Annotated in this window: 79 protein-coding genes, 1 tRNA gene, 4 pseudogenes and 1 riboswitch (2 of these 85 running past the window's edge); of the genes and pseudogenes, 37 read left to right on the top strand and 47 right to left on the bottom strand. The window is 66.6% G+C overall.

Translation table 11 applies throughout. From position 1 onward, the window contains the following. The 4 genes and pseudogenes from ISP17_RS13240 to ISP17_RS19525 all read left to right on the top strand — a co-directional run. Positions 1-14,000, top strand: a pseudogene (locus tag ISP17_RS13240) (CARDB domain-containing protein) (its annotated part extends 19,495 nt beyond the left edge of the window); the annotation flags it as partial. A gap of 1,091 nt (positions 14,001-15,091) precedes the next feature. After that, entirely contained in the window at positions 15,092-18,094 is a 3,003-nt protein-coding gene (locus ISP17_RS13235; RefSeq protein WP_449757872.1) for a tandem-95 repeat protein, read from the top strand. Between the two features lie 132 nt (positions 18,095-18,226). Further along, positions 18,227-18,420, top strand: a pseudogene (locus tag ISP17_RS19530) (transposase); the annotation flags it as partial. Next, positions 18,397-18,615 carry an integrase core domain-containing protein gene (locus tag ISP17_RS19525; RefSeq protein WP_449757874.1) on the top strand — a complete coding sequence of 73 codons (219 nt, stop codon included), beginning with the start codon at positions 18,397-18,399 and terminating at the stop codon, positions 18,613-18,615. The pseudogene ISP17_RS19530 and the gene ISP17_RS19525, both read left to right, overlap by 24 nt. Positions 18,616-18,748: 133 nt before the next feature. On the opposite strand, the gene ISP17_RS13225 is transcribed toward ISP17_RS19525, so the two are convergent. Then, a complete protein-coding gene (locus ISP17_RS13225; RefSeq protein ID WP_404634318.1) occupies positions 18,749-19,225 on the bottom strand; it encodes a glycosyltransferase family 9 protein in 477 nt (158 codons plus the stop codon). 364 nt (positions 19,226-19,589) lie between these two features. Then, a complete protein-coding gene (locus ISP17_RS13220; protein ID WP_404633862.1) occupies positions 19,590-19,901 on the bottom strand; it encodes a hypothetical protein in 312 nt (103 codons plus the stop codon). Between the two features lie 249 nt (positions 19,902-20,150). On the opposite strand from ISP17_RS13220, the gene ISP17_RS13215 reads away from it, so the two are divergent. The 6 genes and pseudogenes from ISP17_RS13215 to ISP17_RS13195 form a co-directional block, all read left to right on the top strand. Continuing rightward, a complete protein-coding gene (locus ISP17_RS13215; RefSeq protein WP_404633860.1) occupies positions 20,151-21,641 on the top strand; it encodes a TolC family outer membrane protein in 1,491 nt (496 codons plus the stop codon). Continuing rightward, positions 21,638-23,473, top strand: coding sequence for an efflux RND transporter periplasmic adaptor subunit (locus ISP17_RS13210; protein ID WP_404633858.1), 1,836 nt, complete (start codon positions 21,638-21,640; stop codon positions 23,471-23,473). The genes ISP17_RS13215 and ISP17_RS13210 overlap by 4 nt, the downstream gene beginning before the upstream one ends. A gap of 72 nt (positions 23,474-23,545) precedes the next feature. Next, a complete protein-coding gene (locus ISP17_RS13205; RefSeq protein WP_404633856.1) occupies positions 23,546-25,630 on the top strand; it encodes a hypothetical protein in 2,085 nt (694 codons plus the stop codon). Continuing rightward, positions 25,623-27,611, top strand: a complete 1,989-nt coding sequence (locus ISP17_RS13200; protein ID WP_404633854.1) for a preprotein translocase subunit SecA — start codon at positions 25,623-25,625, stop codon at positions 27,609-27,611. Before ISP17_RS13205 ends, ISP17_RS13200 begins: the two co-directional genes overlap by 8 nt. 136 nt (positions 27,612-27,747) lie before the next feature. Beyond that, positions 27,748-27,840: pseudogene (locus tag ISP17_RS19520) on the top strand (transposase); the annotation flags it as partial. Next, positions 27,838-28,259, top strand: a pseudogene (locus ISP17_RS13195) (integrase core domain-containing protein); the annotation flags it as partial. The pseudogenes ISP17_RS19520 and ISP17_RS13195, both read left to right, overlap by 3 nt. 639 nt (positions 28,260-28,898) lie before the next feature. Here ISP17_RS13195 and ISP17_RS13190 read toward each other — a convergent pair. Genes ISP17_RS13190 through xylB form a run of 3 tightly spaced genes read right to left on the bottom strand, consistent with a single transcriptional unit; the run spans position 28,899 to position 33,255 of the window. Then, entirely contained in the window at positions 28,899-30,326 is a 1,428-nt protein-coding gene (locus ISP17_RS13190; protein WP_404633852.1) for a sugar porter family MFS transporter, read from the bottom strand. A gap of 49 nt (positions 30,327-30,375) precedes the next feature. Then, on the bottom strand, positions 30,376-31,716 hold the full coding sequence (gene xylA, locus ISP17_RS13185; RefSeq protein WP_404633850.1) for a xylose isomerase: 1,341 nt from the start codon (positions 31,714-31,716) through the stop codon (positions 30,376-30,378). 39 nt (positions 31,717-31,755) lie between these two features. Then, positions 31,756-33,255 carry a xylulokinase gene (xylB, locus tag ISP17_RS13180; protein ID WP_404633848.1) on the bottom strand — a complete coding sequence of 500 codons (1,500 nt, stop codon included), beginning with the start codon at positions 33,253-33,255 and terminating at the stop codon, positions 31,756-31,758. Between the two features lie 327 nt (positions 33,256-33,582). Between xylB and ISP17_RS13175 the strand changes: the two genes are divergently transcribed. The 3 genes from ISP17_RS13175 to ISP17_RS13165 all read left to right on the top strand — a co-directional run bounded on the left by ISP17_RS13175 (position 33,583) and on the right by ISP17_RS13165 (position 38,401). Next, positions 33,583-34,809 carry a XylR family transcriptional regulator gene (locus ISP17_RS13175; protein WP_404633846.1) on the top strand — a complete coding sequence of 409 codons (1,227 nt, stop codon included), beginning with the start codon at positions 33,583-33,585 and terminating at the stop codon, positions 34,807-34,809. 296 nt (positions 34,810-35,105) lie between these two features. Then, entirely contained in the window at positions 35,106-36,710 is a 1,605-nt protein-coding gene (locus ISP17_RS13170; protein WP_404633844.1) for an alpha-L-fucosidase, read from the top strand. A gap of 2 nt (positions 36,711-36,712) precedes the next feature. Next, positions 36,713-38,401 carry a family 43 glycosylhydrolase gene (locus tag ISP17_RS13165; RefSeq protein WP_404634316.1) on the top strand — a complete coding sequence of 563 codons (1,689 nt, stop codon included), beginning with the start codon at positions 36,713-36,715 and terminating at the stop codon, positions 38,399-38,401. 226 nt (positions 38,402-38,627) lie between these two features. Here the strand turns inward: ISP17_RS13165 and ISP17_RS13160 are convergent, their stop codons facing one another. The 6 genes from ISP17_RS13160 to ISP17_RS13135 form a co-directional block, all read right to left on the bottom strand. Then, a complete protein-coding gene (locus ISP17_RS13160) occupies positions 38,628-39,854 on the bottom strand; it encodes an SGNH/GDSL hydrolase family protein (protein WP_404633842.1) in 1,227 nt (408 codons plus the stop codon). Between the two features lie 47 nt (positions 39,855-39,901). Beyond that, entirely contained in the window at positions 39,902-42,217 is a 2,316-nt protein-coding gene (locus tag ISP17_RS13155; RefSeq protein WP_404633840.1) for a glycoside hydrolase family 31 protein, read from the bottom strand. Positions 42,218-42,336: 119 nt separating this feature from the next. Further along, on the bottom strand, positions 42,337-45,024 hold the full coding sequence (locus ISP17_RS13150) for a glycoside hydrolase family 3 C-terminal domain-containing protein (protein WP_404633838.1): 2,688 nt from the start codon (positions 45,022-45,024) through the stop codon (positions 42,337-42,339). A gap of 11 nt (positions 45,025-45,035) precedes the next feature. Further along, positions 45,036-46,640 (bottom strand): GH35 family beta-galactosidase, encoded by a 1,605-nt coding sequence (locus tag ISP17_RS13145; RefSeq protein WP_404633836.1) that lies wholly within the window; start codon positions 46,638-46,640, stop codon positions 45,036-45,038. Continuing rightward, a complete protein-coding gene (locus ISP17_RS13140; RefSeq protein ID WP_404633834.1) occupies positions 46,637-48,871 on the bottom strand; it encodes a WD40/YVTN/BNR-like repeat-containing protein in 2,235 nt (744 codons plus the stop codon). Before ISP17_RS13140 ends, ISP17_RS13145 begins: the two co-directional genes overlap by 4 nt. A 159-nt stretch (positions 48,872-49,030) precedes the next feature. Beyond that, a complete protein-coding gene (locus tag ISP17_RS13135) occupies positions 49,031-51,985 on the bottom strand; it encodes a TonB-dependent receptor (RefSeq protein WP_404633832.1) in 2,955 nt (984 codons plus the stop codon). 852 nt (positions 51,986-52,837) lie between these two features. Here ISP17_RS13135 and ISP17_RS13130 point away from each other — a divergent pair. Beyond that, on the top strand, positions 52,838-53,221 hold the full coding sequence (locus ISP17_RS13130) for an HU family DNA-binding protein (RefSeq protein ID WP_404634314.1): 384 nt from the start codon (positions 52,838-52,840) through the stop codon (positions 53,219-53,221). Positions 53,222-53,321: 100 nt separating this feature from the next. Then, complete coding sequence (locus tag ISP17_RS13125; RefSeq protein ID WP_404633830.1) at positions 53,322-53,750, top strand: H-NS histone family protein; 429 nt, start codon at positions 53,322-53,324, stop codon at positions 53,748-53,750. 123 nt (positions 53,751-53,873) lie between these two features. On the opposite strand, the gene zipA is transcribed toward ISP17_RS13125, so the two are convergent. The 4 genes from zipA to ISP17_RS13105 all read right to left on the bottom strand — a co-directional run bounded on the left by zipA (position 53,874) and on the right by ISP17_RS13105 (position 59,074). Continuing rightward, positions 53,874-54,872: a cell division protein ZipA gene (gene zipA, locus ISP17_RS13120; protein ID WP_404633828.1), complete on the bottom strand. Its 999-nt coding sequence runs from the start codon at positions 54,870-54,872 to the stop codon at positions 53,874-53,876. A 10-nt stretch (positions 54,873-54,882) separates the two neighbouring features. Continuing rightward, a complete protein-coding gene (gene smc / locus ISP17_RS13115) occupies positions 54,883-58,383 on the bottom strand; it encodes a chromosome segregation protein SMC (protein WP_404633826.1) in 3,501 nt (1,166 codons plus the stop codon). Positions 58,384-58,514: 131 nt separating this feature from the next. Next, on the bottom strand, positions 58,515-58,778 hold the full coding sequence (locus tag ISP17_RS13110) for a BolA family protein (protein WP_404633824.1): 264 nt from the start codon (positions 58,776-58,778) through the stop codon (positions 58,515-58,517). Continuing rightward, entirely contained in the window at positions 58,775-59,074 is a 300-nt protein-coding gene (locus tag ISP17_RS13105) for a YciI family protein (RefSeq protein ID WP_404633822.1), read from the bottom strand. Before ISP17_RS13105 ends, ISP17_RS13110 begins: the two co-directional genes overlap by 4 nt. Positions 59,075-59,193: 119 nt before the next feature. On the opposite strand from ISP17_RS13105, the gene ISP17_RS13100 reads away from it, so the two are divergent. After that, the gene (locus ISP17_RS13100) at positions 59,194-59,844 is read left to right on the top strand and encodes a YidC/Oxa1 family membrane protein insertase (RefSeq protein WP_404633820.1); all 651 of its coding nucleotides are present in this window, start codon (positions 59,194-59,196) and stop codon (positions 59,842-59,844) included. Positions 59,845-60,016: 172 nt separating this feature from the next. Here the strand turns inward: ISP17_RS13100 and lysS are convergent, their stop codons facing one another. The 8 genes from lysS to ISP17_RS13060 form a co-directional block, all read right to left on the bottom strand. After that, positions 60,017-61,534, bottom strand: coding sequence for a lysine--tRNA ligase (gene lysS / locus ISP17_RS13095; protein ID WP_404633818.1), 1,518 nt, complete (start codon positions 61,532-61,534; stop codon positions 60,017-60,019). 72 nt (positions 61,535-61,606) lie between these two features. Then, the gene (locus tag ISP17_RS13090) at positions 61,607-61,891 is read right to left on the bottom strand and encodes a hypothetical protein (protein WP_404633816.1); all 285 of its coding nucleotides are present in this window, start codon (positions 61,889-61,891) and stop codon (positions 61,607-61,609) included. A gap of 44 nt (positions 61,892-61,935) precedes the next feature. Continuing rightward, positions 61,936-63,061 (bottom strand): peptide chain release factor 2 gene (prfB, locus tag ISP17_RS13085; protein WP_404633814.1). Its coding sequence is split into 2 segments (ribosomal slippage): positions 61,936-62,985 and positions 62,987-63,061, totalling 1,125 coding nucleotides; the frame shifts between segments, so codons are not numbered across the junction. Between the two features lie 69 nt (positions 63,062-63,130). Continuing rightward, positions 63,131-64,822, bottom strand: a complete 1,692-nt coding sequence (gene asnB, locus ISP17_RS13080) for an asparagine synthase B (RefSeq protein ID WP_404633812.1) — start codon at positions 64,820-64,822, stop codon at positions 63,131-63,133. 337 nt (positions 64,823-65,159) lie between these two features. Then, positions 65,160-65,525, bottom strand: coding sequence for a SpoIIAA family protein (locus ISP17_RS13075; protein ID WP_404633810.1), 366 nt, complete (start codon positions 65,523-65,525; stop codon positions 65,160-65,162). An 81-nt stretch (positions 65,526-65,606) separates the two neighbouring features. Next, a complete protein-coding gene (gene recJ, locus ISP17_RS13070; protein ID WP_404634312.1) occupies positions 65,607-67,343 on the bottom strand; it encodes a single-stranded-DNA-specific exonuclease RecJ in 1,737 nt (578 codons plus the stop codon). Beyond that, positions 67,316-68,230, bottom strand: coding sequence for a phosphoglycerate mutase (locus ISP17_RS13065; RefSeq protein ID WP_404633808.1), 915 nt, complete (start codon positions 68,228-68,230; stop codon positions 67,316-67,318). The genes recJ and ISP17_RS13065 overlap by 28 nt, the downstream gene beginning before the upstream one ends. Before the next feature lie 13 nt (positions 68,231-68,243). Continuing rightward, positions 68,244-70,154, bottom strand: a complete 1,911-nt coding sequence (locus tag ISP17_RS13060) for an ABC-F family ATP-binding cassette domain-containing protein (RefSeq protein WP_404633806.1) — start codon at positions 70,152-70,154, stop codon at positions 68,244-68,246. A 161-nt stretch (positions 70,155-70,315) separates the two neighbouring features. Between ISP17_RS13060 and ISP17_RS13055 the strand changes: the two genes are divergently transcribed. The 6 genes from ISP17_RS13055 (at position 70,316) to ISP17_RS13030 (ending at position 74,896) form a co-directional block, all read left to right on the top strand. Then, positions 70,316-70,657: a hypothetical protein gene (locus ISP17_RS13055; RefSeq protein WP_404633804.1), complete on the top strand. Its 342-nt coding sequence runs from the start codon at positions 70,316-70,318 to the stop codon at positions 70,655-70,657. A gap of 100 nt (positions 70,658-70,757) precedes the next feature. Further along, positions 70,758-71,795, top strand: a complete 1,038-nt coding sequence (locus tag ISP17_RS13050; RefSeq protein ID WP_404633802.1) for an agmatine deiminase family protein — start codon at positions 70,758-70,760, stop codon at positions 71,793-71,795. Between the two features lie 32 nt (positions 71,796-71,827). Continuing rightward, the gene (locus ISP17_RS13045) at positions 71,828-72,718 is read left to right on the top strand and encodes a carbon-nitrogen hydrolase (RefSeq protein WP_404633800.1); all 891 of its coding nucleotides are present in this window, start codon (positions 71,828-71,830) and stop codon (positions 72,716-72,718) included. A gap of 97 nt (positions 72,719-72,815) precedes the next feature. Then, positions 72,816-74,063, top strand: a complete 1,248-nt coding sequence (locus tag ISP17_RS13040; RefSeq protein ID WP_404633798.1) for a TraB/GumN family protein — start codon at positions 72,816-72,818, stop codon at positions 74,061-74,063. Positions 74,064-74,202: 139 nt separating this feature from the next. Continuing rightward, on the top strand, positions 74,203-74,526 hold the full coding sequence (locus ISP17_RS13035; RefSeq protein WP_404633796.1) for a c-type cytochrome: 324 nt from the start codon (positions 74,203-74,205) through the stop codon (positions 74,524-74,526). 19 nt (positions 74,527-74,545) lie between these two features. Next, positions 74,546-74,896 (top strand): c-type cytochrome, encoded by a 351-nt coding sequence (locus ISP17_RS13030; protein WP_404633794.1) that lies wholly within the window; start codon positions 74,546-74,548, stop codon positions 74,894-74,896. Positions 74,897-74,966: 70 nt separating this feature from the next. On the opposite strand, the gene ISP17_RS13025 is transcribed toward ISP17_RS13030, so the two are convergent. Continuing rightward, complete coding sequence (locus tag ISP17_RS13025) at positions 74,967-75,575, bottom strand: NfuA family Fe-S biogenesis protein (protein ID WP_404633792.1); 609 nt, start codon at positions 75,573-75,575, stop codon at positions 74,967-74,969. A 155-nt stretch (positions 75,576-75,730) separates the two neighbouring features. On the opposite strand from ISP17_RS13025, the gene ISP17_RS13020 reads away from it, so the two are divergent. Both ISP17_RS13020 and ISP17_RS13015 read left to right on the top strand, forming a co-directional pair. Next, on the top strand, positions 75,731-76,072 hold the full coding sequence (locus tag ISP17_RS13020) for a 4a-hydroxytetrahydrobiopterin dehydratase (protein ID WP_404633790.1): 342 nt from the start codon (positions 75,731-75,733) through the stop codon (positions 76,070-76,072). A gap of 2 nt (positions 76,073-76,074) precedes the next feature. Continuing rightward, on the top strand, positions 76,075-77,532 hold the full coding sequence (locus ISP17_RS13015; RefSeq protein WP_404633788.1) for a CPBP family glutamic-type intramembrane protease: 1,458 nt from the start codon (positions 76,075-76,077) through the stop codon (positions 77,530-77,532). Here the strand turns inward: ISP17_RS13015 and ISP17_RS13010 are convergent. After that, on the bottom strand, positions 77,510-78,478 hold the full coding sequence (locus ISP17_RS13010; protein WP_404633786.1) for an RluA family pseudouridine synthase: 969 nt from the start codon (positions 78,476-78,478) through the stop codon (positions 77,510-77,512). The genes ISP17_RS13015 and ISP17_RS13010 overlap by 23 nt on opposite strands. 343 nt (positions 78,479-78,821) lie before the next feature. On the opposite strand from ISP17_RS13010, the gene ISP17_RS13005 reads away from it, so the two are divergent. Next, positions 78,822-81,842, top strand: a complete 3,021-nt coding sequence (locus ISP17_RS13005) for an Rne/Rng family ribonuclease (protein WP_404633784.1) — start codon at positions 78,822-78,824, stop codon at positions 81,840-81,842. Positions 81,843-81,904: 62 nt separating this feature from the next. Here ISP17_RS13005 and ISP17_RS13000 read toward each other — a convergent pair whose 3' ends face one another. After that, positions 81,905-82,561: a response regulator gene (locus ISP17_RS13000; protein WP_404633782.1), complete on the bottom strand. Its 657-nt coding sequence runs from the start codon at positions 82,559-82,561 to the stop codon at positions 81,905-81,907. A gap of 629 nt (positions 82,562-83,190) precedes the next feature. Between ISP17_RS13000 and ISP17_RS12995 the strand changes: the two genes are divergently transcribed. Together ISP17_RS12995 and ISP17_RS12990 are read left to right on the top strand one after the other, a co-directional pair. Further along, positions 83,191-83,889, top strand: a complete 699-nt coding sequence (locus ISP17_RS12995; RefSeq protein ID WP_404634310.1) for a peptidylprolyl isomerase — start codon at positions 83,191-83,193, stop codon at positions 83,887-83,889. 4 nt (positions 83,890-83,893) lie between these two features. Next, a complete protein-coding gene (locus ISP17_RS12990; RefSeq protein WP_404633780.1) occupies positions 83,894-84,622 on the top strand; it encodes a UDP-2,3-diacylglucosamine diphosphatase in 729 nt (242 codons plus the stop codon). A 91-nt stretch (positions 84,623-84,713) separates the two neighbouring features. On the opposite strand, the gene ISP17_RS12985 is transcribed toward ISP17_RS12990, so the two are convergent. The 6 genes from ISP17_RS12985 to ISP17_RS12960 all read right to left on the bottom strand — a co-directional run bounded on the left by ISP17_RS12985 (position 84,714) and on the right by ISP17_RS12960 (position 90,296). Continuing rightward, positions 84,714-84,806, bottom strand: a tRNA-Ser gene (locus ISP17_RS12985). Between the two features lie 70 nt (positions 84,807-84,876). Continuing rightward, positions 84,877-85,083, bottom strand: a complete 207-nt coding sequence (csrA, locus tag ISP17_RS12980; protein WP_404633778.1) for a carbon storage regulator CsrA — start codon at positions 85,081-85,083, stop codon at positions 84,877-84,879. 258 nt (positions 85,084-85,341) lie between these two features. After that, positions 85,342-87,978, bottom strand: a complete 2,637-nt coding sequence (alaS, locus tag ISP17_RS12975) for an alanine--tRNA ligase (protein ID WP_404633776.1) — start codon at positions 87,976-87,978, stop codon at positions 85,342-85,344. Between the two features lie 83 nt (positions 87,979-88,061). Then, positions 88,062-88,547, bottom strand: a complete 486-nt coding sequence (locus tag ISP17_RS12970) for a regulatory protein RecX (protein ID WP_404633774.1) — start codon at positions 88,545-88,547, stop codon at positions 88,062-88,064. A gap of 34 nt (positions 88,548-88,581) precedes the next feature. Further along, positions 88,582-89,619 (bottom strand): recombinase RecA, encoded by a 1,038-nt coding sequence (gene recA, locus ISP17_RS12965; RefSeq protein ID WP_404633772.1) that lies wholly within the window; start codon positions 89,617-89,619, stop codon positions 88,582-88,584. 167 nt (positions 89,620-89,786) lie between these two features. Continuing rightward, a complete protein-coding gene (locus tag ISP17_RS12960; protein WP_404633770.1) occupies positions 89,787-90,296 on the bottom strand; it encodes a CinA family protein in 510 nt (169 codons plus the stop codon). Positions 90,297-90,389: 93 nt separating this feature from the next. On the opposite strand from ISP17_RS12960, the gene mutS reads away from it, so the two are divergent. Together mutS and katG are read left to right on the top strand one after the other, a co-directional pair. Further along, positions 90,390-92,963, top strand: a complete 2,574-nt coding sequence (gene mutS, locus ISP17_RS12955) for a DNA mismatch repair protein MutS (RefSeq protein WP_404633768.1) — start codon at positions 90,390-90,392, stop codon at positions 92,961-92,963. Between the two features lie 439 nt (positions 92,964-93,402). Then, positions 93,403-95,562 carry a catalase/peroxidase HPI gene (gene katG, locus ISP17_RS12950; RefSeq protein WP_404633766.1) on the top strand — a complete coding sequence of 720 codons (2,160 nt, stop codon included), beginning with the start codon at positions 93,403-93,405 and terminating at the stop codon, positions 95,560-95,562. Positions 95,563-95,679: 117 nt separating this feature from the next. Here the strand turns inward: katG and ISP17_RS12945 are convergent, their stop codons facing one another. The 3 genes from ISP17_RS12945 to ISP17_RS12935 form a co-directional block, all read right to left on the bottom strand. Continuing rightward, positions 95,680-96,336 carry a response regulator gene (locus ISP17_RS12945; protein ID WP_404633764.1) on the bottom strand — a complete coding sequence of 219 codons (657 nt, stop codon included), beginning with the start codon at positions 96,334-96,336 and terminating at the stop codon, positions 95,680-95,682. A gap of 105 nt (positions 96,337-96,441) precedes the next feature. Then, on the bottom strand, positions 96,442-96,840 hold the full coding sequence (locus tag ISP17_RS12940) for an RNA-binding S4 domain-containing protein (RefSeq protein ID WP_404633762.1): 399 nt from the start codon (positions 96,838-96,840) through the stop codon (positions 96,442-96,444). A gap of 3 nt (positions 96,841-96,843) precedes the next feature. Further along, positions 96,844-97,746 (bottom strand): AEC family transporter, encoded by a 903-nt coding sequence (locus ISP17_RS12935; protein WP_404633760.1) that lies wholly within the window; start codon positions 97,744-97,746, stop codon positions 96,844-96,846. Positions 97,747-97,879: 133 nt separating this feature from the next. Between ISP17_RS12935 and ISP17_RS12930 the strand changes: the two genes are divergently transcribed. From ISP17_RS12930 to ISP17_RS12915, 4 genes are all read left to right on the top strand, one after another. Further along, positions 97,880-99,013 carry a phosphotransferase enzyme family protein gene (locus tag ISP17_RS12930; RefSeq protein WP_404633758.1) on the top strand — a complete coding sequence of 378 codons (1,134 nt, stop codon included), beginning with the start codon at positions 97,880-97,882 and terminating at the stop codon, positions 99,011-99,013. Positions 99,014-99,044: 31 nt separating this feature from the next. Continuing rightward, a riboswitch (TPP riboswitch) is annotated at positions 99,045-99,142 on the top strand. 62 nt (positions 99,143-99,204) lie between these two features. Continuing rightward, a complete protein-coding gene (locus ISP17_RS12925; RefSeq protein ID WP_404633756.1) occupies positions 99,205-101,409 on the top strand; it encodes a TonB-dependent siderophore receptor in 2,205 nt (734 codons plus the stop codon). Between the two features lie 2 nt (positions 101,410-101,411). After that, positions 101,412-101,984, top strand: a complete 573-nt coding sequence (pnuC, locus tag ISP17_RS12920) for a nicotinamide riboside transporter PnuC (protein ID WP_404633754.1) — start codon at positions 101,412-101,414, stop codon at positions 101,982-101,984. 64 nt (positions 101,985-102,048) lie between these two features. Further along, the gene (locus ISP17_RS12915) at positions 102,049-102,393 is read left to right on the top strand and encodes a 2-hydroxyacyl-CoA dehydratase (RefSeq protein WP_404633752.1); all 345 of its coding nucleotides are present in this window, start codon (positions 102,049-102,051) and stop codon (positions 102,391-102,393) included. Positions 102,394-102,397: 4 nt separating this feature from the next. Here the strand turns inward: ISP17_RS12915 and ISP17_RS12910 are convergent, their stop codons facing one another. The 3 genes from ISP17_RS12910 to ISP17_RS12900 form a co-directional block, all read right to left on the bottom strand. Next, positions 102,398-103,108, bottom strand: coding sequence for a response regulator (locus ISP17_RS12910; RefSeq protein ID WP_404633750.1), 711 nt, complete (start codon positions 103,106-103,108; stop codon positions 102,398-102,400). After that, the gene (locus ISP17_RS12905) at positions 103,105-104,643 is read right to left on the bottom strand and encodes a sensor histidine kinase (RefSeq protein ID WP_404633748.1); all 1,539 of its coding nucleotides are present in this window, start codon (positions 104,641-104,643) and stop codon (positions 103,105-103,107) included. Before ISP17_RS12905 ends, ISP17_RS12910 begins: the two co-directional genes overlap by 4 nt. Positions 104,644-104,757: 114 nt before the next feature. After that, complete coding sequence (locus tag ISP17_RS12900; RefSeq protein ID WP_404633746.1) at positions 104,758-106,632, bottom strand: potassium transporter Kup; 1,875 nt, start codon at positions 106,630-106,632, stop codon at positions 104,758-104,760. Between the two features lie 185 nt (positions 106,633-106,817). Here ISP17_RS12900 and ISP17_RS12895 point away from each other — a divergent pair, with 185 nt between their 5' ends. After that, positions 106,818-107,483, top strand: coding sequence for an MOSC domain-containing protein (locus ISP17_RS12895; RefSeq protein ID WP_404633744.1), 666 nt, complete (start codon positions 106,818-106,820; stop codon positions 107,481-107,483). Between the two features lie 12 nt (positions 107,484-107,495). Here ISP17_RS12895 and ISP17_RS12890 read toward each other — a convergent pair whose 3' ends face one another. Continuing rightward, the gene (locus ISP17_RS12890) at positions 107,496-107,870 is read right to left on the bottom strand and encodes an ArsR/SmtB family transcription factor (protein WP_404633742.1); all 375 of its coding nucleotides are present in this window, start codon (positions 107,868-107,870) and stop codon (positions 107,496-107,498) included. Between the two features lie 121 nt (positions 107,871-107,991). On the opposite strand from ISP17_RS12890, the gene ISP17_RS12885 reads away from it, so the two are divergent. The 3 genes from ISP17_RS12885 to gloA2 all read left to right on the top strand — a co-directional run bounded on the left by ISP17_RS12885 (position 107,992) and on the right by gloA2 (position 109,872). Beyond that, positions 107,992-108,738, top strand: a complete 747-nt coding sequence (locus ISP17_RS12885) for a glucose 1-dehydrogenase (protein WP_404633740.1) — start codon at positions 107,992-107,994, stop codon at positions 108,736-108,738. Positions 108,739-109,150: 412 nt separating this feature from the next. Further along, a complete protein-coding gene (locus ISP17_RS12880) occupies positions 109,151-109,453 on the top strand; it encodes a putative quinol monooxygenase (protein WP_404633738.1) in 303 nt (100 codons plus the stop codon). Then, positions 109,450-109,872, top strand: a complete 423-nt coding sequence (gene gloA2 / locus ISP17_RS12875; RefSeq protein WP_404633736.1) for an SMU1112c/YaeR family gloxylase I-like metalloprotein — start codon at positions 109,450-109,452, stop codon at positions 109,870-109,872. Before ISP17_RS12880 ends, gloA2 begins: the two co-directional genes overlap by 4 nt. 260 nt (positions 109,873-110,132) lie before the next feature. On the opposite strand, the gene ISP17_RS12870 is transcribed toward gloA2, so the two are convergent. The 8 genes from ISP17_RS12870 to ISP17_RS12835 form a co-directional block, all read right to left on the bottom strand. Further along, positions 110,133-110,390: an AlpA family transcriptional regulator gene (locus ISP17_RS12870; RefSeq protein WP_404633734.1), complete on the bottom strand. Its 258-nt coding sequence runs from the start codon at positions 110,388-110,390 to the stop codon at positions 110,133-110,135. A 199-nt stretch (positions 110,391-110,589) separates the two neighbouring features. Beyond that, the gene (locus ISP17_RS12865; RefSeq protein ID WP_404633732.1) at positions 110,590-111,078 is read right to left on the bottom strand and encodes a virion core protein, T7 gp14 family; all 489 of its coding nucleotides are present in this window, start codon (positions 111,076-111,078) and stop codon (positions 110,590-110,592) included. 25 nt (positions 111,079-111,103) lie between these two features. Next, complete coding sequence (locus tag ISP17_RS12860) at positions 111,104-111,592, bottom strand: hypothetical protein (RefSeq protein ID WP_404633730.1); 489 nt, start codon at positions 111,590-111,592, stop codon at positions 111,104-111,106. After that, positions 111,589-112,134 carry a hypothetical protein gene (locus ISP17_RS12855; protein ID WP_404633728.1) on the bottom strand — a complete coding sequence of 182 codons (546 nt, stop codon included), beginning with the start codon at positions 112,132-112,134 and terminating at the stop codon, positions 111,589-111,591. Before ISP17_RS12855 ends, ISP17_RS12860 begins: the two co-directional genes overlap by 4 nt. A 319-nt stretch (positions 112,135-112,453) precedes the next feature. After that, positions 112,454-113,296, bottom strand: a complete 843-nt coding sequence (locus ISP17_RS12850) for a ParB N-terminal domain-containing protein (protein ID WP_404633726.1) — start codon at positions 113,294-113,296, stop codon at positions 112,454-112,456. Then, positions 113,286-113,504, bottom strand: coding sequence for a hypothetical protein (locus ISP17_RS12845; RefSeq protein WP_404633724.1), 219 nt, complete (start codon positions 113,502-113,504; stop codon positions 113,286-113,288). Before ISP17_RS12845 ends, ISP17_RS12850 begins: the two co-directional genes overlap by 11 nt. 380 nt (positions 113,505-113,884) lie before the next feature. Beyond that, complete coding sequence (locus ISP17_RS12840; protein WP_404634308.1) at positions 113,885-114,151, bottom strand: KilA-N domain-containing protein; 267 nt, start codon at positions 114,149-114,151, stop codon at positions 113,885-113,887. A 1,010-nt stretch (positions 114,152-115,161) separates the two neighbouring features. Further along, positions 115,162-115,343 carry the 3' portion of a hypothetical protein gene (locus tag ISP17_RS12835; protein ID WP_404633722.1) on the bottom strand. The gene runs 13 nt beyond the window's last position, so the window shows 182 of its 195 coding nt (coding positions 14-195); its start codon lies beyond the right edge, outside the window; the stop codon is at positions 115,162-115,164.

Here is a 115,343-nt window from a genome sequence, read left to right as displayed (position 1 = left end):
ACAGCGCCGACCCGAACGCAGCCACCGCGCCGATCGACCACTTCGAGGTCCGCACCGACGACCAGGGCGATGTCGTCCTCAGTCCGGTGCCGGCACTTGCCGGACCGGCCGCCTACGACCAGCACGCGGCCAGCGCCACCCAGTTCGAGAACTTCCGCGTGTTCGTCGGCGGCCAAGCCGAGCTGGAATACCTGCGCTCGATCGGCCTGCTCGACGCCGACTTCAAGCCGGTGCCGGGCAAGACACTCAATCTGGCGCAGTACCTGCAGGTGGCGGCGCAAAGCAGTGCCGACTCCCAGGGCACGATCAGCGTGACCGGGCCGCAGGGCAGCAGCTATGCCAGCGACGGCAGCGTGTACGTTCCTGCTGCCACGCCCCTGCCCTACACCGTCTCGTTCAACAACACGACGGGTCAGGGGGTCGATCAGATCCGTATCGTCTCGAAGCTGGACGACAACCTCGACCCGCGCTCGGTCCGCCTCGGCGACCTCAAGATCGGTGATATCAACATCCATGTGCCGAGCGACCGCGCCAACTTCCAGAGTGACTTCGACTTCACCGGCGGCAAGGGCTACATCCTGCGCGTGAGCGCCGGCATCGACGTCGCCTCGCATACCCTGACCTGGCTGCTGCAGGCGGTCGACCCGAACACCGGCGAGGTGATGCAGAACGCCCTACACGGCCTGCTGGTGCCGTCGGCCGACGGCAGCGCGCCGTTATCCGGTTTCGTCAGCTACATCGCGGCCACCGCCATGGACGCTGTATCCGGCGCCACCATCGCTACCGGTGCGCGGATCCTCTTCGATAACACCCCGCCGGTCGACAGCGCGGTGATCCAGCAGACCATCGACGCCGAGCCACCGAAGACGACCGTTGCCGTCACCTCGCTGGGCAACGATGCCCAGGGCGCACCGACCTACCAGGTGAACTGGCATGCGGTGGACGATGCCAGCGGCATCCGCTTCGTCACGGTCTACGTCGCCACCGACGGCGGCGACTTCATGATCTGGAAGCGCCAGGTCGATCCGGGCGTCAGCCAAGCCGTGTTCAACGGCGAGGCCGGGCACAGCTACCAGTTCCTCGCGGTGGCCACCGATCAGGCCGGCAATCGCGAGGCCGCCAGCGTCACGAACGCCGTGTTGCCCGACGACGGCGCCCGCCAGGCCGTGCTCAACGGATTGGGCGTGACCGAGTCCGTCGATCAGACGGCGCCGGTGCCCGCCGCCCCTGACGACCGCAGCTACCCCTCCAACGCGCTGTTCGGCCAGGCCAGTCAAGCGCTGCCCGGCCAGGTCGCTCCGGTCAATGCCGGCGACCTCCAGAGCGTATTGGCGCCGTTCGCCACGCGCAGCTTCGCCGACGGCTACACCGGCAGCGAGGGTGACATCGGTGCACTCGCGATTGTCACCCTGCCCGACGGTTCCGTGCTGGTCAGTGCCGGCGTCGATCGCAACGCGGTGTTCCAATACGACAAGAACGGCGGGCACGGCGTCACGCCGTTGTTCACGCTCGACGCGCCGATCCTCGACATGAAGGTGGACGCACTCGGCCAGTTGTGGGTGATGACCGGTGATCAGCTGCTGCAGATCGACCCCAGCTCGGGAGTTATCCTGCGCGCCATGCGTGGCCCCAACGGGCAGCCGCTGACGCATGCCCTGGCGATCCAGCCGGGCACCGGCGACATCTACGTGTCCACCGCCACCGGTATCGACATCTTCGATCCGGCCGCTACCGATCCGAACCAGGCCTGGCAGCATTTCGGCGCCCAGCGCGTCGATTCGCTGAGCTTCGGCCCCGACGGCCGTCTGTGGGGCACGATCTTCAGCGGCAGCCAGATCACCGCTGCCGGCCCGAACGGCACGACCCAGATCGTCAGCTTCCCGATGAGCGGGCCGGCTATCGGTCGCGCCGAACTGGAGTACACGCTGAGCGGCGCCATCCACGGCCTGGCCTTCGGTCAGGCGGGTACGCCGCTGGATGGCCTGCTGTTCGCCTCCGGTGGACTGGCCCAGCACGTAGCCATCGATGGCATCGCCGATACCACCCATGGTTCCAGCGTGTGGATGATCGAGTTGGGCACCCGACGGGTCCTGCAGCTGGCCACCGGCGGTACCGAAGGCGAGCGCATCGTCACCACGTCCGATGGGCGCATCCTGGTGGCCGGCTCTGGTCACGTCGACGAGATCGCGCCGGCTCACGCGCCGACCGTGAAGGCCGTCAGCGTGCCGGACGGCGCACTGGTGCCGCTGCCGATGAACCAGATCGCCGTCGTGTTCGACCAGCCGATGTGGCTGGGCGCCGATGGCACCGGTGACACGAGCGACGCGGCCAGCGTGCTCGATCCGGATAACTTCACGCTGACCGCCATCGGCGACACCAGCGGTCGCGTGATCCATCCGGACAGCATCCGCTGGGATGCGGCGAGCCATACCGCCTATCTCGATGTCGCCGGCCTGCCCGCGGGCCAGTGGCAGCTGGATGTCGGTGCGAACCTGCGTAGCGCCACCCAGATCCGCCTGGGGCAGGACTACCTCAGCTCGTTCACCGCGCTGCTCGACATGAGCAGCCAGCTCAAACTCACATTCACCAACACCCGGCTCGACCACGCCACCGGCGCGGTCAGCTACGACGTCAGCGTCACCAATACCGGTACCGACGATCTCAACGGCCCCCTGCTGTTGCTGCTCGATCCGGGCCAGTACTTCGGCAATCAGGTCGCCGGGGCGACCCAGGGCGGTGGCGACCAGTCCACGCTGTGGACGCTCGACCTCAGCCAGGCGCTGCAGTCCCTCGGCGGCAAGCTGGCTGCTGGCGCCACCCTGGCCAACCAGACGGTCACCGTCCTGCCCGCTTCCGCTCTGACCCAGGCCGGCATGGCCACGGCAGTGAAGTTCGACTTTGCGCAGGGCATCTATGCCATGCCGCAGGCCAACGTACCGCCGACGCTGGCGATCTCCGAACCGGCAGGCAGTAACTCGGCCACGGCCGATACGGTCAGCCCCGGCAACCCGACCAGATTCGCTGTCGGCACCACGATCGGCACTCCCTGGACCGGCTCGTTGACCGCGAGGGACATCGACGGTACCCAGTTCTTCTGGGAAGTACTCCAGGCGCCGGAAGGACTGGTGCTGAGCCCCGCGACGGGCTACACCACGGCCAACGACGGCAGCTACCAGTCGACGGCCACATTGAGCTGGACACCTGGCGCACGCGCCGCGGCGGATAGCGTCGTGGTCGTACGCGTCTACGACAGCCGCGGTGGCAGCGATACCGAGACGTTCCACATCCCGGTGGCCGACGGCAATGTGGCGCCGGTGATCGGCGCCATCGGCGACGTGACCCTGGGCGAAGGCCAGACGCTCGCCCTGCCGTTCACTGCATCGGACGCCAATGGCGATCCGATCACGCTGACGGTGCGCAATCTGCCGCCGGGTGCATCCTTCGATGCCCGCACCGGCATGCTCCACTGGATGCCCGGCTACGACCAGGCCGGCACCTACGACAACGTCACCGTCGTCGCTACCGACGGCGTGGCAACCGTCACCGAACAGTTCAACCTCACCGTGACGCAGGGCTACGCCAAGCCGGTGCTGCTGCCGGTGGCCGCACAGACCCTGCGTGAAGGCGACAGCTTCGGCCTGCAGCTGGGCGGCTCGATGCCGGGTGGCCTGACCCAGGCGGACGGCACCACGATCAAGCTGAGCTACTCGGCGGCCTGGCTGCCCGGTGGCGCCACCCTGAACCGCGATACCGGCTGGTTGAGCTGGACGCCGGGCTGCGACCAGCACGGCAGCTACGACGTGCCGGTCGTGCTTACCGCCACTTACCTCCCGGCCGACGGCAGCGATCCGGTGACGACCACGGTAAGTCGCACCGTGCACCTGAACGTGCTCAATGCCAATGGCGCACCGCAGTTCGATCCAAACCTCGGCGACACCTGGTATGTCGCCGAGGGCCAATCGCTGTCGATCAGTGCATTCGCGTTCGATCCGGACAATCCGAGCTTCGCGCCCAAGGTCCGTCTCGCCCCCGGTGCCGCACCGACGTCGCCGGATGGCAGCGATGTGCCGGCCTCTGTCACCTACCAGGTACTCGGCCTGCCGGATGGCGCCGTGTTCGATCCGGATACCCTGGAGATCAACTGGACGCCGGTCTACACCCAAGCCGGTACGTATCACGTCACCATTGTCGCCACCGACAACGGCGACGGCACTGGCACACCGGCGGTCAGCCAGGTGGTCGTGCCGATTGTGGTCGTCAATGCCAATCGTGCACCGCAGATCGGCGATATCAGCAACGCCACGGTGGACAAGGGCGCAACGCTCGATATCCCGGTGAGCGTCATCGACGTGGACGGCAACCCGACCACCCTGACCATCTCCGGCCTGCCCCGGTTCGCGACCTACACCCAGGATCCGTCCAGCACCGATGGCCACATCACCGGGGTGATCCACTTCGCCCCAGGCGACAACGACCGCGGTGACTACACCATCACCGTCACCGCGCACGACAACGGCGACGGCAACGTCAACCAGGTGCTGTCCGAATCCAAGAGCTTCGTGGTGACGGCGCGCAGCACCAGCGAGCCACCGGTGGTCGCCGTGCCGAGCCAGGTGGTCGCCGTGGTCGGCCAGGCGCTGAGCCTGCCGATCCAGGTGACCGACGCCGACCAGGATGCCCTGCACTACAGCGTCGATGGTCTGCCCCTCGGCGCCACCCTGACCCCGCAGCCCACCTACGGCCAGGCGCTGCTCAACTGGACGCCGACCGTCGACGACCTGGGCGGTCACGACCTCGTCCTGACCGTCACCGACAGTGGCCTGCCTCCGCAGAACCAGGGCTACACCAACCCCGACAACCCGGTGCCCAATGTCGTCACGCGGACGATACGCATCGTGGTCCGTGCTACCGATACCGCACCGGTGGTGCTCGGCCTGCAGTCCAACGGCGCAGCGGTCGCCGACAATGACGCCGGCACGCCGATCGTGGTGAATGGCACCGAGGGCGTGCCGTTCAAGCTCGATGTCTTCGCCAACGATGCCGAAAGCGACGTCATCAACTGGACGGCCAGCGGCCTGCCGTCGGGCATGCTGCTCAGCGTCCCGGCAACTGGCGGCGGCAACCAGGCAAGCCTGTCCTGGACGCCGAACATGTTCGCCGCCCAGAGCGACAACCTCGACGGCACCAAGCCGGGTGTCTATCGCTTCAGCGTCACCGGCAGTGATGGCAGCGCCAACTTCACCCGCACGTTCGAGCTGCACGTCGCCAACGTGAACCAGGCGCCGGTGGTCCTGCCGGTGCCGCTGCAGCTGGTGAACGAGGGCAACACCCTCAGCTTCACCATGCAGGCGATCGATCCGGACGGCAATCCGGTGCAGACCGGCCTGGTCTACGACGACACCACTCCGGCCGGCGTCAGCTATGACGCGAACAGCGGCCAGTTCGAGTGGACCCCCGGCTACGATGTCGTGGACAACGCCACCGACGGCAGCCGCGACTTTAGCTTCACCTTCAAGGCCACCGATGGCCAGGCGGTCACCACCCGTACCGTGCACGTGCGCGTGTTCGATGTGGACCGTGCGCCCACCCTTGCCATCAGCCAGCATGCGGTCGTCGTCGGCAGCACGCTGACCCTGCCGGTACAGTTCGGCGGCAGCACCGATGGCAGCGGCATCGTCGTGAACGACGCCGACGGCAGCACCCAGACCCAGCACCTCAGCGTCAGCTTCGCCGGCCTGCCCGAAGGCGCGGTCTACGACGCCCAGGCGCATACCCTGAGCTGGACGCCTGGCCCGGCGCAGGTGGGCGACTTCGTGATCACCGCCGTCATCAGCGACGGCATCAAGACCACGACGCGAACATTCACCGTGCGCTCGGTTGCCGATGCGGCAGCCAATGCACCTGCCGTGCTGGTCGACCTGTTGCCCAGCACGCCCGCCCTGCCCGGCCAGACCGTCACCGCCACGGTGCGCGCCAGTTCCTTCAGCGCCATGGCCAACATCAAGGTGGAGGTCAGCCAGGACAACGGCGCCACCTGGAACACCGTCACCCTCGACAGCGTGGGGCGCTTCAAGATGACGCCGGCCGCGCCGGGTCTGGTCGATATCCGCGTCACTGCAACGGACCGCGACGGCTTCAGCACGACCAAGCTGGCGACGGTCCGGGTCAAGGACCCTGCCGATACCCAGGCACCGCAACTGGCCTGGTCCGGCGCGCTGCAGGGCGCGACGGCCGCCACCAGGCCGGTCGACATCGTCGATCCGACGGCGCTGGTCGCCAGCATCTCGGAACAGCAGTTGATGGGTTACACCCTGTCGATGGCTCCGGTCGGCAGCGACGCCTGGCAGACCCTTGCCAGCCAGAGCTTCGACGCCCAGGCAACGACCGGCCTCACCGACCTCGCCTCGCTCTACCCGCAGGCGTTTGCCAATGGCGTGTATCAGCTGCGCCTGGTCGCCACCGACCTCGCCGGCCGCTCCAGCGAGATCGACACGCGCGTAGTCATCGATACGGCAACCAAGACCTACACGCAGACCCAGGCCACCGACGCGGTCTATACGCTGGGCGGCCATGACTTCGCCCTGACCCGCTCGCTGGGCGCGGCGGGAACCGGTGACTTCGGCAACTGGCGCATCAACGGGCTGGATACCGGTCTGACCACCGACCAGATCCCGACCACCGACAGCGGCGCCATCGCCCCCTGGACGACCGGTGCCCGGGTATGGCTGCAGATTCCGTCCGATCTGGGCGCTGCAGGTACCGCCACGCAGTTCCTGCGCTTCACGCTGGGCACTACCAGCGAGACCCTCGGCCAGCCGGGTGCGCCGGTGGTCTACCACCCGTCGTTCACCGGTGACCAGGGCTGGTCGCTGGCCGCCTTCGGCGAGCAGGACGGCGACCACGCCGCCACGCTCACCCGCCAGGGTACCCACCTCTACGACAGCACCACTGGCCTGCCTTGGGTGCCGAGCCACTACACCCTGACCGGCCCTGACGGCACCCGCTACGACCTGGACGCCATCGGCAAGGTCACCGCCATCCGCTACGCCGACGGCACGCAGTGGCTGGTCTCCGACGCGGGCATCGCCCCTGTCGGCAGCAGCACGGATCGCATCAGCTGGGTGCGCGACGCGCACGGGCGCATTGTGAGCAGCATTGGCCCGCAAGGCGGCGACGTCAGCTCAATCGCCTACCAGTACGATGCAGCCGGTCGCCTGGTGCTGGTGCGGCCGCTGGACAGCAGTGACTTCGGCACGCCGTACGGCTACGACGACGCCGGAAAACCGTTCACCGACACCATCACCGCCAACCTCGGTGCCGCCGTAAACTGGATCGGCACCGGCACCGCCAACACCTGGTCCGGCAGCCTCACCGCCGGCCAGACCAGTACCGTGGCCTTCACGCTGCGCGCCAGCGAACTGGCATCGACCGTCAAGGTCCCGGGTGCCCAGGGCGCGGTAATCGTGGCCATCCAGAGCCAGTTCGCCAACGCCCAGAGCGCGCTTGGTGTCACCGGCGGCACCGTCGTCGGAACCACCCTGCACAACGGCGTGCTCACCACCCTGGTGCGCATGACCGAAGCCGGCCTCAAGCTGCTGCGCATCACTGGTACCGGTAACGCCACGGTGAACGTCAGCATCGCGGGCGACCTCAACCACGACGGCGTCGTCGACGGTGCCGACAGCGCCGCGTTCGAGCAGGATGCCGTTGCCTCAAATCTCGCAGCCGACCTCAACGGTGACGGCTTGGTCAACGCCACCGACCGGCAGATCCTCTATGCCAACTACGGCTGGAAGACCAACCTGCCGCCGGTCGCCAGCACGACGCTGCCGACGGTGCTCACTCATGCAAACCTGGGGGTCACTGTCTCGCTCGCGAGCCTCGTCTCCGACCACGAGGGCGACGCGGTCTACTGGCGCACGCTCGGGGCTACCCATGGCACCGTTCGCTTGAGCGGTGACGGCCAGTCGTTGATCTTCACCCCCGCCGCGGGCTACAGCGGCGCTGCAACGATCACCGTGGTTGCCGACGACGGCTACGCCAGCAGCGCTCCCATCGTGCTGAAGGTCAACGTCAGTTCCGCCGCGCTGACCGCCATTCACGTAGCGCGCATCTCTGCCATGGCGGATGGCGATCAACAGGCGTTAGTACTGACAGGCGATTTCTCCGATCAGCAGGGCGTCGCCCTCCCTGCCGATTATCTGGATATTTCTTCCTCAGATCCGTCCACCGTCATGGTCATGGAAGGCGGGACTTTGCACGCACGCAAAGCGGGCACAGCCGTAGTGACGATTTCAACCCATGGCATCAGTGCCTACAACGCACTGATCGTCAATGACGACGGCACTGCACCACTATCCTTTCAGGGCAATGAGCTTGATGTCTTTCCGCCGCGTATCAATCTGGCCGCAACTATCGGGCAGCGGCAGATCGACGTTGCTTCCCTGGATACCGGCGAGGACTTGTCGGCGGCATCCACTGGCACGCTTTACTACTCGAGCAACCCTTCCATTGTGACGGTGATGCCGGACGGGCTACTCAGGGCGCACGGAACCGGCACGGCCGTCGTCACAATCATCCACGACGGACTCCAGGCGGAGATCCAGGTTGCGGTTGATGAACCAGTGGTTGGTCCCGTGGCGATGAATGCTGCGGCCGGTGCCGTCACGCAGGACACGGAGGGGGATACCCTAATGGTCTCCGGCGGAAGTCTCGCCCATGACGCCACCGTTTCGGTTCAGCGCGTGGATCCGGCATCGGTGGGCATGGCGCCGCCTGCCCCGACCCTCCTCGACGTTATCTCGGCGATCAAAGTGGACACCAGCGGTCAAAAAGCCGGTAACCCACTTCAGTTCGCCCTCAAGGTCAACGGCCCGATCGATCCCTCAACTGGCCAGCCGAAGGTGCTGGCCGCTGGCACCACGGTGTATTTCTGGAGGCTGGGGACAATCACTCTGGCCGACGGCAGCGTTCACCAGACCTGGTGGCTGGCCGACGATGGAGTCATCGGAACCGATGGATTGGCGCATACCGCCAGTCCTCCTTATGGCGGAGCAACGACGGACGGTATCTATTTTGCCACCGTCTCGCAGAACCCCGTGCAGAACGGCGGCGTGCAGGATGTGCATCTGCGCGGCGTCGCAACCGATTGGACGGCGTATTGGTCCGGGATGGCGGGCATCGCCTTCCGCGCCGCATTCTCGCCCAGTCTGTCAGGGCTGCTGGTTCAGATGACCACAAATGCCTCGCAGTCCCTTGTGGCGCTGGATTACACCATTGCCGGTACTGCGCAGACGACCGTCGCAGCAAGCGACCTCCTGTCCACAAGCGATGCCTCTTTCCCGGTACCCGCGGACTATCTTCAGAACCCCAGCGCCGCGCCCTACATCACCGGCCTCTCGTATAAGGCTGCCACGCAGGATCTGACAATTACCGGAAACTTCGGCGAAGGCCGACTGTTTGTTCGATTGATCCCTAATGGGTCGCAGTTGGTCGCACCGGGTAATTTCGACGACGGTCAATTGATCCCGCAGAAGGGACTGGTGTGGGATGAAGTGATGGCCGGAACTCCCGGCGCAAACGGACTGACTCAAACACTCACCATTCATCTCCCGGCCGGAATCGCGTTAAGCCAGGAGGCTGTTGAAGTCATTCGACAAGCGCCCGTTCTGGCCAGCGACGGGTCGGTGGACCACTACCAGAGTGTAGGCAGCAATCTGGTGGCTGCCTTCACCGGAAGTGAAGGCGAAACGATCGCCACCTCCAACAACGCGATCTACATCTTCAAGGGCACCGGTCAAGCAGCCGCGGACAACAGTGCGCCCATCGAAACTCGTGCCGCCATCACCCAGGATGAAAACGGCAACCCGATCCATCCCGGGCGCCAAGGTACGAACATGGTGGCCTACTCGAAAGACGGCGCACTGGCTTTTGTCGCGGCCTGGGGGAGCCGCGAAATCTATGTCGTCGACATGATGGCGCGCTCCATCGTCTACACGATCCCCGTCGCGGCCGGCCAGGGTGAGATCAGCGCATTGGCGACCCATGACGGCTGGCTCTATGTCTCGCTGCGCTCAGATGGAGCATACCTCTCCATCTCACGTGCTCTTGCCAACGATGTCGGCGGCGGCGTGATGCGTATCAACATCGATCCGACCTCACCGCAGTTTTTCGAAGAGCAGCAAGGTGTCAGCGGGCTGCCGGGCGGCAATCAAATTGCAGGTGGCTTTGAATCGATGGCCATCAATGACAACAGTTACATGGCCATCACATCGTTGGGGGGAATTATCGACTTCATCGATTTGAACAGCATTGATCCCAATGGGGTCGTTGCCGATGTCATCTCGGTCGGTGCAGAGGCGTATGAAAGCTCCCGCTACGACAATGCGACCTGGAATGTGGTGTCGGGCAGGGAGCCCGGGCAGTTCGTGGTCACCAACGTACTCGCCGTGGATCACGGCGTGACCACTATCCAGTTGCCGCTGGATCAGAATGGCAGGATTGCGTCATCGCAGAGTGTCACGATGCATACCATTGCCACCAATGTGGCGCTGGAGCAGGCGGGGGTTCGACGCAATCATTTCCGCGAAGACCTGCGTAACGCCTCGGATGTGGTGATCGTGGAATACAACGGCAAGGAATATGCCTTGGTTGCCGACCGGAACTTCTGGTTCCAGGACTCCACGGTTACCGATTTGTCCTCCATTCCCCCTTATCAGACAGGCGGAAAAATCGGCATCATCGAAGATCCCTTCGGAGTGGATGGCGACCCCGTCTACCTCGGAGCTACCAGCGCCATCGCTGGTAGCTCCATAGAAGACCTCACCGTCGGTCAGGACGGACTTCTGTACGCCAAGGTTTGGAACTACGAGCCCGGCTACGACATGTTCGCCCCCTCCGATTACTCACTGTACACGTGGGACGCGGCAGCTCTGGTTCAGGCCGCAATCAATGCCCATGCTCAGTGGGGCACTTGGCAAGCTCTTCACATCGATCCTTTGAGTCGACCGATTGATCGCTTCTACGACGGAACGCAGGGTGGTATCGGCACCATGATCCCTGTGGTGACGCCATCCGAATACAAGGGGCCGTCCGGCGCGGATGAATTTCAGGCGCTTTGGACGGTTGCTGGGTACAACCCGTCCGGCTTGCCGGTGCAACTGGCCTCTGCAGCCGGGAGAGTGCCGAGTCACGAAATCAAATACACACCTCTCAAGCCCGTCTTGAAGCCGCTGGATCTGATCGAGGATGCCGGCCCGATAGGCTCTTTGGCCTACGGCCTCTACGATGCGATCAAGGGTGAGGGGCTCGCTTACGACTTCCATGAAAATCTCGAGAAGATGTCCACGGAAGGCTGGACCTTGGATAAGGTCCGCCGTGAAAATGCGGGGAAGATCGCCGAATCGATGATCGACGTCTTGGTGGAGACATCCACCGAGAATTTTGCCTCAATCTGGATGAAGTCTGCAGGATCCTACACAAAGCTGGAATCCGAAGTCGCCTACATATTTCAAAAGCGCGTGATAGTGGCTACCGAGGAATTTATTGCCGTAAAGCACATTTCAATTGTCGCAGAACTCAAGCACTACGCACTGGATATGGAGAAAATCGAGGAACAGGCTAAGCGACTGGCGAAGGTCGCGGTGGCAATCGTCCATTACTGGAAAGACGGAAATTACAAACTCACCGACCTCATTTCCATTCAAAACGAGAAGCTTGGAAAGTATCTCTCAGTCATGGATAAGGCCTTGGGAGACGTCATCAACCATACTTTCAACGAGGTGCAGGAGTCGCTGAGGCAGGTGATCGCCGTCTTGACGGGTGCTCCACCGGAGATGCACGCGCAGCTCCTCGGCAGCCTTGAGCCTGGCATTCAGAAGACTGGCATTGGCGGTGCGATCTATTCGGGCGATACGGTGTACCCCAGTGACTACCGGATCCCCGTGGTAGAGCCAGGTACGGACGTACAAAACGAACAGGGCGACGTACTGTTCACCGCACCAGCGCGCGCCTCCATGGATGCCTCACAGGCAATCGCTTGGTACGCCGATCAGATAAGCAAGCTACGTGGCGTGACCGCTGGGCTGCCGACCTCCCAGATGCGCGCCCAACAATCCGTGCAATTGATGGGCATGCTCAACCAGGCTGCAGTCAACGCCATCGGCGATCCGGGCCAGCAGCTGTTCTTCAATATGAATTTCCCGATGTATTCGCTGGAGGATCTGACCCTTCAGTTGAAGAATCAGTACAGCGGCAGCAAGCTGTACGACGCCGTCCAGGGCGACATCGTTTCCAGTGTTCAATCCGCAGTTTCAACGCTGACGACCAATGGGTCGATTTCCATCCAGCTTTCGGACGCAGCCATCATTTCCGGACCCGGAGCCCAGCAGGCGCTCACTCTTACCGAGGTAAACGCGTTGTTGCCGATCGCGATTTCCTACTGGACGAATCTCGGCACGCCCAGCTCGGCCTTCAAGGATGTGACGGTCTCGATCGCCGATCTTGGAGACCTGCTGGTGGGCAAAACCTCCGGCCATGCCGTCACCCTGGACGCCACAGCCGCCGATTGGGGTTGGTACACCGGCGCGCCTGGAGCAGGCGCGTTCGATCCGGTCGTTGGCTCTAGTTCCGAATTCACCGCCAAGGACTTCGGCGAGGCAGCCGGGAAGATCGATCTCCTGACTGTGCTCATCCATGAACTGGGACATGTGGCGGGTGCACACGACGTATTGAACACCACTGACTGTATGTACCCGTACATGACGCCAGGCAGTCGCCGCGTGCCAACAAGTTCGGATGAAGCCGCAACGACCGCTGGCAACAGCACGACGGCGCAACTGGCGACGACACAGCCAAGCTCGTCGAACACCGCGGCGCCCACCTCGGCATCGTCGGATCGGCCGCGAACGCTCTCACTCAGTTCCCTGGCGATCATGACCGCGCAATACGGCTTTGCGGCAAAGCTGGCTGATCCCACGTTCAGCAGCACGGATAGCTGGTTGGCCCAAGGCAATGTGACCCACGACAACGGCACCTTTACGCTCGGCGAGGCAACAAACACCCAGAGCCGGGTCAACCAAGTATTCACCATCGGCGCCAACGACCGCTTCCTGCGCTTCACCGTGTCCGGGATCAACCTGCAGAACCCCGGTAACGGTCCCCAGGACGCGTTCGAAGTCGCCCTGCTTGACGCAAGCACCGGCCAGTCGCTGGAGGCGCCGATCGGGCTGTCGAACACGGATGACTTCCTTAACCTGCAGGGCGATGGCTCGTCGTACCTGTCGTCGGGGGTCAGTTTCGTGACCAATGCCGATGGCAGCCGCACCTACCTGGTGGATCTGGCCGGGATTGCCGCGGGCACCGCGGTGAACCTGTCGTTCGATCTGGTCGGCTTCGGCGATACGGGCAGTCACGTCACTGTGAGCGACGTGCATGTCGGCCTGCCACAGACCTACGACGACACGGCAACCACGGCGGAAGACACGCCGTTCGCCATCGATGCCTTGGCCAACGACGTGGCCGCCAACCAGCCCGGCTTCGTGCCGGTGGTGCTGAGCGGTCCGGCCCATGGTCAGGTGATCGTGAATGCCGACGGCACGTTCGGCTATAAATCGGACAAGGATTACAACGGCACCGACAGCTTCACCTACAAGCTCAGCAACGGCCAGCTGGACTCCAACGTCTCGACGGTCAGCATCACCATCACCCCGGTCAACGACCCGCCGGTGGCGAGCGATTTCCTGCAGACCACGCTGGAAGACGCGCCGGTCGCCGTGGACCTGCTGTCCCATGCCTACGACGTCGACAGTCCGATGCTGACGTCGACGATCGTGACGGGGCCGGCCCACGGACAGGTCTCGCTCAACCCGAACGGCACTTATACCTATACGCCGAACGCCAACTTCAACGGCACCGACAGCTTCAGCTATCTGGTCAACGATGGCGAGCTGGACTCGAACGTGGCCACGGTGCAGATCGGCGTCACCTCGGTGAACGACGCCCCCACGGGCACCAGCGCCACCGTCACCACGCTGGAAGACACCCCGTACGTCTTCGGCGTGGCCGACTTCGGCTTCAGCGATACCAGCGACACCCCAGCCAACGCCTTCGCCGCGGTGATCCTGGGTGATCTGCCGCAGGCCGGCAGCCTGACGCTCAACGGTCAGGCGGTCGTCAGCGGCCAGCGCATCGCGGTGGCTGACATCGCCGCCGGGCTGTTGCAGTTCGCTCCGGTGGCCAACGCCAACGGTGCGGGCTATGCCCGCTTCACCTTCCGGGTGCAGGACGACGGCGGCACCGCCAACGGTGGCGTCGATACCGATCTCACCGCACGCACGATGACCCTGGATGTCACCTCGGTGAACGACGCCCCCACAGGCACCAGCACCACCGTCACCACGCTGGAGGACACCCCGTACGTCTTCGGCGTCGCCGACTTCGGCTTCAGCGATAGCAGCGACACCCCGGCCAACGCCAACGGTGCGGGTTACGCCAGCTTCACCTTCCAGGTGCAGGACGACGGCGGCACCGCGAATGGTGGCATCGACACCGACCCGACCGCACGCACGATGACCCTGGATGTCACCTCGGTGAACGACGCCCCCACAGGCACCAGCACCACCGTCACCACGCTGGAGGACACCCCGTACGTCTTCGGCGTCGCCGACTTCGGCTTCAGCGATAGCAGCGACACCCCGGCCAACGCCTTCGCCGCGGTGATCCTGGGTGACCTGCCGCAGGCAGGCAACCTGATGCTCAACGGTCAAGCGGTCGTCAGCGGCCAGCGCATCACGGTGGCTGATATCACCGCCGGGCTGTTGCAGTTCGTACCGGCGGCCAACGCCAACGGTGCGGGTTACGCCAGCTTCACCTTCCAGGTGCAGGACGACGGCGGCACCGCGAATGGTGGCATCGACACCGACCCGACCGCACGCACGATGACCCTGGATGTCACCTCGGTGAACGACGCCCCCACAGGCACCAGCACCACCGTCACCACGCTGGAGGACACCCCGTACGTCTTCGGCGTCGCCGACTTCGGCTTCAGCGATAGCAGCGACACCCCGGCCAACGCCTNGGCCAGCGCATCACGGTGGCTGATATCACCGCCGGGCTGTTGCAGTTCGTACCGGCGGCCAACGCCAACGGTGCGGGTTACGCCAGCTTCACCTTCCAGGTGCAGGACGACGGCGGCACCGCGAATGGTGGCATCGACACCGACCCGACCGCACGCACGATGACCCTGGATGTCACCTCGGTGAACGATGCACCGTTGGGGGCCGACAGCACCGTCACCACGCTGGAAGACACCCCGTACGTCTTCGGTCTGGCTGATTTCGGCTTCAGTGACAGCAGTGACCATCCGGCCAATGCCCTGGCCGCCGTGATCATCGACAACCTGCCTCAGGACGGCAGCTTCACCCTGAACGGTCAGGCCATCGTCAGCGGGCAGCGAATTTCGGCCGCCGAGATCAGCGCCGGCCTGCTGCAGTTCATTGCCGCGCCCAACGCCAACGGCGACAACTACGCCCGCTTTACCTTCCAGGTGCAGGATGACGGCGGCACGGCCAACGGCGGTGTCGATACCGACCCGACTGCCCGCACGCTCGCGGTCAACGTCACGCCGGTCAACGATCCGCCCGTGGCGCAGGCCAGCAACGTCAGCGGCCTCGAAGACACGCCATACGTCTTCAGCTGGCAGGATTTCCACATCAGCGACATCGACAGCACCACGCTGTGGGTCAGCATCGCCAGCCTGCCCCAGGACGGCCTGCTGCAGAGCTACGACGGTGCGGCATGGCATGCCGTCACGGTCGACCAGCAGTTCTCACAGGCGGACATCGACGCCGGCAAGCTGCGCTTCGCACCGGCCGCCAACGCCTCGGGTTTCAGCGGCTTCGGCGCCCCGGGCACGGGCAATATGAAGCAGCACTACGCCAGCTTCGACTTCAAGGGCTACGACGGCGAGCTCTACAGCGACACCGCCAGCCTGACCGTCGACATCACCCCGGTGGCCGACAAGCCGATCCTCACCCTGACCGACGTGCCGGGTCAGACCCATGAGCTGTTCCGCACGGACTGGGAGGACGTCGACAACCGCAGCCCCACCTCCACCCTGGTGCATGAGGAAACGCTGGACGGCTGGACCAATATCACCAGCAGCGACCCGACTGAGGGCGGCTGGAACGGCTTCGAGGTCTGGTCCGATGGAGACCGCATGCACGGCCCGCACGGACGCCCGCAAGTCGTTCACGCGGCCACCGACGGTGGCAACAACTGGCTGGAACTCAACGACGCACAAGGCGAAGGTCACCAGACCCTGGGCATTGAGCGCAGCGTGGACACCGTGGCCGGCGCCGCCTATACGCTCAGCCTCGATTACGCCGGCCGCATCGGCTACAGCACCGACTACACCGCGATCGGCATCTACGTCGATGGTGTGCTGCTTGCCCATTACGCCAGCACCAGCCCGGACAACGCGCTGAACTGGCAAAACCTGCACTACAGCTTTGTCGGCACCGGCGGTAAGCAGACCATCCGCATCGTCACCGAGGCGACCAAGCGGGACGCCAACGGCCGCGGTGCGATGATCGACAACATCGCGCTCACCGAAACCCTGCCCAGCAACACCGGGCTGGAAGACACAGCCGTTCCGCTTTCGCAGGTGCAAGCGGCGCTGACCGACACCGACGGCTCCGAAGTCCTGGCGGTGGCAATCAGCGCCCTGCCCGTCGGCGCCACCTTGAGCGATGGCACACACAGCTTTACGGCCACGGCGAATGCCACGCAGGTCGACATCACCGACTGGAACCTGGCCACGCTGACCCTGCTGCCGCCACTCAACTTCAATGGCCAGATCACCCTCGGCGTGGAAGCTACCAGCACCGAGAGCGCCAACGGCAATACGGCCAGCACCACGGCCAAGCTGTCGGTGACGGTGATTCCGGTGAACGACGCCCCGGTCGCGCATGACGACAACGTCACCGTGCGTACGTTCAAGACCGTCGTCATCGACGTGCTGGCCAACGACACCGATGTGGACAGCACCGACCTGACCAGCGTGCTGGTTGATGGTCCCGAGCACGGCTGGCTGACCCGTAACAGCGACGGCACCTTCAGCTATACCGCCGCCTGCGGCTACGTGGGCACGGACAGCTTCACCTACCGCGCCAACGACGGCCAGCTCGATTCGCAGTTGGCGACGGTGACCCTTACCGTTACGGCCAATCACCCGCCGGCGGCCAAGGACGACGCGATCACCACCGCCGAAGACACCCCGGTGAAGATCGACGCCCTGGCCAACGACACGGATGCCGATGCTGATGCGCTGGAGGCCTTCGTGGTCCGCGGTCCGGAGCACGGCCGCCTGTGCCATAACGACGACGGCACCTGGACCTACCTGGCGGACCCGAACTGGTCCGGCACCGACCAGTTCACCTACCGCGACTGGGACGATCTGGACGGCTCCAACCTGGCCACCGTCACGATCACTGTCACTCCGGTCAACGATGCCCCGACCGCACGTGATGTACGCCTTTTCGTGCGCCAAGACGGCAGCGTACGGATCGACTTCGACGATCTGGTCCACGATGTCGACGGCGACGCACTAACCCTGTCGCTAGCCAACCCGGCACACGGCAGCCTGAGCCGCAACGACGACGGCAGCTACACCTACCTTCCCGCCAGCGGCTACACCGGCACTGACACATTCACTTACTCCGTGAGTGATGGCCAGCTCAGCAGCACGGCCACCATCACTCTCGAAGTGAGCTACCACGACGACGATAGCGACGGCGACGGCGATTGCAGCCATCAGGCGACCGTGTTGGTGCAATCCGGACCGCAGGCCTTCGACAGCGGCAAGACGGGTTACGGCTACATCTTGGTGAACCGTCGGGACCCATCAACCTGGCCGCAAAGTGATGATCGGCAGACGCCTCCGCCCGCACTCGACTGGAACGCCCAGGCCGAGACAAGCAACCATGGCGCCGGCCACACCGGCGGCGATTGGTGGGGCAACCTGTTCGATGAACCGCCGGTCAGCCTGGATGACCTGGCCAGGCTTTCAGGCTTAAAGGTGAAGAAACCGCATTGATTGCAGACGCTCCCCACTTTTGAGGTGGCGCTGGGGTTTGGAGTCCAATCCCCCATCCGAAGGGGATTGGACGTGAAGAAGTGTTTTTCCGAAGAACAGATCATCGGCTTCCTGCGTGAGGCGGAAGTCGGCATGCCGGTGACAGGGCTTTGCCGCAAACACGGCTTCCGTGAGGCCTTCTCGTACTTGTGGCGCAGCAGGTTCGGCGGCATGAGCGTGCCGGAGGCCAGGCGTCTGAAGGAGTTGGAGACGGAGAATGGGCGGCTGAAAAGCTCTTGGCCGAGCAGGTCCTCGAGAACGAGGTGATCAAGGACGCTCTGCGAAAAAATGGCGTGCAGCTGCGGTTGATCGAACGGAGGAAGCCGAACCAGAACGCGTACATCGAATCGTTCAACGGCTGCCTGCGCGGGGAATGCCTGCGGCACTGGTTTCCCAGTCTCCTGTACGCACGCGCCGAGATCGAACGCTGTCGGCGGGAAATAACAACGAGGAGCGAGCGAAGGAGGCTTTGTGCGGGCTGACGCCCGCCGCCTATGCGAAGCAGTTACGATGAACCCTAACTCCAAACCGTCCCGTTACTCAACGCGGAAAGACGTCGCCGCAGCTGGGACACATCCATGCCGGCGTACTTGTTGTTCCATTGGTAGCAAGTCGTTAACGGGATTGTGTGTCGGTGATGGCATGCGTTATGCGCTCGTACTCGACAGCCAGATCCGCCATACCTCCCGGTATATGCCTCGCCGTATGGGCGCACCGATCAGCGTGCGCATGCGCGAAGATTAGTTGTGGCGAAGCACCATACGGCCCATAAGTTTTCGCATGCGTGGCGCCAAAGAGACCGATAGTGCGCACGCCCAGTGCATCGGCTAGATGCAGTGGCCCGCTATCCAGACCGATGACAGCGCGGGCGCCTGCAACGATGCCTGCCAAGCCCACTAGATCGAGGTCGAAGAATATGGCGCCATCCGGCGCCGGTATGGGGGGGCGGTTGGGTGCCCCACAGATATAGACGCGTAACCCAAAACCGAGCAGATTCGCGATCAGAGGCGCCCATCGATGTGGCGACCACTCCTTGTAATACGCGCCCGCATGCGGGCAGATCACCACGTATGGGCGGTCAGTGGGTGGCATTGGTGGGAACTGCAGGCGAACGCGCAGATCGGTGCTTTCGACTCCGGCGGCGCGCGCCATGGTGTCTCGCACGTGTTCGCCATGACGCGGGCCCCGGAAAGAGTGTGGGGTACTCGTGTGCCATTCGGTACCGCGGATGCTCTCCACAACGGGCAGAGGACCCGCGCCGAAGATGCGAGCAAACGGAGCGAACGCGACAAAATGATCCGCCCTACCCTGCGCGGCCATGGCGCGCATCACGGCATAGGCATGGATGCTGTCGCCAAGACGCCGTGTCAGATGGACATGCCCATCTAGCCGCCCCCCGATGGACCGCCGCGTTATAAGAGAATGCGGCGACCACCCGCCCGGCACTCCCGAAACCTCAGTCCGCTGGCACTATCGCGATACTGTGCAGCCCTTCACGCTGGGCGCGACCAGGGCCGAACTCAACCACTTTCCCATCTTTGAGGATCACGGTGTAATCGGTGTGGAACAGCGAACGGCGTTTACGATGCCGACCTAGATAGGTGTAGACCTGATAGTCGTCGACTACACGCAAGGCATCGGGACGACCAAGCTCAAGCAGCACGTCAGCCCTATCGCTCCCCGGACCTAGGTGAACGATCTTTTCACCGGTGGTTCGGCAAGCCGACAGCATGACCGCAACCAAGGCCGCTACCAAAAAACGCTTCATGCTCCCCCCTGACAATACAACCGGGCTCCGCCCGGAGCCGGTGAGCATACAGCATCAACCCCAGCGGTACCCATCTGCCTGCTTTTAATCGCTTGGCACAGCGAGGGGCGGATGCGAGAATCGTCCCAGGGGGAACTGATTGAGGTTCTGACAGATGGCGCCAGCTCAACTTGGCGCTTGGTAGTGTCGCGTCGATCCAAGGACCGACAGTCCCCTGGCAGTCGCCAAGGAACGGGGTCCAGCTCACTCATGTCACGTCTTGCCATGCAGCGCCTACCGGGAGCGAACCTGGTAAGTGGTCTGCCGTCGATCATGCCTTCAGGGCGAAGACGCGTGCTTGGATCTGTAATTCGGACAGGCATTGCTTGCCTGCTTTTGATGCCATCGTTGATTGCCTATAGCGCTGTCGCTGCGATCAAACCGACCACCCTGAGCGAGGTTTTCGACGCAGCACACGAGATGGCCCCCAGCGTGCGAGCCGCAGAGGCCAGCGCAGCTGTTTCACGCGCACGGTCACGTCAGGCCCTTGGCGCAATGCTGCCACAGCTTTCGCTGACCGCGAGCGCGAATGGCAATAGACGCAACTACAACACGCATGATGATGTCACGGACACCATGCATGACCGTTACCACGCCCATAGCTATCAGCTGAGTCTTAACCAGCCGATCTGGCGACCGGCAAATACATCTACCTGGCACCAGGCACAGGAAAGTCAGGCACAGGCGGACTACCAACTGGCCGATGCCGAACAGAAGCTCTACGCCAAATTGGCCAGCGCTTGGTTCGACCTGATGCAGGCCCGCGACGAGCTGGAATTTTCACGTAGTCAGACAGAAGCATTACGTGAGCGGTGGAAAATGGCTCGACGTGGCGGGGAGCTGGGCACCCAAGGTGCGCCGCAGGCAGCGGAAGCCGAGGCGAAGTATCGCGAAGCGGCTGCAGACGAGGCCTCTGCAGAGCTCGATCGCGACAGCAAGCTGGCCTTGCTGGAGCAGTGGACTGGGCCGGCTGATGGCTTGGTCCAACCGTATCTACGTGAGGATGCCACCTTGCCCGACCTGGTGGGCAAAGACCTCGATGCCTGGTTGAACCAGATAGATGTGCACTGCCCCAGCCTGCATGCCGCCAACAAGGCGATCGAAGCGGCCAATGATGAAATCCGCAAGCAGCGCGCAGGGCACTCCCCGACGCTGGATCTAGTCGCCAGCTACGGCACCAACGACCAGGCGGTGGGCAACTTTCCAGGGCAGGCTGGTTATGGCATCAGGACGTTCACAGTGGGCCTGCAGCTAAACGTACCGTTGTATTCCGGCGGAACCCAATCTGCGAAGGTCGCCGAATCCCTGGCAGAGCGTGACAAGGCACTGGCCGATCGGGACGAGACCCGGCGGCAGGCCATCCTGGACATCAAGACGTCGTTCTTTGAATGGCGCTCTGGGTTGGCCAAGGCCGAGGCTTCGCGCGCCACAATGAAGTCTACGCGCTTGGCCTGGATCGCTGCTGCACACGGTGAGCAGCAGGGCTTGAAAACCCACGCGGATGTTCTCGACGCACGCCAGCAGTGGATGGCCGCCCGCCGCAACATGCGCAAGGGCCGTTACCAGCAGATGGCCGCCTACGTGAAGCTGCGCGCCACGTTGGGTGAGCTTAGTTCCGATGATGTGGATGAACTCGATCGCCTGTTCGTGGCCACCGACAGCGAGCCTTCACTCACTCTGACAGCGGGGGCGGAGCAATGAACCAGCCCGCCGCCACCGTGCCATCCCGGCCGGCGTCCGGCTGGGAGCGGTTCCTGGCGGCTCGTACGTCCGACGCGTTTTGCTCCGCCTGGCTGGCGCTGATCTGCGAGAAATTCCCCGAGGTGCGGATGGGTGCCGTGCTGGTGGAGGCCAGCGACAGCCAGGCCTTCGTGCCGATTGCGGTCTGGCCGGCGGCCAGCACCGATATGGGCCGCATGGGCGCGGCGGTCCAGCGCAGCCTGGCCGAACGACGTCCCGTGCTGGTAACGGCCACGGAGGAAGCCGGCATCCTCCATATTGCGTTACCCGTAATGGTGAACGAGCGGGTGGCCGCGTCCGTGGTCATCGAAGCGGCCATCACATCGGCAGAGGCGGCGCCGTTGCTGCGCGAACTGCATTGGGGCAGTGCGTGGCTCAGCAACTTGCTCGGCAAGCGCGATGCTGACGCAGCCGCCAAGGCCAGTGAGCGTTCGCTGGGCATCCTGGAAACCATCGCCACTGCCCTGCGCCATGCCCGGCTGCAACAGGCTCTGTTCGAGTTGACCACCACGCTGCGCCAACGCTTCGTATGTTCGCGGGTAGCGATTGGCCTGCTCCACGATGCGCAGGTGCGAATCGTGGCGCTTTCCGAAGCGGCAACGTTCGAGAAGTCGTCACCGATCGTGCGCGCCTACGCCGACGCCATGGCCGAAGCCTGCGACCTGGCCCAGCCTGTGGAGGCGGCCATCGATGCCGACGGCGCGCTGGCGGGGGGCTATCGGGCACACGCGGCGCTGTTGCGTCAGGTGGGTGCCCAGGTGGTGCTGTCGGTGCCCGTGGACCTGCATGCGCGCACGGTTGCGGTGATCACGCTTGAGCGCGACCAGGGGCCTGCCTTCGACGCTGATCAGCGTCAATGGCTAGAGACCTTCGCGGAGCTGTTCGCACCGGTGATCGCCCAGCGTCGCGATGCCGAGCGCAACTCGGTGCAACGCCTGGGCACCGAAGCGTCGCGGCTTCTGAAGGCGATACTCGGGCCGCGTCACTTGGTGTGGAAATTCGCCACCATCGCAGTGGCCGCCGTCGCTGCAGTGCTGGTGTGGTGTCAGGTGCCTTATCGCGTGTCTGCGAAAACCGTCAGCGAGGGCTCCATCCAGCGCGTGGCGGCGGCACCTTTCGAAGGCTTTCTCGCGGCGAGCTTCGTGCGGGCCGGAGACACCGTACACAAAGACCAGCTATTGGCCCAATTGGACGACCATGAGCTGCGGGTGGAGCAGGCCAAGTGGGCAAGCCAGCGCGACCAGTATCAGAACAAACTGCGCGAAGCGCTCGCCACCCATGACTTGAGCGCCGTGAGGGTGGTGACCGCACAACTCGACGAAGCCCAGGCGCAACTGGACCTGACCCAAGACAAACTCGCCCGTGCCCGGATTCGTGCGCCGTACGACGGCGTGATCGTGTCGGGCGACCTGAGCCAGCAGACCGGCACGCCGCTGGAGGCTGGCAAGAAGCTGTTCGAGATCGCGCCGCTGCACAGCTACCGCATCATCATGCAGGTGGACGAGCATGACATCGGCCAGATCCGCGTCGGTCAACCGGGCGAGCTGGTGATGACCGGCCTGGCCGGCGATCCCCTGCCCTTCACGGTCGCCCGGATCATGCCGGTGGCCACGAGCGAGGACGGCAAGAACTTCTTTCGGGTCGAGGCACGGCTGGACCATGCATCGAATTTGCTGCTGCCGGGTATGGAGGGTGTCAGCAAGGTCGCCATCGGTCGACGCAGGATGGGCTGGGTGTTGCTGCACGGCTTCCTGGATTGGCTGCGGGTGAGCTTGTGGCGCTGGAGCCCGTGAGGCCGGACGGATATGGCGCGTAGCCCTTTCAGTCCGTCCTGGCACAGCGTCGCCGGCCTGCGGCCCCGCCTGATGCCCTACGCCGTGGTCCAGCGCGTGGTGTTTCGTGGCAAACCCTGGTACGTGGTCCAGGACCAGACGGGAGGACGGGTTTATCGCTTCTCCACGGCGGCCTATGCGCTGATCGCCGGCATGGATGGCAAGGCCACCGTGCAGTCGCTGTGGGAAAACGCGAACGCCGCGGAGGTGCGCGACGCCTGCACCCAGCCGGAGGTGGTCGACCTGCTGGTGCAGTTGCACTCGGCCGACCTGCTGCAGACCGACGTGGCGCCGGATTCCTCCGCGGCGATGGAGCGCCATCGCAAGAAACGCACCGATACGGTGAAGCAATGGCTGCTCAATCCGATGAGCCTGAAGCTGCCGCTGTTCAATCCCGATCGACTGCTCGGCGCGCTGGCGCCCCTGGTCACTTGGTGCTTCGGCCCGCTGGGGGCGGTGCTGTGGCTGGCCACCGTGCTGCCGGCGGTCGTCCTGGCCGCCGAGCACTGGTCCGAGCTCACCCGCAACCTTTCCGACCGGGTGCTCTCCACCAGCAATCTGTTGGTAATGCTGGCCGTCTATCCGCTGGTCAAGCTGCTGCACGAATTGGGTCACGGCTTCGCGGTCAAGCGCTGGGGCGGCGCCGTGCGCGAATTGGGACTGATGTTCCTGATCTTTGCCCCGGTGCCGTACGTGGAGGCTTCCGCTTCCTCGGCCTTTCCTTCCAAGTACCGACGTGCCCTGGTGGCAGCGGCCGGAATGCTGGTCGAACTACTGCTGGCCGCCTTGGCGCTTTACGCATGGCTGCTTGCCGAGCCGGGCGTGTTGCGTGCAGTGGCGTACAACGTCATGGTGATCGGCGGCGTGTCGACGCTGGTGGTCAACGGCAACCCGCTGCTGCGCTATGACGGTTACTACATCCTGGCCGACCTGATCGAGATGCCCAACCTGGCGCAGCGCGGCCAGGCGTGGTGGACCTGGCTGCTGGACCGTTACGCATTCGGATCGAACGAGGCGACCCGGCCGGACGAAACGCCGGCGGAACAGCGCTGGCTGGTGCTGTACACGCCGCTCGCCTGGTGCTACCGCACCTTCGTCACCGCATCGATCATCTTCCTGGTCGCCAACAAGTTTTTTGTCTTCGGCGTGCTGATGGCCTGCTGGAGCGCCATCAGCCTGCTTCTGATGCCGCTGTACCGGGGCTGGAAGCACCTGGTCTCGGCGCCTGCACTGCACCGTCGGCGGCGGCAGGCGATGCTGCGCACAACAGGTGTTCTGGCCTGCCTGCTGGCCGCGTTGACACTGCTGCCGGTACCACTGAGAACCCAGGCGCAGGGCGTGGCGTGGCTGCCGGACCGGGCCATGGTCCGGGCCCGCGAGAACGGCTTTTTCGAGCGATGGGACGTGCCGCCTGGAAACATGGTCACGCAGGGGCAGCCGCTTTACACACTGCGCGATCCAGACCTGCGTGCGGAGCTGGCCGTCGACCAGGCCAGACTGGCCCAGGCGCAGGCGCGCTACCAGGCCGACCAGTTCAGTGATCCGGTCAAGGCCGCGCAGACCGCCCGGCAGCTTGCCGAGGCGCAGGACGTGCTTGAACAGGCGCGGCGGCGGGTCGAGCGCCTCGACGGCAGCGCCGAGCGCAGCGGCCGGTTGATGGTGGCGACGTCCCAGGACATGCCCGAGCGCTACTTCAAGAAGGGGGAGTTGCTGGGCTACGTACTCAGGAACAACGACCTGCTGGTTCGGGCCGTGGTGCGGCAGGACGATATCGATCTGGTGCACCAGCGGCTGACCGGGGTCTCGCTGCGGCTGAGCGATTCACTGGACCGGGTCAGGGCCTCCCGTGTGGTGCGCCAATTCCCGGCGGCCGTGCAGGAACTGCCGACAGCGGCACTGGGCATCGCTGGTGGCGGCCGCATCCCCACCAGTCCCAGCGACCCGCACGGCCTCCAAACGCTCGAACGCGTGTTCATCATCGACCTCGCGCTCCCGCCCGACGCCCGGCCGGTGTTCGGCGAGCGTGTCGAAATCCGCTTCGAGCACGGCCACGAACCGTTGTTTCGCCAAGCCTTGCGGCGCCTGCGCCAGGTATTCCTGAGCCATTTCGATGTCTGACGTCCGCGCCTTGCTGGCCGGACGCGAGGTACCCCTGGCGGATGGTCCCTACCTCGAGCGCATCGACCCGCTGCGCAAGCCATGGGAAGACCGGCTTCGCGCCTGGCTGGACCGTATGCCCCGGCTAGAGCGACTGCGCACGCGACGCTTCCTGCGTCTGACCGGCGCGCGCGAGGCCGTCGCCGCAGCGCTGGATGACGCGGGGCTGCGCGCTGCCCTGGACGCCGCGGCCGTGCGCATGCGCCGGGAAGGCTTTACCGACCATGCCCTGGCCCACGCCTTCGCACTGATCCGCGAGGCGTCCCGGCGCACGCTCGGCATGCGCCACCATGATGTGCAGTTGATGGCCGGCCGCGCCCTGCTGCGAGGTCGGCTGGCCGAGATGTCCACGGGAGAAGGCAAGACCCTCGCCGCGACCCTTGCAGCATGTACGGCCGCCATCTGCGGCGCAGCGGTGCACGTGGTGACGGTGAACGATTACCTTGCCGAACGGGACGCCGAGCACAACCGCAAGCTGTTCGAGCTGCTCGGCCTGTCGGTCGGAGTCGTGCTGCAGGACATGGAGGTGCCCAAGCGTCGCGAGGCGTACGCATGCCACATCACCTATGTGTCGAACAAGGAGCTGACGTTCGACTACCTCAAGGATTGCATTGCCCTGGGCGAGGCGTCGCGGACACAGCAGCGGCTGCGCGAATTTACCGGTGCCCGCCGCGGCGAGCCACCGATCCTGCGCGGGCTGCACGTGGCCATCGTCGATGAGGCGGACAGCGTGCTGATCGACGAGGCAGGCACCCCGCTGATCATCTCAGAGACCTTGCCAGATGACCTGGACCCGGCCATCTACGGACAGGCGATCGCGTTGGCCCAGGGACTGAGGCAAGGAGCTGACTACATCCTGGGGCCGCACCGGGACGTGTGGCTGACGCCCATAGGCAAGCGGGTCGCGCGGCGTGACAGCGCAGGATTGGGCGGCTTGTGGATGTCGCCACTCTGGCGCGAGGAGTTCATCCAGAAGGCGCTCTCCGCGTTGCATCTGTTCCAGCGAGATCAGCACTACATCCTCGCCGAGGGCAAGGTGCAGATCGTGGACGAGTCCACCGGCCGCGTGATGGCCGACCGCACCTGGGAGCGCGGCCTGCACCAGATGATCGAGACCAAGGAGGGCTGCGAGGTGACCGGGCAACGACGCACCCTGGCGCAGATCACCTACCAGCGCTTCTTCTGCCGTTACCTGCTGCTTTGCGGCATGACCGGCACCGCCAAGGAAGTGGCCGCTGAGGTCAAGCGCTGCTACGACCTTTCGGTCAGCCGCATTCCCACTCACCGGCCGAGCCGGCGGGCACGCCTGGCCGACCGGGTCTGCATCGATTCGCAACGCCGCTGGCACGTCGTCGCCGATCGGGCCGCCCGCATGGCGGCCAGCGGCCGCGCCGTGCTGGTCGGCACCCGCTCGGTCGAGGCCTCCGAGCACCTGGGTCGTCTGCTGGACGCCGCCGGCGTGCACTACACCCTGCTCAACGCACGTCAGGACGAGGCCGAGGCCGAGGCGGTCGGACAAGCCGGTCAACCCGGGCGGATCACGGTGGCGACCAACATGGCCGGCCGCGGCACCGACATTAAGCTGGCTCCCGAGGTGGAGGAAGCCGGTGGCCTGCACGTGATACTGACCGAGTTCCACGAATCGGCGCGGGTGGACCGCCAGCTGTTTGGCCGCTGCGCACGGCAGGGCAACCCCGGCAGCACGGAGGCCATCGTCAGCATCGACGACGAGCTCTATCAGCGCTTCGCCTCATTCTTCACCCGCAGGTTGCTGGCGTTGCTGATTCACGACCAACGCCGCAGCCGCCGCCTGCTTCGCTACTGGACCGCCGCGGTGCAGCAGCGCGCGGAACGCCACTATCGCAGGCAACGGACCGATACGATGCAGCGCGACACGCACTGGGTCCAGGCACTCAGCTTCGTAGGGAATCGCTCCAAGTGACTGTGGCGACGAGTCAGGTTTGAGTGGCACGAAGTCTCGACTCGAACGCTTATCGCATTCGCAGTCGGCTCCACCGACGTCCCCCTGTTTTGTGGGTAGCACCGCGGTTTGTAGTTCAATCCCTCACCTGAAAGAGATTGGACATGAAGAAGCGCTTTCCGAAGAACAGATCATCGGCTTCCTGCGTGAGGCGGAAGCCGGCATGCCGGTGAAAGAGCTGTGCCGCAAGGGCCGCGTGCTCGAGTGCCTGACAGTCGTAGATGACGCCACCCACGAGGCGGTGGCCAGTCGAGGTCGAGCGGGCCATCCCCGATAAGGGTGTGACCCGAGTGATGGACCGCCTGGCACTCAGTCGCGGCCTGCCAAAGGTGATTCGCAGCGACAACGGCAGGAGTTCTGCGGCACGGCGATGGTGCCCTGGGCCCACGAGCGCGGCGTGCAACTGCGTCTGATCGAACCGTGCAAGCCAAACCAGAACGCTTACATCGAATCGTTCAATGGCCACCTGCGCGACGAATGCCTCAACGAGCATTGGTTTCCCAGCCTGCTGCACGCGCCGAGATCAAACGCTGGCGGCGGGAATACAACGAGGAGCAACCGAAGAAGGGCGGGCTGAGGCCCGCCGCCTATGCGAAGCAGTTAAAGTGAACCCGGACTCTAAACCGTTCCGCTACTCAAAGCGTGGGCGTCGGACTCGCTCGTGCCGTGAGGTCTCCATTGGGAAGAAGAAATATTTCGCTTCTCTCGTATGGTTTGATTCTAGGAGTTGGCGAACGGCTTTGACCGTTACGGTGGGCTCAACGGAAGGTGCCTGAGAGAATTGAGGGTCGTTCCTGACCGCTGCTACGGCCTGTGCCGCGGCTATTTCCTCACTAAAGGCCTCAATCCTCTTGGTGATGAAGAAGCCCTGCAATTCGGACTGTCCGGCCACGAGGAAATTCTCTCCCATCAGGAGCACGACATAGTTCAAGTCATCCTCTCCAGACGATACGGAAAGCAACTGCCGGGGCCCCAACCATTGAACCGACGGCGCCACGGGTCCGGTTACGCCTTGCTGATTGCTGCGAGGGAGTCAGGCGCAGTTCGTTGTTCTGTTCGGCCCCTCACCGGATCCGGCCGACTGCCCTGATACATCCGGGTCCAGGAAGCCGGGCCGTCGATGCCCCGACCGGGCTTGGCGGCAGCCTCCCCCTTCGCGGCTTCGACGACTGGCCTTGGTCCCACTGACGGTGAGGCAGCATGCGACGAGGTGCGGGCCCTGCCCCGTCGGCTCGTGCTTGCCTCCATTCACATCTGTTCCAGCTCCCTGCCCCGCGTCTCCCTGACCCAGCGGAGCACGAACACCGTCGACAACGCTGCGGCCACCGCGTAGATGGCATAGGTGGGCGCCAGCCCGATACCGGCCAGCAGCAACGGGAAGCTGATGGTGATGGCGAAGTTGGCGATCCATTGCGCGGCACCGGACACAGCCAGGCTGGAGCCGCGGATCTGGTTCGGGAACATCTCGCCCAGCATCACCCACATCACCGGGCCCCACGACATGTTGAAGAACACGACGTAGACATTGGCCGCCACCAGCGCCAGCGTGCCCATCGGCGGCGGCAACGCCAGCTTGCCCGCCGCATCGATGTGCGCCTGCGCGAACGCCCACACCACCAGCGCCAGCGAGACCGTCATGCCCAGCGAGCCGATCCACAGCAGCGGCTTGCGGCCGATGCGGTCCACCAGGCCCACGGTCACCAGGCAGGCGGCGATGCTCAATGCACCGGACACCACGTTGATCAACAGGGCGTCGCTCTCGGAAAAGCCCACCGCCTGCCACAGCACGGCGCCGTAGTAGAACACCACGTTGATGCCCACCAGTTGCTGCAGCACCGCCAACCCGATGCCGACCCACACGATCGGGTGCATGCGCCGGGTGGTCTTGTCGATCAGGTCGGAAAGCTTGGGACGATGGCGATCCTGCGCCAGCGAGCCGCCGATATCGGCGAGCTTCGTGCGCGCGATGTCCTCGCCGTACAGCCGCACCAGCACCGCCTGAGCCTCCGCCTCGCGCTTGCGCATCACCAGGAAGCGGGGGCTCTCCGGAATGAAGGTCAGCGAAACCAGGAACAGGGTTGAGGGCAGCACCTGCATCCAGAACATCCAGCGCCACGCGTCCAGGCCCAGCCACAGCGCTTCGGTGGACGCGCCCGCCGCCCTGGCCAGCAGGTAGTTGCTGAGAAAGGCGCAGAACAGGCCGCTGATGATCGCCACCTGCTGCATGGTGGCCAGGCGCCCGCGATAGCGTGCCGGGGCCACCTCCGCGATGTATGCCGGCGCGATCACGCTGGCAGCGCCCACCGCGAAACCACCGGCCAGACGCGCCGCCACGAAGAACACCACGCCGGGCGCGGCGCCGGCCCCCAATGCCGACAGCAGGAACAAGATCGCCGCGGCAATCAGCACCGTGCGCCGTCCCTGGTAGTCGGCGGCGCGCCCGGCGAAGAACGCGCCGATGGCGCAGCCGAGCAGCATCGAGGCCACCTCGAAGCCGATGCCGGCCGCGGTCGAGTGGAAGGCCTGCTTGAGCCCGTCCACCGTGCCGTTGATCACGCCGCTGTCGAAGCCGAACAGGAAACCACCCAGGGTGGCGACGCAACTGATCTGCACGATCAGTCGCGTGTTTTCCGCCTGCTCGATCGAACCGCTGGTATCGAATGTCGCGCTGTGCATGTCCACGATCGGATCTCCCCTCGCCTGTCCTGTTGCAACGCCGAATGGCCTACACCCGCACCAGGTACTGGTTGACGAGGTTCTCGTAGCGCTCCTGCTTGCCGCTGCGCTGCGCGGGCTCGCCGCGGGCAATTGCATGCGAACGCAGATCATCCATGCTCAACTTGCCATCGGCAAAGGCGCGACCGTTGCCGGCGTCGAAGCTGGCATAGCGTTCGGCGCGCCATTGCTCCAGCGGCGACTGCGTGAGCATTGCGTGCGCCACCTCAAGGCCTCGCGCAAAGGCGTCCATACCGCCGATGTGGGCCATGAAGAGGTCTTCTGCATCGGTCGACTCGCGCCGCACCTTGGCATCGAAATTGAGACCGCCCGGGGCCAACCCGCCCTGGCGCAGCACCACCAGCATGGCCCCCACCGTGTCGTACAGGTCGCTGGGAAATTGATCGGTATCCCAGCCGTTCTGGGCGTTACCGCGGTTGGCGTCGATGCTGCCGAGCAGGCCATGGTCGGAGGCCACCTGCAGGTCGTGCTCAAAGGTATGGCCCGCCAGCGTGGCGTGGTTCGCCTCGATGTTGAGCTTGAAGTCCCGCTCCAGGCCGTGCGCCTTCAGGAAGCCCGCCACCGTCGACGAATCGAAGTCGTACTGGTGCTTCATCGGCTCCATCGGCTTGGGCTCGATCAGGAAGTTGCCCTTGAAGCCGATGCTGCGGCCGTAGTCGCGTGCCATCGTCAGGAAGCGCGCGAAATGGTCCAGCTCGCGTTTCATCTGGGTGTTGTGCAGTGAGGCATAGCCTTCGCGCCCACCCCAGAACACATAGTTGGCGCCGCCCAGCTCGACCGTGGCCTCCAGCGCGGCCTTGATCTGCACGCCGGCGCGGGCGACCACGTCGAAGTCCGGATTGGTGGCCGCGCCGTTCATGTAGCGCGGGTGGCTGAACAGGTTGGCCGTGCCCCACAGCAGCTTCATGCCAGTGGCCTGCTGGCGCTCCTTGGCCAGCGCCACCATGTGTTTGAGGTTCTTTTCGTACTCGCCGACATCATCGGCGTCGGGCGCCATGTCGATGTCGTGGAAGCAGTAGTACGGCACGCCCAGCTTGGTGAAGAACTCGAACGCCGCGTCCATCTTCGCCTCGGCACGCGCCAGTGGCGCACCGTCCGCGTCCCACGGAAACACACGGGTGCCGGGGCCGAACGGATCGTGTCCGGCGTTGCAGAAGGTATGCCAGTAGCACACCGCGAACCGCAGGTGCTCGGCCATGGTCTTGTCGCCGATCTTGCGGTCCGCGTCGTAGTGCTTGAACGCCAGCGGGTTGTCGGAGGCGACGCCCTCGTAGGGAATGCGGCCGATGCCGCCGAAGTATTCGCGCTTGCCGACGAAGGGAGTGTTCATGGGGTGCGATTCCTGTGCATGTGCGTTGCTTGAAACGGATCAGCCCGAGACCGCGTGGGCCTGCTGCAGAACGGTCAGTTGTTCGAGAAACTGCTGGTAGGGCTCGCGATACGACTGCACGCGACCGGCGTCCGGCCGTGCGGCCCGTGCCTCGTCCAGCGCCACGTGTTCGCGTGCGATCTCCTCGATGCCCGAGGTGTCGCCGGCGTGATGTCGCCATGCCCACAGGGCCTGCAAAGCCGCGCCGAAGGCAGCACCCTCGATCTGTGCAGGCATCTCCACCGGCAGGCCGAACACGTCGGCCACCACCTGTCGCCACGGCGCACTGTTCGCCCCGCCACCGGTCAGCCGGATCGTCTGGAATGCCAGGCCAGCGCGGCACAGGGCGTCCAAACCATGGCGCAGCGCGTAGGTCGCGCCTTCCATTGCCGCGCGATAGACATGGGCGCGGGTGAAGTTGCCCGGGCTCATGCCGTGCATGCTGGCGCGCGCCGAAGGCAGGTCGGGCGTGCGTTCGCCGTTGAAGAACGGCAGCATCAGCAGGCCATCGGCGCCGGGCGCCGTACCTTCGATCAACTGGTCGCCCTCCCCCGCCTCGAGGCCGAAGGCTTCGGCGACGCCGCCGGTGGCCACCGTGCAGTTCATCGTGCAGATCAGCGGCAGGCCACCGCCGGTGGACGAGCAGAACGCCGCCCACAAGCCGTCATCGTCGACCAATGGACGTTCCGTGCTGGCGAACAACGTGCCCGAGGTGCCCAGGCTTACGCTGAGGATGCCGGGCGCCACGTTGCCGGTGCCGATCGCCGCCATCATGTTGTCGCCACCGCCGGCCGACACGCGTACCTCGCGCGACAGGCCCAACGCGTCGGCGGTGGCCGGCGCGATCGGCGCGCTGAAATGCTCATCGACCAGCGGCGGCAGGCAGGCCGACAGGTCACGGTCCGCGTCGGTGGCCGCGAGCATCGCGCTGGACCAGCGTCGCGTGCGCACATCCAACCAGCCCGTGCCGGAGGCGTCGCCGCATTCCATCCAGCGTTCGCCGGTGAGCCAGAAGTTGATGTAGTCGTGCGGCAGCAGGATGCTGGCCAGCCGGCGGTAGACGTCGGGGCGGTGCTTGCGTGTCCAAGGCAGCTTCGACGCGGTGTAGCCGGCCAGGATGGGATTGCCCGCTAGCGCAATGCACCGCCGGTGGCCGCCTGCAGCGGCCATGATCTCGCCGCACTCGCGCCAGCTGCTGGTATCGCACCACAGTTTCGCCGGAGCGAGCACCCCGCCCGCCGCGTCCAGCGGAACGAATCCATGCTGCTGGCCGGAAACCCCGATGGCCCTGATGCGGGCACGCAGCCCGGCATCGAGATCGGCGAAACATTGCGCCGTTGCGGCGATCCACCATTCCGGGAGCTGCTCGCGGCTGCCGTCAGCACCCTCGACCAACGCCAGCGGCCGCCCGCGAATCGCGAGCGTGCGGCGACGATCGGTATCGTGAACGAGCAGCTTGACGCTCTGGGTACCGATGTCCAGGCCGGCGACGAGGCTCATGCCGCTGTCCGCCTTTGGGCGCCTGCGCTTCCCATCGGTACCGCACTCATCTTCGGAACCTTCAAGACACCCACCCTTTCATGCGTCCGGATACAGACCGGCGGCGGTCGCGCCGGTGGTCGGCTGGCACTTGCCGACGCCTTCCAGGCCTGGCGCGCAGCCCCGTCACCGGTTCGATGCTGCTGCCCGTACACCAGCGCTGCAATTGCGAAATCCGTCATTGCGGCACGTCATTTTCCGTGCGGCAACGCCGCATGTGCCGCCACTTCCCAACAGGTATGGTCGACACCATCGAGTAGATGCCGTCACGGCAGATCGTGGTATCGCATGCCATCACCCCACCGCATCGCACTGCTGTTCAATGCGAACAAGGTCTACGACCGCCATGTGCTCACCGGCATAGGGCAGTACCTGACGTCCACGCGAGTCGAGTGGGACCTCTTCATGGAGGAGGATTTCCGCAGTCGCACCGTTGGCATCCACCACTGGCGCGGCGATGGCATCATCGCCGACTTCGACGATCCGGTAGTCGGCGAGACGCTCTGCGGCATGCCGTTGCCCGTGGTCGCGGTGGGTGGCTCTTATGCCGATCCTGCGAACTACCCGGCGGGGATTCCCTACGTGGCCACGGACAACGCCAGGCTCGTGCGGCTGGCGTACGACCATCTGATCGATCAGGGCCTGCAGCGCTTCGCCTTCTACGGCCTGCCACCCACGCCGGGCAACCGCTGGGCGATGGAGCGCGAACAGGCATTCCTCGGCATGACCCGCGCGGATCATCTTGAAGGCCTGGTGTTTCGCGGCTCACCCACCAGCGCGGGCGGCTGGGGCGTCGCCCAGGAAGCGATCGCAGACTGGGTCCGAGCATTGCCCAAGCCCATCGGCATCATCGCGGTCACCGATGCACGCGCGCGCCACCTGCTGCAGGCCTGCATCGTGGCCGACGTCCCGGTGCCGGCCGAGATCGCGGTGGTCGGTATCGACAACGACCCGATGGCGCAACTGCTCAGCCGCATCCCGCTGACTTCGGTGATCCAGGGCGCCGAGGAAATGGGACACACCGCAGCGCGTCTGCTGCATCAGATGCTGCACGGCGGGCGCCCCACCCAGCAACGGATCATCGTGCCACCCAAGGGCATCAATGTGCAGGCCAGCAGCCGGCACGTGCCGATGAACAATCCGCACGTCATGCGCGCGCTGCACCACATCCGCCAGTACGCGTGCCTGGGCATCAAGACGGACCAGGTCGCCGATTACGTCGGTGTATCGCGCACCCTGCTGGAGGAGCATTTCAAGCGCGAGCTCAAGTTGACCGTCCACCAGGCGATCCTGCAGCACAAGCTGCAGACCGCGCAGCAGATGCTCGCCGATGCCACCGTGCCGCTGGCCGACGTGGCCGTGCGCAGCGGCTTCACCTCGCTCCAGTACATGTACGCGGTGTTCCGCCGCGAGCTCGGTTGTACGCCGCGCCAGTTTGCCGAAGCAGTACAGGCCGGCGAAGACGTTCCCGGCGTCGCGGAACCGCTGGCCGCGCCGAAGCGCGCGACGCTGTAGCGAGGCAGCATCACGGTAGCGGGGCGGTGCGGATCGTTAGCCACACAGTCCATCACATGCATTGTCGTGTTCGATGCGACTCTCCTTGCCCTACCAATCGAGCCTTCGTGGTCGTGGCGACGATTGCGAAATCTCCCTCCGGCACTAACGTTTATTCGTATGCAAGCGCACAAGCCGCCATGCGGGCGCGGGCTTGCTGCTAGCGTGCAGGGGCCATTTCGCCAGGAGCTCCCATGCCCTTGTTCCGACATGCCATCTGCCCACACGAACCTCGCCGTGCCGCGTTCATAGGATGCGTGCTGGCCGCGTGCCTCCTGACCAGTCTGTCGGCATGGGCCGCGCCGCCGCCGGGCAGTCCCGACGCCCCGACCGCCGGCGCACTCACCCCGGCGCAGATGGATCAAGCATGGCAGCGTGCTACCGCGCGCTACGTGCCTGAGCGACGGGCGCTGCTGGCCAGGGTCGCGCAAGGGGAGGCGGTCGGTCCGTTCCGCCCGGACTGGATATCGCTCGCGCATTACCGGGTGCCGGCCTGGTTCGGTGCTGCGAAGTTCGGCATCTTCATCCACTGGGGCGTATATGCCGTGCCGGCGTTCGCGAACGAGTGGTACCCGCGCAACATGTACGACGACACGACGCGCGAACACGCCCACCAGGTGGACACCTACGGTCCGCTCGCGCAGCACGGCTACAAGGATTTCATTGCCGGGTTCCAGGCGCAGCACTGGGATCCCGCAGCCTGGGCAAAGCTGTTCAGGCAGGCCGGCGCGCGCTATGTCGTCGAGGTGGCCGAGCATTCGGACGGCTTCGCCATGTACGACTCCCGGCTGTCGCGCTGGACCGCCGCGAAGATGGGGCCGAAACGCGACGTGGTGGCCGCGCTGGAGCGGGCCGTGCGCGCCGAGGGCCTTCGCTTCGGCCTCTCCTCGCATCGCGCCGAGCACTCCTGGTTCTTCGATCACGGCCGCGAACTCGCCTCCGACGTGAACGACCCCGCATACGCCGATCTCTACGGCCCAGCGGTACCGCACTTCATGCAGGGTGGATACCAGGACCTCGGGCGGGATTGGACCTACATTTCGCCTACCTATGTCGATGACTGGCTGGCGCGCACCACCGAACTGGAGGCGTACTACCAGCCCGACCTGATCTACCTCGACTGGTGGGTGGGCCATCCCGCATTCCGCGACGCCCTGGCCAGGTTCGCTGCCTACTACTACAACCGCGGTGCGCGGCGCGGCGGCGTGGTGCTGAACTACAAGCTGCACGCGATGCCCGGCGGCAGCGGCGTGCAGGACGTGGAACGCGGCCAGCTCGGCGCCATCCAGCCAGTGCCATGGCAGACCGATACCACCATCAGCAACAGCTCCTGGGGTTACGTGGAGCACGACACCTATCGCTCGGCCACCTCGATCGTCCAGTTGCTGGCCGACGTGGTGAGCAAGAACGGCAACCTGCTGCTGGACATCGGCCCCAAGCCGGACGGCCGCATCGTGCCGCAGGAAAAGGCCGTGCTGCTGGACATCGGCCAGTGGCTGGCGACCAACGGCACGGCGATCTACGGCAGTCACCCCTGGCGCGTGTCCGGCGAGGGCCCCACCGCAGCGGCCGCCGGCGCCTTCAAGGAAAAGCTGGCCACCACCTACACCGCCGCCGATTTCCGCTTCACCCGCAACGACGACAAGGTGTACGCCATCGAACTGGCCTGGCCCGATGACGGCACCGCCGTCATCGGCAGCATCACGCCCGGCGACCACGTGCAGGACGTGCGCCTGCTAGGTTCGCCCACGCCGGTGCGCTGGGAGAGCACCGCCGAGGGGCTGGTGCTGCATCCCGGCGCGCGGCCGACCGGGCCCGCCGTGTTCGTCTTCGCCATCCGCACCGCAAAGGACACTCCATGAAAATGCCCAACGATCGCTTGGACGCGACCGCCGGCGACGCAACCCCCTCCTTCGAGCCCGCGCCGGACCTCGCGCGGCGGAATCTGTTCAAGGCCGTAGCGGCAGGTGCCGCCGCGATCCCGCTGGCGCGCATGGCCAAGGCCAGCCCTGCCCCGCCGTGCATCGGACGCGAGCCGTACTGGCGTCCGGGCACCGAAGACCAGCGCATGGCCGATCTCGGTAACGGCACCTATATCAACCCCATCGTCGCCGGGGACCATCCCGATCCTGCCGTGCTCCAGGACGGCCACGACTACTACATGACGTTCACGCCGTTCACCGCGTCGCCCGGACTGGTGATCTGGCATTCGACCGACCTGGTCAACTGGACGCCGGTCGCGACAGCCCTGCACAAGCCGATGGGCAACATCTTCGCGGTCAACCTCTGCAAGCACGCAGACCGCTATTACATCTACCTGCCGACCCAGCAACCGGCTGGCGACTGGTCGATCTTCGTGATCACCGCCGAGCACATCGTCGGCCCGTGGAGCGACCCGGTGGACCTGGAAATCCCCGGCTGCATCGATCCGGCTCACGTGGTCGGCGAAGATGGCCGGCGCTACCTGTTCGTCAACGGCATCCGCATGATCCGCCTGACCGATGACGGCATGGCTACCGACGGCAAACTTGTGCATGCGTACACGCCCTGGCAATACCCGAAGGACTGGGTGGTCGAGGACTTCGCACCGGAAGGACCGAAGCTGCTGCGCCGCGACGGCTGGTTCTACCTGGTCAGCGCCGTGGGTGGCACCGCGGGCCCGCCCACCAGCCACATGGTCATCGTGGCGCGCTCCCGGTCGGTACATGGCCCGTGGGAGAACTGCCCGCACAATCCCATCGTGCGTACCCGGTCGGCAGCTGAACCCTGGTGGTCGCGCGGCCACGCGACCTTGGTCGAGGGGCCCGCAGGCGACTGGTGGATGATCTACCACGGCTACGAGAACGGCTTCCGCACGCTGGGCCGCCAGACGCTGCTGGAACCGATGGAATGGAGCGAGGACGGCTGGCCGGTCGCTACCGGCGGCGACCTGTCGCAGCCGCTGCGCAAGCCAGCGGGTGGGCGGGCCGGCCCGAACGGCTTCGCACTGTCAGACGACTTCTCTACCGACCGGTTCGGCGTGCAGTGGTCCTTCCACGACCCGCGACCCACCGAGATGCAGCGGATCACCCGCGACGGTCGCGGCATGCTGCTGGCCGGTGCCGGCGGTTCGCCGGCGGACAGCGCTCCCATGGTCTGCTGCGCTGGCGACCGCGCCTACGTGGTGGAGCTCACGCTGGAACCGTCCGACAACGCAGAGGCCGGGCTGTTGCTGTTCTACAACCACAAGGCGTTCGTCGGCGTCGGCTTCACGCCGGACACGATCAAGACCTTCGAATACGCGCAGGAACTTTCCTGGACCCGCATCCAGCGGGACAACCGGCGGGTGCGCGTGCGCCTGACCAACGATCACAACGTGGTGACCTTCGAGTACTCGCACGACGACGGACACAGCTGGCAACTGCACACCTTGCGCATGGAAGTGTCCGGCATCCACCACAACGTGTTCGGCGACTTCCTGAGCCTGAAGCCGGGCATCTATGCCGCGGGCAAGGGGCCGGTGCGGATCAGCGATTTCCGCTACCGTGCGATCGAGGGCAACCCGCTGGTGTGATGCCGCGGAGCGCTTGCGAAACCGCACAGCGGGAAGCACCGGTTCACCGCACGGCCGGAACCCGGAAGAGGAGCGCAGATGGCCTCGTCAGCGGGGCCATCTGCGCCGGGCGCTTTGCCGACAAGCGGCAAGGACACCGCTCCCGCATGCATCACGCCACCTCGCCCGGCAGTCGCGTCGAAGCGGCGCTGACTGCCTGGCGCTCACGCACCGGACGCGTGATTCCTCACGGCTTGCCGGCGAACAGCTTCAGGTCCACCGCATTGGCCATGGCTTGGTAGCCCGCGCTGCTGGGGTGCAGGTGGTCGCCGCTGTCGTAGTCGGCGCGCATCTTGTTCGGCGCCGCCGGGGCGCGGACCGCCTTGTCGAAATCCACCACGCCGTCGAAGGCGCCGGAATGGCGGATCCACGCGTTCACCTGCTCGCGCGTCTTTTCGCCCGCGGCGCTGTGGTACGGCCAGCCGTTGCCGCCGTACGGCGTCAGGGTGGCGCCGTAGATCTTCACGTGCCGGGCATGCGCCCGTGCGATCAGCTGCTTCATGCCGTCGATCAGCTGCTGCGCGTCGATCTTGTCCTTGGCGTCCCAGGCGTAACCCGAACCACCGATATCGTTGATGCCCTCGAGCAGGATCACCCAGCGCACGCCGGGCTGGTCCAGCGCATCGCGGTCGAAGCGCGCCAGTGCGCTGGGTCCGTAACCGTCGTGCAGCACGCGGTTGCCGCCGATGCCGGCATCCGCCACGGCGATGGACGACAGCTGCGGGTCGGCCTGCAGGCGCGCAGCCAGGTAATCGGGCCAGCGCTCGTTCGCGTCCTGTTTGGAACCTACGCCGTCGGTAATGGAATCGCCAAAGGCGACGAGGGTGTGACGCGGGGTCGGGCCGGCCACTTCGACGTCGGTGAGGTAGAAGCGGCTGCCGCTGGTTTCATCTCGGGGGAAGTGCACTGCCCCGGTGGCATCGCCATGTTCGGTGATGTACGCGGTGGCCATCCCGGCGCTGTGGACAGTGGCCGGATGGTAGTGCGTGTCGGCCGGCGCGTAGATGCTCACCGCCAACGGCTGCAACGGCTTCACCGTCATCTTCACTGGATCGCTGAGCACCCTCTCGCCCTTGGCGATGGTGACGGTTGGCTTGCCATCGAACAGCAGCACATGGTCGCTGCCGGGCACCGTATCCGCCGCCCCCGCGCTCAGCGCCACGTGCACCGGACCCAGCGTGACCGGCACGCTACCGAGCAGGTTGGAAAGGCGCACGCGCAGCTCGGAACCGCCGATGCTGGTGCGCACGACCTGGCGCACCGTCTGGGCGTCCAGCACCGGGCCGACGGTGTCCGGCGGCGCCGACCACCCATCCGCCCAGGTACGTTGCGCGCTGCCGTCGGCCGCCATGGCGCCGCTCGCCAGCGCTCCGATGGCTCCGGCGATTACCCACTTCGTTACCCGATGCTGCATCTCGTTCCTCCTGCGTGGTTCCTGCCGATTCAACGGCGTATCGAGGGTCACTTCCCTGGTTTGCCCATCACCTTGACCAGCCCGGCTACCTTCCGGTCGAACGCGGCATCGCCGCCGGTGGCACTGAGGACGCCCGATGCGTTGTTCCAATGCAGCCGGGTGTTCATGCCCTTCCCTGCTTCATAGGCATACGAGGTGCCGTCGTCGTTGTAGAGGGCGAAGTCGCCGTCGCGGCCCGGATAGACGCGGATCTCGGCGATCGCCTGCTTCGACGCGGTCGACTGGATGTCCGAACCCAGCGGCACGATCGAGCCAGCACGAACGAAGACGGGGATCTGGTCGATCGGCGCCGCCACCTTGACCCAGCGCCCGCCGGCCAGCTTCTCGTTGGTCCAGAAGTTGTACCAATCGCTGCCGGCGGGCAGATAGACACTCTTTTCCGTCTGGCCCTGCGTGGTGACTGGCGCCACCAGGAAGGCCGGGCCGAACATGTATTGCGTGCCCAGGTCGGCGACGCTGGGATCGTTGGGGAAATCCATCCATAGCGGGCGCATGAACGGCGCGCCGGTGTCGTAGGTCTTCTTGGCTTGGCTGTAGATGTAGGGAATCAGGCGGTAACGGAGCTTGTCGTACTTCGCCATGATCGCCTCGGCTTGGTGGCCGTAAGCCCAGATTTCAGTGTGCTTGCGCATGCCATGCAAACGCAGCGTAGGCAGGAAGGTGCCGTATTCGAACCAGCGCGTGAGCAGTTCCGGGTAATCGTTGTTCTGGCCTACGGTGTCGCGCGCATCGGAAGGGTCGAGCAGCGGTGGCCTGGTCGCGTTGGTCGTCTGCGGCAACCATTGCCAGCCGCCGATGTCGTTGCCCCAGTAGGCGATGCCCGAAGCGGTCATGTTGAGGCCGGTGGGGATCTGACGCTGCAGGGCTTCCCAGCTCGGATCGACATCCGAGGACCAGAACAGCGCGCCGGTCCGCTGCGATCCGAGGTAGGCCGCGCGGGCGAGGATCAGCACGCGCTGGTCCGGCTTCCAGGCGCGCATGCCCTGCGCGACACCTTCCACGTGCAGCAGCGGATAGACGTTGTGATAGCGGTCGCCGGAGCCGATCGAGAAGAAGAAGCCGTCTGGCACGAGGTCCGGTTCGGTCTCGTCCAGCCACGGATAGTCGAAGCCGTGCGACAGGATGTTGTCGCGCACGTGGTCCCAGTACCACATGCGTGCCGCCGGGTTGGTCGAGTCGATCAGGGCGCCGGCGCGATCCGAACGGAACGGCAGGCCATCGACCGTCTTGCCATTCTTGTCCTTGAGGAAATAGCCCTTGGCGTCGAGTTCCTTGAAGTAGCGCCCGGCGCGTTCGAAGCGCGGCCAGATCGAGATGATCGACTTCATGCCCATGGCATGCAGCTGCCGGTTCATGCCGTCCGGGTCCGGGAATTCCGCCGGGTTGATGTCCAGCTGACCCATGTGCGTCCAGTAGAACCAGTCGATGACCATCACGTCGAGCGGGTAGCGCTTTTCGCGATAGGTGTGCGCGACGCGCAACACTTCGGCCTGGCTGTCGTAGCGTGCCTTGGACTGGATCAGGCCGAAGGCCGCCTTGGGCGGGATCGGCGTCTTGCCGGTCACCCGCGCGTAGGCCGAATAGATCGCTTCCGGCGTGTTGCCGACGATCACGAAGAAACTGACGCGCTCGCCGACTTTCGATTCGAAGCTGGTGTGGCCGCGGATGCCGGCGACGAAGTGCGTATCCGACGGGTTGTCCCAGATGATGCCGTAGCCCCTGGACGACACCATGAAAGGCACGCAGACGGTTTCGCCGCTCGGCGCGTCGTACCACTGCTTGCAATCGATGACGCGGCCGCGCAGGTCGAGCGGGCCGAGGCTGCCCTGATTCTGGCCCATGCCGTAATAGTGCTCGCCGGCGGGCGCCGAGAACGTGGCGCCCACCTGGTAGGTGGCTTCGCCCGCTACCTCGTGCGGCGACATGTTCCAGTCGGTCATGTCGACGATCGTCTCCCCTTTGGCGTTCTTCACCTGCAGGCGGACCGGCGCCAGGTCCGGCGCGAAATAGCGGTCCGTGATTCCCGGCACGTGCGGTGGCGGTGGCGCGTCCACATGCAGGGTCAGCGCCGGAGAGGCGAAGGTATCGCCGCCCTGGTCGTGGGTTTCGTGGAACGCCGAGTTGTCGGCGTGGGCGGTGATGATTCCGTAGCCGGCCGGCTTCAGCACCTGGGCCTTGTCGGCGGCGATCGTCACGTGGACGACGTTCGGCCCATAGGCCTCGACGCTGACCCATGCGCCTTGCCGGTCGAGCGTGGCCATCGGCGTGGCGTCGGTGGCAGCAACCGCCGTGGTGCAGGACATGAGCAGGCCCAGCCATGCGATCCGGGAAGTCCAAATGACACCCTCCCGGCGTCGGACGACTACCGCGGCGTCAGGCGCGCTCTCGAGATCCGCTTGTAGCGGGCGCAGTCGCATGCGGCTCATGGTGCTTTCTCCATGGTCAGGTCGGCGGCCAGCGGCGTGTGGTCGGAAGCATCGCCCACGCGGATCACGAAACGGCCCGGGTCGACCTTCCAGTCGTTGCCTTCGGGGTCGTAGTAGGCGAACGCACGCCGGTCGAGCGTGAGAGTGACACGCCGGCTCTGTCCCGGTGCCAGATTCACTTTCTCGAACGCCTTCAGTTCGCGCTCCGGGCGCTCGACGGTGGCCGACGGATCGCTCACGTATACCTGCGCCACTTCCGCAGCGGCACGCGTGCCGGTGTTGCGCACCTCGAAAGACACCTGCACCGAGTCGCCGTCGTGCGCTTTGGCCGGCCTCACCTCAAGCCCGGAGAACGCGAACGTCGTGTACGACAGGCCGTAGCCGAACGGGAACAGCGGCTGCGGCTTGTCCGGGTGGCTGGTGTACCAGCGGTAGCCGACGAATAGGCCTTCGCCGTAGTCCACGGTGGGATGGGTACCCGGCGGGTGCGGCGGCGCGTCGTAGTAGTCGTGGGTGGGGTTGTCCTGCCAGCGGCGTTCGAAACTGATCGGCAACTTGCCTTCCGGCGAACGCGCACCGAACAGCACCTCGGCCACAGCGCGGCCGCCCTCCTGTCCCGGATACCAGTTCTGCAGCAGCGCCGGCACCTGGTCCAGCCAGTTGGCCGTGGCGTAGCCGCCGCCCGAGGTCACCGTGACCACCGTCTTCGAATTCGCCTTCGCCACCGCCTCGATCAGCGCCTCCTGGCCCCAAGGGAGCGCGAAGGTGCGGTCGAAGGCCTCGCTTTCCGAAGTCGGATCGAAGCCGACCGCCACCACCGCGGCATCGGCCATCGACGCCATCTTCAGTGCCGCCGGCGAGATCAGGTCGTCCACCGGCACCACGCCCAGGCCCATGCGGCTGTAGTCCACGTCGGGCAGATAGTCCAACCGCACCGACACCACCTGCTCCGCCTTGAGGTCCAGCGCGGCATACAGCGGCGCCTGCCCTTCGCGCTTGGGCTGCGTGATCACCGCCTTGCCGTCCACGTACAAGGTGTAGCTGTCCGCGCTGGCCGCCGCGGTGAGAAACAGATAGCGCCCCGCTTGCGGTGCCACGTAGCGCCCGCTCCAGCGGATGCTACGACGCTGCGCGGCCGGCGTGGTCCACAACTCGGGCTTCCACTGGTCGACGTGTGCGTCCACTGCGGTCGCCGTCGGCGTGCCGCGGAAATCGGAGTTGTCGAAGGTCTGGCGCTGCAGGCCAGGCTGGCCTTCGGCAGTGGCGAAGCCGTCGCGCTTGAACACCGTGTCCGGTGACGGCAGGCCGCGGTCATACAGCACGCGCACGCGCTGGCCGAGGTGATCGACGATGCCGCCGAGGATGCTCTCGGTGCGGAACGTGTCGATGTGCGAGCTGCCGCCAGCGGTGGCGTAGCCCGGATAGGCGTCCGGGCCGATCACCGCGATGGTCCTGATCGCGCCGGCATCCAGCGGCAGCAGGTGGCGCGCGTTCTTCAGCAGCACCAGCGACTCGCGCGCCGAGTCCAGTGCCACCCGGTCGTTGGCGGCGTCGAACAGCGGCTGCGCCAGGTCCCGCTGCGGCCGGTCGAGGAAACCGAAACGTACCGCGGTGCGCAGGATGCGCCGCACCTTGTCGTCCAGCTCGACCCTGGACAGCGTGCCGTCGCGCAGGCCGGACAGCACGAGCGCAGGCTGCATCTTGTCGGCCGCGGGCATCTCCAGGTCGAGGCCGGCCCTGAAGGCCTTGAGGCCGTCGTCCACCGCGCCCCAGTCAGACATGAACAGTCCATCGAAGCCCCAGTCGTGTTTGAGGATGCCGCTGACTAGATTCTTGTTCTCGGCGGTGTACTCGCCGTCGAGCTGGTTGTAGCTGCTCATCACCGCGCCGACGTGGCCCTGCTTCACCGCCATCTCGAATGCGCGCAGGTAGATCTCGTGCAGCGGCCGCGGCGCGATCACCGAATTGATCTGGCGGCGGTCGTATTCGGAGTTGTTGGCGGCGAAGTGCTTGATCGTGGCCACCACGCCCTGGCTCTGGACGCCGTCGATCAGGCCCACGGCCGTGCGGCCGGCGAGGTAGGGATCTTCGCCGTAGTACTCCATGTTGCGGCCGTTCTGCGGTGCGCGGTAGATGTTCACGCCCGGCCCGAGCAGGAAGCTGATGCCGCGGGCGCGCGCATCGCGCCCCATCGCCACGCCGACGCGCCGGGCCAGCACCGGGTCCCAGCTCGCCGCCAGCGCGATGCCACCGGCGTAGGCGTTGGAGGGGGCGCCCACGCGCACACCATAGGGCCCGTCCGACATGCCCAGCGCCGGCAGGCCGATCGACGGCATGGCGCGGATATCGAAGCCGTCGGAGCCGCCGATCAGCGCCACCTTCTGCTCCAGTGTGAGCTTGTGCAACAGGCTGTCGACCCGCTGCTCGACCGCGGGCGAATCGGGCTGCGGCTCGCTAGCCAGCGCCGGCAGGGCGAGGCCGGCGATCAGCAGGCTGACAAGGAGTCTGGGTGGCAGAAGCCGTCTGGGCTGCAAAGCCCGCCGAGCGGTCCATTTTCCCGCCGCCTGTTGGCCCATGGTGTCAACCATGGGCCGGCGAATCGTCGAGAAACTGTCCTCGCCTGGCGAGCTCTTCGCCTCGAACATTCCTGCCACCCAGGCTCCTGGTGCTTTCCAGCGGATCATGCGGACATCCTTCAGTACGTGGCCAGCTTGACGCGCAGCCACTGCGGTTCGCTGGAGAGATTGAGGCCGTAGTCGGTCTGGTCGCCGTTCCACACGCGCAGGAACTGCCATTGGCCGTCGACGTAGCGGCCCTCTTCCACGCGCTCGAACAGCGAATGCCTGCCGGCATTGCGTCCGGCCGGCTGGAAACTCACCCGTGCGTGTTCGCCAGCCACCAGATATTCATCGCGGCCGAGTCGCACGATCAGCACCCCACCCCGCGGCGTCGGATTGCCCTGCGCCGGTGGAGTGCCGAACTGTGGCAAGCCGTAGCCGATCTGCGCGGTCCAATCGCCCAGATCGACCTGCTGGGTGTGCGTCTGTTCTGGCTCGGACACGCCCCAAACCCTGCCCTCGACATTCGCCTTGGCGACCAGCGATGCGATCGGGCGCAACAGTGCGTAGTCCAGCGCGAACGGCTTCAGGGTCTCCGCATCGATCTTGTGCGCGCCCAGTGGCCAGTTCGAATAGCCGGTGTAGTCCATGCCGAACGGCGAGAAGCCGATCGCGCCATGCCCAAGCGCAGCGAACACGTAGCGCGCATAGGGTGCCGCGTTGCCGGTCTCGCCGACGAACAACGGATTGTCAGTGCGGCTGTAGCGATCCAGCACGGCGGTGTACTTCGCGTACTCCGGCAGATAGATGTCCGGTGCGACCATGTCGAGCGACGGCGCCGTCGCCCGCCAGATGTCGAGCACGTTGTCGGTCGGTCCGCCGCTGGAATAGCTGCCCGGCGGACCGGGATGGAACGGGTCGCGCAACGCCACGTTGGCGTAGATCGGCAGGTCGTAGACCGCCTTGCCCGCGGCGGCGACCTGCTCGACGTAGTGCGCGATGGCCCAGGCGTAGGAGAACTCGGCGGCATCCTTGCCGAACACGTCGATCCAGCTGCCGGCGTGACGCTGGGTCTTCGCCAATACTGCTGCCGGCACCGGCGACTGCAGCAGCCGGTCGCCCGCGGACGAGTAGTCGCGGTCGGTGCCGTAGGTGCCGGTTTCGTTCTCCACCTGCACCATGATCACGGTGTGCTGGTCTCCGTCGATCTTGCGCAGGTGCTTCATCAGGGCCACGAAAGCTTTGCGGTCGGCGTCGAGCGTGGACTGGGCGAACGGCGACAACGAGTTCAGCGTGTCGCCATCCTTCTTGCGCACGCGCGGGAAGCGCCGGTTGTCCAGCTTCACCCAGGCGGGTGCGTAGGCTGGGCCGTTGTTCTTCCAGGTGGCGAACCACAGCAGCACCAGGCGCAGGTGATGTTCGCGCGCCTGGCTCACCAGGGTGTCGAGGAAGCTGAAGTCGAACCGCCCTTCGGTCGGTTCGATCTGCTCCCAGGCGATCGGCACCTGCACGGTGTTCGCGTGCAGCGTCTCCATCGCCGGCCAGACCTTGGGCAGCATCGCCGGCCAGCCGCTGGAGTTGTTCACCTGCGCGCACAGCATCAGGTAAGGCTGGCCATCCACCAGCAGCATGTGGCGGCCATGCGCGCTGATCACGCGCGGCGGCGGCGTGGCGGCCACGGGCCGCGCGACGAAGATGTCGAACGCAAGCACGAGCGCGCCGATAAAGGACCAGGGCTTCACGGTGCGGATTCCTTGGGTTCGCCATAGACAATGCCGCGCCCGCCGGTGGCCAGATACACGCGGCCGAAGACGCGGAGGTCGCCGGTGAGGTGGGTGATGCGACCGTACTGGTGGGCGTCGTCGTTGATACGCTGCCAGTGCTGGCCGCCGTCGAACGAGCGGAACAGGCCCTGCTGCTTCCCGTAGCGGCCCGCCACGAACAGCGCGGGCGAGTACCTGCCCGGCGCCGGCTTGCCGAAGCCGAAGGCGTCGACGCCGACGATGCCGGGCAGCTCCTGCAGCACGCGGCCCGTGTCGTCGCCGCGCATCAGCGGCAGGTCGCGCGCGGCCAGATAGAGCACGCCCGCTGCATCGGGCGCGGCTTGCAGCTGCACGTGGTCGTGCCCGCGCGCGGCGGCGCCCAGCTCGCCTGCCAGCGGCAAGAAGCCCGCACCGCCGTCGCGGCTCGCGTACAGCGCACCGGTGCGTGGATCGAACGCATAGCAGCGGCGCGGGTCGATTCGGTCGCCCAGCACCTCCACGCCGCCCGGCAGATCCGCCACGGCCTGCCAGCTGCGTCCGAAATCGTGGGTGAGGTAAACGTGTTTCGCATGGCGCGGCGCCCATAGCACGCCGTCGCCGTCGGCCGTGAACGCGATGCTGCCCGCGCCCTCGCCTTCCGGCGGCTCACTGGCGAACGCCTGCCAGTGCTGGCCGCCGTCGGCCGACCAGGCTGCACGCACCGCCGGCCCGAACGGCTCGCGCAGGTAGCCGCTGCGCACGATCCGCGCTGGCCGCTGCCCGGCGTAGTCGATGGCTTCGCTGTTGGCGTAGCGCGGCGGCGCCTGGAACTGCAGCGGCGCCACATCGAGGCCGTCGTGGCGATAGCCGTCCAGGTCGCCCAGCGCGCTCAGCAGGTGCGCGCCCTGCGGCGGGCTGATCAGGCCCAGCGGCACGGTTTCCTCCAGCCCGCGGTCCGCGAAGCTCCAGTGCACCTCGCCGCCCCGGTCGAGCCGGCCCATGTCGCGCGTGGACCACAGGCCGTAGCCGGTGACGAAGATCACGTGATCGGGATCGAACGGGTCGATGGCCACGGTGGTCATCCAGTGCGGCGTGTGCTCGACCGTCCAGGGCGCCTCACGGCGATCGAACACCGAGCGCGCGAACACTTCCGTCCAGTGCGCGCCGCGGTCAGTACTGCGGAACAGCAGGTCGTGCGGCGTGTAGCGATGATGCGTGCTGGCGACCAGTACAGCCGGATTCGAAGGTGCGACCGCGACATCGCCCCAGCCGAAGCCCGCGGGCTTGCCCTGGCCGGGCCGGCTTTGATCGGGTATGGGCGTGATGTCCGTCCAGCGGCGGCTGTCCGGCTGCCAGCGCCAGAGGGAGCCGTCGTTCATGGTGTCCGGGCCGGGCTCGTCGCCGTAGCTCAGGTAATAGTCGCCGTCGCTGGCGCGGTGCATGTGGCTGGGCCGCAGGCCCACCGGCTGGCCCGGCACGGCGCTCCAGCTGCGTCCGCCGTCGGTGGAGCGAAACAGGCTGGTCTGGCGGGTGGACACGCCGGCGTAGATCACCGGCGTCGGCTGGCCGTGCCGCCCGCTGGCCGGGTCGAACACCACGAACACGATGCCGATGGGTTGGGTGCGCCAGGCGTTGCTTGCGCTGGCCGACGGCGAGGTAGCCACGGCCGGAAAGCTGGTCACCCGCTCCCAGTGCGCGCCATGGTCGGTGCTGCGCCATAGCCCGGCGTTGCGCGAACCGAGGAACAGGACGCGGCCGTCGTTCGGATCCACCGCCAGCCGCTCGCCGTTGCCGCGCCCCAGCTCGTTGCCACCGAGCTGGAACGGCAGGTCGACGCGCCGGAAGCTGCGGCCCTGGTCGTGCGAGCGCAGGATCGCGGCGTCGCCAGACTGTGCCGTGGTGTACGTGCCCGCGGCGAGGTACAGCCACTGCGGATCGGAGGGATCGACCGCCAGGCTGTCGATGCCGAACAGGTTCTCGTCCTTCGCTTCGATCCAGTCGGTCAGCGGCTGCCAGCGTCCGTGTTCCCGGTCCCAGCGATAGGCGCCTCCCACATCGGTGCGCGCGTAATACAAGCCGCGCACGGATGGGTGAAAGAGCAAGCCGGAGACATAGCCACCGCCGCCGATGCGTACACCGGCGAAGCGGTAGGGAATGGCGTTGGGCTGGCTGGCGTGGGCACTCAGCGAGAGGAACAAAGAGCAGGCGATGACGCCGATCTTTCTGAACATGTCGAAGAAACTCTCTCTCAACCTTGCCACTGTCCGTCCCGACCTAGGCGCTGAACACGCCGGAACGCGGCGAGGCGTTTCCGGCGGCCAGCGAGGTACCCGACGCTGGACGGTTCCGACCCCGCCGGGATCCCCATCGACGGCTCCGGCACCGCACGATCAGAACGCCACGCGCATCGTCAGCGCATAACGGGTGTCGTTCACGTACCAGGAAGTGGTGTGCTTGCCGGATGCGTTCTGATACATGACCGTGCGCTGTTCGGCGTTGTTGAGGTTGTTCATCTCCACGCCGAGCTTCACGTGCTCGTTGAACGCGTAGAAGATCGAACCGTCCAGCTGTCCGTACGCATCGGCGAATACCGGCAGCTTCCACGGAATGCTGTTGTCGGTTCCGTTGTAGCCATTCGGACCGATCGACAGCAGATACCGGCTGCGCCAGTTGTAGGCCAGCCGCACCTGCCACGGACCGTGCTCGTAGAAGCCGGCGACGTTGAGCGAATTCCTCGACAGGCCGTCCGCCGGGAGGTTGCCGTAGGTGGAGCCGTCGGTATCGACCGGCACCGCGGTGGTGTCGTGCGGCACGTGGGTCCTGCTGCGGATGTAGGTGTAGTTCGCCGACATGCCGAAGCCCTTGACCGGCAGGAAGTCGAAGAACTGGTTCCAGCCGATTTCCGCGCCGTCGATGGTCGCCTTGCCAATGTTCACCGGGCGGGTGATCAGGTACTGGTAGTTGTTGCCATCGACGCCCGGATAGGTGACGAAGCGCGACTCGTTGCGGAAGTAGTCCCTGATGCCCTTGTGGAACAGGTTGATCCAGGCCATGCCGCCGCGGTCCTGGTCGAAGTACCACTCCAGCGACAGGTCGAACTGGTCGGCCTTCATCGGCGTCAGGTACGGATTGCTGTTCGAACTGCCGGTCAGGGTCAGCTTGTCGATCGGCAGCGTGGTGGCACCCGGCGGCGGCGTATAGCCCGACACCACCGCGGCATTGAGAATCTGATAGGCCTGCATCTGGCTGAACTCGGGCCGCGCGATCGCCTTGGAGAAGGCAAAGCGCGTGACCCAGTCCGGCGCGAACTCCCACTTCAGGTTCAGGCTGGGCAGGACGTCGGTGTACTCGTTGCGGGCATTGATGGGCGCGGACTGGCCCGCACCCAGATACGGCGCCAAGGCCAGGTTGGGATACACCAGGAATCCATCGGCGGAGTTCCGGGTCTTCACCGCGCGGACGCCGACGTTGCCGCTCAGGTTGGCATCGTCCACGCCGAAGTCGAGCATGGCATACGCCGCATAGGTCTTTTCGTGCTGGGCATTGGTGTGCGCGGCATCGAGCAGCGTGGGCTGGTACGGGTTGGCGTAGCAGCAGGAATAGAACGGAATGGCGGCGTCGTGGATGGCCGCGTAGCTGCCCGGGTAGCCCAGCGCGGTAGACAGGATCGGCGCGTAGAACGCGCCCGGTACGCCGGCGTCGCCCTTGTAGAAGTTCTTGAACGTGTCCAGGTGCACCAGGCTGCTGTTGACCGTGCCGTTGAGGTCCAGGCCGGGCAGCGGCACGCCGCCGGGTAGCGCCCAGTACTGCATCCAGGTCTGGAACACTGGCATCCAGTTGTAGCCGGTGTCGATGTTGTCGGCATAGCGGTTGGTCAGGCGCACGCCCGCCTTCACGCCCTGCACGAACCCACTGCTGAAGCGGTGGTCGATATCGGCGCGCCAGGCCAGCTCCTTTGCGTAGTTCTGGTTCTGGTGGTCCATGGTGAACCCCCAGTAGTAATTGGCGGGTTCCCCGGTAAAGCTGGTGTCGACGCCGATGCGCGGCGGGCTGCTGCCGTTCAGGGCGACGTCGATGTAGGGCACGTTGGTGCCCAGCGCCACGGTGGAATCCAGGCTTTTTGTGGTGGCCTTGACGAACTGCACCGAGCTGGAGAGGTCGGTTTGGTCGCCCAGCCGCCACTTCATGCCGGTGGAGAAATCCGTGGTCTTGGAGCGGCTGTCCGAAGCACGGATGTCGGTGCCCATCGGCACGCCGCCGGGCTGCGTGAGACGACCGGACTGGAATACGCCGCCATTGATCTGGCTCGGCTGGCTGGCGTCCACCACCACCTGGGTCGGGTCGTTGCTGACGAAGATCGCATCCTCGTCCCAGACCTCGTGATACTTGCTCTGGAACGCGGTGGCGTAAAGGTCGAGGTCGTCGCTGGGCCGCCACTGGAAGGCCAGGTAGTAGCCGTCGCGCTTTCGGTTGTACTGCAGGGTGCGCCAGTCGGCACCGCGCGGCACCCAGATGCCGGCGGCGTTCTTGAAGAACGGACGCACGAACAGGCCGTCCGTGCGCGTGGTCAACCGGGAGTCGGCGATGTCGACAAGGAAGCCCATTTCGCCGAGGCTGGTGTTCCAGCGATTGCTGTAGAGCACCGAAGCGGACGGCTTGTACTTCTTGCTGAAGTCGCCGTAGTTCTCGCTGGCCGACGCGGCGATCTTCTGGCCCTGGAAGTCGAAGGGCATGAAGGTGCGCAGGTTCACCGTGCCGCCCAGGCCGCCTTCGATCATCTCGGCCGTCTGGTTCTTGTAGACGTCGACGCCGGACATCAATTCCGACGGCACGTCCTGGAAGCTGAGCGCGTGCCCGCCGTTGGCGGAGAAGATGTCGCGGCCGTTCAACTCCGAACGCACCTGGGTCAGGCCGCGCACCTGCACGCCACTGCCTTCGGCGGAGAAGTGCTCCGGATCGCCCTGCGAGAGGAAGTGGTCGATGGTGACGCCGGGAATGCGCGACAGGGTTTCCGTGACGCTGCGGTCCGGCAATGCGCCGATGTCCGTGGCGGACAACGAATCGACGAAGGTGTCGGCGTCGTACTTGATGTCCTGCGCCTTCTCGACCGAGGCCCGGATGCCGGTCACCACGACGGCAGAGAGGTTCTTGGCCTGCTTGTCGTCGACCTTCGCAGTGTTCTTCGGCGATTTCGCTTCGGTGGCTGACGCCGCCGATCTGACCTGATCCTGCGCCTGTGCTCGGGCTATCTCGGCAGCCGGCTGCGCGTGCAGCTCCAGTGGTCCGCTGCACAGCAGCCCCAAGGCAATCGCCCCCGACAACCGCGCCATCGGCAATCGGTTCATCGAACGACGACGCCCTACATCAAACGTGAACTTGCCCGGCATGATGAACCCTCCCCCAAGAATTGACGTGGCCGACCTGTTCGAGTGTCCGTCGGCTCTTCCCCCGCGACCTGCCCAGCATTCCCGGTCCCTCTACGCACCCGGTGATGCTGGCGTGTATTGATGCTGTCGCGACTTGCTAAAGCCGTACAATTGCGAAATCGAAAGCCACGGCTAACGTTTCTCTGTGTGCGCCCGCAGCATGCGCGTTGCCGGAGGATTCGCCGGAAATGCGCAGCGACCTGCGTCGCCAAGGCACAAGCTTCCGCCGTGATGGTTCGTGGGGCACCCGTTGCCGCGGCATTTGGCGGCAATTGCTATCGGAGCACGCCGCGTGCCCGGTCGAATGTCTGCGATCCAGCCTGTCTAAGCGGCGCGATCCAGCAAAGACATGTATCCGGCCAGATGAAGCGATTGCCCCCCGCACGCTGAGGCGTTGCCCACTGCTATCGGCAACTCTGGTGACTCATCGCTTCAACTCGCCCCAGTGCATAGTGGTCGATGGCCGATTCGGCCGATTCGTCACGGGACAGGACCCGGGATCCGCCAAGGCGACGGAGGAGTAGGTCCTAGCGCTGCTTTGAGCCCTGCGCTTCGGGGCAAAAGATATCCGCCCTATCCCCGGTGACTTGGACTTGTCGTCTAGCCGACGCTCCCTGCCCCTTCTACGCTTGTCCGCTGTTGAGACTCGGCTGGTCAATTTTTCGGATCGAGGCCGCCAAAAGTGGCCTGCAACGCCGTAACCACGTAGATTTGGCGGGCCAAGCGGCCATCGCTCCATAAGGAGCGATGCATTTCACGAGACCAGAGATGATGGCCACCAAATCCACTGCCAAGAAGACCACGAAAGCGAAGCCGGCTCCCAAGGCGGCACCCGCAATCAAGCCGATCAAAGACGCCTTGAGCAAATCGGCGCTCATCACCCACCTGGCCGAGCAGGCCAGCATCGAGGCGAAGCACGTCAAGGCGGTGCTCGCGGCACTCGAGCACACGGTGCTCGGCGCGGTGCACAAGAAGGGTGCGGGTCATTTCACCCTCCCCGGCCTGTTCAAGATCAACGCCGTGCACGTGCCGGCGAAGCCGAAGCGCAAGGGCAAGAATCCCTTCACCGGTGAGGAACAGGTGTTTGCCGCCAAGCCGGCCACCGTGAAGGTGAAGGTGCGTCCGCTCAAGAAGCTCAAGGACGCGGCAGTCTGATGTCGGCCCGGGATTTCCTGCAGCGCCCAAGGGCTGCAGGGAATCCCGGGCGGAGAGTGCATTTCCCCATCAGCTAATGATTCTACTCGCGAGGAAAAACATGGCTATCAATCTCGACTCGCTCTCCCCTTCCGAACTCCAGGCGCTCATCAAGACCGCCGAGGCGCAGATGGAATCTGCCCGCAAGAATCAGGTCCAGGAGGTCCGCACCCGGATTGACGCGCTTCTCAAGGGTGCTGGCCTGAGCATCGATGAGGTTTATCCCAGGCGCGGCGGCAAGGGCGCCAAGGGCGCGAAGGCGGCTGTCGCACCGAAGTATCGCAACCCGGAGAACGCCGCCCAGACCTGGTCCGGCCGTGGCAAGCGTCCGGTGTGGTTTTCCGCGGCCTTGAAGAAAAAGGGCGTCACGGCCGAGAGCCTGCTCATTGGCGGTTCCGCAGCGAAGTCTGCGCCCGCTAAGAAGGCTGCAACGAAGGCCGCCAAGAAGGTCGCCAGGAAGGCGCCGGCAAAGAAGGCAGCGAAGAAGTAAACCCCTCGCTCGCGGGAAGAAGGCCACATCGGCCTCGGCGGCACAGCCGCTACACAGCCAGGGACAGCAACGAAAAGGGCCGCGATGCGGCCCTTTTCGTTGCGCGGATCACACGCTCGGGCCTCAGCGGCCGAAGATGATTTCCGTGCCTTCGTGATCGCGATCCCAGCCGCGCAGCTCGTCGCGGATGTGCGCGATGCGCTGGCGGCCGAGTGCGTTGCGCTCCTCGTCCAGCACATGGCCGTCGAGCAGCTCGGCCATGCGCTGGGCGGTGGGCAGCATGGCGTCCCAGGCATCGAGCGCGGGGATGGGCGCGGGCAAGGTCATGAAGAAGCTCACACCCGGGGTGCGCAGCGCTTCGAGCCGGCCGAGGTCGAAGTTGCCCGGCTTGAGCATGTTGGCCACGCTGAAGATCGGGCCCAGCTCGCGCTTGCCGTCGATCAGGCGGTGGTAGATACCCATGTCGCCGAAATCGAGGCCGGCCTTTTCCGCCGCCACGATGAGGTCCGGACCGTTGAACAGCTGCCCTTCGCGCGCCACCACGAACAGCGTGACGATGCGCTCCACCGGCAGCTGCGCCGGCCGCTTGCCCAGATCCGAACGGGGCGTGGGGCGCGGTTCGGGTGCCGGCGCCGGCGCCGCGGTGGTGACCGGCTGCGGTGCAGGCGGCAGCGGATGTTCCGCCTGGGTCGGCGAACGCAGGGCGTCGATGATCGACGCGGCCTGGCTGGACGGTTTGTGCGTGGCGACACGCGCGTCAGCGCCGGTGCGCTCACCGGCCAGCGTGGCCCCGAGTTTCTCCAGCTCCGCACGCAACCCCATGTCCAGCTCGCCCTGCTGCGGGCTCACCGGTGAATCCGGGTAATCGCGGTCGAGCGTGGTGAAGAACGGATCGTCGGCCAGGCTCGCCTGACCCACGGTGGGTTCGCGGCGCTCGCCCGGCGTGGGTTCCGGCGCGGCGCGGCGCCTGCCTTGCTCCTTCTTCGGCTGGCCGAACAGCCAGATCAGGCCGAGCACGATCAGGCCGACGACGAGCAGCGGGATGCCGACGTTGGCATTCCAGGCCAGGGCGAGCGTGGCGTCGATGGGTGTCGATTGGACGGGCGTGGAGTCGAGATTCATCGCGGTGTCCTCAGGCAGCGCCTGCCAGTTTAGCCGCTTCGGCCAGGTCCACCTGCACCAGTCGCGACACGCCCGGCTCGCGCATGGTCACGCCGCACAGCTGGGTGGCCGCTTCCATGGTGGCCTTGTTGTGGCTGATGAAGATGAACTGCACCTTCTCGCTCATCTCGCGCACCATCGCCGAGAAGCGGCCCACGTTGGCCTCGTCCAGCGGCGCATCCACCTCGTCGAGCAGGCAGAACGGCGCGGGGTTGAGGCCGAAGATGGAGAACACCAGCGACACCGCGGTGAGTGCCTTCTCGCCGCCGGACAGCAGCGAGATGTTGGACACGCGCTTGCCGGGCGGCCGCGCCATGATCGCCACGCCGGTGTTGAGCAGGTCGTCGCCGGTGAGTTCGAGGTAGGCATGGCCGCCGCCGAACAGGCGCGGGAACAGCTCCTGCACGCCGGCGTTGACCTTGTCGAAGGTTTCCTTGAAGCGCTGGCGCGTCTCGCGGTCGATCTTCTTGATCGCACCTTCCAGCGTCTCCATCGCGCTGGTGAGGTCGGCGATCTGGTTGTCGAGGTAGGTCTTGCGCTCGCTCTGCTCGGCGTGTTCCTGGATCGCGGCCAGGTTCACCGGCTCCAGCCGCACGATCTTCTGACCGATGTCGGTGAGCTGGCGGCGCCAGGCGTCGGCGTCGGCGTCTTCGGCCAGCTCGGCCAGCAGCGGCTCCAGCTCCAGGCCCGAAGCGGTGATCGCGTCGGCCAGCTGCTGCGCACGCATCTGCAGCGCCTGCGCGGCCAGGCGCTTCTCGGAAAGCTGCTCGCGCAGGCCGGCCAGCGCCTGCTCGGCCAGCTGGCGCTGCTGCTCCAGCTTGCGCACTTCGATGTCGCAGTCTTCCAGCACGCGGCGCGCGTCCACCAGCTGGCGATCGACCAGCAGGCGCTGGTCGAGGTAGGTCTGGCGTTCGGCTTCCAGTTCGGCGATGGGATCGGCGCCGGAAGCAAGCTGCTCGGTGATCTCGGTGCGACGCGCCTCGACCACGCGGATCTGCGCGTCCAGTCGCGACAGCGCCTGCTCCAGCGAGGCCAGTGAGGAGCGCTTGGACTCCATCGACAGTGCCAGCGAATGCGCCTGGTCGGCCGCCTCGCGCGCGTTCATGCGCGCTTCCTCGCGCGCTTCGAGCAGGGCGCGTCGCTCGTTCTCCAGCTCGCGGCGCTGGTCTTCGAGGTCGCCCATGTGGTTGACCGATTCGTCCAGCCGGGCGCGCGCCTCGCGCGTCTGCGACTGCAGCTCGTCCAGCTGCTCGATCAGCGTCGACAGCTCGCCAGCGACCTTCTCGGCGCGTGCTCGCGCGGTCTCGACCTTGCCACGATGGCTCTGCAGCTGACCGGCCAGCTCGGACTGGCGGCGGTGGGCGTTGTAGAGCTCGCGCTGCGCGTCGTCGCGGGCGCGCTCGGCCTCGAACTTGGCGGTGCGCAGATCTTCCAGCTGGCCGGTGGCTTCCTCGATGCGAGCTTCCAGCGTGGCCACCTGTTCGGTGAGCAGGCGGATCTCGCGTTCGCGTGCCAGCACGCCGACCTGGTTGCCCTGCGCGCGACGCACGCGCGCCCACTGCGGCGCCAGCCATTCGCCGGTGCGGGTGATCACGGATTGCCCCGCCGGCAGCGAGGCGACCCGACGGCGCGCTTCGTCCAGCGTCTCGGCGGTGTGTACCTGCCCCAGCATCTGCATCGCCGCCGCCGGGCCGCGCACGCGCGCGGCGAGCGTGCCCTCGGCGCCGGCCCCGCCGGTTTGCGCGGCAAGCAGTGCAAGGTCGGCCTCGCCCAGCGAGCCGAAGTCGCCGGACAGCGCCAGCGGATCGTCCACCAGCACGCCATCGAGCAGGCCGGCCAGCACGGTTTCCACCGCGGACTCCCAGCCGGCATCGACCTGCAGCGATTCGCCGAGGCGGCGCGCCTTGTCGAGGCCGAAGCCGGCGAGCCAGCCGCTGGCGGCGGTTTCTTCCTGACCGAGCGCGGCATGCTGCAGGGCTTCGAGCGAGGACAGCCGGCCGCGTGCGCTCTGCAACTGCTGGCGCGTCTCGTTGAGCGTGGACTGCACCTGGCGCTCTTCGTCCAGCACTTTTTCGTGGCCGGACTTGTGCTGGTCGAGCAGGCTGCCCAGCGTCTCGACGCGCTCGCGCTGCGTCTCGTGTTCGGTTTCCAGTTGTTCGGCGGCGGCGTCGAGCGCGGCGACGTCGGTCGCCTTCTGCTCGGCATCGAGTGCTTCGCGGCGCTTGGAGAGATCGATCGCCTGGCGATCGAGGTAGTTGAGCTTGGTGCGCTCCACCTCCGCAGCGCGGCTGGATTCACCGGCGGTGCGGGTATAGGCGTCCCAGCGCTGCTGCCAGTCGGCCAGCTTGGCTTCGGTGCTGCGCTGGGCTTCGGCGGTGTCGTCCTGCAGCTGCTGCAGTGCCTCGAGTTTCGGCTCGCCCTCGGCCAGCGCGAGCGCCAACGTCTCGATCTGCTCGCGGTCGGTGGCGATGTGCGCGGACAGCTCGGCGTGCTCGCGCTCGGCCTCGCCCTGCGCGCGCTGCAGGCGCTCGGCGGTTTCCTTGTTGTAGCGCACCTGCTGCTCGACGCGGGCGATCTCGGCGCCGACCTTGTAGACCTCGGCCTGCACTTCGTTCAGATGCTCGCTGGCGCCGACGTGGCGATCGCGCACGCTTTCCAGCTGCGCCTCGATCTGGCGCTGCTCGGCGAGCTGCTTCTCGATGGCGATCTCGGCGGCAGACAGGCCCTGCCCTTCGCCGTCGTGCTGGCCTTTCAGCGCGCGGTATTCCAGTGCGCGCAGTTCGGCTTCCTTGCGGTTCTGCTCTTCCTTCAGGGCCTTCCAGCGCTCGGCGGCGCGGGCCTGCCGGTTGAGGTGATCGAGCTGCTTGTCCACCTCGTCGCGCACGTCCTTCACGCGGTCGAGGTTCTCGCGGGTGGACTTGATGCGGCTCTCGGTCTCCTTGCGGCGCTCCTTGTACTTGGAGATGCCGGCGGCTTCTTCCAAATGGGTGCGCAGGTCTTCCGGCGCCGCCTCGATGATCTGGCTGATCATGCCCTGCTCGATGATCGAGTAGCTGCGCGGCCCCAGGCCGGTGCCGAGGAACAGGTCGGTGATGTCGCGACGACGGCAGCGCGCGCCGTTGAGGAAGTAGGCCGACTGGCCGTCGCGGGTGACCTGGCGCTTGACCGAGATCTCGGCGTACTGGCCGTACTCGCCCTGCACCGAGCCGTCGGCGTTGTCGAAGATCAGCTCCACCGTGGCCTGCCCCACCGGCTTGCGCGAGGTGGAGCCGGAGAAGATCACGTCGGTGAGCGAATCGCCGCGCAGGCGGCTGGCGGCGCTTTCGCCCATCACCCAGCGGATCGCGTCGATGATGTTGGACTTGCCGCAGCCGTTGGGACCGACCACGCCGGTCATGTTGGTGGGCAGGTGCAACGTGGTCGGATCGACGAACGACTTGAATCCGGCGAGTTTGATCGTGGTCAGGCGCATCGGCAGGTCAACATTCCATGGAACGCCCGCACGGGCGTGAGGCGACAAAGCACTGTGCCAAACGGCAGGCGCCGCCGCAATGCATTGCGGCGGCACAATTTGCTTGAGAAAGGTGCTGCAAGATACTGATTTTAGGAGCTTGGAGCTCGCGCGTCGATGGACAGGGCATGGATGCCCTGGTCCATCAGGCCGTCCAGCGCGGCGTACACCATGCGGTGGCGCTTGATCGGCAACACACCGGCGAATGCGGCGCTGACGATCCGCACGTGGAAATGCCCCTTCCCCGCGTTGGTGTGACCAGCGTGCTTGTGGCCCTCGTCCAGCACCTCCAGCTCGGTCGGCGCCAGCGCGGCGACCAGCCGCTCGCGGATCTGCCCGACCATCGCCGCGCTCATGGCAGGGTCTTGCGGAACGGCTTGACCTCGACATGGGCGTAGACGCCCGTCGCCACGTAGGGGTCGGCAGCGGCCCAGGCCTCGGCATCGGCCTGGCTGGCGAATTCGGCAACGATCAAGCTGCCGGTGAAGCCGGCCGGGCCGGGGTCTTCCGAGGCGATCGCCGGGAAAGGACCGGCCAGCAGCAGGCGCCCTTCGGCCTGCAGCGCCTGCAGGCGAGCGAGGTGCTCAGGCCGGGCGGCCATGCGTTTGGCGAGGGAGTCGGGATGATCCTTGGCGTGGACGGCGAACCACATGCGATGACGCTCCTGCTTCGGGCAAAGCGACATTTTAGCGGGTGCAGCGGCGGTCACGCTTGAAGCAGCGCGCGACCATCCCGATTTCGGCACGGTTTGCCCACACAAGGAAGCGTGTCATGTGGTCTCTGTTCGTTGAAGGTCTCTCCCACGCGTTGTCGCTCATGGCGCACGGGCTGGGCGGCAGTTTCGGACTAGCCGTCATCGCACTTGCGATGATCGTGCGCCTAGCGCTGCTGCCCTGGACGCTGCGCCTGGCCGAGCAGGGCTGGCATCGGCAAAAGACGATGCTCGCGCTGAAGCCCCGGCTTGATGCCCTGCGGGAGCTACATGGCAAGGACGCGCTGGCCTACGCGTGCGCCGCCCAAGCCCTGCACAAGGAGCACGGCATTGCCGGTGGTCTCGGCAGCGGCCTGCTGGTCACCGCGGTGCAGGCACCCGTGGGGGCAGGCATCTATGCCGCGATCCGGCAAGGCCTCGCCGGTGCCGGATCGTTCCTGTGGATCCCGCGGCTGGCGCGGCCGGATTTCCTGCTTGCGCTGACCGTGGCAGCGCTGAGCTATGCCGCGATCACGCTCAACCCCGCGATGCCGGCACAGGTGAAGACCCTGCTGCAGATGCTGCCGGTGCTGTTTTCGTTCCTGATGGTGTGGCACCTGGCCGCTGGCCTCGGCCTGTACTGGGCAGGTTCGAGCAGTGTCAATGTGTTGCAGGCGGCTCTGCTGCGGCGGCGCGTCCGGTGCATCGGCACGAGTCGATCAGCCGGGTAAGTCGCATCGTCGACGCCTCGCGCAAGCGCTGTTTGCACGCCGCCGTGGCAGCGATTCCGCGCTACGCGCGAACCTCGAGGACCGTCATTCCCGCTTTCGCGGGAATGACGGCGAAGAGCGGACGTAGCCGCGGCGTGACAGGCAAATTGGCTCGCCCGTGAACAGAACAGGCTCAGGCTTCCGGCCGCATGTAGGGGAACAGCAGCACGTCGCGGATCGAGGACGAGTCGGTGAGCAGCATCACCAGCCGGTCGATGCCGATGCCGAGGCCGCCGGTGGGCGGCAGGCCCACTTCCAGCGCGCGGATGTAGTCGGCGTCGAAGTGCATCGCCTCGTCGTCGCCGGCGTCCTTCGCATCGACCTGGGCCTGGAAGCGCGCGGCCTGGTCTTCCGGGTCGTTGAGCTCGGAGAAGCCGTTGGCGATCTCCTTGCCGTTGACGAACAGCTCGAAGCGGTCGGTGATGCCCGGGTCGGTGTCGTTCTCGCGCGCCAGCGGCGAGACCTCGACCGGGTGCTGGGTGATGAAGGTGGGCTGGATCAGCGTGTGCTCCACCGTCTTCTCGAAGATCTCCAGCAGCAGCTTGCCCCAGCCGTAGCCGTCCTTGACCTGCACGCCGAGGCGCTTGGCATGAGCCGCCATCGCGGCGCGGTCGCGCAGCTCCTCGCGCTTGATCTGCGGGTTGTGCTCGAGCACCGCGTCTTCCATGGTCCAACGGCGGAACGCCGGACCGACGTCGATGGCGGCGCCGTCCCAGGTGAGCTCGGTGGTGCCGATCACCTGTTTGGCGGTGTCGCGGATCAGGTTCTCGGTGAGGTCCATGATCTCGTTGTAGGTGGCGTACGCCTGGTACAGCTCGAGCATGGTGAACTCGGGGTTGTGCCGGGTCGACACGCCCTCGTTGCGGAAATTGCGGTTGATCTCGTAGACGCGGTCGAAGCCGCCGACCACCAGGCGCTTCAAGTACAGCTCCGGCGCCACGCGCAGGTAGAGGTCCATGTCCAGCGCGTTGTGGTGGGTGACGAACGGACGGGCCGTGGCACCGCCGGGGATGACGTGCATCATCGGCGTTTCCACTTCCATGAAGCGGCGCTCGGGCGCCTCCAGCCACTGACGCATGTAGCCGATGATGCGCGAGCGCTTCTGGAAGGTGTCGCGCGCCTCCTCGGTGACGATCAGGTCGACGTAGCGCTGGCGGTAGCGCTGTTCCACGTCGGCCATGCCGTGGTGCTTGTCGGGGAGCGGGCGCAGGCTCTTGGTGAGCAGGCGCAGCGCGTCCACCTTGACCGACAGCTCGCCGGTCTTGGTGCGCATCAAGGTGCCCTCGGCGCCGACGATGTCGCCCATGTCCCAGCCCTTGAAGGCCTCGTACACGTCGCCCACGGTGCCGGCATGGATGAACAGCTGGATGCGGCCGCTCATGTCCTGCATTTGCACGAAGCTGACCTTGCCCTGCACGCGCTTGAGCACGATGCGGCCGGCGACCTTCACGCGCTTCGCTTGCGCCTCGATGGCTTCGGCGGTCCAGCGCTCGGCGTCGGCGAACGCGGCCTTGAGGTCGCCGGCGAAGCTGTCCACGGTGAAGTCGTTCGGGAACGCGATGCCCTGCCCGCGCAGCGCTTTGAGTTTCTCGCGGCGCTCGGCGATCAGCTTGTTCTCGTCGACGGGCAGGTTCTCGGGGGTTTCGCTCATTGCAGGGTTCCGTTACGGATGGCGCGCGTGCACCGGCAGGTGCTTGATGGGATGGATCATTGAGCGGCTGGCTCAGCCGCCCTTGTGGAACACTTCCTTGAAGCCGTGCTTGGTGGCATCCCAGCCTTCGCGCGCCCCCTTGCCGATGCCGCGTCCGGCATCGCGGGCACCGTGACCGACCTTGATCGCCACGTCACGCGTGGCATGGCCGACCTCGCGGGCACCGTCGCCGATGGCGTGCCCCGCCGTCTTGGCGTCGTGCTTGATCGCCTGCTTGGTCGACTGGGCGCCCACCGTACCGGCACAGGCAAGCGACAGGGCGACGACGAACAACGAAAGGACCATTCCACGCTTCATGGGTACCTCCTCGCAGGATTCGGAAAACGGAGCGCGCGTTCGGATCAGGCGTCGATGCGCTTGGAGCCCGCCTCCAGGCCGGACTTCAGACTGGCCTCGACGAACTCGTCCAGGTCGCCATCGAGCACCTTCTGCGTGTCGGTGCGCTCGATGCCGGTGCGCAGATCCTTGATGCGGCTCTGGTCGAGCACGTAGTTGCGGATCTGGCTTCCCCAGCCAATGTCCGACTTGGTCGCTTCCAGCGCATCCTTCTCGGCGTTGCGCTTTTGCACTTCCAGCTCGTACAGCTTGGCCGCAAGCATCTTCATGGCGGTGTCGCGGTTGGCATGCTGGCTGCGGCCGGTCTGGCAGGCCACCACTGTGTTGGTCGGAATGTGCGTGATGCGCACGGCCGACTCGGTCTTGTTGACGTGCTGGCCGCCGGCGCCGGACGAGCGGTAGACGTCGGTCTTGAGGTCGGCCGGGTTGATGTCGATCTCGATGTCGTCGTCCACTTCCGGCGACACGAACACCGAGGTGAAGCTGGTGTGGCGGCGGTTGTCCGAGTCGAACGGGCTCTTGCGCACCAGCCGGTGCACGCCGATCTCGGTCTTCAGCCAGCCGTAGGCGTAGTCGCCTTCCACGCGGAAGGTGGCGGACTTGATGCCGGCCACGTCGCCACCGGAGACCTCCATCAGCTCGGTCTTCCAGCCACGCGATTCGCACCAGCGCAGATACATGCGCAGCAGCATCTCGGCCCAGTCCTGCGCCTCGGTGCCGCCGGCGCCGGCCTGGATGTCGACGAAGGCGTTGGCCGAATCCATCTTGCCGGAGAACATGCGCTGGAATTCCAGCTTGTTCACCTCGGCGTCGAGGCGGGAGACGTCCGTCTGCACGGATGCCACGGTCTCTTCGTCGCCGTCGGCGGCGGCCATCTCGACCAGCTCGCGCGCATCGGTGAGGCCGGCGGTGAGCCGGTCGATGCCGTTGACGATGGTGTCCAGGCGGGCGCGTTCGCGGCCCAGCTCCTGGGCGCGGGTGGGGTCGTCCCAGACGTTGGGATTCTCCAGCTCGCGGCTTACTTCTTCGAGGCGCTCACGCTTGGTGGCGTAGTCAAAGATACCCCCTAAGCGACTCGACGCGGCCGGCAAGGTCCGCGATCTGCGCGAGGATCGGATTGGTCTCGATCATGATTCAACCAGGTGGTGGGACGGCGCGGGCGCGCCGCCGGAGTCAAAGCACGCAAGGATAGCAAACCGCTCAGGCCAGCGCGTCGGCATGCACACCCCGCACCGCCCTGCCCGACGGATCGGCCGCGGCCGCAAACGCAGGATCCCAGGCCAATGCCGCCGGCGACGAGCAGGCAATCGACTTGCCACCCGGCACCGTCGCGGCGCAGGCCTCGCCCGGATAGAACTGCTCGAAGATGCGGCGGTAGAAATACGCCTCCTTGGTCGCCGGCGTGTTGAACGGGAAGCGCGAGGCAGCCGCGGCAAACTCGCGGTCGCTCACTTCCTGCCCAGCGTGCGCCTTGAGGCCGTCGATCCAGCCGTAGCCGACGCCGTCGGAGAACTGCTCCTTCTGCCGCCACAGGATCTCCTTCGGCAGAGCTCCATCGAACGCCGCGCGCAATACATGCTTCTCGATCTTGCGGCTTCCGTCCGGCATCGTGCCGGCCATCTTGTGGGCAGCGTCCATGCCCATCGCCACGTCGATGAACTCCAGGTCCAGGAACGGCACGCGCGCCTCCACGCCCCAGGCCATCATCGCCTTGTTGGCGCGCAGGCAGTCGTAGCTGTGCAGGGCGTCGAGCTTGCGCACGGTCTCCTCGTGGAACGCCTCCGCCGAGGGTGCCTTGTGGAAGTACAGGTAGCCGCCGAACAGCTCATCCGAGCCCTCGCCGGAGAGCACCATCTTCACGCCCATCGCCTTGATCCGGCGCGCCAGCAGGTACATCGGCGTGGCCGCGCGGATGGTGGTGACGTCGTAGGTTTCCAGGTGGCGGATCACTTCCGGCACCGCATCCAGCCCTTCCCAGAAGGTGTAGACGAAGCCGTGGTGCACGGTGCCCAGCGCGTCGGCGGCGATCTGTGCGGCGGCGAGGTCGGGCGAGCCTTCCAGGCCGATCGCGAACGAATGCAGGCGCGGCCACCAGGCCTCGGAACGATCGTCGTCCTCGATGCGCTCGCGAGCGAAGCGGGCGGCGCAGGCAGCGACCAGCGAAGAGTCCAGCCCGCCGGAGAGCAGCACGCCGTAGGGCACGTCGGTCATCAGCTGGCGGTGCACGGCCTGCTCGAAGGCTTCACGCAGCCCCTCCGGGGCATGACCCTGGGTCGCCTCGTAGTCGCGCCACGGCTTGACGTAGTAGCGGTGCAGCTCGCCCGTGGCGCTGTCGTAGACATGCCCGGGCGGAAACGCCGCCACGTCGGCGCACACGCCCACCAGCGCCTTCATCTCCGAGGCCACGCACAAGCGCCCTTCCCCGTCGTGGCCCCAGTACAGCGGGCACACGCCGATCGGGTCGCGGGCGATCACGTAGCGTTGGCTGGCGCCGTCCCACAGGGCGAAGGCGAAGATGCCGTTGAGCCTGTTCACGCCCTCGCGCACGAACGCGTCGCCGCCGAGCTCGCGGTACAGCGCGTTGATCACCTCACAGTCGGAGCCGGTGGTGAAGTCGTAGTCGCTGGCCGCACGCAGCTCCCGGTGGTTGTAGATCTCGCCGTTCACCGCCAGCGCCAGCGCACCGTCGCGCGAACGCAGCGGCTGCGCGCCGCTGGCCGGATCGACGATGGCAAGGCGCTCGTGCACCAGGATCACCCCGGCGTCGACGTAGACACCGCTCCAGTCCGGGCCGCGATGGCGCTGGCGCTGCGACAGCTCCAGCGCCTGCCGGCGCAGGCCGGCAAGGTCATCGCCCGGTTGCAGGTCGAACATTCCGAAGATCGAACACATGGCCTTCCCCCTCTTTCCTCAAAACCGTTGGATGAAGGCCGGAAACCGCTCCTGCGTTTCCGGCATGCCGGCCATCCATGGCCGCAAAACGAAAAAGGCCCGCACTGGGCGGGCCTTTTTCGCGTATGTGGAGCTGAAACTTGCGTCTACGCGATGGCCCGCCCGGAGAGGCGATTGTTATTGCCATTGCGGTTATTCAGGCCCTTGGCCACGCACGCCAGCGCGCGATGCGGAGCATCGGCGAGGTTCAGGGTACGGGCATGAGCACTGGACATGGGCCGACTAGATCACGACTCATGCTGCGGCGCAAGAATTATTTTTGGACGGCCATTTGCGCTCACGGCGACAGCAGCCATTGCTTCGCCTCGTCCAGCTGGGCGTTGCCGAACAGGCGAAATTCGCCCGGCATGGCAAAGCCCATGGCCTTGGCGGCGAAGCGCAGCCAGCTCACGTCGGTCACCAGCGCCACGCGCTCCCAGCCGCTGAAGTGGCGCAGGCCGAGCTTGGCATCGTCCCAGGCCGCCTTGGCGTCGAAGCCGGTGAAGTCGTCGCCGCAGTGGTACAGCAGGCGCAGTTTGGGGTTCAGCGCGAACGCCGCCTCCACATCGGGTACCAGCACGTTCTCGTAGTCGGCGGCGGTCACCTGGCCGCGGGCGCGAAAGCCGAGAACGCCAGCAGGCAGGTCGGTCATCTGTTCGATCACGGGTGTGCTCCATGAAGTCATCGGAGCACCATCGGACCTTAGCCCTGCCGCCCAACGCAAGCGGCGGCGCGTGAAGACGCCTCAGGCCGGCTCGATGTGCCGCAGCAGCAGGCGAAGGCTCTCGCGTCCCTGCCAGTCGTTGATGCCCAGTTCGTACGCTGCACGCAGCACCGGCGGCGGTGCCTCGCCGCGATAGGCGTTGAACATCACCGCCTCGTGCACGCGCCCGTCGCGGGGATCGCGCAGATCGAGGCGCAAGTGTTTCTCGGCCATCACGCGCCAGCTGCGGCACTCGAACAGGTTGTCGAACACCGGCTCGGGGAACGCCTGGCCCCAGGGCGCGGCGTGGCGCAGCAACCCGGCCAGCTGCAGCGTGAAATGCTCGGGTGCCAGTTCGCCGTCGGTATCCAGCACCGCCTGCAGCACCTCGTCACCCAGCCATTCGCGGGCCACTGCATCGAACGCGGCGGCGAAACGGTCGAAGTCGTCGGTGCGCAGGCTCAGGCCGGCTGCCATGGCGTGTCCGCCGAAGCGCTCGATCAGGCCCGGGTGGCGCGCATCGACCGCCGCCAGCGCGTCGCGCACGTGAAAACCGGGAATCGACCGGGCCGAGCCGCGCAACTCGCCGGGGTTGTCTTCGCTCGCCGGCGCGAACGCGATCACCGGTCGATGCAGGCGCTCCTTCAATTTGGACGCGACCAGCCCCACCACGCCGGCGTGCCAGCTCGGCTCGAACAGCGCCACGCCCACCGCGTCGGTGGCGCGGGCGCCGAAGACCATCTGCTCGGCCTCGGCGACCATCTCGGCTTGCAGGTCGCGTCGCTCGCGATTGATCCGGTCAAGCTCGGCGGCGAGCAGCTGCGCGCGCGAAGGATCATCGGTGAGCAGGCATTCGACGCCCAGGCTCATGTCTTCCAGCCGCCCCGCGGCGTTGAGCCGGGGGCCGACCACGTAGCCTAGGTCGCTGGCGCAGGCGCCGGGCACGCTGCGCTTGCCCGCTTCGATCAGCGCCGTGATGCCCGGGCAGGCGCGCCCGGCGCGGATACGCTTGAGGCCCGCTTCCACCAGCACGCGGTTGTTGAAATCCAGCGGCACCAGGTCGGCCACCGTGCCCAGCGCCACCAGATCCAGCAGGCAGGAGAGGTCCGGCTCCGCACCCGCCGCGAAGGCGCCGCGCTCGCGCAGCGCCGCGCGGGTCGCCAGCAGCAGGTAGAACATCACGCCGACGCCGGCCAGCGCTTTGCTGGGAAAGCCGTCGCCGGCCAGGTTGGGATTGACCATCGCGTCGGCTGCCGGCAGCTGCTCGCCGGGCAGATGGTGGTCGGTGACCAGCACGCGGATGCCGCGCGCGCGGGCAGCGGCCACGCCCGCGACGCTGGCCACGCCGTTGTCGACGGTGATGATCAGCTGCGGCGTGGGCTGCAGCGACTCGACCAGCGCCGCACTCAGTCCGTAGCCGTGGACGAAGCGATTGGGAATGGCGTACGTCACCCGCGTAGCGCCCAACAGGCGCAGGCCGCGCAGCGCCACCGCGGTGCCGGTGGCGCCGTCGCAGTCGTAGTCGCCGGCCACCACGATGCTCCACTGCGCGCCGATCGCCTCGATCAGCAGTGCCACCGCCTGCGCCATGCCGCCCAGCGCCTGCGGCGAGAGCAGGTGCGCCAGCCGATGCTCGGCCTGCGCCGGCGTGAGCACGCCGCGCGCGGCATAAACCGCCTGCAGTACCGGATGCACGTCGGACGTCCAGCCGTCCGGACGTCCTTTCGGCTCGCGCCGCCGCAGCCGCAGGCTCACCGGGTGCGCCGCCACAGCCGCCAGCGGTGCCACGGGCGATGCCGCCAGCGTTCGCCGCTGGCAAAGCTCAGCTGCACGGCCTGCCGGCGCAACAGGGCATCAATCACCGGCCACCACGCCTGCTCGATCTCGGCCACGGGCAGATCCTGCAGGTCGACCAGCGTGCCGACCGCGGCGCCGAGGACGGACGCGTGCGTGCGTGAGGTCATCGGCACGTTGGCCCGCGCCGCCAGGGCGGCAAGCAACGGATCCGCGCCGATCACCGCGGAATGCGTGGCGGCCACCCGCGACGGCAAACGGCCGCCGCCCCACAGCCACAGACTGTTGACCGGCGGCAGGCCACGAACGCGCCGCTCGGCGTTGGCCGGATGCTGGTGCAGCAGCACCTGTACCTCGTTGATCAGCACGCGCCAGCGCCTGCCTTCGGCACCTTGTGGCAGATGCTGGAACAGGTCTTCGCCCAGCGCCTGTTCGGGCGCGGCGAAGGCCGGCACCGGCGTGCCGGGGGCGAGCTGCAGTTGCCAGCGATCGGGAGCAGTGACTTCCAGCCGCATGCCGGCATCACAGAATACCGGGCGCAGCGGCGCCGCCAGCGCCTCGGCCTCTTCCATCGACAGCCCGAGCTGACCACAGGCCAGCAGGCGCGCACCGTTCATCTCGGCCTGCACCCAGCACGGATCGGCGCACAGCCACGGCACGTCGCCGGCATCGTGCGACGCGTGCTCGCGCAGCAGCGCCGCCGCGGGCAGACCGGTGCCGTCGCTGCCGAAGTAATGCGAGAGTCCGGCGAGGTAGCCGCGCGGCCCGTCGGGCAGGCGATCGGCGCGCGCCAGTCTCAGGCGCAGCGGGTGATCGGGGGCGAAGCGCGCCAGCGCCGGCAGCCACAGTTCGAGCGGTGCGGAGTCACTCATCGCGCGGAGCACCTCACGCTTCGAGCTGCTCGTACAGTTCGAGCCACTCGGCTTCGAGCGTTTCCTTCTCGCGACGCAGTTCGGCCTGCTGCTGGCTGAGCTTCATCAGCTCGGCAGTGGGACCGTTGTAGGTGGCCGGGTCCGCCAGTCGCGCCTCGAGCTTGCCCAGCTCAACGTCGATCGCGGCGACGCGGGTCTCGATCTTTTTCACGCGCGACCGCGAGCTCTTGTCGCCATCGCGCTGGGCGGCCGCGTTGCGGCGGCGATCCTCCGGCGTCTCGATCGGTGCGGCCGGCTTCTCCGGCGCAGCCGCCTTGCCCGCCTTCTTGTTGGCAGCGCCGCGTGAGCGCAGCCATTTGGCGTAGTCGTCCAGGTCGCCATCGAACGGTTCCACCACGCGGTCGGCCACGCGCCAGAAGCTGTCGCAGACCATGCCCAGCAGGTGGCGATCATGCGACACCAGCACCAGCGCGCCGTCGAAGTCGGCCAGCGCGTCGGCCAGCGCCTCGCGCATCTCCAGGTCGAGATGGTTGGTCGGCTCGTCGAGCAGCAGCAGGTTCGGCTTGTGCCAGGCGATCAGCGCCAGCGCCAGGCGCGCCCGCTCTCCGCCGGAGAAGCCGTCGACCGATTCGAACGCGCGGTCGCCGGGGAAATTCCAGGTGCCGAGGAAATCGCGCAGCACCTGGTTGGCCACGCCGGGCGCGCGCGCCTGCAGGTGATCGAGCGGGCTGGTGCCGGCGAGCAGGCTCTCCACCGTGTGCTGGGCGAAGTAGCCGATCTTCAGGTCCTTGTGCACCTTGCGCTCGCCGCCCAAGGGTTCGAGCTCGCCGACCAGAGTCTTGACCAGGGTCGACTTGCCCGCGCCATTGGGACCGAGCAGGCCGATGCGGTCGCCGGCCTCGATGCTGAAGCCCACGTTGTCCAGCACGGTGGAGAAGCCGTCACCGGACTCCAGCGGGTAACCCGCGCGCACCTCACCCAGCTGCAGCATGGCGTCGGGCACGCGGTCGGGCTGGGGGAAACTGAAATTGAACGGCCGCTCGGCACGCACCGCCTCGGTGCCGGCCAGCTTCTCCAGCCGCTTCATGCGCGACTGCGCCTGCTTGGCCTTGCTGGCCTTGGCCTTGAAGCGGTCGATGAAGGACTGCAGGTGCGCGCGCTCGGCCTGCTCGCGCTCGAAGCTGATCTGCTGCTGGCGCAGCTGCTCGGCGCGCAGTCGCTCGAACGCGCTGTAGTTGCCGGTGTAGAGCTTCGCCCTGCCCTCGTTGAGGTGCAGGGTGTGGGTGATCACGCCATCGAGGAACTCGCGATCGTGCGAAATGATCAGCAGCGTGCCCTGGTAGCGGCGCAGCCACTCTTCCAGCCACAGCACGGCATCGAGGTCGAGATGGTTGGTGGGCTCGTCGAGCAGCAGCAGGTCGGACGGGCACATCAGGGCGCGCGCCAGGTTCAGCCGTCCGCGCCAGCCGCCGGAAAACTCCTGCACCGTGCGCTCGTGGGTGTCCGGCGAAAAGCCCAGGCCGTGCATCAGCCGGCCGGCACGGGCGCGGGCGTCGTAGCCGTGCAGCTCCTCGATGCGGTGGTGGGCGCGCGCCATCGCCTCGATGTCGCCACGCTCCTGGGCTTCCGCCTCGTCGCGCAGCGCGGCGGCCAGCTCCTCGTCGCCGCCCATCACGTAGTCGATGGCCAGGTCGGGCAGTGCCGGGGTCTCCTGCGCCACCGAGGCCAGTCGCAGCTTGCCCGGCATGTCCAGCTCGCCGGCATCGCCTTCGAGCTGACCCTGCAGCGCGGCGAACAGGCTGGACTTGCCGCAGCCGTTGCGGCCGATCACGCCCAGCCGCCAACCGCTCTGGATGACCAGGTCGATGTCGGAGAGCAGCAGGCGGCTGCCGCGGCGCAGGGCGAAGTGGCGAAAGGCGATCATGCGGGAAACAGTTCCGTTCCGGGCGCGTCGCGCACCCGCAGCCGGACATGATAGCCGGTGGCGAACGCCCAACCCATCGCAAACGCCGCAAAACGGCGTGGCTAAGCGCGATGGCTTCTGCTAAAACGACGCGGCAGACGCATTCGTGGGGAGAGGGGATCATGACCAAACATCGTTTCAGCCTGGCTTTGCTCGGATTGCTGGTGGTCGGCTTTGCCGCCGCTCCCGCATTCGCCCGTGGCGACAACCTGCTCATCCACCGCGTGCAGCAGGAGAAGGGCATGAACCTGCCCGCTCGCGGCATGAGCATGGCGCAGGTGGAAAAGCGCTACGGCGCGCCGCAGCGCAAGCTCGCCCCCCGCGGCGGCGACAGTGCGAAGCATCCGGTGATCAATCGCTGGGACTACGCGCAATTCATCGTGTACTTCGAGAAGAACCACGTGATCCACGCCGTGCTCAACACGCCGGCCGGCAACAACACCAATCCGTCCGCGATGAACTGATCGCCACCGGCCCCGGGACACGTGCCCGGGGCCACGTCAACGGCATCCCCGGTGCCTTACAATTCGCCGTCTGTTTTTCTCCGACGTGCGAACTCCCCCGATGAACGACTCCACCCTGCGCCTGCCGGCGGAATGGGAACCGCAGGCCGCGGTGCTGATTGCGTGGCCGCATGCCGACACCGACTGGGCCGAGCGCCTTGCTTCCGTCGAAACCACGTACGCCGCGCTGGCCGCTGCGGTGACTCGGTTCGAATCGCTGGTGATCGTGGTGCCGGACGCTGCGGTGCGCGGGCATGCCGAAGAGCTGATCCGCGCCGCCGGCGCCGAGCTGGCGCGCGTGCGTTTCGTCGAGCTTCCCTACGACGACACCTGGCTGCGCGACTCCGGCCCGCTGACGCTGCGCAATGATGCGGGACAGTTCCAGCTCACCGATTTCCGCTTCACCGGCTGGGGCGGCAAGTTCGGCGCCGAGCAGGATGACGCGCTGGTCGCCGGTCTGGTGGAAGCCGGCGTGTTCGGGCACGCCGCGCACAAGCGCGTGGACTGGGCGCTGGAAGGCGGTGGCGTGGAAAGCGATGGCGCCGGCACCGTGCTAACCACCTGGCGCTGCCTCACCCAGCGTCACCCGGAACAGTCGCGCGAGGAGATGAGCGCGATCCTGCGCGACAGCCTGCATGCCTCGCGCATCCTGTGGCTGGACTTCGGCTACCTGGAAGGTGACGACACCGACGCGCACATCGACACCCTCGCCCGCTTCGCGCCCGGCGATCGCATCGTGTTCCAGGCTTGCGACGACGCCAGCGACCCCCACTTCGACGAGCTGCAGCGCATGGCCGGCGAGCTGGCCGCGTTGCGCACGACCGACGGCAGACCGTACACGCTGTATCCGCTGCCGTGGGCCAAGCCGATCGTCGACGAGGGCCGCCGGTTGGCGGCGTCGTACGCGAACTACCTGATCGTCAACGGCGCCGTGCTGGTGCCGGCTTACGGCGACGCCGCGGACGACGCGGCGGCGCGGATCATCGGCGAGGCGCATCCCGGCCGAGAGGTGGTGCAGGTGCCGTGTCGCCCGCTGATCTGGCAGAACGGCAGCCTGCACTGCATCACCATGCAGCTGCCGGCCGGCTTGGTCGACTGACCGACGACGTTCCAAGACACAGGATTGACGACATGACCCGCAAGACCCTCAAGGTGGCCCTGCTGCAGGAAACCCATCGCGGCAGCCGTGATGCCAACCTCGACGCGATCGAGGCCGGCCTGCGCGAAGCGGCCGCCGCTGGCGCCGAGCTGGTGCTGCTGCAGGAGCTGCACAACGGTCCGTACTTCTGCCAGCGCGAGTCGGTGGACGAGTTCGACCTGGCCGAGACGATTCCCGGCCACAGCACCGCGCGGATCGGCCGGCTCGCCGAGGAACTCAAGCTGGTGGTGGTCGCTTCGCTGTTCGAGAAGCGCGCCACCGGGCTGTACCACAACACCGCCGTGGTGTTCGATCGCTCGGCGGCGATTGCGGGCAAGTACCGCAAGATGCACATCCCGGATGATCCGGCGTTCTACGAGAAGTTCTACTTCACGCCCGGCGACCTGGGCTTCGAGCCGATCGACACCTCGGTCGGCCGGCTCGGCGTGCTGGTGTGCTGGGACCAGTGGTACCCGGAAGCCGCGCGCCTGATGGCGCTGGCCGGCGCCGACCTGCTGCTCTACCCCACCGCGATCGGCTGGGACCCCAACGACGCGCAGGACGAGAAGGAACGCCAGCGCGAGGCGTGGGTCACCGTGCAGCGTGGCCATGCGGTCGCCAACGGCCTGCCGCTGCTGTCGTGCAACCGCACCGGCTACGAGGCGGATCCGTCGGGCGTGGGCTCGGGCATCCAGTTCTGGGGCACCAGCTTCGTGGCCGGGCCGCAGGGTGAATTCCTCGCCCGCGCGGGCACCGACGCGCGCGAACTGCTGATCGTCGACGTCGACATGGCGCGCAGCGAGCACGTGCGGCGCATCTGGCCGTTCCTGCGCGACCGCCGGATCGACGCCTACGGCGACCTGCTCCGGCGATTCCGGGACTGATCGCCCCGCACAGGCTGAACCGTGCCGCAGGTCCGGCTTGTCGGGGCGTGGCGCGGTCCCCATGCTTGGACTTCCCCCTGATGGATCTGCCCCGCGCATGAGTCTTGACGCGATTCCCACCGACGCCCTGCGCGAAGCCTTGCCACAGGCGCTCGTCGACCAGCCGATCGAGCGCGTGCAGCGCGATGGCGTGGAATACGTGCTGCTGGGCACGGCGCACGTCTCGCGTGCAAGCGTGGATGCGGTCAACGCCATGCTGGCGCACGAAAGCTTCGACGCCGTGGCGATCGAGCTGTGCGAAAGCCGCGCCCAGGGCATGCGCGATCCGGACGCGTTCCGGCAGACCGACCTGTTCCAGGTGATCCGGCAGGGCAAGGCCGGCATGGTGGCGGCGAGCCTGGTGCTGTCCTCCTTCCAGCAGCGCCTGGCCGACCAGTACGGCATCCAGCCCGGCGCCGAGATGAAGGCGGCGATGGACGGCGCCGAAGCCCGTGGCACGCCGATGTGGGTAGTCGATCGCGACGTGGGCACCACGCTCAAGCGCGCCTGGCGCAGCGTCGGTTTCTGGCAGCGCTTCGGGCTGCTCGGCGGATTGCTGGCCAGCGTGTTCGACCGCGAGGACATCGCCGAGCACGAGATCGAGAAGCTCAAGCAGAGCGATCTGCTGGAGAGCGCCTTCAGCGACTTCGCCAGCCAGTCCGAGCCGCTTTATCGCAGCCTGATCGCCGAACGCGATGCCTACATGGCCGCGCGACTTCGCGAGGAGGCTGCGCGCAGTCCGACCAGCGCGGAACGCCGCGTGCTGGTGGTGATCGGCGCAGGTCACCTCAAGGGTCTGGCGACCCAGTTGCGCGATGGCCAGGACGATCCCGCCACCACCGTTGCCACGCTGGCGCAGACGCCGCCCAAGGCGCGCTGGCCGAAGTGGGTGGCGGTCGGCCTGGTGATCGCGGTGTTCGCATTGATCGCCTACGCGTTCCATCGCAACACCGCGCTGGGCACCCAGGTGCTGATGAACTGGGTGCTGTTGACCGGCGGCTTCGCGGCGCTCGGCGCGCTGGTGGCCGGCGGTCACCCGCTCAGCATTGCCGCCGCCTTCGTCGCCGCACCGATCAAGCCATTCCGCCCGGGTATCCCCGCCGGCGGCATCAGCGCGATGGCCGAGGCGTGGGTGCGCAAGCCGCGCGTGGGGGACTTCGAGACGCTGCGCGACCAGGTCGGCCACTGGAGTGGCTGGTGGAAGAACCGGGTGGCGCGCACCCTGCTCAACTTCTTCCTGGTCAGCGTGGGCACCCTGATCGGCGAGTACAGCGCCGGCATCCACATCCTCAAGAGCCTGTTCTGAGCGCAAGAACATGCCGCGCCGGAAGCGGCCGCTGCGGCGCGCCGCCACGGCGCCGCGCTGTTGTCGCTGCTTGCAGCCAACGACTATACTTCCGCGACTTTGTTGCCCTGTACCGGCCGGACTCGTGGGAAAAAACTCAATGACTCGACTGCAACTGCTTGGCCTTGCCGCGGCCGCCGCCCTCTTCACCATCGGCAGCGCGCACGCTGAAGGCGACAAGGCCGCCGGACGCAAGCTCGTCTACACCTGCAACGGTTGCCACGGCGTGGAAGGCTATGCCAATGCCTACCCGGACTATCCGGTACCGCGCATCGCCGGCCAGAACGAGCAATACATCATCAATGCGCTGCACGGCTACCAGAGCGGCGAGCGCACCCACCCGACGATGATGGCGCAGGCGCAGAGTCTGTCCGACAAGGACATCGAAGACATCGCCGCCTATCTCTCCAGCCTTGCCAAGTAAGCCGTACAGAGGATTCCGCATGACCCGTGCGTTCACCCTGCTTTCGTTCGCCGCACTGGCGTTCGCGTCCACCTCGCTGATGGCGGCGGGCAATCCCGAGGCCGGCAAGACCAAGGCTGCGGTCTGCTTCGCCTGCCACGGCGCCGACGGCAACGCCGTCGATCCGCAGTACCCGCGCCTCGCCGGCCAGTACAACGCGTACCTGCAGCAGGCGCTGCACGAGTACAAGAGCGGCGGTCGCAACAACGCCATCATGAAGGGCTTTGCCGCCACGCTGTCCGACCAGGACATCGAGGACATCACCGCCTATTTCTCCAGCCTGCCGACCAAGCTCAGCACGCTGCAGGGGCATATCCAGGGCGACAGGTAATTCGCTCCGGCGAGTCGCCTGCAAAAAAAGCCCGCGCAAGCGGGCTTTTTTGTGCGCGCGTGGCCTGGCTTCAGCCGATCGCCGAACGGCCCTGCTTGCCTTCGTAATACGGCTTGGCGCCGCTGGCGTGATCGGTGGCGTCGCGCACCGCGGAGATTTCCGGCACCCGCTCGCGCAAGGTTTTTTCCACGCCCTGCTTGAGCGTGACGTCGACCATGCCGCAACCGTGGCAACCGCCGCCGAACTGCAGCATCACCACGCCGTCGGCGTCGATCTCGCGCAGGCTCACGCGACCGCCGTGCGAGGCCAGTCGCGGATTGATCTCGGACTCCAGCACGTACTGCACCCGCTCGATCAGGCCGGCATCGGCGCCCGGCTGCTTGCCCTTGATGCCGGGCGCACGGATGTTGAGCTGACCGCCGGTGAGGTTGGGCTCGTAGTCGATGGTGGCGCCATCCAGCCAGCGGGCGCTGTCGCCTTCCACATAGAACTGGAAACCGGCGCATTCGATGATCCATTCGTTGCCGGTGAGGTCCGTGCGCTCGCAGAACTCCAGCTCGCAGTTGGCGGCCGGCGTGCCGGCGTCCACCACGCGCAGGCGAATCCCCAGACCATCGCCGCCCTGCTGGGCGAGAAGCTTGAGAAAGTGCTGCTGGGCGCGCTCGGAAATGTCGATCATGGGGACTCCGGGAAATGGCTGACCGACCGCGATGACGGGTGTCGATCAAAACAGCACCATTTTAGTACTGTTTTAGCCCGACGTGCTCGCTTTGACTTTTGCCGGCGCAGCTTGGACCCTTCGCATCCCGCACGGCACCTGCATTGGAGATACGCATGAATTCCACCGACCTGGCCAACCAGCACTGCGTTCCGCGCAAGGGCAGCGAGCACGCGCTGGACGCGGCGCAAGTGCGGGATCTGCTGGCCGGCCTGCCGGGCTGGTCGCTGGCGTCGGAAGGCAAGGCCATCGTGAAGGATTTCCGCTTTGAGGACTTCCACCGCACGCTGGGTTTCATCAACGCGGTGGGTTTCATGGCGAACCGGCAGGATCACCACCCCGACCTGGAAGCGGGTTACGGCCACTGCCAAGTGCTGTGGTCCACCCACGACGTGGGCGGGCTCTCGCTCAACGACTTCATCTGCGCGGCGAAGGTCGAAGCCCTGCTCGCGCACTGATCGTGGCGTCGTCCGCCCGCGGCATCCTCGTCAAGACTGGCTGGCTGCTGGCGGTTGCGGCGACATTGCTTGCGTTCCGCCTGCTGGCTGGCGCACTCACCGCACACCACCTCGCGCAGGAGGCCCGCAGTGAGCTGGCCTTGCTGAGAGCGGGCCAGCCGCTGTGGCGCTGGACGTTCACCACGACGGAGGATCTGGTCGCAGGCCGCGCGTTCGGCCACGCCGACGTGCAGGCGGTCGACGACGGTCTGCGGATCACCAGCCGCGACGGCACGCCGTTCGATCTCGGCCTGCCGATCGCGCGCGGGCTGGACCTGACGCACTGGCCGATCCTGCATCTCGATCGCCGCGGCAAGGAGCCCGTCACGCTTTCTATCCTCTGGCAGGCGCCCGGATCGGCCACTTGCGCGAGCGCACCGATGACCTGGCGCGATGCCCACCTTGACCTGGACCTGCGCGCCATCGACGCCTCGGCGCCTGGCACCGAACGCTGCGCACTTCCAGCGAACGCCGACATGCTTCGATTGCGCCTGACCGTGACCCAAGGCCAGGAACTGGTGCTACGGACGGCATCCCTGCTGGCGGCTGATCCGCATGCGCTCGTCCCGACGCCACAAGATCTGGTGGGCTCATCCGCACGTTCCTCCGGTATGGCCGTGCCGATCGTGCGGTTGCCTGCGGCGGCCAGCGCCGAACAGATGCTGGCTCGCCGCGACGAGGCGGTGGCCTGGCGTCCGGCAGCCATCGTGATCGCGGATGGAACGTCGCTCGCCGGGAGCCCGGCGGGTCCCATGCCGAGCTGGTTGTCCTGGGTCGGAGCCGTCGCATATGCGCTGGCGCTTCTGGTGCTCTCCCGCCGCCCGCGACCCGCGCTGCCGACCCTGCTGGCGGGAATGCTCGGTCCGCTGGTCCTCATCGCCGGCCTGCAGTGGGGACAACGGCCCTCGGTACCTGCCGTGATCGCCCTCGGTGCGGCGCTGGCTTTCGTGTTCCGGATTCAGCACAAGGTAGCGCCGCCGAATTGGCGATGGGTGGGAGCGTGGCGATCCGCCAGCTGGTGGTGGCCGCTTGCCATGATCCCGCTGGCGCTGTCGGTGTGCCTGATCTGGGGACACGCCTTGGAACCCGTGCAGCTGCGACGGGCGCTGGTCTATCTCGGCTGGGCGACGCTGCAGCAGTGGTTGGTGTTGGGCTTTGCGCTGGGGCAGCTTGAGAAGTTGCTGCCCGCAGCTTGGGCGGTGCTTGCCGCCGGGCTGCTGTTCGCCCTGTTGCATGTTCCGAACGGCGCCCTGATGCAGCTGTGCTTTGTGGCCGAGCTCGCCTGGGCGTGGTGTTTCACCCGGCAACGTGCGCTGCTGCCGATCGCCTTGGCCCATGCCGCCTGCGCGCTGCTGGTCGGCGCGGGATTAATCGGCGACGGCTTGCGCTCGCTGGAAGTCAGCGCGCGCTTTTTCCTTTAGAACCTAGGTTCTCCAGGAAACTCCTCAAGTCATCCGGCAACGGCGTCGAGAAGCTGTACGAGCGCCCGTCCAGCTCGAAACTCATGTGCGAGGCATGCAGGAACAGCCGCTGCAGTCCCATCTCGCGGAAGCGCTTGTTGGCCTCGCGATCGCCGTATTTCGGATCACCGGCGAGCGGATGGCCGACATGGGCGGCATGCACGCGAATCTGGTGCGTGCGCCCTGTGCCCAAGGTCGCCTGCATCAGACGGGCGCCCGGATACTGCTCGAGTTCGCGGAAAAAAGTGAGTGACGGCTTGCCGTTATCGGACACTCTTACCATGCGCTCGCCGCCCTGAAGCACCGACTTGGCGAGCGGGGCGTTGACGTCGAAGCGCGCCTTGGAAGGATGCCCCACCATCAAGCAGAGGTACTGCTTGACGACCTGGCTGTCGCGGATCGCCGCCTGCAGGCCGGTCAGGCCGGCCCGGGTCTTGGCGAAAACCAGCACCCCGCTGGTGTCGCGATCCAGCCGGTGCACGAGTTCCAGATGATCGGTAGGGCGCGCCGCCCGCATCAGCTCGATCGCGCCATGACTGACCCCGCTGCCACCGTGGCTGGCCATCCCGGTCGGCTTGTCGATCACCAGGAAATGCTTGTCCTCGAAGATCACCGCCTCGGACGCCGAGGCCATCTGTCCGGCACTCGGCCCCTGCGTCTCGGGGCGCTCTGCGACGCGGACAGGGGGAATCCGCAGCATGTCGCCCGCCGTGAGACGGGTATCGGGCTTGGCCCGCTTGCCGTTCACCCGCACCTGGCCGGTGCGCAGGATGCGGTAAATCATGCTCTTGGGTACGCCCTTGAGCAGGGTCATCAGGGCGTTGTCGATCCGTTGGCCATCCCGTTCCGGGCCGACCTCGACTTGACGCACCCCTTGAGATACGTCGGGGGAAGTTACCGTCTGCATTGAAAAAAATCCGCTTCGATAGGATACTCGGCCGGCGCTTTGCCCGTGTCCGATCAGATCGATCGGACCGGCCCGTCCGTCACGTCGGCGAGGATTGCGCCGGCCGCCTCCCCCGGGCAGCCGGTCGCTGCTCCCTTTCATCGTAACGGTTCGGATTGCGGTTTGTCCGATCGGCTTCCATGGCGTCGGGGATCCGCGGCGCAGTGACCTAGGAATCATCGCCGGCACCCGGAATGGTGCCGTACTTTTGCCGCTTGACCGTAGCGGCGCGATCCCCGGCAGGCCGCCCGAAGCGGCGCCACCGAGGCACGCGACGCGCGGCAAGTCGAAGGAAAACAACACAATGAAACGCATGTTGATCAACGCAACTCAGCGTGAAGAGTTGCGCGTGGCCATCGTCGATGGCCAGACCCTGTACGACCTCGACATCGAGATCCCCTCCCGCGAGCAGAAGAAGGCCAACATCTACAAGGGCCGCATCACTCGCGTCGAGGCCTCCCTTGAGGCCTGCTTCATCGACTACGGCGCCGAGCGCCACGGTTTCCTGCCGATCAAGGAAATCGCCCGCGAGTACTTCACCCCGGGCCTGGACCCGAACAAGGCGAACATCCGCGAACTGCTGAAGGAAGGCCAGGAGCTGGTCGTCCAGGTCGAAAAGGAGGAGCGCGGCAACAAGGGCGCCGCCCTGACCACCTACATCAGCCTCGCCGGCCGCTACATGGTGCTGATGCCGAACAACCCGAAGGCCGGCGGTGTCTCCCGCCGGATCGAGGGTGAGGACCGGCAGGCCCTGAAGGAAGCGCTGGATCACCTCAAGGTGCCCGACGATGTCGGCCTGATCGTGCGCACCGCCGGCATGGGTCGCGACGCCGAAGAGCTGCAGTGGGACCTGGATTATCTGCTCACACTGTGGCGCTCGATCTCCGAGGCCGCCAGCAAGCAGCGGGCGCCGTTCCTGATCTACCAGGAATCGAAACTGTTCATCCGCGCCCTGCGTGACTACCTGCGCAACGACATCGGCGAGATCCTCATCGACGAGGAGTCGCTGTACAACGATGCGCGCGAGTTCATGCAGCAGGTGATGCCCAACGCCCTGCGCAAGCTCAAGCTCTACAAGGACGACACCCCGCTGTTCTCGCGCTACCAGATCGAGACGCAGATCGAGAGCGTGTTCGATCGCCAGGTGCGCCTGCCGTCGGGCGGCTCGATCGTGGTCGACCAGACCGAGGCGCTGACCGCGATCGACATCAACTCGGCCAAGGCGACCAAGGGCGGCGACATCGAGGAAACCGCGTTCAACACAAACTGCGAGGCGGCGGTGGAAATTGCCCGCCAGCTGCGCATCCGTGACGCCGGCGGCCTGATCGTCATCGACTTCATCGACATGGACAGCCCGCGCCACCAGCGCGAAGTGGAAGAGAAGCTCAAGGACGCGCTCAAGCTCGATCGCGCCCGCGTGCAGATCGGCCGCATCTCGCGCTTCGGCCTGCTGGAAATGTCGCGTCAGCGCCTGCGTCCGTCGCTGGGCGAGGCCACTCAGGTCGTCTGTCCGCGCTGCGAGGGCCATGGCCACATCCGCGGCATCGAATCGCTGTCGCTGTCGACCCTGCGACTGATCGAAGAGCATGCAATGAAGGACAACACCGGCCAGGTGCTGGTGCAGGCGCCGCCGGAAGTGGCCAACTTCATGCTCAACGAGAAGCGCGCCAGCGTGGTCGAGATCGAGCTGCGCAACAAGGTCCACGTCGTCATCGTGGCCGATGACAAGCTGGAAACGCCGCACATCCAGATCCAGCGGATCAAGGAAGCGGAGATGGGCGAGCACAGCAAGCCCAGCTACGAGCGCCTCACTGCGGTCGAAGCCTCGCCGATTCCCAAGATGGGCCAGGCGCTCGGCAGCAGCGAGCAGCCCGCCGTCAGCGGCGTGGTGCCCTCCTCTCCTGCCCCCGTGCGCGAGGAAACCGCCGCGCCGGCACCGGTGGCCGCGCCGCCGCGCCGCGCACCGGCTCCGGTGACTGCCGCGCCGGCACCGTCCTCGGGCGGCATACTGTCCCGTCTGCTGGGATGGTTCCGTGGTCCGGATGAGGCCCCGGCAAAATCCGCCCCTCCCTCTCCGAACGATGCCTCCGGTCGCCGCCAGGGTCCGCGCCGCGACGAGCGCGCCCGAACCGGCCAGGGAACTGCGCCGACTGGGAGCAATCGCGGCAGCCAGCCCTCCGGTCGCCGGGAACCTGCAGCAGGCAACGCCCCTCGTGGCAACGCCAATGCATCGGGCAAGGGCAACCGCCAGCGCGGCGAGCAGCCGCAGGGCGGCGGCGGTCAGTCGCGCCATGCGCAGGCAGCAGCCACGCCGCGTCAGGAACCGCGTGCCCCGCGTGCCACGCAGTCGCCGCAGCGCATCGATGAAAAACCCTCCAGGAGCGATGTGGCGGTGAGTCCGCCGGCCACCACACGTGCCGAGCGTCAAACCCAGCAGGTGCGCCCGACCACCGATGTCGAGCGAACGAGCGACGAAACCAAGCCGGCATCCGTCGATGCGGCCGTGGTTGCCTCGGTAGCGGGCCCGGCCCAGCCGGACGCGGCGAACGAGGGCGAAGGCGGTGGAGCACGCCGCCGCCGCGGCCGCCGCGGTGGTCGTCGCCGTCGTCGCCAGGATGAGAATGCAGCGCCGACGACCGCGGAGGCCTCGCAACAGGCCAAGGCACTCGATGACGAGGATCGCGACGACGCCGTGAGCGACGACGCCGACCCGTCCATGGCGAAGGCCGTGGCGACGACGGCCAGCACGGACAATGCGCCGAACTCGCCGAAGGACGTAGCGGCGCCCGCCGTTGACCGCCCCGAGCTTGACGCTGCGGAGCCGCAAGGCGCACCCGATGCGGCAAAGATCGTTGCTCCGCAAGTCGGCTTGGGCATCGCACCGTCTGCGGACCTTGCCGCTGCTGACGCCCCGGTGTCCGAGGCGCGGGTGACCGCAGCGCCTGCGTCATCGTTCAACCTGCCCATCCTGCCTCCGATTCCGGATCAGGTGGCCGAGGCTAAGGAAGATGCGCCAACGACTCCCGCCGCCACGCCGACTTTCGAGGCAGAGCGAATGACGAGTGCTGTCGCACCAGCTCCGGTGTCAGCGGCGCCCACCCACCTGGAGCCGCATGTGGAGCCGGTCAATCTGCCCGCGCCGCCTCAGCCCATGGCAGTTGCCGAAGCGTCTCCGCCGGTCGATCAGCTGCCCGCACAGCGCAAGCCGGAACCGTCGCAAGGCGACCTGCTGGCCGCCACCGCCGACGGAGATGAAGCTGGCACCCCAGTGGATCGCGAGGGTGGCGCAGAGCCGCACAAGCGGGATGACTCCACGGCCGGCTGATCAACGCCAGAAGCACAAAAAAACCGGGCACAGCCCGGTTTTTTTGTGCTCATCGAAGCCTGTCAGGCGCTGGCGTGCTGCTGGTTGGCGGTATCGATCAGCCCATGCACCGCCATCAGGTGCGCGAGGCTGATCACGTGATCAACGTTGAGCTTTTCCATCAGGCGCTGCTTGTAAGTGGAAACCGTCTTCGGGCTGAGGTTGAGCTGTTCGCCGATGAGCGTCAGCGGTTTGCCCCGCACCAGCATCATCGCAACCTCCAGCTCACGGCTGGAAAGCGTATCGAACGGCGACTCGGTTCCATCCAGCGTGGCAAGCGCCAGTTGCTGGGCCACGGCAGGTGCGAGGTAACGACGACCGGTGGCCACCTGCCGTACCGCCGCCAGCAGCTCTTCGGCCGAACATCCCTTGGTGAGATAACCCAGCGCGCCCGCGTCCAGCAGGCGCTTGGGAAAGCGCGCGTCGTCCACCACCGTCACGATGACAATGTGGGTATGCAGCTTGGACCGGACCACACGCTCGGTGAGCTCGATGCCACTCATGCCGGGCATATGCACATCCACCAGCGCGATATCCGGAGCCAGCGTGCGGATCAGGCGAAGGCCCTCCTCCGCAGTTCCCGCTTCGCCGCGAATACGGATGTCCGGCTGCTGCTGCAGGATCATCCGGAAGCCGGTTCGCACCAGCTCGTGATCGTCCACCAAGACAATATTGATCACTTCATACCCTCCTTGGGTGATGGCTGCAGAGGCAAGCGAGCGCCTGCTGCATGATAGGCGCCTTCGCGCCGACTGACAGCCCGGGCCTACCTGCCCTGGCTCTTTGAAAGCTGTCGATAGCGGCCAAGCCCCGGACTTGCCGCAGCGCGGCCACGCAGGCCGCCCTGTCAGATTGCCATCAAGGCGTCGATGCCGTCGTCAGAACATGCCTACATCCGGCGTGCGCGGAGGTCGGGCTGATTGACCGGCCGCCGCCCTTGCAGGCACATCCGCGGGAGTACCCGCCGGCCACTTTACCCGTCGGCCATCGACTCCATCCCCTGCCGCCTGGCCATCTCATCGCCTCGACGGGTTCGTGCCTCGGAACACCAGGAAACAAGATCATTTCGAACCATGACCGCCTCTGGCGATACAGGCGAGTCCTTGCGATTACCCAGCATCCCTGCAAACAACCGCATTCCGCGTCGCAACGCGAAGTGCGCATTCATCGTTTGCATGTGGCATCTCCACAGCTGCCCCTGCGCAGCCGCAAAAACATGCTAGCAATCCTTCACTTCTCGTGCACGCCGCAATGCACCCGAATCATCTCGGCCGCGTATCATGGGGAATCCCTTGCGTGCGCGAGTCCCATGTTCAAAACCTGCCTGCTCTCCTTGCTGTTGGTCGCTCCGGTCGTGCTGAATGCGCAAAGCGCATCGAAGGATGCTTCGCCTCCACCGGCGCCTGCGCCCCAGGTGGTTCTGCACACGACTCAAGGCGACATCACGATGGAGCTGTATCCGGACAAGTCGCCGAAAAGCGTGGCCAATTTCCTCCAGTACGTGCGTGACGGCTTCTATGCAGGCACGGTGTTCCATCGCGCCATTCCGGGTTATCTCGTCCAGGGTGGCCTCTACACCCGCGACCTGCAGCCCCGGCGCACTCGCCCGGCGATCGCCAGCGAGGCGGACAATGGGCTGTCCAACCTGCGCGGCACGGTGGCGGTGGCGCGCGGCGCCGATCCCAATTCCGGTACCTCGCAGTTCTTCTTCAACCTCGTGGACAACCGCCGGCTGGATTTTGTCGGCAGCCAGAGCGGCCTGACCTGGGGCTATGCCGTATTCGGCAAGGTTGTCAAAGGGATGGACGTGGTCGACAAGATCGCCGCCCTGCCGACCCACGCGCTCGGCCCGTTTGCGGGTGACGTACCCAATCCCATCGTGGTGATCACCGGCGCCGAGGTCGTGGGTGAGCCCTCACCCAGCGCCATGGACGCCAAGGCAACGTCTGCAGCCTCCGGCACGCGGGCCAAGCCGACCACCAAGGCCAAGTCCGGTGGCAAGCGCTGACGCGATGGCAACTCTGCTCATTTCCGACCTGCACCTGGACGACAGCCGGCCGCACATCACCACTCTTTTCGAACGTTTGCTCGCCGGCCCGGAAGTGCGCTCGGCCCAAGCGCTGTACATCCTGGGCGATCTCGTGGAAGCCTGGATCGGCGATGACGACGATGCGCAGTTGCCGGCTCGGATCGCGGCCGCCACACGCGCGGTGAACGACGCCGGTGTTCCGGTGTACTTCATGGCGGGCAACCGCGACTTCTTGCTTGGCGAGTCGTTCGCACGCCGCGCCGGCCTGACCCTGCTCGACGACGGCACGGTGCATGACATCGAGGGGCGCCGCACGTTGCTGATGCATGGCGACGTGCTGTGCACCGATGACATCGCGTACCAGGCCGTCCGCAGGCAGGTGCGTCAGCCGCAGTGGCAGGCGCAGATTCTGGGCATGCCGCTCGATGCCCGTCGTGCTTTTGCCGCCAAGGCCCGTGAGGACAGCCGTGCACATACCGGCAGCACCGGGGAAGCCATCATGGACGTCAATGCCGATGCAGTCGCCGAAGCCATGCGCAGCGCCGGCGTCACCCGGCTGATTCATGGCCACACGCACCGTCCGGGCATCCATCACTTCGATCTGGACGGCCAAACGGTCGAGCGCATCGTGCTGGGCGACTGGTATGAGCAGGGCTCACTGCTGCGTGTGTCCCGCCACGCTGTCGAACTGTCGGGCCTGCCCATCTCCTGAGCGAAATACGAGCTGCGACACCTGTATTGCGCGAGCCGGAAACAGCATTCCGAAAACGCAAAACGCCCCACGAAGGGGCGTTTTGCGTAACTGGCGGAGAGAGAGGGATTCGAACCCTCGATAAGGCTTTTGACCCTATACTCCCTTAGCAGGGGAGCCCCTTCGGCCTCTCGGGCATCTCTCCGTATTTGTCCGCATTGCTGCAGAGCCGGCAAGGATACTGACCGACGCGGTCGAGGTAAAGCCTTGTGTGCTTACTCGGCGGTGTTCTCGCCCGAACCTGCGTTGCCGGACTCGTTCTCGCCCTTGATCCGCTGATAAATTTCTTCGCGATGCACCGAGACGTTCTTGGGCGCATTGATGCCGATACGCACCTGGTTGCCCTTGACGCCGAGAACGGTAACGGTCACCTCGTCACCGATCATCAGGGTTTCACCGACCCGGCGGGTCAGAATCAACATGATTTGCTACTCCATAAAATGGTGTGGTTACAGGCCATCTGACTGACGAGACCTCACCCCTGAGTCCGCCAACAGTTCGACGACAGTTTCCGTCGAAGGCCTTTCCGCCTTCCCCGGCTTCAGCCAAGGCGAACAACTTGTCTTGGCAGGCAGTACCACCGCAACGAGTGGTACTGGCAATCCGTTGATACTAGCCGAGCGTCGCCGAGCCGCGCAATCAGCCTTTGGTTGAAAGCGCCACCGTTCAGCGTCCAGGAATCAGCCGGCCAGGCGCTCGCCGACCCACGCCGGCAAGGCACTCAACAGATCGGGCAACTGCGGGGCATCGTTGCCGCCGCCCTGCGCCATGTCCGGCCGCCCGCCGCCCTTGCCGTCGATCTGGGCAGCGACATGGGCCACCACGTCGCCGGCCTTGATGCGACCCAGCGCCTTGCCGTGCACGCCGGCCACCAGGGAGGCGCGACCGTCCGCCGCACCGGCCAGCAGCACCACGCAGTCGCCCAGCTGCTGCTTGAGCTGGTCGATGCTGTCGCGCAGGGCCTTGGCATCGAGCCCCTCCAGCCGCGCGGCGACCACCTTGATGCCGTCGACCACCTGCGCCGAGCTGGCCAGGTCGGCCGTGGCTGAACCTGCCGCCTTGGCACGCAGGGATTCCAGTTCGCGCTCCAGCTTCTTCTGCTTGTCGAACAACTGGCGCAGCTTGTCGACCACCTCATCGCCATTGCCCGAGAGCAGGTGTGCCAATTCGCCCAGTCGACGCTCCTCGTCTGCCACGTAGGCCAGCGCGCCGGCTCCGGTAACCGCCTCGATGCGGCGCACGCCGGAGGCCACGCCGGCCTCGCTGACAATCTTGAACAGCCCGATATCGCCGGTACGCCCCACGTGCGTGCCGCCGCACAGCTCGGTGGAGAATTCGCCCATCTTGAGCACGCGCACTTCGTCACCGTATTTCTCGCCGAACAGCGCCATGGCACCGAAGGCGATCGCCTCGTCGTAGCCCATGTTATGGACCTCGGCCGGTGCATTACGGCGCACCTCGGCATTGACCAGCGCCTCGACCTCGGCCAGCTCCTCGCGGCTCATCGGCTTGAAGTGGGCGAAGTCGAAGCGCAGTCGCTCCGGTGCCACCAGCGAGCCCTTCTGCGTGACGTGGTCACCAAGCACCTTGCGCAACGCCGCGTGCAGCAAATGGGTGGCCGAATGGTTCAACACGACCGATTGCCGGCGCGCCTCGTCCACCTGCGCGGTCACGATATCGCCACGACGCAGCGGCTGAACGCCGCGCCACGTGCCGGCATGGCCGAAGAACACGCCCCCCATCTTGAGCGTGTCGGATACCTCGAAGCGACCGGCCGCAGCCGCCAGTGCACCGGTATCGCCCACCTGGCCGCCAGACTCGGCATAGAACGGCGTGCGATCTAGGATGACCAGCCCTTCCTCGCCCTGGGCCAGCTGATCGAACTGCTTGCCGCCGCGCACGATGCCGACCACCTTCGCGCCCTCGGCCCGAAGCGCGTCGTAACCGAGAAACGCGGTGGGCTGCAGCTGGCTGGCGAGATCGGCCGGCATCAGGCCCTTGGCCTCGAACTTGCCGGCGGCGCGGGCGCGCTCGCGCTGCTCATTCATGGCCTGCTCGAAGCCGGCCATGTCGACTTCCATGCCGCGCTCGCGCGCGATGTCGGCGGTGAGGTCGACCGGAAAACCATAGGTGTCGTAGAGGCGGAACGCGTCGACGCCCGGGATCGTCGTCCCGGACCTGCCGGCCACCTCGTCGAACACGCGCATGCCGTGCTCCAGCGTCTCGCCGAAGCGCTGCTCCTCGGTACGCAGCGCGTCTTCGATGAAAGCCCGCTTCGATGCCAGCTCCGGATAGGCGTCCCCCATCTCGACCACCAGCGGCGCCACCATCTTCCAGAAGAAATCGCCGCGCACGCCCAACATCCAGCCGTGGCGCAAGGCGCGGCGGATGATCCGGCGCAGCACGTAGCCGCGACCTTCGTTGGACGGCAGCACACCATCGACGATCAGGAACGAGCAGGCGCGGATGTGGTCGGCGATCACCCGCAGCGACTTGTTCGCCAGATCCTTGGTCGCGGTGAATTCGCCGGCCTTGCGGATCAGGTGCTCGAACAGGTCGATCTCGTAGTTCGAATGCACGTGCTGCAGCACGGCTGCGAGGCGTTCCAGACCCATGCCGGTGTCCACGCACGGCGCCGGCAGCGGCGAGAGCGTGCCGTCCGGCGCGCGATCGAACTGCATGAACACCAGGTTCCAGATCTCGATGTAGCGGTCGCCGTCCTCGTCCGGCGAGCCGGGTGGGCCGCCGGCCACGTCGGGGCCGTGGTCGTAGAAGATCTCGGTGCACGGGCCGCAGGGACCGGTGTCGGCCATCTGCCAGAAGTTGTCCGAGGCGAACGGCGCGCCCTTGTTGTCGCCGATACGCACGATGCGCTCGGCCGGCACGCCGACCTCCTTGTTCCAGATGTCGAAGGCTTCGTCATCGGTGTGGTAGACGGTGACCCACAGCTTGTCCGTCGGCAGCTTGAGGACGTCGGTGAGCAGCTCCCACGCCCACACGATCGCCTCGCGCTTGAAGTAGTCGCCGAAGGACCAGTTGCCCAGCATCTCGAAGAAGGTGTGGTGGCGCGCGGTATAGCCCACGGCATCCAGGTCGTTGTGCTTGCCGCCGGCGCGCAGGCAGCGCTGGACGTCAGCCGCACGCACGTACGGCAGCTTCTCGCTGCCCAGGAACACGTTCTTGAACGGCACCATGCCCGAGTTGGTGAACAGCAGCGTCGGGTCGCTGGACGGTACCAGCGAGGCGGACGGCACGATCGCGTGGTCCTTGGCGCGGAAGAATTCGAGGAAGGCGGTACGGATATCAGCGGTTTTCATGCGGGCTTCTGGCGATGAGGCCATCGAAAAATCCGATGGCTGAAACAAGGCCACGCCGCGGCGACGCCGCGTCAACCGATACGTCAGTCGTCGTCGGCGTCATCCACTTCGGCGTGGGTAACATTTCGTACTGTGGCGGCGGAAAAGCCGCGACGCAAGAGGAACTGCGCCCGTTTGGCGCGTTCGGCGTGGTCCGCGGCGGGCTTGCCGCCGTAGCGCTTGCGCAGCTGGCCGGCGGCGCTGGCCAGCCAGTCGGTGTCGGCATCCTCCAGCAGCTCGCGGATGGTGGCGTCGTCGACGCCGTGGGTCTTCAGTTCCATGCGGATGCGCACCGGGCCGTAGCCCTGACCGGCGCGATTGCGCACCAGCATGCCGGCGAAGCGCTCGTCGTCCTGGTAGCGCTGCTCACCCAGCCGATCGAGGGCGGCAGTGGCCTCGTCCGGCTCGTAGCCGCCCTGCCCCAGCTTGCGCTTCAGCTCCCGCCGCGACTGTTCACGACGCGCCAACAAGCCCAGCGCCTTGTCATAGGCGCTGGGCTTGGGGCGATCGTTGTCGTTGCGCCGCTTCATCCGTGCCGGAACGCTGGGCGCGGATCACTCCGCATCAGGCGTCGGCGTCGACCGCCTCTTCGGCGGCGGCCGGGGCGGCCTTGCCGCTGACCAGCAGGCGGGCGCGCAGCTGCTGGTCGATCTCGTTGGCGATGGCCGGGTTGTCGCGCAGGAACTGGCGCACGTTCTCCTTGCCCTGGCCAATGCGCTCGCCGTTGTAGCTGTACCAGGCGCCAGACTTGTCGATCAGGTTCTCGCGCACGCCCAGCTCGATGATCTCGCCCTCGCGCGAAGTGCCCTCGCCGTAGAGGATCTCGAACTCGGCCTGGCGGAACGGCGGCGCCACCTTGTTCTTGACCACCTTCACGCGGGTCTCCGAGCCGATCACCTCGTCGCCCTTCTTCACCGCGCCGGTGCGGCGGATGTCCAGGCGCACCGAGGCATAGAACTTCAGCGCGTTGCCGCCGGTGGTGGTCTCGGGGCTGCCGAACATCACGCCGATCTTCATGCGGATCTGGTTGATGAAGATCACCAGGGTGCCGGACTTCTTGATGTTGGCGGTGAGCTTGCGCAGCGCCTGGCTCATCAGGCGGGCGTGCAGGCCCACGTGCGAATCGCCCATCTCGCCCTCGATTTCCGCCTTGGGCGTGAGCGCGGCGACCGAGTCGACCACCACCACGTCCACCGCGTTGGAGCGCACCAGCATGTCGGCGATTTCCAGCGCCTGCTCGCCGGTGTCGGGCTGCGAGATCAGCAGATCGTCCAGGTTCACGCCAAGCTTTTCCGCATAGGTCGGATCGAGCGCGTGCTCGGCGTCGACGAACGCTGCAGTGCCGCCGTTCTTCTGACAGTTGGCGATCACCTGCAGGGTGAGCGTGGTCTTGCCCGAGGATTCCGGACCGTAGATCTCGACTACGCGACCGCGCGGCAGGCCGCCGATGCCCAGCGCGATGTCCAGGCCCAGCGAGCCGGTGGAGACCGTCTCGATGGCCTCGTTCACGCGGTCGCCGAGGCGCATCACGGCGCCCTTGCCGAACTGCTTTTCGATCTGGCCGAGAGCCGAGGCGAGCGCCTTGCGCTTGTTGTCATCCATCGTGGGAATCCTGCGGTAGCTGTGAAAAGGGGTGGCTGGAGGAGCAAGCCCGCATGATGCGCCGAGGCAATCTCACGGGCTGCGATAGGCCGGAGGGCGAGTATCCCATACCGGTCAAGCCGTTCCCGTGGGCGCGACAGCGCGCCCGGCGATCGGCACGCGCCAGCTCAGTCCGTCAGTTCCTTGCCCAAGCCGTCGAGGGCCGCGGCCACGGTCTGGCGGCGGATCGCGTCGCGATCGCCCTGGAAATGGAACAGCCGCGCGTGGGCATAACCGCCACGCCGCTTCCAGCCGATCCACACGGTACCGACCGGCTTGCCCTCGGTGCCGCCGGAGGGGCCGGCGATACCGGTCACCGCCACGGCGGCGCCAGCGCCAAAGCGCGCCAGCGCACCGGACACCATCTCCAGCACGGTCTCCTCGCTCACTGCGCCGGTGCGTTCGAGCGTGCGCGGATTGACCCCCAGCAGCGCCTCCTTCGCCTCGTAGCTGTAGGTGACCACGCCAGCGTCGAACCAGGCCGAGCTGCCGGGCAAGTCGGTGAGCACCTTGGCGATGAAGCCGCCGGTGCACGATTCGGCCGTCACCAGCATCAGCTTGCGTTCGCGCATCAGGACGGCGACGCCCTCGGCGAGCTCGCGCAGCTGCGCATCGGTAGGAACGGACGACGACTCCATGCGAGACTCCCGTGCTTGAACGAAGCGCCGCATCCGGCGCGAAGCCCTCCGTTCTACCCGTTCCGCGCGACCGAGCCAAGACCCGCCCCACGCATGAGCCACGACGATCTTTCCCAGCACACGCCGCTGATGCGCCAGTACCTCTCGGCGAAGGCGGCGCACCCCGACGTGCTGCTGTTCTTCCGCATGGGCGACTTCTACGAGCTGTTCTACGACGACGCCCGCAAGGCGGCGCGACTGCTCGACATCACGCTGACCCAGCGCGGCGCGTCGGCCGGCGCGCCGATCCCGATGGCCGGCGTGCCCTATCACGCGGTGGAAAACTACCTGGCACGGCTGGTGAAGCTGGGGGAGTCGGTGGCGATCTGCGAACAGATCGGCGACCCGGCGCTGGCCAAGGGCATCGTCGAGCGCAAGGTGGTGCGCATCGTCACTCCCGGCACGGTGACTGACGCCGCACTGCTGGAGGAACGCCGCGACAACCTGCTGCTGGCGATCGCCGCCGGCCCGGGCGGCGCCTACGGGCTGGCGTGGGTGGATCTGTCCAGCGGCCGCTTCCTGCTCAGCGAAGTGCCCACCGCCGAAGCGCTGGCCGCGGAACTGGCGCGGTTGCAGCCGGCCGAAACGCTGATCGACGAGAACGTGGCCTGGCCCAAGCTGGTCAGCGCCCTGCCCGGCCTGCGCAAGCGTCCGCCGTGGCATTTCGACAGCGATGCAGCGCGGCGCGAACTGAACCGTTTCTTCGGCACGCGTGACCTCGGCGGCTTCGGCGTCGACAAGCTGCCGCTGGCGGTGGCCGCCGCCGGCTGCCTGCTCGGCTACGTCGAGGAAACCCAGAAGAGCGCGCTGCCGCACCTCACCGGCATGGCGGTGGAAAGCGCCAGCGAGACCATCGCGCTGGACGCCGCCACCCGCCGCAACCTGGAGCTGGATACCCACCCCAGCGGCCGCACCGAACACACCCTGCTCGGCGTGCTGGACGAGACGGTCACACCGATGGGTGCGCGCCTGCTGCGTCGCTGGCTGAACCGGCCGCTGCGCTCGCGTGCGGTGCTGCGCCAGCGCCATCAGGCGCTCGGCCTGCTGATCGACAGCCGGTGCCACCTGAGCCTGCGCGAGACGCTGCGCGGCATCGGCGACCTGGAACGCATTCTGGCCCGCGTGGCGCTGCGCTCGGCGCGGCCGCGCGATCTTTCGACCCTGCGCGACGGCCTCGCCGCCGCGCCCGAGCTGCGCGGTCAGATCGCCGCGCTGGACAGCCCGCTGTTGCACGCGCTGGTCGAGCGCATCGGCGACCACGCCGATACCGCCGCCTGGCTGGCCCGAGCCGTGGTCGCGCAGCCGCCCGCGCTGCAGCGCGACGGCGGCGTCATCGCCGACGGCTACGACGCCGAACTGGACGAGCTGCGCCGACTCTCCACCCATGCGGACCAGTACCTGGTCGAGCTGGAGGAACGCGAGAAGGCCGCCAGCGGCATCGCCACGCTGAAGGTCGGCTACAACCGCGTGCACGGTTACTACATCGAGATCAGCAAGGGGCAGTCGGACAAGGCGCCGACACACTACACGCGCCGCCAGACCACCAAGAACGCCGAGCGTTACATCACCGAGGAGCTGAAGAGCTTCGAGGACAAGGTGCTCTCGGCCAAGGAGCGCTCGCTGATGCGCGAGCGCGCGCTGTACGAAGCGCTGCTCGACCAGCTCATCGAAAAGCTCGAACCGCTGAAGGCCGCCGCCTCGGCGATCGCCGAGCTGGACGTGCTGGCCACCCTGGCAGAACGCGCCGAAGCGCTGGACTGGGCCGCGCCCGCACTCACCGACGAGCCCGGCATCGCCATCGAGCGCGGCCGCCACCCGGTGGTGGAGAAGGTGCGCGACGAGCCGTTCGAGCCGAACGACCTGATGCTCGACGACGCCCGCCGCATGCTGGTGATCACCGGCCCCAACATGGGCGGCAAGAGCACCTACATGCGCCAGAATGCGCTGATCGTGCTGCTGGCGCACATCGGCAGTTACGTGCCTGCGAGTGCAGCGACAATCGGGCCGGTCGACCGCATCTTCACCCGCATCGGCGCCGGCGACGATCTCTCGCGCGGCCAATCCACCTTCATGGTGGAGATGAGCGAGACGGCCAACATCCTGCACAACGCCACCGAGCACAGCCTGGTGCTGATGGACGAGGTCGGCCGCGGTACCAGCACCTACGACGGCCTCGCGCTGGCCCGCGCCAGCGCGGTCCACCTGAGCACCCACTGCCGCGCCTGGACGCTGTTCGCCACGCACTATTTCGAGTTGACCGAGCTGGCCGGCGAATACCCCGGCATTGCCAACGTGCATCTGGACGCTGTCGAGTACGGCGACCAACTGGTGTTCATGCATGCCGTGAAAGACGGTCCGGCCAACCGCAGCTTCGGCCTGCAGGTGGCCGCGCTGGCCGGCCTGCCCAAGCCCGTGATCGCCGATGCCCGTCGTACGCTGGCCCAGCTGGAAAAAGGCATGCACCCGGGCGGCGCCGTGCCGCGCCGCGAGGAAGTCTCGCCGCAGCTGGGGCTGTTCGCCCCGCCAACGCCGTCGGCGCTTGAACAGCGGCTGGCGGACGTCGATCCCGACGCACTGTCCCCGCGCGAGGCGCTGGAAGAGCTATACCGGCTCAAGGCGCTGGGCTGATCCTGGCCACCGGTGCAATGCCGGCTGACACACGCCGGTCGACGCACGCGGATATCGTGCAAGCGGACGCACGATTGTCCTAGTCGATCCGTGCGCTGCAGCATAGCCTGTGGCTATCGATCGAATCGGAACAAACGAATTCCCCCGCGGCATAGCGCGGACTAACGTGCATGGGCCGCGACGGTATGCGAGCAGCCGCCAGCCCCGTCGCAACTCGGCCTGCCCTGTCCGGAGGCAACGATGTTCGCAGTCGAGACGATCGTCCCGATGACCTCCCCGAAGGAGGCCGCTACCGCGGGCGGACTTTCGCCGGCCGTCGCTATCCGGGAGCGCCGCCCCACCCTCGCCCGGCGTCACCGGGTTCCCCATTTTTCAACGGCACTCGGTTCACGGAAGCTGATCGAGTCGCCTGACCCACACGGACCAAGGGAGAGCAAACATGTCCACCGAAGCGAAGTGCCCGTTCCACGCCGCCACGACCGGCACCACCAACAAGGACTGGTGGCCGAAGCAGTTGCGCCTTGAACTGCTGAGCCAGCATTCGGAGAAATCCAATCCGCTGGGCAGGGCGTTCAACTACCGCGACGAGTTCAACAAGCTCGACTACACCGCGCTCAAGCGCGACCTGCTCGCCGTGATGACCGATTCGAAGGACTGGTGGCCGGCCGATTTCGGCAACTACGCCGGCCTGATGATCCGCATGGCCTGGCACAGCGCCGGCACCTACCGCGTGGGCGACGGCCGCGGCGGCGCCGGGCGCGGCCAGCAGCGCTTCGCCCCGCTCAACTCGTGGCCCGACAACGTCAGCCTGGACAAGGCACGCCGCCTGCTGTGGCCGGTGAAGCAGAAGTACGGCCAGAAGATTTCCTGGGCCGACCTGATGGTGCTCGCCGGCAACGTCGCGCTGGAGTCCACCGGCTTCAAGCCGTTCGGATTCGCCGGCGGCCGCGAGGACGTGTGGGAGCCCGACCAGGACGTGTCCTGGGGCGAGGAGACCGAGTGGCTCGCGCTGAGCACCACGCCGAACAGCCGCTATGCGCACAACAAGCCGGGCGAACGCAGCATCGACAACCCGCTCGCCGCCGTGCAGATGGGCCTGATCTATGTGAACCCGGAGGGCCCCGACGGCAAGCCCGATCCGGTCGCTGCCGCGCACGACATCCGCGAGACCTTCGCCCGCATGGCGATGAACGACGAGGAGACCGTGGCGCTGATCGCCGGCGGCCACACCATCGGCAAGACCCACGGCGCCGGCCCGGCTACCTACGTGGGTACGGAACCGGAAGCTGCGCCGATGGAGCAGCAGGGCTTCGGCTGGACCAGCACGTACGGCAGCGGCAAGGGCAAGGACACGATCACCTCCGGCCTGGAGGTGACCTGGACCCGCACGCCGGTGAAGTGGAGCCACGACTACTTCAACTTCCTGTTCGACTTCGAATGGGAGCTGGAGAAGAGCCCGGCCGGCGCGCACCAGTGGGTGGCCAAGGGCGCCGAGGCGATCATCCCCGGCCCCACGCCGGACTCGCCGCCGCGCAGGCCCACCATGCTCACCACCGATCTGTCGCTGCGCTTCGACCCGGCCTACGAGAAGATCTCGCGCAGGTTCCGCGATGATCCGCAGGCGCTGGCCGACGTCTACGCCCGCGCCTGGTTCAAGCTCACTCACCGCGACCTCGGCCCCAAGGCACGCTACATCGGCCCCGAAGTGCCGACCGAAGACCTGCTGTGGCAGGACCCGCTGCCCACGGCCACGCACCATCCGAGTGCCGCCGATATCGCCGACCTCAAGGCGAAGATCGCGGCGTCTGGCCTGAGCGTCGCGCAACTGGTGTCGACCGCCTGGGCCTCGGCCTCCACGTTCCGCGGCGGCGACAAGCGCGGTGGCGCGAACGGTGCGCGCATCCGCCTCGCCCCGCAGAAGGACTGGGCGGTCAACGCGATGGCAGTCAAGGCGCTGCCGAAGCTGGAGGAAATCCAGAAGGCCTCGGGCAAGGCCTCGCTGGCCGACGTGATCGTGCTGGCCGGCGGCGTGGGCATCGAGATGGCGGCCAGGGCGGCCGGCGTGCAGGTAGAGGTGCCCTTCTCGCCGGGTCGCGTCGACGCCAGCGCCGAGCAGACCGACGTGGAGTCGTTCCAGTACCTGGAGCCGTTCGCCGACGGATTCCGCAACTACGCCCGGCCCGGCTCGGAGGCCAGCGCCGAGCACCTGCTGGTCGACAAGGCCCAGCTGCTCACCCTCACCGCGCCGGAGATGACCGCGCTGATCGGTGGCCTGCGCGTGCTCGGCGCCAACTTCGACGGCAGCAGGCATGGCGTGTTCACCAGCCAGCCCGGCGTGCTGAGCAACGACTTCTTCGTCAACCTGCTGGACATGGCCACCGAGTGGAAGCCGGCCGGCGACCACTTCGAGGGTCGCGATCGCAGGACGGGCGCGGTGAAGTACACCGGCACCCGCGCCGACCTGGTGTTCGGCTCCAACGCGGTGCTGCGTGCGCTGGCCGAGGTCTATGCCAGCGCCGACGGCAAGGAGAAGTTCGTGAAGGACTTCGTGGCGGCATGGAGCAAGGTGATGAACCTGGACCGCTTCGACCTCGCCTGAGGACTGTGCCCCGGCGCAAGATGCGCCGGGCCATCTTGAGACATCGCAGGCAAGAACGAAGAAGGCACGGGTGAATTCACCCGTGCCTTCTTCGTTAACCGGCCCCGCGGTGGCGATTCAGTGCGGCTTATCGTGCTCGATAGGCGACGCCACATGCACCACATCGTCGTGCGGCTCGATCAGCGGGCCGATGATGGTGGGCGTGACCATGTGCGGGTCGTCGGCATCCGGCAGCGCCACGTCGGGAATCGCATCGTGCGCATCGACCTGTTCGCTGGGCAGATCCTGCGGCGGATCGAGGACCGGATCACGTGCGGCCAGCCGACCGGCCTCCACCAGCTGCTGGATGCGGGTGAACACCTCGGCGCGGCCGAACGGCTTTTTCATGAAGTCGTCGGCGCCAAAGCGCTGCACGTAGAACTGCTCGGTGGCCTGCAGGTTGCCGCTGATCATCACGATGGGAATGCCGTGCGTGTCCGGCTCGCGGCGCAGCGCGCGGAGCACGGCGAACCCGTTCATGCCGGGCATAACGATGTCCAGGAAGATCAGCTCGGGTTTCTCGCTGCGCGCCATCGCCAGCGCGGTTTCGCCGTCGCCGGCGGCGGACACCGTGTAGCCGTCCTGCTTGAGCATCTTGCCGAGCACGGCGCGGATGGTCGGCGAGTCGTCCACCACCAGCATGCGCGCCCCGCGCGCGGCCTGGATACGCGGCAGATGCTGCCGACGCTCGTTGCCGCTGCCCAGCAGACGCTTGAACAGATCGAATCCGGACATGGTGCCCTCCCCGTTGTTTCCCCGCGCCTAGTCTCGGTGCAGCCGGGTTCCGGCGCAATTGCGGACGTGTCGCCGCTCGTGCGCACTGTGCGCGCACGCTCAGATTTAGTCGTGGCCGCCGCTGTCCTTGAACCTGCGCAGCGCGGCGCGATCGTGCTTGTCCGGACGTCCCGGCGGGCGCACCGGCGCACCGGCAAGGCGACGCTGCTCGCGCGCTGCCTCGCGCGCGATGCGGCTGGCTTCGCTTTCGCGATACAGCGCCTGCGCCACCGGCGCCGGGCCGCGCTGCTCGGACAGCCCCAGCACCTCCACTTCCATCGTCTCCTCGCCACGGCGCACGATCAGCCGGTCGCCCACGCGCACCGGGCGCGCGGCCTTGCACGCGCCGCCGTTGAGCTCCACCTTGCCGCCGCCGATCGCCTGCTTGGCGAGGCTGCGGGTCTTGAAGAAGCGCGCGGCCCACAGCCACACGTCCACGCGTACCTCGGTCAGTTCCAGCGCCATCGCTCAGCCACCCATCAGCGCATTGGCCAGCGGCACGGTGACGAGCGACAGCACGATGCCGGCACCCAGCACCGTGTTGGCCAGGCGCGGTTCCAGCTCGTACTGGTCGGCCAGGATCGCCGCCGAGATCATCGGCGCCATCGCCGCCTGCAGCACGCCCACCGACAACGTGAGGCCGTCCACGCCGAGCGCCCGCCCCAGCGCCCAGCCGGCCAGCGGCGCAAGCAGCAGCTTCCAGCCCAGGCCGGTCGACAGCGCGCCGAGCTGATCCCGCTCCAGATGCAGCTTGAACTGCAGACCCACCGAGAACAGCGCCAGCGGGGTCAGCGTCTGCCCCAGTTGCAGGAACAGATGGTCGAGTGCTTCCGGCCAACCGCCGGCCATGCCCACCGCGATGCCGAGCAGCAGCGCAATGAAGGCGGGGAATGTGGCGATGCGCCTTACCACCAGCGCCGCGCTGGGCTGGCGCCCCGAATACAGCGAGGCGACCACGATGCCGCCAGCGGCCAGCAGCGGAAAGCAGCCCAACTGGTCGGCCACCACCGCCAGCGCCAGCCCCGGCTTGCCGTGCATGGCTTCCACCATCGGGTAACCCATGAACGAGGTATTGCCCAGCCCGCACACCAGCGTCAGCGCGCCTATGCGCGCACGCGGCCAGTGCAAGGCGCGGCCGAGCAGCGCAAAAAGCAGCCACGCGCCGAAGAACGTCACCCACATGGTGGCCACCGGGAACCAGGTGTGCCGATCGAAATGCACGCGCGGAATCATCGCCAGCACCAGCGCCGGCAGCGCAATGTTGAGCACCCACCAGTTGAGCCCCTGCACGATGCCCGCCGGCGGACGCGCAAAACGTGCCACCAGCGCACCCAGCACCAGGCAGACGAACAGCAGCAGCAACGCACTCATCGAGGGCAACAGCACACGGCAACAGGCGGAGCGCCCATTAGACGCGATGCAGCATGGCTGCGAAAAGCCGGGGCCGGGCGCGCGGCGCTCCATCGGCGATAATCGTGCGCTTGTGTTCCGGCGCGACCTCAAGATGACCGACTCCTCCCACCGCGTGCACGGCCTGGCCGGCGACGAGATCGCACCGGACTGGCCCGCCCTCACCGGCGACGAGGTGCACGCACTGCTCGGCGCCATGCCGCAGCTGGCGCCGCCGCGACGGATCGTCTGGCACAGCCCGCGGCCGCTTTCCGCTGCCTGCCTCGTGCAAACCGGGGGCGGCACCGTGTTCGTGAAGCGCCACCATCGCAGCGTGCGCAGCACCGAAACGCTGCGCGAGGAGCATGACTTCATCGCCCACCTGCGCGGCGCCGGCATGCCGCTGGCCCGTGTGCTCGTCGATGCAAACGGCGACACGGCCATCGAGCGCGGTGACTGGGTGTACGAAGTGCACGAGCAGGCGCAGGGCATCGACCTGTACCGCGAGACGATCTCCTGGTCGCCGCCGACGCAGCCGGCGCACGCCTTCACCGCCGGCCAGATGCTTGCGCGCCTGCATCGGGCGGCGGAAGGCTATGCGGCCAGCCAGCGCGGTACGCATGTGCTCGTGGCCCGGAGCGAGCTGATCACCGCCGTCGATCCCGCACGTGCCCTCGCCGCGCAGCTTCGCGAACGCCCCGGGCTCGCCGGCTACCTGCACGGCCGCGACTGGCGCAGCGACCTCACCGCGCTGTTCGCGCCGTGGCAGCATGCCCAGCCCGCGCTGGCCCGACAGCCGCGGCTGTGGACCCACGGCGACTGGCATGTCTCCAACCTGTGCTGGAGCGGCGCGGGCGACGACGCCACGATCACCACCGTGCTCGACGTCGGGCTGGCCGCCGCCAACTTCGCGCTGTTCGACCTGGCCACCGCAATCGAGCGCAACGCGATCGCCTGGCTGGAGCTCGATACGGGCGACGCCGCCGTGCATGCCGACATCGCGCTCGCGCTGATCGCAGGCTATCGGCAGGTGCGACCGCTGGATCGATTGGACGTCCATCTGCTGACCGACCTGCTGCCCGTGGTGCACGTCGATTTCGCGCTGTCGGAAGTGGAGTACTTCCACGCGGTCACCAAGGACCGGCAAGCCGCCGACGTCGCCTACGACACCTTCCTGCGCGGCCACGCCGCCTGGTTTTCCACGCCGCCCGGGCAAGCCCTGCTGGACGCTATCCGCGCCGCGGCCTGACGCACGCACCTCGTTTCGTGGTTCAATGCGCGCCTTGAAGCGGGGGTGCCCGGCGAAACGCCGGGCTGAGAGAGTCCCTTGGAACCTGATCCGGCTAGCACCGGCGTAGGGAGCTTGCAGCACCATCGCGCACGTCCGTGCGTCGGTGGTGCGCCGTCGCTTCGTCCTGCCCTTTCGAGACGACGACGACCATGAATCCCCTGCACCGCCATCCCCTCGCTGCCGCCCTGGTTTCCGCGCTGGCGCTCGCTGCGGCCGTACCGTCGCACGCGGCCGACGAAGCTGAACACGACCCCGCCCAGGCCAAGCGCCTGGGCGCGGTGCAGGTCACCGCCACCACCGACAAGGGCTACCGCGCGGAGAGCTCGCAGGTGGACACCTTCGGCAGTTTCGGCAACGCGCCGCTGCACGACACGCCGGCCGCCGTCACCGTGATCACCCGTGACCAGATCGACGACCGCCAGCCGCGCACGCTCAGCGAGCTGGCCCGCGCCGATGCCGCGGTGGGCGACAACTACGCGCCGGTGGGCTACTACCAGGATCTCGCCATCCGCGGCTTCGTGCTGGATCTGGCCACCGCCTATCGCCTCAACGACATGACCATCAACGGCGAACAGCTCACCCCGCTGGAGGACAAGCAGCGGGTGGAGATCCTCAAGGGCCTGGGCGGACTGGAGGCCGGCATCGTGGCGCCCGGTGGCCTGGTGAACTACGTGAGCAAGCGCCCGGCCAACGTGCGCACCGCCACGCTGGGCACCGACTCGCACGGCTCGCGCTACGCCGCGGTGGATATCGGTGGCTGGCTCAGCCCCAGCTTCGGCGTGCGCGTCAACGCGGCGCACGAGGACATGCACTCCTACGTGCAGCACACGCCCGGCCGGCGCAGCTTCCTCTCGCTGGCGGCGGACTGGAAGATCAGCGAGCGCGCCACGCTGGAGCTGGACAGCAACTACCAGACCAGCGGCCAGCGCTCGGCGTCCGGCTACCAGCTGCTTGGCGGCACCACCATCCCTGCGCATCCCAGCAACACGCGCCTGCTCGGCTACGAGCCGTGGCAGCAGCCGGTGGGCATCCATTCCAGCAACACCACCGCGCGCTTCAACTACCGCTTCAGCGAGCAGTGGAGCGCACAGCTCTCGGCCGGCCACAGCCACACGGTGATCGACGACAACGTCGCCTTCGCCTACGGCTGCTTCTATGCGCCGCAGTGCGCCACCGGCGAGTATCCGGGCCAGTTCTTCGCGCCCAACGGCGACTACGACATCTACGACTTCCGCAGCCCCGGCGACACCCGCCAGAACGACGAAGTGCGCGCGGTGCTAAAGGGCGGCTTCGACACCGGCAGCCTCAGCCACGAGGTGAGCGTGGGCGCCAGCGCCTTCCGCCGCAAGCTGGACCAGCGTCCCTACGTGTACGACTACGTCGGCACCGGCAACATCGATCAGGTCGACCCGCCATACTTCGCGCCCTCGCCCAACCAGCCCGGACCGTCGGCGCGCACCTTCACCAGCTGGCAGCGCGCGCTGTTCGCGCTGGACCGCGTGCACTTCGGCACGCAGTGGCAGCTGCTGGCCGGCGCCCGCTTCGTAAGGCTGGACGAGCGCGCCTACGACGACACCGGCCTCGTGCTCGAACGCCACACGCGCCTGAGCAAGACCCTGCCGCAGGCGGCCGTGCTGTGGCAGCCGACCGCACCGCTCACCGTCTACGCCAGCTACAGCGAGAACCTCTCGCTGGGCGCCGAGGCACCGTACTGGACCACCAACGGCGGCGAGATCCTGGCGCCCGTGCATTCGCGCCAGGTCGAGGCCGGAGTGAAGTACGAATGGAGCGACGCGCTCAGCCTGCAGGGCGCGCTGTACCGCATCCGCCAGCCCTACCAGTACGCCCAGCCGGACGGCTCGGCCTCGGGCTTCACCTTCGTGCAACGCGGACAGCAGGTGCATACCGGACTGGAGCTCAACGCCGCCGGACGGGTGAGCGACAGCCTGCGCCTCACCGCCAGCGTCAGCCTGATCCAGGCTCGCGCGCGGGACACCGGCACGCCTGCCTATGAAGGCCACCAGATCGTCAACGTGCCGCGCCTGCGTTCGGCCGTCTATCTGGATTACCGCCCGCCGGTGGCCGCCAATATCGGCCTGCTCGGCGGCTGGCGCTACGCCAGTGCCAACCCGGCCACGCCGGACGGCCGCGCTCGCGTGCCGGCGTACAACGTGTTCGACGCCGGCCTGCGCTACACCACCGACTGGAGCGGCCACCCGATGACCTGGCACCTGAGCGTGGACAACGTGTTCAACAAGTTCTACTGGCGCGACACCGGCGGTGCCTACGGTGACGCCTACCTGTTCCCGGGGGCGCCACGACTAGCGCGGCTGTCGGTGACGGTCGGGTTCTGAGCATGACCCTCGTCGAGCTGGTGGGAGCGTTGATCAGTGCCTGGGCGGTGTGGCTCACCGCCCAGCGCCGCCCCTGGTGCTGGCCGGTGGGGCTGGCCTCGGTGCTGGTCTACGGCGGCATCTTCGTCGAGGCGAAACTCTATTCCGACGCCCTGCTCCAGCTCGCCTTCGCCGGCCTCATCGTCTACGGCTGGCGGCGCTGGCTGCACAACCTCGGCGAGGACGGCCGGGTGCAGGTCGCACGGCTGCCGTTCGCCGAGGCGGCCTCGCACGTCGCCATCGGCACGGTCGGCGCGCTGGCGCTGGGATTTGCCATGCACCGCTGGACCGACGCCGCGCTGCCCTGGCTGGATGCCGCGCTCACCAGCTTCAGCCTGGTCGCCCAGTGGTGGCAGGGCCGACGACATATCGCCGCATGGTGGCTGTGGATCATCGTCGACGTGATCTACGTGGGCGAATACGTCTACAAGCACCTGCTGATCACCTCGGTGCTGTACGCCGGTTTCATCGTGCTGGCGGCGATGGGTCTGCGCGCCTGGCGACGGGCCCCGGCCGACGCGGCAACCGCGCACTGACCCCGCGCCATCCGATGCGACATGCGAAGATGGCATCCCTAGTCCACGTATCGTCTTCGCACCCATGAGCAGTTACGACTTCCGCCAGTTCCAGGCCGAACTGGCCGCACTGGACGCGGCCAAGGGAAAAGACAAGCCCACCGAGGCTCCGACTCCCGCGCCCGCGGAAGCGGCAGTTGCGGCGGTGCCGCCGGCGCCGAAAAAGCGCGGCCGGCCCAGCACCAAGGCGGCGGAGGCCGAGCGCCTGGCGCGCGTGCGCGAGGAGTTCCTGGCCCTGCGCGCCCGGCACAACCTGACCGTGGCCGATGTCGTGGCGTTCTTTCCGGAAGAGGAAGGCGTGGCCTACCTGCAATCGCTGCTGGCCCAGCCGCAGCCGCGTCGGCGCCGGCGCAAGACCGACGCCGAATGACGTTTCAGTCCGTCTCGCCCGCCAGGAAGCGGTAGCCCACGCCCGGCTCGGTCTTGAGCCAGCGCGGCGCGGCCGGATCGTCGCCCAGTTTCTGTCGCAGGCGGCCGACCACGATGCGCAGGTAGTGGGTGTCCTGCACGTGGGTGGCGCCCCACACTTCGCGCAGCAGCTGCTGCTGGCTGACCACGCGGCCGGCATGGCGCAGCAGCAGCGCGAGCACGGCATATTCCTTGCGCGTGAGGGCGACCGGCTCGCCATCGAGCAGCACCTCGCGATGCACCTGGTCGATCACCAGGTGGCCGTCGTCGTAGCGCGGCGGCACCTCGGCCATCGGCGTGGCGGCCCGGCTGCGCAGCAGCACGCGCAGCCGGGCCATCAGCTCCTGGATGCCGAACGGCTTGGTCACATAGTCGTTGGCGCCGTGGTCGAGCGCGCGCACCTTCTGGCTCTCCGAATCGCGCACGGACAGCATCATCACCGGCACGTTGCTCCACTGACGCAGTTCGGCGAGCACCTCGTGCCCCTCGCGATCGGGCAGGCCGATGTCGAGAATGATCAGGTCCGGCGACTGCGTGGCCGCCAGCGCCAGACCCTCGGCCGCAGTCGCCGCCTGCAGCACCTGGTAGCCCTCGGCGCGCAGGCCGATGTCCAGGAAGCGACGGATCTGCATCTCGTCGTCGATCACCAGCACGCGCGGGGCGGACGCGGAATTCATGCGGCAGACTCCGGGGCGGGCGGCAGCGGCAGCCGGATGCGCAGGATCGTGCCGCCTTGCTCGCCGGCCGCGGCCTCCACGGTGCCGCCGTGCGCGCCGACCATGCCGCGGCATATCGACAACCCCAGCCCGGTGCCCTTGCGCCCGCGGTCGCCGCGCGACACCGAGTAGAACGTGTCGAAGATGCGCGCGCGCTCGTCCTCCGGGATGCCCGGCCCGCGATCGATCACCAGGATCTCCACCTGTTCGCCCACCACTCCCAGCTCCACACGCACCGACGCCCCCGGCGGCGACACCTGGGCGGCATTTTCCAGAATGTTGAACAACGCCTGCTCAATCAGCGCCGGGTGCACGTAGAGCAGCACCGTGCCGGACGGCAGATGGGTCGAAACGCGCAGCTCCGGATGGAACTTGCGCACCCGCGCCACCGCGGCCAGCACGATCTCGCCGGCGTCCACCCAGTCGCGGTGGAGCGTGAGCGTGCCGTGGCCGAGCCGGGTCATGTCCAGCAGGTTCTGGATGTAGCGGTCCAGCCGCTGGCCCTCGTCGAGGATCGACTGCATCAGTTGGCGACGATCGTCCGCGGGCAGCTGCGCATCGTAGGTGGCCAGCGTGCCGGCTGCGCCGATCATCGCGGCCAGCGGCGAGCGCAGGTCGTGCGATACGGACGAAAGCAGCGCGCTGCGCAGGCGTTCCGTTTCACCCTGCACTCGTGCCTGCTCCAGCGCCTCGGCCAGCCGGGCACGCTCCAGCGCGCGGGCCAGGTCGGCCGCCATCGCCTGGGCCAGCTCGCGGCGCGCCTCGTCGGGCGCGTCGTGCTCGTCGGCCAGCGCCAGCGCCAGCACGTCGGCGGCTTCCGTACGCGGTTCCAGCGGCAACATCCACCAGGAAGCATCGGGGTGCCGGGCCGTGTGCGCACCGGCGGGCTGGTGGTGCGCAGCACACCAGTCCGCGGCTTCGCGATCGCGTTCACCCAGCTCGGCCGGCAGCGGATGCGCAGCCACTGCCGAGAACGCCCCGCCCGGCACCGCCGCAAGCAGCACCGCCCGCGCATCCAGCGTTTCCGCCAACGCGCGCACGCCTTCGGCACGCACGCGTTCCACGCCGGCGCAGGTGGCGAGCCGCTTGCCGAGTGCCAGCAGGGCCCGCGCCCGCCACTGCGCCAGCCGCAGCGACTCCACCTGGCTCGCCAGGCGCGTGGCCAGCCGGCTGCACACCAGCGCCACCAGCAGGAACAGCACCACGGCCAGCAGATCGTCCGGGCGCGCGATGGTCAGCGTGTAGCGCGGCTGGGTGAAGAAGAAGTTGTAGCCGACGAAGCACAGCAACGCGGTGTACACCGCCACCGCCATGCGCGTGCGCACCGCCACCACCAGCACCACGGTGAGGAACACCAGCGACAGGTTGGCCACCGACAGGTACATCTGCGCCACGAACGCCAGGCCGAAGCCCAGCAATGTGACCGCCGTGGCAAACAGGTACTCGCCGAGTGTACGCCAGCGCGGCAGCGGTTGCGGGCGGGACGAAGCAGCCATGCGGACGGACCCCAGGAAGGACGCCCACGTTAGTGCATCGGCCAAGCCAGCCGCGAGCGCCGCGGTGCCGTGCGCGATGCCGACGGGACGCGGTCGCACCACCCGGCGCATCGCCTAGATCTCCACCTGCGCGCCCAGTTCGATCAGCCGGTTGCCGGGAATGCGGAAAAAAGCGGTCGCCGGCATCGCGTTGCGCGCCATCAGCACAAACAGCTTTTCGCGCCACAGCGCCATGCCGGGCCTGCGCGTGCCGGCCACGATGCTCTCGCGCGAGACAAAGAACGTGGTGTCCATCATGTCGAAGGCGACGCCGACCCGCGCGGCGCGCGCCAGGCGTGCCGGCACGTCCGGATCTTCCGCAAAGCCGAAGCGCAGCAGCAGGCGACCGAAGCCACCTTCCAGCGCCTCCCACTCCAGCTGCTCCTCGACATCGGCCAGCGGCGTGTCCAGTGTCTCCACCGTCAGCAGCACGTTGCGTTCGTGCAGCACCTTGTTGTGCTTGAGGTTGTGCAGCAATGCGTGCGGCACGGTGTTGGCGTTGCCGGTGAGGAATACCGCGGTGCCCGCCACGCGCACCGGCGGGTGCTCGATCATGTTCACGATGAAGGGGGCGATGGCCAGCCCGCCCTGCTGGATCTCGCGCACCACCAGTTCGCGACCGCGGCGCCAGGTCGTCATCAGCCCGAACACCACCAGCCCCAGCGCCAGCGGGAACCAGCCGCCCGACTCGATCTTGATGATGTTGGCGCTGAAGAATCCGAGGTCCACCGTGAGCAGGCCGACGCCCACCACGATCACCGCCGGCACACTCCAGCCCCACTGCCGGCGCGCCACGATCAGCGCCAGCAGCGTGGTGATTACCATCGTGCCGGTCACCGCGATGCCGTAGGCCGAGCCCAGGTTGTCCGACGAGCGGAAGCCGACCACGGCCAGTACGATCAGCACCAGCAGCGAACGGTTGATCCAGGGCACGAACACCTGGCCCGACATCTCGTGCGAGGTGTGCACCACCTGCATGCGCGGCACGTAGCCGAGCTGCATCGCCTCGCGGGTCATCGAGAACGCACCGGAGATCACCGCCTGCGACGCGATCACCGTCGCGGCCGTGGCCAGCGCGATCATCGGATACAGCAGCGCGCGCGGCACCAGGTGATAGAACGGATTGGCGATGGCGCCCGGGTCGTGCAGGATCAGCGCGCCCTGCCCGAAATAGTTCAGTACCAGCGCCGGCAGCACGAAGTTGAACCAGGCCAGCCGGATCGGCCCCTTGCCGAAATGGCCCATGTCCGCATACAGCGCCTCGGTGCCGGTCACGGCCAGCACCACCGCGCCGAGCGCAAAAAACGCCTCGGCATGATTGTGGGTGAAGAACTCCACGCCGTAGGTCGGTAGCAGCGCATAGAGCACCGTCGGATGACGCGCGATCCCGAGCACGCCCAATGCGGCAATGCTCACGAACCACACCGCGCAGACCGGGCCGAACACCGCGCCGATGCGCGCCGTGCCGCGCTTCTGCACCCAGCCGAGGGCCAGGATCACGCCCACGGTGATCGGCACCACGTAGTGTTCCAGGTGCGGCGCGGCCACCTTCAGGCCTTCCACCGCGGACAGTACCGAGATGGCCGGCGTGATCACGCCGTCGCCATAGAACAGCGCCGCGCCGAAAATGCCCAGCACCGCGATAGCCAGGCGCAGCCGCGGAAGGTCGCGTGCGCTGCGCTGGGCCAGCGCCATCAGCGCCATGATGCCGCCCTCGCCCTTGTTGTCCGCCCGCATGATGAAGAGCAGGTACTTCACCGACACCACGAGGATCAGCGACCAGAACACCAGGCTCAGCGCACCGAGCACGTTGTCGTGCGAGGCCGGCACGCCGTGCGGACCGAAGACTTCCTTGAGCGTGTAGAGCGGACTGGTGCCGATGTCGCCGTAAACCACGCCGACAGCGCCCAGGGCCAACGCCGCCACGCGCCGTTTCGATGAAGCATGCATTGCGAAAACTCCCGGCGACGGCGATGCCATCGCTCCAGGCCACGGCCGCCCGGTGCGGACCTGCGTGGCAAGTCGCGCATTCTCGCAAACGGGGGCTGGAAAGGGGGAATGGGACAGCGCCGCGGCATAAAATCTGCGTAAAATTTGCGGCGCTGCGGCATTGCGCCCGCCCACGGACCCCAGTCATGCGCGTCGTCGCCGTCAGCGTTGCCCTGCCCCGACCGGTCGCCCACGGCCGCAGCACCGTGTGGACCGGCATCTTCAAGCACCCCGTAAATGGACCGGTGCGCGTGCACGCCGAACAGCTGGAGGGCGACGGACAGGCCGACCGCGTGCATCACGGCGGTCCCGACAAGGCCGTCTACGCCTACGGCCTCGAACACTACGCGTGGTGGGAGCAGACGCTGAGCTGCGCGCCGCTTCCGCCCGGCCAGTTCGGCGAAAACCTCACTGTGTCCGGGCTGGACGAGTCGATACTGTGCGTGGGCGACCAGTTGGCCATCGGCAGCGCGCGGTTCGTGATCACCCAGCCGCGCGTGCCCTGCTTCAAGCTGGGGCTGCGCTTCGGTGACCCGTCCATGCCGCAGCGCTTTGCCCAATCGCTGCGCAGCGGCGTCTACCTGCGCGTGCTGGAACAGGGCGAGTTATCGGCCGGCGACACGGTCGACGTGGTGGCACCAGCCGAGCGCCGAATCACCATCCGCACCCTGTTCGCGGCCTACCTCACGCCCAACGAGCGCGATTCGCAGGACGTGCTGACGGCCGCGCTGACGGTGCCCGGACTGTCCGCCGGGTGGCATAGGCAGATCAGCGAACGGTTGGCGCGGCGCGGCCATCCATCGGCGGATTGAGCCTTCCGACGCTTAAGCCGGGCGCTTCTTCGGCGCCTTGCGCTTGCCTGCGGCCGAGCCGCCCGCCTGGGCCTGGTAGGAGGCCATGATCGACGGCAGCAGGCCCGGAAAGCGTCGGTTGATCTCGTCGCAGCGCGTGGTGTTGAGCATTTCCACGCCCTGGCGCTCGCTGCGGATCAGCCCCGCTTCGCGCAGCGTACGGAAGTGCTGCGACAGCGTGGATTTCGGAATGGTGCGGTCGATCACCTGCTGGAAGGTGGAGCAGGTCTGCGCGCAGCCGGCGCCCGCCATGTCGCCATAGATGGCCGCGCGCACCGGATCGGACAGCGCGTGGAGGATGCCTTCCACCGTGATGTCGTCGATCGAGGGATGGATCAGGGGTTTCATGCGATCAGGCTACCAGCCCTTGATTAATGGTTCTATAGTTCGTATTTTACGAACTACGGCACTTTGGAAGTATGTCACTCCGAACCTCCGCACCACTTCTCCCATCCAAGGACACATCCCCATGAGCAAGCTTGCAGGCAAGGTCGCGCTGGTCACCGGCGCATCCAAGGGCATCGGTGCCGGTATCGCCAAGGCGCTGGCAGCCGAAGGCGCAGCGGTCGTCGTCAACTACGCTTCCAGCCGCGATGGCGCCGACGCCGTCGTCGCCCAGATCGAATCGGCCGGCGGCCGGGCCGTGGCCGTGAAGGGCGACGTGTCCAGCGCCGCGGACGCCAAGGCCATCGTCGATGCCGCCGTGTCCCGCTTCGGCCGGCTGGACGTGCTGGTGAACAACTCCGGCGTGTATGAATTCGCGCCGCTGGAAGCGATCACCGAAGAGCATTTCCATCGCCAGTTCAACGTCAACGTGTTGGGCCTGCTGCTGGTGACCCAGGCCGCCGCCGCGCACCTGGGCGAAGGCGCCAGCATCATCAACATCGGCTCGGTGGTGTCGCGCATCGTGCCGCCGGCCAGCGCGGTGTACACCGCCACCAAGAGCGCGGTGAACGGCATCACCGGCGTGCTCGCCCGCGAGCTGGGGCCGCGCAAGATCCGCGTCAATGCCGTCAACCCCGGCATTGTGGAAACCGAAGGCACGCACACCGCGGGCTTCATCGGTTCGGAGTTCGAGAGTGGCGCGGTGGCGCAGACGCCGCTGGGCCGCATCGGCCAGCCGAAGGACATTGCCTCGATCGTTGCCTTCCTCGCCTCGGACGATTCGTACTGGCTCACCGGCGAAGAGCTCTACGCCGCCGGCGGCATGCGCTGATCCATCCCGCGCGGCATCGGTGGATGCCGCGCGTCCCATCATCCGGTCGCCGGTGTGCGCCTAGGGATGCTCTGATCAACTAGATGCGGGCGGCATGATGTTCAAAAGGCCGGCAGGGTGTGTCGTGAGGCGCCGGGCAGAGTGGCCGTCTGTCCAAGCATCGCGGCGCAGCATGGCGGCCTTTTGAACATCACCCTTTGATGATGAGACTCAGCCGGCTGGGCCGGCTCTGTTTGTCACAGACCTTCCTCGCTCCTCGAGGCCGTGACCGTCCATGGTCACTCCCGGGTGCGGCGTGCTGGCTCAACAGACGGCCACTGTGGCCTGTGAACAAACAGAGCCAGTGACGCCTGCATCCAGTTGATCAGAACATTCCTAGACTGGCGATCGTCCACCGGATACTGGAGTCCGCATGTCCATTCACGTGATCGCACGCCTCGTCGCCAAGCCCGAGCATCGCCGCGAGGTCGAGCAGGCGCTCGAGCCACTGCTGGCAGGGAGCCGCGCCGAGCCGGGCAACCGGCAATACGATCTGTTCGTCGCGGCCGACGGCGCCCCCGTGTTCCACATCGTGGAAACCTATGTGGACGCCGCCGCCCTGCAGGCCCATCGCGACAGCGCGCATTACCGTGCCTATCGCGCCGCCGTCGCCGACTGGCTGGCGGCACCGCCCGAAGTGCACGTGCTCAACCCCCGCGACGTCGCCAGCGCATGAGTATCGGGGACGACCAGGTTCCGACGTTGCGCGGCGTGCATCATGTCGCCCTGATCGTCTCGGACTACGCGCGCTCGCGGCACTTCTACACCGAACTGCTCGGCTGCCGCATCGTGGCCGAGCACTACCGCGCCGAACGCGACAGCCACAAGCTCGATCTCGCCTTGCCGGACGGCACGCAGCTGGAGCTTTTCTCGTTTCCCGATCCACCACCCCGCCCCACCCGACCGGAAGCCTGCGGCCTGCGCCACCTCGCGTTCCGCGTCGACGACGTCGAAGCATGGCAGCGGCGACTCCACGGCGCGGGCATCGCCCCCGAAGCCATTCGCGTGGACGAATACACCGGGCGCCGCTTCGTGTTCTTCGCCGATCCCGACGGCCTGCCGCTGGAGCTTTACGAGTTGCCGGTCGGCAGCTGATCCAACTACGGCGGCTCGACCCGCAAGGTCGACCGATGCGCGACGATCGCGCACAAAAAACCCGCCGTCTGGCGGGTTTTTTGTGCCTGCGGGAGCTCTCTGCGAGTCCCGAAGTCATCGATTGGTGCCAAGGGGAGACCCAACTATCCACGTAACTAACTGTTATATCTTGACTCATTGCGCGGGCTTTGCCGTTTCATACCCAAAACCATACCCAAAACGCTGCGCTTGGGTAGGCCGGGCAGCTTCGGCGGGTTGCATCAGCTGCTGGCCGTGCTCGGTTCGAGTCCCGCCCCGGGCATCCCATTGTGACGCGCTTCCGCCAGCGTGGTAATCCATTGCTCGACCTCGTGGAGTAGCCAGCCCACAGCAGCGGCGCCGAGCCTCAATGGTTGCGGGAAGGTGCCTTCCTTCATCTTGCGGTACACGGTGGGCCGGGATAGCCCGGTGGTGCTCAGCACCTCAGGCAGTCGGATGATGGTGGAAGACGCGGGGCGCGTCTGGTCCGTTGCAGTCATGCGCTGGGCTCCTTGGGCACGCTGGGGCGCCCGGAGTGGCCGGGACGCCCGCGGTGGTGCCGGACGATGTGGTGTGGTGGATGGGCGCCCGCTCGCGCCCGCGCGTGGTCAGTGACGCGGGCACGGGGGGAAGCGCGCGCTTTCATCTGCTTTGATGGGGTGACGGAAATTTATGTTGTGGAATTTCCGGGGGTGGGTATCAGCTCCCGATGATGTAGCGCTGTCGGTCCAGGGTGACCGTGGGAGGCGCATGCTGGCCGGCGTCGGGAATCTTCGGAATGTAGTTCTGGTAATCCGTCCGCATGGCCTTCCCCGCTTCGATGCCCGAACCCACCGCCCCCGCAAGGCCGCTGACCAACTGCCCGTTAATCTGAGCCGAAGCGTTGCGGGCCTGCTGCTGGTTCGCCAGCTGCCCGTTCTCGCGGTTCTTCTCGATGCGGGACACGTCGCGGCCCGACTGCATCAGCAGGTCCGTGAGGACCGCATCGGCAGAGTTACCGGACGCGCCTGTCTCGGCGGATGCTGCACGGGCGGCGGCGCGCTGCTCGCGGGCTTGCTTCAGTCGATCGTTCGTCTGTGCCTGCGCGCCTTGGTCGGTCTGCTCCTGTTGCAGCTTCATTTGGTCTTCCAGCGCGTGCCTCTGCTGGTTGGCGTTGTACACGGCCACGCCTGCGGACAGGACCGCCATGACGCCCATGGTGATGCTCGCCGGTTCACACATTCGCACTATCTCCCTGCGGGTTGTGGCGCATGAATCCGATGACCGGGAAGCCGTTGTGCTGCTGCTCGTTCACCGGATGCAGGCCAAGGCTCACCAGCCACCGCCGGGCTCGGGTGTGCTCGGCGTCCACGCACGCAATCAGGGTGCGGAAGGTGCGCGACCATCGTTCCATGACCTCCTCTGCCATCCGCATAAACGTCATCTGGACGTGCGGCGGGGGTGCCGCGCACAGCATCCACGGCATACCCACGCGCCCCATGCCCTCGGGCGTCTCTCCGCGCCACTCGGCGACCCCGAACACCGCACGGACCTCGCCATCCCATGACGCAGTGAACGCCTCACTGGAAGCCGCTACGGCCTCCCGTATGGCATCCGCAGGGGACCGCCAGCCGCGCCGCTCAAGCTCCACAAGGTCCGCCTGCGAAAGCCTCAGGGCCAGCCCGGGGATCACTTCGGGCCTCACCGTGTCGAAGGTGATCATGGGGTCACCTCACGGGCCTGCTGGGCCATCTGCTGCCGCACTCGCTGACCTAGTGCCGCGGTATCGACCACGCGCGGCGCGAATGGCGCTCGGGGTGGCGAGGGGATGGGTGGGACGTTGGGCGCTTCTGGGGTGGCCGCACCGGGCTTGTTGGTGGCCTTGTTGGACTTCGGGTGTAGCCAGACCGCGGCTGCTTTTGCCGGACCTTTGACCAAGACCAGATTCTCTCGGCGAAGGTTGAGGCGATCACCGTCCGCGTAGCCGACGCGCTGGCCCTTTCCGGCCTGTGCGACCAAACGAGCCACAGTGAGGGAGCGGCCGATGTTGGATGGTGATCGCGCCTGCACCAGTACATACCGATGACGACCGCCGGTGCTGGCGATGGCCCAATACGGGGAGAATCCCTGCGCGAGCACACGCTCATAGTCCTCGGCGTATAAGGTGGCTCGCTCGTGAGTGTGAGCTAGTGCGATATGGGCCAATCGGTTCCCGTCTGCGTCGGCGGTGAATTGGGGGGCTGCCTGCTGCCTGTGCTTTTTCATCTGCTGTTCCTTTGAATGCAATGGCGCCCGGCACCGTCCGCAGGGCGGGCAGTGCATGGGCGTTCTGTAGTTGGTCGGGGTGTACGTCCGGGGGTACTGCGGCAGAGTGGCCGCGACGGACGAAAGGGGCCGATGGTGGCCCGGTGGGTTCTAGCGGGCTGTCCCCATGGGGACAGTGGGCGGAGCCATCACGCCCTTTCGGTGTCTCAGAGATACACCACAGCGGCCGCAGCGGCGGTCCGTGGAGTGCTTGCTGCTGTATCAATGAGACACATGGTTTGAGACACCAGTGGTCTATGTGAGGCGGTTTCCGCTCTGCTCAAAAGTCCATGGACTCGGCGGTGTCGGCGGCAAAGTCCCTCATGTCCTCGTTCACCGCCTCCAGCTGCGCTTCGATGCCGAGCATCTGCCACGCCCTGCGGACGGCCTCGGGGGATGTCTTTTCGATCAGGGCGCCTACCTTCCTCGCAAACTTCTCAGCCTCGTGCTGCGTGAGCTGTTCCACGTCCAACCTCTCCTTCATGTCTTGCCAGCCTGCGCCGGCCTCGCGGACATAACGCCATCGGGGAAATCCTGTGCCGGGATCAAACGCCGCGGTGCTCCAGTCCCTTGGGTTCACCTCGGGCAACTTGCGGAGCATCCGGGCGACCGTGGAGTGACTGACGCTGAAGAGTGCGCCGACCGTCCGCGTGGATTCCCTCGTGGGAAGGCTTACGGCCCCTCGCTTGGTCACTGCCGCCAGGTACTGCCACGCGGCATCCCTGCGCTGCTCCGCGTGCATCTCAAGAGCCCGACCGGCGCAGTTGACCAGTTTGGAGACCAGCACGGCCTGCGCTCTGTCCATGGGCATCACTCGGGCCGGAATGGTCTCCCGTTGGGCTCTGCGATACGCCGTCAAACGATGGTGTCCATCGACGACGTACCGACTTCCCTGCACGTCGGCGACCAGCACGGGCTCTAGCTCTGTGCCCTGCGCTGCCTCCAGCGCCAGCCGCATTACGGCGATGTGATCCTCGCTGCGTCGCTCCACTCCCGCTTGTTCCCGAAAGGGCACCATGCGGACCTCGCGGGGCTGGAAGGTGTCGTCTGTCTTCAGCTCCGCCAGTGGCAGCATCTGCACGTCCGCCGACTGGAGCCGCTGGAGCGCTTGCTCAATGTTCAATGCCCAGCGCCCGCGCTTCGGGGTGGGTGTGAATCAGGTACTTCATCACCTCGGCGTTACTGGTGTCCCGGCGGATGCGGCTTTCCAGCTTCCGCTGCATCTGCTTCAGCAGGTCGAAGGTGGGCAGCTCGATGGCGATGGTGCGCAACAGGAACGGCTCGGCCACGGCAAGGGCCGCGGCGAGTTGCTGGGGGTCTATATCAATCATGCGTCTGTGGTCTCGTGGTGGTGGGTGTTGCTCGGATGACGGGCACGACAAGGCACCGCTGTGGCCGCTGGGGCCTCCTCGGTTCCCGGTGGCGTCCGGGTGGGTTCTTCCGTCTAAGTTGGCGCTTTTACTCGTCTCGCTGGGTGTCAGCGGGCGCCGTGCGGTCTCTTTCGTCCTAGGTTGCAGTTTTTACTCGGTGAGCCCTGTGGGTGCTCTTGGTCCTATGTCGAGCTTTTTACTCGGCAGCCTCGTCGCGCCCTTCGTCCTAGGCTGCAACTTTTACTCGGCAGCCGCGTCGCGCCCTTCCTTCTACGTTGCAGGGTTTACTCCTCTCACCAGCGCCCATGCCTGCTCGTGGGGTCTTCCTTCTAGGTTTGCAGTTAAACCCCCAGCAGCCCCAGCTTGAACACCGGGCTGATCCACGCGGCGTAGTCGATGGCGAGGTCTTCATGGACGTAGGTGCCGCCGTAACGGCCGCGGGAGAGGTCTATGGGCGAAATATGGGAATCCCCATAATTGGAAACAGCCGCGGCCAGCTCCTTTGTGGAGCCCAGGCGGATGAACTCGGCCGGAAGGTGGCGCTTCTCCCCACCCGCCGCCCTGTGGAGATCATTCAGGCAGTACCGGCCTTCCTGGTCTCTGCGGATCGGGGTCTGCTGGATGACGGCAGCGGTGCGGGTGAACGCTGTGGCCCCCGTGTGCCGCCCTAGGAAGGGCTAAAGGTATCTGCGGGGATGCTTGGCAAAGTAAGCGCGCACCTTCCCCGTATCGATCGCCTCAAAGATCGCTGCTTTGGCATCCAACAGGCTCTCGTGTACTGCCTTCCCTTGCTTGTCATTCACCCAAGTTCGAAAGCCTCCAGACACCGGGAGGATCGAGACAACGTATCCCTTTTGGATGATGAGGTGCTTTCCGCTGGGATAGTGTTCCCACCGGGATGAATCCACGAATCGCTTGAGACGCCCGGCAAAACGCCTTCGCGACTCTGCGAAGTTGCTTGCAACCTGCGTGCACGTGAGGTTATCGCAGCATTCCTCGCCAACCTCCATCGCGCGCCAGTCGCTGTGCGCGACCAAAAACGAATAGCGAATGGCTGTGTTGCACAGGTCGCAGTTGCCCACCAAGTCGCCTAGGTCTTCCCAGCCTGCGAAGCTCCAGCCAAACTTGGGAGGGATAATCCCATGCTCTGCTGCATGACAGCCGCTACAAAGCGTAAAGCAAGCGTCGTACGGGTACTGCCAAGGTTTCCGGCCCTCGAAATACTGTTTGTGGTGCACCTGCAACACAACGCCATCAGCGGCCGTGCGGTTGCATTTGGAACATGCGCCGCCGTCAAGCCGGATGACCTCATCCCTAAACTTCTTCCAGTCTTTGCTCCGGTACCCATCCACTGGCGCGGCCTCCGTGTGGCGCTTCAGGGATCATAGCGGGCCGGCTTATCCCTTTCTTCTAGGCTGGCACTTTTACTCCTCTCACCAGCGCCCATGCCTGCTCGTGGGGTCTCCTCCTAGGCTTCCGGTTTCACTCAGCGAGACCCGCCGGTCGCTCTCGGTCCTAAGCTGTGCGTTTTACTCGGCGTGCGCCGCGCCCTTCTTCCTAGGTTCCCTGTTTTACCCTGCCGCGCCGAGCACGGGCGGGCCTCAGACCTGTGGGACCATCAAAACCACAGTGCGGCGACTACGGCGAACGCCGCTAGGAAGATGACTGCCAGAACGCCCATCGCGACCACAGCAACTGCCGGTGCCCTCCTCTGCCAGCCGCTCGTGGTCAGTTGGTGCAGCTCCCGTGCCCGGGCGAGCCGCGCCTCAGTCATTAGCCGGGCGCGCTCCTCACATTCCT

This window comes from Dyella ginsengisoli (assembly GCF_044904665.1).
In the GTDB taxonomy this organism is placed as follows: domain Bacteria; phylum Pseudomonadota; class Gammaproteobacteria; order Xanthomonadales; family Rhodanobacteraceae; genus Dyella_A; species Dyella_A ginsengisoli.
The sequence above is the reverse complement of the archived record's forward strand: the minus strand, read 5'-3'. Positions and strand labels throughout refer to the sequence as shown.

Bases quoted from the DNA above. Each gene is read 5' to 3' on its own strand.
- ISP17_RS13225 (WP_404634318.1), bottom strand. From the start codon at position 19,225: ATGCCACCCACTGACCGCCCATACGTGGTGATCTGCCCGCATGCGGGC.
- ISP17_RS13220 (WP_404633862.1), bottom strand. From the start codon at position 19,901: ATGAAGCGTTTTTTGGTAGCGGCCTTGGTTGCGGTCATGCTGTCGGCT.
- ISP17_RS13215 (WP_404633860.1), top strand. From the start codon at position 20,151: ATGTCACGTCTTGCCATGCAGCGCCTACCGGGAGCGAACCTGGTAAGT.
- ISP17_RS13210 (WP_404633858.1), top strand. From the start codon at position 21,638: ATGAACCAGCCCGCCGCCACCGTGCCATCCCGGCCGGCGTCCGGCTGG.
- ISP17_RS13205 (WP_404633856.1), top strand. From the start codon at position 23,546: ATGCCCTACGCCGTGGTCCAGCGCGTGGTGTTTCGTGGCAAACCCTGG.
- ISP17_RS13200 (WP_404633854.1), top strand. From the start codon at position 25,623: ATGTCTGACGTCCGCGCCTTGCTGGCCGGACGCGAGGTACCCCTGGCG.
- ISP17_RS13190 (WP_404633852.1), bottom strand. From the start codon at position 30,326: ATGCACAGCGCGACATTCGATACCAGCGGTTCGATCGAGCAGGCGGAA.
- xylA (WP_404633850.1), bottom strand. From the start codon at position 31,716: ATGAACACTCCCTTCGTCGGCAAGCGCGAATACTTCGGCGGCATCGGC.
- xylB (WP_404633848.1), bottom strand. From the start codon at position 33,255: ATGAGCCTCGTCGCCGGCCTGGACATCGGTACCCAGAGCGTCAAGCTG.
- ISP17_RS13175 (WP_404633846.1), top strand. From the start codon at position 33,583: ATGCCATCACCCCACCGCATCGCACTGCTGTTCAATGCGAACAAGGTC.
- ISP17_RS13165 (WP_404634316.1), top strand. From the start codon at position 36,713: ATGCCCAACGATCGCTTGGACGCGACCGCCGGCGACGCAACCCCCTCC.
- ISP17_RS13160 (WP_404633842.1), bottom strand. From the start codon at position 39,854: ATGCAGCATCGGGTAACGAAGTGGGTAATCGCCGGAGCCATCGGAGCG.
- ISP17_RS13155 (WP_404633840.1), bottom strand. From the start codon at position 42,217: ATGTCCTGCACCACGGCGGTTGCTGCCACCGACGCCACGCCGATGGCC.
- ISP17_RS13150 (WP_404633838.1), bottom strand. From the start codon at position 45,024: ATGATCCGCTGGAAAGCACCAGGAGCCTGGGTGGCAGGAATGTTCGAG.
- ISP17_RS13140 (WP_404633834.1), bottom strand. From the start codon at position 48,871: ATGTTCAGAAAGATCGGCGTCATCGCCTGCTCTTTGTTCCTCTCGCTG.
- ISP17_RS13135 (WP_404633832.1), bottom strand. From the start codon at position 51,985: ATGAACCGATTGCCGATGGCGCGGTTGTCGGGGGCGATTGCCTTGGGG.
- ISP17_RS13130 (WP_404634314.1), top strand. From the start codon at position 52,838: ATGGCCACCAAATCCACTGCCAAGAAGACCACGAAAGCGAAGCCGGCT.
- ISP17_RS13125 (WP_404633830.1), top strand. From the start codon at position 53,322: ATGGCTATCAATCTCGACTCGCTCTCCCCTTCCGAACTCCAGGCGCTC.
- zipA (WP_404633828.1), bottom strand. From the start codon at position 54,872: ATGAATCTCGACTCCACGCCCGTCCAATCGACACCCATCGACGCCACG.
- smc (WP_404633826.1), bottom strand. From the start codon at position 58,383: ATGCGCCTGACCACGATCAAACTCGCCGGATTCAAGTCGTTCGTCGAT.
- ISP17_RS13110 (WP_404633824.1), bottom strand. From the start codon at position 58,778: ATGAGCGCGGCGATGGTCGGGCAGATCCGCGAGCGGCTGGTCGCCGCG.
- ISP17_RS13105 (WP_404633822.1), bottom strand. From the start codon at position 59,074: ATGTGGTTCGCCGTCCACGCCAAGGATCATCCCGACTCCCTCGCCAAA.
- ISP17_RS13100 (WP_404633820.1), top strand. From the start codon at position 59,194: ATGTGGTCTCTGTTCGTTGAAGGTCTCTCCCACGCGTTGTCGCTCATG.
- lysS (WP_404633818.1), bottom strand. From the start codon at position 61,534: ATGAGCGAAACCCCCGAGAACCTGCCCGTCGACGAGAACAAGCTGATC.
- ISP17_RS13090 (WP_404633816.1), bottom strand. From the start codon at position 61,891: ATGAAGCGTGGAATGGTCCTTTCGTTGTTCGTCGTCGCCCTGTCGCTT.
- asnB (WP_404633812.1), bottom strand. From the start codon at position 64,822: ATGTGTTCGATCTTCGGAATGTTCGACCTGCAACCGGGCGATGACCTT.
- ISP17_RS13065 (WP_404633808.1), bottom strand. From the start codon at position 68,230: ATGAGTGACTCCGCACCGCTCGAACTGTGGCTGCCGGCGCTGGCGCGC.
- ISP17_RS13060 (WP_404633806.1), bottom strand. From the start codon at position 70,154: ATGATCGCCTTTCGCCACTTCGCCCTGCGCCGCGGCAGCCGCCTGCTG.
- ISP17_RS13055 (WP_404633804.1), top strand. From the start codon at position 70,316: ATGACCAAACATCGTTTCAGCCTGGCTTTGCTCGGATTGCTGGTGGTC.
- ISP17_RS13050 (WP_404633802.1), top strand. From the start codon at position 70,758: ATGAACGACTCCACCCTGCGCCTGCCGGCGGAATGGGAACCGCAGGCC.
- ISP17_RS13045 (WP_404633800.1), top strand. From the start codon at position 71,828: ATGACCCGCAAGACCCTCAAGGTGGCCCTGCTGCAGGAAACCCATCGC.
- ISP17_RS13040 (WP_404633798.1), top strand. From the start codon at position 72,816: ATGAGTCTTGACGCGATTCCCACCGACGCCCTGCGCGAAGCCTTGCCA.
- ISP17_RS13035 (WP_404633796.1), top strand. From the start codon at position 74,203: ATGACTCGACTGCAACTGCTTGGCCTTGCCGCGGCCGCCGCCCTCTTC.
- ISP17_RS13030 (WP_404633794.1), top strand. From the start codon at position 74,546: ATGACCCGTGCGTTCACCCTGCTTTCGTTCGCCGCACTGGCGTTCGCG.
- ISP17_RS13025 (WP_404633792.1), bottom strand. From the start codon at position 75,575: ATGATCGACATTTCCGAGCGCGCCCAGCAGCACTTTCTCAAGCTTCTC.
- ISP17_RS13020 (WP_404633790.1), top strand. From the start codon at position 75,731: ATGAATTCCACCGACCTGGCCAACCAGCACTGCGTTCCGCGCAAGGGC.
- ISP17_RS13010 (WP_404633786.1), bottom strand. From the start codon at position 78,478: ATGCAGACGGTAACTTCCCCCGACGTATCTCAAGGGGTGCGTCAAGTC.
- ISP17_RS13005 (WP_404633784.1), top strand. From the start codon at position 78,822: ATGAAACGCATGTTGATCAACGCAACTCAGCGTGAAGAGTTGCGCGTG.
- ISP17_RS12995 (WP_404634310.1), top strand. From the start codon at position 83,191: ATGTTCAAAACCTGCCTGCTCTCCTTGCTGTTGGTCGCTCCGGTCGTG.
- ISP17_RS12990 (WP_404633780.1), top strand. From the start codon at position 83,894: ATGGCAACTCTGCTCATTTCCGACCTGCACCTGGACGACAGCCGGCCG.
- csrA (WP_404633778.1), bottom strand. From the start codon at position 85,083: ATGTTGATTCTGACCCGCCGGGTCGGTGAAACCCTGATGATCGGTGAC.
- alaS (WP_404633776.1), bottom strand. From the start codon at position 87,978: ATGAAAACCGCTGATATCCGTACCGCCTTCCTCGAATTCTTCCGCGCC.
- ISP17_RS12970 (WP_404633774.1), bottom strand. From the start codon at position 88,547: ATGAAGCGGCGCAACGACAACGATCGCCCCAAGCCCAGCGCCTATGAC.
- recA (WP_404633772.1), bottom strand. From the start codon at position 89,619: ATGGATGACAACAAGCGCAAGGCGCTCGCCTCGGCTCTCGGCCAGATC.
- ISP17_RS12960 (WP_404633770.1), bottom strand. From the start codon at position 90,296: ATGGAGTCGTCGTCCGTTCCTACCGATGCGCAGCTGCGCGAGCTCGCC.
- mutS (WP_404633768.1), top strand. From the start codon at position 90,390: ATGAGCCACGACGATCTTTCCCAGCACACGCCGCTGATGCGCCAGTAC.
- katG (WP_404633766.1), top strand. From the start codon at position 93,403: ATGTCCACCGAAGCGAAGTGCCCGTTCCACGCCGCCACGACCGGCACC.
- ISP17_RS12945 (WP_404633764.1), bottom strand. From the start codon at position 96,336: ATGTCCGGATTCGATCTGTTCAAGCGTCTGCTGGGCAGCGGCAACGAG.
- ISP17_RS12940 (WP_404633762.1), bottom strand. From the start codon at position 96,840: ATGGCGCTGGAACTGACCGAGGTACGCGTGGACGTGTGGCTGTGGGCC.
- ISP17_RS12935 (WP_404633760.1), bottom strand. From the start codon at position 97,746: ATGAGTGCGTTGCTGCTGCTGTTCGTCTGCCTGGTGCTGGGTGCGCTG.
- ISP17_RS12930 (WP_404633758.1), top strand. From the start codon at position 97,880: ATGACCGACTCCTCCCACCGCGTGCACGGCCTGGCCGGCGACGAGATC.
- ISP17_RS12925 (WP_404633756.1), top strand. From the start codon at position 99,205: ATGAATCCCCTGCACCGCCATCCCCTCGCTGCCGCCCTGGTTTCCGCG.
- pnuC (WP_404633754.1), top strand. From the start codon at position 101,412: ATGACCCTCGTCGAGCTGGTGGGAGCGTTGATCAGTGCCTGGGCGGTG.
- ISP17_RS12915 (WP_404633752.1), top strand. From the start codon at position 102,049: ATGAGCAGTTACGACTTCCGCCAGTTCCAGGCCGAACTGGCCGCACTG.
- ISP17_RS12910 (WP_404633750.1), bottom strand. From the start codon at position 103,108: ATGAATTCCGCGTCCGCCCCGCGCGTGCTGGTGATCGACGACGAGATG.
- ISP17_RS12905 (WP_404633748.1), bottom strand. From the start codon at position 104,643: ATGGCTGCTTCGTCCCGCCCGCAACCGCTGCCGCGCTGGCGTACACTC.
- ISP17_RS12900 (WP_404633746.1), bottom strand. From the start codon at position 106,632: ATGCATGCTTCATCGAAACGGCGCGTGGCGGCGTTGGCCCTGGGCGCT.
- ISP17_RS12895 (WP_404633744.1), top strand. From the start codon at position 106,818: ATGCGCGTCGTCGCCGTCAGCGTTGCCCTGCCCCGACCGGTCGCCCAC.
- ISP17_RS12890 (WP_404633742.1), bottom strand. From the start codon at position 107,870: ATGAAACCCCTGATCCATCCCTCGATCGACGACATCACGGTGGAAGGC.
- ISP17_RS12885 (WP_404633740.1), top strand. From the start codon at position 107,992: ATGAGCAAGCTTGCAGGCAAGGTCGCGCTGGTCACCGGCGCATCCAAG.
- ISP17_RS12880 (WP_404633738.1), top strand. From the start codon at position 109,151: ATGTCCATTCACGTGATCGCACGCCTCGTCGCCAAGCCCGAGCATCGC.
- gloA2 (WP_404633736.1), top strand. From the start codon at position 109,450: ATGAGTATCGGGGACGACCAGGTTCCGACGTTGCGCGGCGTGCATCAT.
- ISP17_RS12870 (WP_404633734.1), bottom strand. From the start codon at position 110,390: ATGACTGCAACGGACCAGACGCGCCCCGCGTCTTCCACCATCATCCGA.
- ISP17_RS12865 (WP_404633732.1), bottom strand. From the start codon at position 111,078: ATGGCGGTCCTGTCCGCAGGCGTGGCCGTGTACAACGCCAACCAGCAG.
- ISP17_RS12860 (WP_404633730.1), bottom strand. From the start codon at position 111,592: ATGATCACCTTCGACACGGTGAGGCCCGAAGTGATCCCCGGGCTGGCC.
- ISP17_RS12855 (WP_404633728.1), bottom strand. From the start codon at position 112,134: ATGAAAAAGCACAGGCAGCAGGCAGCCCCCCAATTCACCGCCGACGCA.
- ISP17_RS12845 (WP_404633724.1), bottom strand. From the start codon at position 113,504: ATGATTGATATAGACCCCCAGCAACTCGCCGCGGCCCTTGCCGTGGCC.